Origin of the sequence: Exiguobacterium sp. s35 (assembly GCF_018617535.1) — a bacterium.
GTDB classification, from domain to species: Bacteria; Bacillota; Bacilli; order Exiguobacteriales; family Exiguobacteriaceae; genus Exiguobacterium; species Exiguobacterium aestuarii.
The window spans coordinates 171,391-286,418 of sequence record NZ_JACSKI010000002.1; the positions used below are offsets into that span (position 1 = coordinate 171,391).

116 protein-coding genes, 2 riboswitches and 2 other annotated features (1 of these 120 running past the window's edge) are annotated in these 115,028 nt (G+C 47.6%); of the genes, 63 read left to right on the forward strand and 53 right to left on the reverse strand.

Translation table 11 applies throughout. From position 1 onward, the window contains the following. Positions 1-37: 37 nt before the first annotated feature. A complete protein-coding gene (locus tag KNO75_RS11290; RefSeq protein ID WP_214821892.1) occupies positions 38-772 on the forward strand; it encodes a DUF1963 domain-containing protein in 735 nt (244 codons plus the stop codon). A 45-nt stretch (positions 773-817) separates the two neighbouring features. Here the strand turns inward: KNO75_RS11290 and KNO75_RS11295 are convergent, their stop codons facing one another. Then, positions 818-3,970, reverse strand: a complete 3,153-nt coding sequence (locus KNO75_RS11295) for an efflux RND transporter permease subunit (protein ID WP_214821890.1) — start codon at positions 3,968-3,970, stop codon at positions 818-820. 32 nt (positions 3,971-4,002) lie between these two features. Further along, entirely contained in the window at positions 4,003-4,569 is a 567-nt protein-coding gene (locus tag KNO75_RS11300; RefSeq protein ID WP_214790210.1) for a TetR/AcrR family transcriptional regulator, read from the reverse strand. A gap of 228 nt (positions 4,570-4,797) precedes the next feature. Here KNO75_RS11300 and KNO75_RS11305 point away from each other — a divergent pair, with 228 nt between their 5' ends. From KNO75_RS11305 to KNO75_RS11315, 3 genes are all read left to right on the forward strand, one after another. Beyond that, entirely contained in the window at positions 4,798-5,859 is a 1,062-nt protein-coding gene (locus tag KNO75_RS11305) for a Fe(3+) ABC transporter substrate-binding protein (RefSeq protein WP_214796011.1), read from the forward strand. Positions 5,860-5,991: 132 nt separating this feature from the next. Next, the gene (locus tag KNO75_RS11310; protein ID WP_214821887.1) at positions 5,992-7,629 is read left to right on the forward strand and encodes an ABC transporter permease; all 1,638 of its coding nucleotides are present in this window, start codon (positions 5,992-5,994) and stop codon (positions 7,627-7,629) included. After that, the gene (locus KNO75_RS11315) at positions 7,629-8,336 is read left to right on the forward strand and encodes an ABC transporter ATP-binding protein (RefSeq protein WP_214742571.1); all 708 of its coding nucleotides are present in this window, start codon (positions 7,629-7,631) and stop codon (positions 8,334-8,336) included. The genes KNO75_RS11310 and KNO75_RS11315 overlap by 1 nt, the downstream gene beginning before the upstream one ends. Positions 8,337-8,383: 47 nt before the next feature. Here KNO75_RS11315 and KNO75_RS11320 read toward each other — a convergent pair whose 3' ends face one another. From KNO75_RS11320 to KNO75_RS11330, 3 genes are all read right to left on the reverse strand, one after another. Next, positions 8,384-9,283, reverse strand: a complete 900-nt coding sequence (locus KNO75_RS11320; protein ID WP_214821884.1) for a class F sortase — start codon at positions 9,281-9,283, stop codon at positions 8,384-8,386. Positions 9,284-9,302: 19 nt separating this feature from the next. Continuing rightward, positions 9,303-10,643 (reverse strand): globin family protein, encoded by a 1,341-nt coding sequence (locus KNO75_RS11325; RefSeq protein ID WP_214790218.1) that lies wholly within the window; start codon positions 10,641-10,643, stop codon positions 9,303-9,305. Between the two features lie 85 nt (positions 10,644-10,728). Next, positions 10,729-11,508 carry a helix-turn-helix domain-containing protein gene (locus KNO75_RS11330; protein WP_214821881.1) on the reverse strand — a complete coding sequence of 260 codons (780 nt, stop codon included), beginning with the start codon at positions 11,506-11,508 and terminating at the stop codon, positions 10,729-10,731. A gap of 123 nt (positions 11,509-11,631) precedes the next feature. Between KNO75_RS11330 and KNO75_RS11335 the strand changes: the two genes are divergently transcribed. Together KNO75_RS11335 and KNO75_RS11340 are read left to right on the forward strand one after the other, a co-directional pair. Then, on the forward strand, positions 11,632-13,281 hold the full coding sequence (locus KNO75_RS11335) for a glycoside hydrolase family 13 protein (RefSeq protein ID WP_214821879.1): 1,650 nt from the start codon (positions 11,632-11,634) through the stop codon (positions 13,279-13,281). Between the two features lie 103 nt (positions 13,282-13,384). Beyond that, on the forward strand, positions 13,385-13,891 hold the full coding sequence (locus KNO75_RS11340; RefSeq protein WP_214821876.1) for a flavodoxin domain-containing protein: 507 nt from the start codon (positions 13,385-13,387) through the stop codon (positions 13,889-13,891). Here the strand turns inward: KNO75_RS11340 and KNO75_RS11345 are convergent. Further along, entirely contained in the window at positions 13,855-15,450 is a 1,596-nt protein-coding gene (locus KNO75_RS11345; protein ID WP_214821873.1) for a glycoside hydrolase family 55 protein, read from the reverse strand. The genes KNO75_RS11340 and KNO75_RS11345 overlap by 37 nt on opposite strands. 261 nt (positions 15,451-15,711) lie before the next feature. On the opposite strand from KNO75_RS11345, the gene KNO75_RS11350 reads away from it, so the two are divergent. The 4 genes from KNO75_RS11350 to KNO75_RS11365 all read left to right on the forward strand — a co-directional run bounded on the left by KNO75_RS11350 (position 15,712) and on the right by KNO75_RS11365 (position 17,505). After that, positions 15,712-15,912, forward strand: coding sequence for a cold-shock protein (locus KNO75_RS11350; RefSeq protein ID WP_015880427.1), 201 nt, complete (start codon positions 15,712-15,714; stop codon positions 15,910-15,912). A gap of 117 nt (positions 15,913-16,029) precedes the next feature. Then, positions 16,030-16,443, forward strand: coding sequence for a pyridoxamine 5'-phosphate oxidase family protein (locus tag KNO75_RS11355; RefSeq protein WP_214695810.1), 414 nt, complete (start codon positions 16,030-16,032; stop codon positions 16,441-16,443). Between the two features lie 178 nt (positions 16,444-16,621). Continuing rightward, positions 16,622-17,128, forward strand: coding sequence for a DoxX family membrane protein (locus KNO75_RS11360; protein WP_214790228.1), 507 nt, complete (start codon positions 16,622-16,624; stop codon positions 17,126-17,128). Positions 17,129-17,208: 80 nt separating this feature from the next. Further along, a complete protein-coding gene (locus KNO75_RS11365) occupies positions 17,209-17,505 on the forward strand; it encodes a DUF3817 domain-containing protein (RefSeq protein WP_214746837.1) in 297 nt (98 codons plus the stop codon). Positions 17,506-17,526: 21 nt separating this feature from the next. Here KNO75_RS11365 and KNO75_RS11370 read toward each other — a convergent pair whose 3' ends face one another. Next, positions 17,527-18,780 carry an MFS transporter gene (locus KNO75_RS11370; RefSeq protein WP_214790230.1) on the reverse strand — a complete coding sequence of 418 codons (1,254 nt, stop codon included), beginning with the start codon at positions 18,778-18,780 and terminating at the stop codon, positions 17,527-17,529. A gap of 109 nt (positions 18,781-18,889) precedes the next feature. On the opposite strand from KNO75_RS11370, the gene KNO75_RS11375 reads away from it, so the two are divergent. After that, positions 18,890-20,110: a helix-turn-helix domain-containing protein gene (locus KNO75_RS11375; RefSeq protein ID WP_214821870.1), complete on the forward strand. Its 1,221-nt coding sequence runs from the start codon at positions 18,890-18,892 to the stop codon at positions 20,108-20,110. 4 nt (positions 20,111-20,114) lie between these two features. On the opposite strand, the gene KNO75_RS11380 is transcribed toward KNO75_RS11375, so the two are convergent. Together KNO75_RS11380 and KNO75_RS11385 are read right to left on the reverse strand one after the other, a co-directional pair. Continuing rightward, complete coding sequence (locus KNO75_RS11380; RefSeq protein WP_214821867.1) at positions 20,115-21,122, reverse strand: S66 family peptidase; 1,008 nt, start codon at positions 21,120-21,122, stop codon at positions 20,115-20,117. 63 nt (positions 21,123-21,185) lie between these two features. Then, the gene (locus KNO75_RS11385) at positions 21,186-21,512 is read right to left on the reverse strand and encodes a winged helix-turn-helix transcriptional regulator (protein WP_214790236.1); all 327 of its coding nucleotides are present in this window, start codon (positions 21,510-21,512) and stop codon (positions 21,186-21,188) included. A 107-nt stretch (positions 21,513-21,619) separates the two neighbouring features. Between KNO75_RS11385 and KNO75_RS11390 the strand changes: the two genes are divergently transcribed. Then, positions 21,620-22,423 (forward strand): VOC family protein, encoded by an 804-nt coding sequence (locus KNO75_RS11390; protein WP_214821864.1) that lies wholly within the window; start codon positions 21,620-21,622, stop codon positions 22,421-22,423. A gap of 15 nt (positions 22,424-22,438) precedes the next feature. Here the strand turns inward: KNO75_RS11390 and KNO75_RS11395 are convergent, their stop codons facing one another. Next, entirely contained in the window at positions 22,439-23,431 is a 993-nt protein-coding gene (locus KNO75_RS11395) for a 5'-3' exonuclease (RefSeq protein WP_214790240.1), read from the reverse strand. Positions 23,432-23,631: 200 nt separating this feature from the next. Continuing rightward, positions 23,632-24,954: a hemolysin family protein gene (locus KNO75_RS11400; RefSeq protein WP_251126172.1), complete on the reverse strand. Its 1,323-nt coding sequence runs from the start codon at positions 24,952-24,954 to the stop codon at positions 23,632-23,634. Positions 24,955-25,143: 189 nt separating this feature from the next. Between KNO75_RS11400 and KNO75_RS11405 the strand changes: the two genes are divergently transcribed. The 9 genes from KNO75_RS11405 to KNO75_RS11445 all read left to right on the forward strand — a co-directional run bounded on the left by KNO75_RS11405 (position 25,144) and on the right by KNO75_RS11445 (position 35,645). Further along, positions 25,144-25,941 (forward strand): glucose 1-dehydrogenase, encoded by a 798-nt coding sequence (locus tag KNO75_RS11405; protein ID WP_214821861.1) that lies wholly within the window; start codon positions 25,144-25,146, stop codon positions 25,939-25,941. A gap of 181 nt (positions 25,942-26,122) precedes the next feature. Further along, the gene (locus KNO75_RS11410; protein WP_214790244.1) at positions 26,123-26,848 is read left to right on the forward strand and encodes a MurR/RpiR family transcriptional regulator; all 726 of its coding nucleotides are present in this window, start codon (positions 26,123-26,125) and stop codon (positions 26,846-26,848) included. A 134-nt stretch (positions 26,849-26,982) separates the two neighbouring features. After that, complete coding sequence (gene mngA / locus KNO75_RS11415; protein WP_214790246.1) at positions 26,983-28,911, forward strand: PTS 2-O-a-mannosyl-D-glycerate transporter subunit IIABC; 1,929 nt, start codon at positions 26,983-26,985, stop codon at positions 28,909-28,911. 13 nt (positions 28,912-28,924) lie between these two features. Further along, on the forward strand, positions 28,925-31,537 hold the full coding sequence (mngB, locus tag KNO75_RS11420; RefSeq protein ID WP_214790248.1) for a mannosylglycerate hydrolase: 2,613 nt from the start codon (positions 28,925-28,927) through the stop codon (positions 31,535-31,537). Between the two features lie 59 nt (positions 31,538-31,596). Next, complete coding sequence (locus tag KNO75_RS11425) at positions 31,597-32,757, forward strand: glycerate kinase family protein (protein ID WP_214790250.1); 1,161 nt, start codon at positions 31,597-31,599, stop codon at positions 32,755-32,757. After that, positions 32,741-33,676, forward strand: a complete 936-nt coding sequence (manA, locus tag KNO75_RS11430) for a mannose-6-phosphate isomerase, class I (RefSeq protein WP_214817943.1) — start codon at positions 32,741-32,743, stop codon at positions 33,674-33,676. Before KNO75_RS11425 ends, manA begins: the two co-directional genes overlap by 17 nt. A 56-nt stretch (positions 33,677-33,732) precedes the next feature. Next, positions 33,733-34,101, forward strand: coding sequence for a winged helix-turn-helix transcriptional regulator (locus KNO75_RS11435; protein ID WP_214790252.1), 369 nt, complete (start codon positions 33,733-33,735; stop codon positions 34,099-34,101). A 117-nt stretch (positions 34,102-34,218) separates the two neighbouring features. Then, complete coding sequence (gene nfsB, locus KNO75_RS11440; RefSeq protein ID WP_214790254.1) at positions 34,219-34,872, forward strand: oxygen-insensitive NAD(P)H nitroreductase; 654 nt, start codon at positions 34,219-34,221, stop codon at positions 34,870-34,872. Beyond that, positions 34,872-35,645: an SDR family NAD(P)-dependent oxidoreductase gene (locus KNO75_RS11445; protein ID WP_214817940.1), complete on the forward strand. Its 774-nt coding sequence runs from the start codon at positions 34,872-34,874 to the stop codon at positions 35,643-35,645. The genes nfsB and KNO75_RS11445 overlap by 1 nt, the downstream gene beginning before the upstream one ends. 190 nt (positions 35,646-35,835) lie before the next feature. On the opposite strand, the gene KNO75_RS11450 is transcribed toward KNO75_RS11445, so the two are convergent. Next, complete coding sequence (locus tag KNO75_RS11450) at positions 35,836-37,791, reverse strand: ATP-binding protein (RefSeq protein WP_214796039.1); 1,956 nt, start codon at positions 37,789-37,791, stop codon at positions 35,836-35,838. A 189-nt stretch (positions 37,792-37,980) separates the two neighbouring features. Between KNO75_RS11450 and KNO75_RS11455 the strand changes: the two genes are divergently transcribed. Together KNO75_RS11455 and KNO75_RS11460 are read left to right on the forward strand one after the other, a co-directional pair. Then, positions 37,981-38,301 carry a PadR family transcriptional regulator gene (locus tag KNO75_RS11455; protein WP_214790262.1) on the forward strand — a complete coding sequence of 107 codons (321 nt, stop codon included), beginning with the start codon at positions 37,981-37,983 and terminating at the stop codon, positions 38,299-38,301. Continuing rightward, positions 38,298-39,326: a DUF4097 family beta strand repeat-containing protein gene (locus tag KNO75_RS11460; protein ID WP_214790264.1), complete on the forward strand. Its 1,029-nt coding sequence runs from the start codon at positions 38,298-38,300 to the stop codon at positions 39,324-39,326. The genes KNO75_RS11455 and KNO75_RS11460 overlap by 4 nt, the downstream gene beginning before the upstream one ends. Before the next feature lie 39 nt (positions 39,327-39,365). Here the strand turns inward: KNO75_RS11460 and KNO75_RS11465 are convergent, their stop codons facing one another. From KNO75_RS11465 to KNO75_RS11480, 4 genes are all read right to left on the reverse strand, one after another. Continuing rightward, positions 39,366-40,058: a LutC/YkgG family protein gene (locus KNO75_RS11465; protein WP_214821858.1), complete on the reverse strand. Its 693-nt coding sequence runs from the start codon at positions 40,056-40,058 to the stop codon at positions 39,366-39,368. Continuing rightward, positions 40,055-41,458, reverse strand: coding sequence for a LutB/LldF family L-lactate oxidation iron-sulfur protein (locus tag KNO75_RS11470; RefSeq protein WP_285800817.1), 1,404 nt, complete (start codon positions 41,456-41,458; stop codon positions 40,055-40,057). Before KNO75_RS11470 ends, KNO75_RS11465 begins: the two co-directional genes overlap by 4 nt. A gap of 2 nt (positions 41,459-41,460) precedes the next feature. After that, a complete protein-coding gene (locus KNO75_RS11475) occupies positions 41,461-42,198 on the reverse strand; it encodes a (Fe-S)-binding protein (RefSeq protein WP_214821853.1) in 738 nt (245 codons plus the stop codon). Positions 42,199-42,426: 228 nt separating this feature from the next. Beyond that, positions 42,427-43,710, reverse strand: coding sequence for an NCS2 family permease (locus KNO75_RS11480; RefSeq protein WP_214790463.1), 1,284 nt, complete (start codon positions 43,708-43,710; stop codon positions 42,427-42,429). Between the two features lie 245 nt (positions 43,711-43,955). Between KNO75_RS11480 and KNO75_RS11485 the strand changes: the two genes are divergently transcribed. The 5 genes from KNO75_RS11485 (at position 43,956) to KNO75_RS11500 (ending at position 46,763) form a co-directional block, all read left to right on the forward strand. After that, entirely contained in the window at positions 43,956-44,189 is a 234-nt protein-coding gene (locus tag KNO75_RS11485; protein ID WP_214790272.1) for a hypothetical protein, read from the forward strand. Between the two features lie 10 nt (positions 44,190-44,199). Then, the gene (locus KNO75_RS11490; RefSeq protein ID WP_214821851.1) at positions 44,200-45,159 is read left to right on the forward strand and encodes a LacI family DNA-binding transcriptional regulator; all 960 of its coding nucleotides are present in this window, start codon (positions 44,200-44,202) and stop codon (positions 45,157-45,159) included. A gap of 67 nt (positions 45,160-45,226) precedes the next feature. Beyond that, entirely contained in the window at positions 45,227-45,508 is a 282-nt protein-coding gene (locus KNO75_RS11495) for a HesB/YadR/YfhF family protein (RefSeq protein ID WP_074034990.1), read from the forward strand. A 97-nt stretch (positions 45,509-45,605) separates the two neighbouring features. Beyond that, positions 45,606-45,740 (forward strand): hypothetical protein, encoded by a 135-nt coding sequence (locus KNO75_RS15120; protein ID WP_256441184.1) that lies wholly within the window; start codon positions 45,606-45,608, stop codon positions 45,738-45,740. A 93-nt stretch (positions 45,741-45,833) separates the two neighbouring features. After that, positions 45,834-46,763, forward strand: coding sequence for a manganese-dependent inorganic pyrophosphatase (locus KNO75_RS11500; RefSeq protein ID WP_214790278.1), 930 nt, complete (start codon positions 45,834-45,836; stop codon positions 46,761-46,763). A 109-nt stretch (positions 46,764-46,872) separates the two neighbouring features. Here KNO75_RS11500 and KNO75_RS11505 read toward each other — a convergent pair whose 3' ends face one another. The 3 genes from KNO75_RS11505 to KNO75_RS11515 are packed head-to-tail and all read right to left on the reverse strand — an operon-like array spanning position 46,873 to position 50,243. Continuing rightward, positions 46,873-48,000, reverse strand: coding sequence for a DUF418 domain-containing protein (locus KNO75_RS11505; RefSeq protein WP_214796047.1), 1,128 nt, complete (start codon positions 47,998-48,000; stop codon positions 46,873-46,875). 20 nt (positions 48,001-48,020) lie between these two features. Then, positions 48,021-49,574 (reverse strand): ABC-F family ATP-binding cassette domain-containing protein, encoded by a 1,554-nt coding sequence (locus tag KNO75_RS11510; RefSeq protein ID WP_074034179.1) that lies wholly within the window; start codon positions 49,572-49,574, stop codon positions 48,021-48,023. A 60-nt stretch (positions 49,575-49,634) separates the two neighbouring features. Further along, on the reverse strand, positions 49,635-50,243 hold the full coding sequence (locus KNO75_RS11515) for an NAD(P)-dependent oxidoreductase (protein WP_214796049.1): 609 nt from the start codon (positions 50,241-50,243) through the stop codon (positions 49,635-49,637). A 126-nt stretch (positions 50,244-50,369) separates the two neighbouring features. Beyond that, a riboswitch (purine riboswitch) is annotated at positions 50,370-50,471 on the forward strand. Between the two features lie 76 nt (positions 50,472-50,547). On the opposite strand from KNO75_RS11515, the gene KNO75_RS11520 reads away from it, so the two are divergent. From KNO75_RS11520 to KNO75_RS11535, 4 genes are read left to right on the forward strand one after another with little or no spacing between them, the layout of a single operon-like run. Beyond that, positions 50,548-51,129, forward strand: a complete 582-nt coding sequence (locus KNO75_RS11520) for a xanthine phosphoribosyltransferase (protein WP_214821849.1) — start codon at positions 50,548-50,550, stop codon at positions 51,127-51,129. Continuing rightward, positions 51,126-52,430: a nucleobase:cation symporter-2 family protein gene (locus KNO75_RS11525; RefSeq protein WP_214821848.1), complete on the forward strand. Its 1,305-nt coding sequence runs from the start codon at positions 51,126-51,128 to the stop codon at positions 52,428-52,430. Before KNO75_RS11520 ends, KNO75_RS11525 begins: the two co-directional genes overlap by 4 nt. Positions 52,431-52,464: 34 nt before the next feature. Next, complete coding sequence (locus KNO75_RS11530) at positions 52,465-53,112, forward strand: NAD(P)H-binding protein (protein ID WP_214790286.1); 648 nt, start codon at positions 52,465-52,467, stop codon at positions 53,110-53,112. Beyond that, on the forward strand, positions 53,109-53,501 hold the full coding sequence (locus KNO75_RS11535) for an RDD family protein (RefSeq protein WP_214821847.1): 393 nt from the start codon (positions 53,109-53,111) through the stop codon (positions 53,499-53,501). Before KNO75_RS11530 ends, KNO75_RS11535 begins: the two co-directional genes overlap by 4 nt. Before the next feature lie 21 nt (positions 53,502-53,522). Here KNO75_RS11535 and KNO75_RS11540 read toward each other — a convergent pair whose 3' ends face one another. Further along, positions 53,523-54,788 (reverse strand): purine/pyrimidine permease, encoded by a 1,266-nt coding sequence (locus KNO75_RS11540; RefSeq protein WP_214821846.1) that lies wholly within the window; start codon positions 54,786-54,788, stop codon positions 53,523-53,525. Between the two features lie 73 nt (positions 54,789-54,861). On the opposite strand from KNO75_RS11540, the gene KNO75_RS11545 reads away from it, so the two are divergent. Further along, positions 54,862-55,566 carry an alpha/beta hydrolase gene (locus KNO75_RS11545; protein ID WP_214821844.1) on the forward strand — a complete coding sequence of 235 codons (705 nt, stop codon included), beginning with the start codon at positions 54,862-54,864 and terminating at the stop codon, positions 55,564-55,566. A 34-nt stretch (positions 55,567-55,600) separates the two neighbouring features. Here KNO75_RS11545 and KNO75_RS11550 read toward each other — a convergent pair whose 3' ends face one another. The 3 genes from KNO75_RS11550 to KNO75_RS11560 form a co-directional block, all read right to left on the reverse strand. Further along, positions 55,601-56,779 carry an MFS transporter gene (locus KNO75_RS11550; protein ID WP_214821842.1) on the reverse strand — a complete coding sequence of 393 codons (1,179 nt, stop codon included), beginning with the start codon at positions 56,777-56,779 and terminating at the stop codon, positions 55,601-55,603. Between the two features lie 117 nt (positions 56,780-56,896). After that, a complete protein-coding gene (locus KNO75_RS11555) occupies positions 56,897-57,688 on the reverse strand; it encodes an endonuclease/exonuclease/phosphatase family protein (RefSeq protein ID WP_214796061.1) in 792 nt (263 codons plus the stop codon). Positions 57,689-57,740: 52 nt separating this feature from the next. After that, positions 57,741-59,369 (reverse strand): PTS transporter subunit IIBC, encoded by a 1,629-nt coding sequence (locus KNO75_RS11560; RefSeq protein ID WP_214821839.1) that lies wholly within the window; start codon positions 59,367-59,369, stop codon positions 57,741-57,743. 221 nt (positions 59,370-59,590) lie between these two features. Between KNO75_RS11560 and KNO75_RS11565 the strand changes: the two genes are divergently transcribed. The 3 genes from KNO75_RS11565 to KNO75_RS11575 all read left to right on the forward strand — a co-directional run bounded on the left by KNO75_RS11565 (position 59,591) and on the right by KNO75_RS11575 (position 61,451). After that, positions 59,591-60,355, forward strand: coding sequence for a TrmH family RNA methyltransferase (locus KNO75_RS11565; RefSeq protein WP_214821836.1), 765 nt, complete (start codon positions 59,591-59,593; stop codon positions 60,353-60,355). Beyond that, positions 60,315-60,872: a GNAT family N-acetyltransferase gene (locus KNO75_RS11570; RefSeq protein WP_214790301.1), complete on the forward strand. Its 558-nt coding sequence runs from the start codon at positions 60,315-60,317 to the stop codon at positions 60,870-60,872. Before KNO75_RS11565 ends, KNO75_RS11570 begins: the two co-directional genes overlap by 41 nt. Before the next feature lie 87 nt (positions 60,873-60,959). Further along, a complete protein-coding gene (locus tag KNO75_RS11575) occupies positions 60,960-61,451 on the forward strand; it encodes a hypothetical protein (protein WP_214796069.1) in 492 nt (163 codons plus the stop codon). A gap of 26 nt (positions 61,452-61,477) precedes the next feature. Here KNO75_RS11575 and KNO75_RS11580 read toward each other — a convergent pair whose 3' ends face one another. Continuing rightward, on the reverse strand, positions 61,478-61,975 hold the full coding sequence (locus KNO75_RS11580; RefSeq protein ID WP_214821833.1) for a hypothetical protein: 498 nt from the start codon (positions 61,973-61,975) through the stop codon (positions 61,478-61,480). Between the two features lie 111 nt (positions 61,976-62,086). Here KNO75_RS11580 and KNO75_RS11585 point away from each other — a divergent pair, with 111 nt between their 5' ends. Continuing rightward, entirely contained in the window at positions 62,087-62,743 is a 657-nt protein-coding gene (locus tag KNO75_RS11585; protein WP_214796073.1) for a TVP38/TMEM64 family protein, read from the forward strand. 30 nt (positions 62,744-62,773) lie between these two features. Here KNO75_RS11585 and queF read toward each other — a convergent pair whose 3' ends face one another. From queF to queC, 4 genes are read right to left on the reverse strand one after another with little or no spacing between them, the layout of a single operon-like run. Further along, positions 62,774-63,262 carry a preQ(1) synthase gene (queF, locus tag KNO75_RS11590; RefSeq protein ID WP_015880473.1) on the reverse strand — a complete coding sequence of 163 codons (489 nt, stop codon included), beginning with the start codon at positions 63,260-63,262 and terminating at the stop codon, positions 62,774-62,776. Between the two features lie 11 nt (positions 63,263-63,273). Then, positions 63,274-63,984, reverse strand: coding sequence for a 7-carboxy-7-deazaguanine synthase QueE (queE, locus tag KNO75_RS11595; protein ID WP_214821829.1), 711 nt, complete (start codon positions 63,982-63,984; stop codon positions 63,274-63,276). Continuing rightward, positions 63,966-64,424 carry a 6-carboxytetrahydropterin synthase QueD gene (queD, locus tag KNO75_RS11600; protein ID WP_015880475.1) on the reverse strand — a complete coding sequence of 153 codons (459 nt, stop codon included), beginning with the start codon at positions 64,422-64,424 and terminating at the stop codon, positions 63,966-63,968. The genes queE and queD overlap by 19 nt, the downstream gene beginning before the upstream one ends. Then, a complete protein-coding gene (gene queC / locus KNO75_RS11605) occupies positions 64,421-65,065 on the reverse strand; it encodes a 7-cyano-7-deazaguanine synthase QueC (RefSeq protein WP_015880476.1) in 645 nt (214 codons plus the stop codon). Before queC ends, queD begins: the two co-directional genes overlap by 4 nt. A gap of 217 nt (positions 65,066-65,282) precedes the next feature. On the opposite strand from queC, the gene nhaC reads away from it, so the two are divergent. From nhaC to KNO75_RS11625, 4 genes are all read left to right on the forward strand, one after another. Further along, positions 65,283-66,659, forward strand: coding sequence for a Na+/H+ antiporter NhaC (gene nhaC / locus KNO75_RS11610; RefSeq protein ID WP_214817915.1), 1,377 nt, complete (start codon positions 65,283-65,285; stop codon positions 66,657-66,659). An 84-nt stretch (positions 66,660-66,743) separates the two neighbouring features. Continuing rightward, the gene (locus tag KNO75_RS11615; RefSeq protein ID WP_214817913.1) at positions 66,744-67,328 is read left to right on the forward strand and encodes a DNA-3-methyladenine glycosylase; all 585 of its coding nucleotides are present in this window, start codon (positions 66,744-66,746) and stop codon (positions 67,326-67,328) included. Positions 67,329-67,410: 82 nt separating this feature from the next. Beyond that, entirely contained in the window at positions 67,411-67,923 is a 513-nt protein-coding gene (locus KNO75_RS11620) for a type 1 glutamine amidotransferase domain-containing protein (protein WP_026824537.1), read from the forward strand. 150 nt (positions 67,924-68,073) lie between these two features. Further along, on the forward strand, positions 68,074-69,159 hold the full coding sequence (locus tag KNO75_RS11625) for an MFS transporter (protein ID WP_251126174.1): 1,086 nt from the start codon (positions 68,074-68,076) through the stop codon (positions 69,157-69,159). 271 nt (positions 69,160-69,430) lie between these two features. On the opposite strand, the gene bshB2 is transcribed toward KNO75_RS11625, so the two are convergent. Genes bshB2 through pdxK form a run of 3 tightly spaced genes read right to left on the reverse strand, consistent with a single transcriptional unit; the run spans position 69,431 to position 71,329 of the window. Further along, complete coding sequence (gene bshB2 / locus KNO75_RS11630; protein ID WP_214790319.1) at positions 69,431-70,081, reverse strand: bacillithiol biosynthesis deacetylase BshB2; 651 nt, start codon at positions 70,079-70,081, stop codon at positions 69,431-69,433. Then, positions 70,078-70,449 (reverse strand): YojF family protein, encoded by a 372-nt coding sequence (locus tag KNO75_RS11635; protein WP_214695888.1) that lies wholly within the window; start codon positions 70,447-70,449, stop codon positions 70,078-70,080. The genes bshB2 and KNO75_RS11635 overlap by 4 nt, the downstream gene beginning before the upstream one ends. Positions 70,450-70,504: 55 nt before the next feature. Next, positions 70,505-71,329 (reverse strand): pyridoxine/pyridoxal/pyridoxamine kinase, encoded by an 825-nt coding sequence (pdxK, locus tag KNO75_RS11640; RefSeq protein ID WP_214790321.1) that lies wholly within the window; start codon positions 71,327-71,329, stop codon positions 70,505-70,507. Between the two features lie 186 nt (positions 71,330-71,515). Between pdxK and cbpA the strand changes: the two genes are divergently transcribed. Beyond that, positions 71,516-72,151: a cyclic di-AMP binding protein CbpA gene (gene cbpA / locus KNO75_RS11645; RefSeq protein WP_214790323.1), complete on the forward strand. Its 636-nt coding sequence runs from the start codon at positions 71,516-71,518 to the stop codon at positions 72,149-72,151. 34 nt (positions 72,152-72,185) lie between these two features. Here cbpA and KNO75_RS11650 read toward each other — a convergent pair whose 3' ends face one another. The 3 genes from KNO75_RS11650 to KNO75_RS11660 form a co-directional block, all read right to left on the reverse strand. Beyond that, positions 72,186-72,710 (reverse strand): GNAT family N-acetyltransferase, encoded by a 525-nt coding sequence (locus tag KNO75_RS11650; RefSeq protein ID WP_214822017.1) that lies wholly within the window; start codon positions 72,708-72,710, stop codon positions 72,186-72,188. Between the two features lie 57 nt (positions 72,711-72,767). Then, complete coding sequence (locus tag KNO75_RS11655) at positions 72,768-73,652, reverse strand: diacylglycerol/lipid kinase family protein (protein ID WP_214821827.1); 885 nt, start codon at positions 73,650-73,652, stop codon at positions 72,768-72,770. Positions 73,653-73,785: 133 nt separating this feature from the next. After that, the gene (locus KNO75_RS11660) at positions 73,786-74,160 is read right to left on the reverse strand and encodes a hypothetical protein (protein ID WP_214790329.1); all 375 of its coding nucleotides are present in this window, start codon (positions 74,158-74,160) and stop codon (positions 73,786-73,788) included. Between the two features lie 159 nt (positions 74,161-74,319). On the opposite strand from KNO75_RS11660, the gene KNO75_RS11665 reads away from it, so the two are divergent. The 4 genes from KNO75_RS11665 (at position 74,320) to KNO75_RS11680 (ending at position 78,202) form a co-directional block, all read left to right on the forward strand. Further along, positions 74,320-74,751: a MarR family winged helix-turn-helix transcriptional regulator gene (locus tag KNO75_RS11665; protein ID WP_214746962.1), complete on the forward strand. Its 432-nt coding sequence runs from the start codon at positions 74,320-74,322 to the stop codon at positions 74,749-74,751. Between the two features lie 121 nt (positions 74,752-74,872). Continuing rightward, a complete protein-coding gene (locus KNO75_RS11670) occupies positions 74,873-75,508 on the forward strand; it encodes an FMN-dependent NADH-azoreductase (protein WP_214790331.1) in 636 nt (211 codons plus the stop codon). Between the two features lie 79 nt (positions 75,509-75,587). Further along, the gene (locus tag KNO75_RS11675) at positions 75,588-76,265 is read left to right on the forward strand and encodes a uracil-DNA glycosylase (protein ID WP_214790333.1); all 678 of its coding nucleotides are present in this window, start codon (positions 75,588-75,590) and stop codon (positions 76,263-76,265) included. Between the two features lie 141 nt (positions 76,266-76,406). Continuing rightward, positions 76,407-76,600, forward strand: a binding site (T-box leader). 45 nt (positions 76,601-76,645) lie between these two features. Next, positions 76,646-78,202, forward strand: coding sequence for an aromatic amino acid hydroxylase (locus KNO75_RS11680; RefSeq protein ID WP_214821825.1), 1,557 nt, complete (start codon positions 76,646-76,648; stop codon positions 78,200-78,202). Between the two features lie 43 nt (positions 78,203-78,245). Here the strand turns inward: KNO75_RS11680 and KNO75_RS11685 are convergent, their stop codons facing one another. Beyond that, positions 78,246-79,244, reverse strand: a complete 999-nt coding sequence (locus tag KNO75_RS11685; RefSeq protein ID WP_214796095.1) for an alpha/beta hydrolase — start codon at positions 79,242-79,244, stop codon at positions 78,246-78,248. A gap of 30 nt (positions 79,245-79,274) precedes the next feature. Beyond that, positions 79,275-80,096, reverse strand: coding sequence for a Cof-type HAD-IIB family hydrolase (locus KNO75_RS11690; protein ID WP_214796097.1), 822 nt, complete (start codon positions 80,094-80,096; stop codon positions 79,275-79,277). 125 nt (positions 80,097-80,221) lie between these two features. Here KNO75_RS11690 and KNO75_RS11695 point away from each other — a divergent pair, with 125 nt between their 5' ends. The 4 genes from KNO75_RS11695 to KNO75_RS11710 all read left to right on the forward strand — a co-directional run bounded on the left by KNO75_RS11695 (position 80,222) and on the right by KNO75_RS11710 (position 84,142). Beyond that, positions 80,222-80,914 carry a response regulator transcription factor gene (locus tag KNO75_RS11695; RefSeq protein ID WP_026824524.1) on the forward strand — a complete coding sequence of 231 codons (693 nt, stop codon included), beginning with the start codon at positions 80,222-80,224 and terminating at the stop codon, positions 80,912-80,914. Beyond that, the gene (locus KNO75_RS11700; RefSeq protein WP_214821823.1) at positions 80,911-82,290 is read left to right on the forward strand and encodes a sensor histidine kinase; all 1,380 of its coding nucleotides are present in this window, start codon (positions 80,911-80,913) and stop codon (positions 82,288-82,290) included. The genes KNO75_RS11695 and KNO75_RS11700 overlap by 4 nt, the downstream gene beginning before the upstream one ends. Before the next feature lie 65 nt (positions 82,291-82,355). Then, complete coding sequence (locus KNO75_RS11705) at positions 82,356-82,721, forward strand: DUF1499 domain-containing protein (protein ID WP_214695922.1); 366 nt, start codon at positions 82,356-82,358, stop codon at positions 82,719-82,721. Beyond that, on the forward strand, positions 82,718-84,142 hold the full coding sequence (locus tag KNO75_RS11710; RefSeq protein ID WP_214821821.1) for a dihydrolipoyl dehydrogenase family protein: 1,425 nt from the start codon (positions 82,718-82,720) through the stop codon (positions 84,140-84,142). Before KNO75_RS11705 ends, KNO75_RS11710 begins: the two co-directional genes overlap by 4 nt. Positions 84,143-84,174: 32 nt before the next feature. On the opposite strand, the gene KNO75_RS11715 is transcribed toward KNO75_RS11710, so the two are convergent. The 3 genes from KNO75_RS11715 to KNO75_RS11725 all read right to left on the reverse strand — a co-directional run bounded on the left by KNO75_RS11715 (position 84,175) and on the right by KNO75_RS11725 (position 85,992). Beyond that, complete coding sequence (locus KNO75_RS11715; RefSeq protein ID WP_074034256.1) at positions 84,175-84,954, reverse strand: flagellar motor protein MotB; 780 nt, start codon at positions 84,952-84,954, stop codon at positions 84,175-84,177. After that, positions 84,932-85,714, reverse strand: coding sequence for a flagellar motor stator protein MotA (motA, locus tag KNO75_RS11720; RefSeq protein WP_214790347.1), 783 nt, complete (start codon positions 85,712-85,714; stop codon positions 84,932-84,934). The genes KNO75_RS11715 and motA overlap by 23 nt, the downstream gene beginning before the upstream one ends. A gap of 86 nt (positions 85,715-85,800) precedes the next feature. Further along, on the reverse strand, positions 85,801-85,992 hold the full coding sequence (locus tag KNO75_RS11725) for a hypothetical protein (RefSeq protein ID WP_224862903.1): 192 nt from the start codon (positions 85,990-85,992) through the stop codon (positions 85,801-85,803). A gap of 199 nt (positions 85,993-86,191) precedes the next feature. On the opposite strand from KNO75_RS11725, the gene KNO75_RS11730 reads away from it, so the two are divergent. Continuing rightward, a complete protein-coding gene (locus KNO75_RS11730; protein WP_214790349.1) occupies positions 86,192-87,571 on the forward strand; it encodes a TrkH family potassium uptake protein in 1,380 nt (459 codons plus the stop codon). Positions 87,572-87,591: 20 nt separating this feature from the next. On the opposite strand, the gene KNO75_RS11735 is transcribed toward KNO75_RS11730, so the two are convergent. Beyond that, positions 87,592-88,662, reverse strand: a complete 1,071-nt coding sequence (locus KNO75_RS11735) for an SDR family oxidoreductase (protein ID WP_214796104.1) — start codon at positions 88,660-88,662, stop codon at positions 87,592-87,594. Beyond that, complete coding sequence (locus tag KNO75_RS11740) at positions 88,659-90,833, reverse strand: PAS domain-containing sensor histidine kinase (protein ID WP_214796106.1); 2,175 nt, start codon at positions 90,831-90,833, stop codon at positions 88,659-88,661. The genes KNO75_RS11735 and KNO75_RS11740 overlap by 4 nt, the downstream gene beginning before the upstream one ends. Before the next feature lie 127 nt (positions 90,834-90,960). Between KNO75_RS11740 and KNO75_RS11745 the strand changes: the two genes are divergently transcribed. Both KNO75_RS11745 and KNO75_RS11750 read left to right on the forward strand, forming a co-directional pair. Then, complete coding sequence (locus tag KNO75_RS11745) at positions 90,961-91,455, forward strand: restriction endonuclease (RefSeq protein ID WP_214821819.1); 495 nt, start codon at positions 90,961-90,963, stop codon at positions 91,453-91,455. Between the two features lie 218 nt (positions 91,456-91,673). Further along, on the forward strand, positions 91,674-92,156 hold the full coding sequence (locus KNO75_RS11750) for an LURP-one-related family protein (protein ID WP_015880506.1): 483 nt from the start codon (positions 91,674-91,676) through the stop codon (positions 92,154-92,156). Positions 92,157-92,214: 58 nt separating this feature from the next. On the opposite strand, the gene KNO75_RS11755 is transcribed toward KNO75_RS11750, so the two are convergent. Then, positions 92,215-92,838: a DUF1836 domain-containing protein gene (locus tag KNO75_RS11755; RefSeq protein ID WP_214747004.1), complete on the reverse strand. Its 624-nt coding sequence runs from the start codon at positions 92,836-92,838 to the stop codon at positions 92,215-92,217. A 151-nt stretch (positions 92,839-92,989) separates the two neighbouring features. On the opposite strand from KNO75_RS11755, the gene KNO75_RS11760 reads away from it, so the two are divergent. Together KNO75_RS11760 and murB are read left to right on the forward strand one after the other, a co-directional pair. Continuing rightward, positions 92,990-93,640, forward strand: coding sequence for a diacylglycerol/polyprenol kinase family protein (locus tag KNO75_RS11760; RefSeq protein ID WP_214796110.1), 651 nt, complete (start codon positions 92,990-92,992; stop codon positions 93,638-93,640). 157 nt (positions 93,641-93,797) lie between these two features. Next, complete coding sequence (murB, locus tag KNO75_RS11765; protein WP_214822016.1) at positions 93,798-94,718, forward strand: UDP-N-acetylmuramate dehydrogenase; 921 nt, start codon at positions 93,798-93,800, stop codon at positions 94,716-94,718. A gap of 89 nt (positions 94,719-94,807) precedes the next feature. Here the strand turns inward: murB and ald are convergent, their stop codons facing one another. From ald to trhO, 4 genes are all read right to left on the reverse strand, one after another. Further along, a complete protein-coding gene (gene ald, locus KNO75_RS11770) occupies positions 94,808-95,938 on the reverse strand; it encodes an alanine dehydrogenase (protein WP_214790362.1) in 1,131 nt (376 codons plus the stop codon). A 132-nt stretch (positions 95,939-96,070) separates the two neighbouring features. Further along, entirely contained in the window at positions 96,071-97,294 is a 1,224-nt protein-coding gene (locus KNO75_RS11775) for a PucR family transcriptional regulator (protein ID WP_214821817.1), read from the reverse strand. Between the two features lie 91 nt (positions 97,295-97,385). Continuing rightward, complete coding sequence (locus KNO75_RS11780) at positions 97,386-97,811, reverse strand: divergent PAP2 family protein (protein ID WP_214796116.1); 426 nt, start codon at positions 97,809-97,811, stop codon at positions 97,386-97,388. Positions 97,812-97,929: 118 nt separating this feature from the next. After that, positions 97,930-98,871, reverse strand: a complete 942-nt coding sequence (gene trhO, locus KNO75_RS11785) for an oxygen-dependent tRNA uridine(34) hydroxylase TrhO (protein WP_214821815.1) — start codon at positions 98,869-98,871, stop codon at positions 97,930-97,932. Positions 98,872-99,099: 228 nt separating this feature from the next. Between trhO and KNO75_RS11790 the strand changes: the two genes are divergently transcribed. Beyond that, on the forward strand, positions 99,100-99,744 hold the full coding sequence (locus tag KNO75_RS11790; RefSeq protein WP_214821813.1) for a TVP38/TMEM64 family protein: 645 nt from the start codon (positions 99,100-99,102) through the stop codon (positions 99,742-99,744). Positions 99,745-99,761: 17 nt separating this feature from the next. On the opposite strand, the gene KNO75_RS11795 is transcribed toward KNO75_RS11790, so the two are convergent. After that, entirely contained in the window at positions 99,762-101,045 is a 1,284-nt protein-coding gene (locus tag KNO75_RS11795) for a Na+/H+ antiporter NhaC family protein (protein ID WP_214790370.1), read from the reverse strand. Between the two features lie 69 nt (positions 101,046-101,114). Next, positions 101,115-101,210: riboswitch (SAM riboswitch) on the reverse strand. Between the two features lie 98 nt (positions 101,211-101,308). After that, complete coding sequence (locus KNO75_RS11800; protein WP_214796120.1) at positions 101,309-102,988, reverse strand: GGDEF domain-containing protein; 1,680 nt, start codon at positions 102,986-102,988, stop codon at positions 101,309-101,311. A 154-nt stretch (positions 102,989-103,142) separates the two neighbouring features. Continuing rightward, positions 103,143-103,354 (forward strand) — a binding site (T-box leader). Between the two features lie 58 nt (positions 103,355-103,412). Between KNO75_RS11800 and argS the strand changes: the two genes are divergently transcribed. Further along, a complete protein-coding gene (gene argS, locus KNO75_RS11805; protein WP_214796122.1) occupies positions 103,413-105,095 on the forward strand; it encodes an arginine--tRNA ligase in 1,683 nt (560 codons plus the stop codon). A gap of 53 nt (positions 105,096-105,148) precedes the next feature. Here the strand turns inward: argS and KNO75_RS11810 are convergent, their stop codons facing one another. Both KNO75_RS11810 and KNO75_RS11815 read right to left on the reverse strand, forming a co-directional pair. Beyond that, on the reverse strand, positions 105,149-105,727 hold the full coding sequence (locus KNO75_RS11810; protein ID WP_214821811.1) for a metallophosphoesterase family protein: 579 nt from the start codon (positions 105,725-105,727) through the stop codon (positions 105,149-105,151). Continuing rightward, entirely contained in the window at positions 105,724-106,215 is a 492-nt protein-coding gene (locus KNO75_RS11815) for a YajQ family cyclic di-GMP-binding protein (protein WP_214742658.1), read from the reverse strand. The genes KNO75_RS11810 and KNO75_RS11815 overlap by 4 nt, the downstream gene beginning before the upstream one ends. Before the next feature lie 68 nt (positions 106,216-106,283). Here KNO75_RS11815 and pulA point away from each other — a divergent pair, with 68 nt between their 5' ends. Further along, positions 106,284-108,281, forward strand: a complete 1,998-nt coding sequence (gene pulA / locus KNO75_RS11820) for a type I pullulanase (RefSeq protein WP_214821809.1) — start codon at positions 106,284-106,286, stop codon at positions 108,279-108,281. Between the two features lie 16 nt (positions 108,282-108,297). Here the strand turns inward: pulA and KNO75_RS11825 are convergent, their stop codons facing one another. Next, complete coding sequence (locus KNO75_RS11825; protein ID WP_214796128.1) at positions 108,298-108,462, reverse strand: YycC family protein; 165 nt, start codon at positions 108,460-108,462, stop codon at positions 108,298-108,300. A gap of 130 nt (positions 108,463-108,592) precedes the next feature. Between KNO75_RS11825 and KNO75_RS11830 the strand changes: the two genes are divergently transcribed. The 3 genes from KNO75_RS11830 to KNO75_RS11840 all read left to right on the forward strand — a co-directional run bounded on the left by KNO75_RS11830 (position 108,593) and on the right by KNO75_RS11840 (position 112,489). Beyond that, positions 108,593-109,393: a hypothetical protein gene (locus KNO75_RS11830; RefSeq protein WP_214790383.1), complete on the forward strand. Its 801-nt coding sequence runs from the start codon at positions 108,593-108,595 to the stop codon at positions 109,391-109,393. Positions 109,394-109,484: 91 nt separating this feature from the next. Next, the gene (locus tag KNO75_RS11835; RefSeq protein WP_214821808.1) at positions 109,485-111,608 is read left to right on the forward strand and encodes an MMPL family transporter; all 2,124 of its coding nucleotides are present in this window, start codon (positions 109,485-109,487) and stop codon (positions 111,606-111,608) included. 248 nt (positions 111,609-111,856) lie between these two features. Continuing rightward, positions 111,857-112,489, forward strand: a complete 633-nt coding sequence (locus KNO75_RS11840; protein ID WP_214790386.1) for a YitT family protein — start codon at positions 111,857-111,859, stop codon at positions 112,487-112,489. An 11-nt stretch (positions 112,490-112,500) separates the two neighbouring features. Here the strand turns inward: KNO75_RS11840 and KNO75_RS11845 are convergent, their stop codons facing one another. Then, on the reverse strand, positions 112,501-112,857 hold the full coding sequence (locus KNO75_RS11845; RefSeq protein ID WP_214796132.1) for a hypothetical protein: 357 nt from the start codon (positions 112,855-112,857) through the stop codon (positions 112,501-112,503). Between the two features lie 239 nt (positions 112,858-113,096). Between KNO75_RS11845 and KNO75_RS11850 the strand changes: the two genes are divergently transcribed. Together KNO75_RS11850 and KNO75_RS11855 are read left to right on the forward strand one after the other, a co-directional pair. Further along, positions 113,097-113,282, forward strand: a complete 186-nt coding sequence (locus tag KNO75_RS11850) for a hypothetical protein (protein WP_214821806.1) — start codon at positions 113,097-113,099, stop codon at positions 113,280-113,282. 110 nt (positions 113,283-113,392) lie between these two features. Beyond that, a complete protein-coding gene (locus KNO75_RS11855) occupies positions 113,393-114,115 on the forward strand; it encodes a YwiC-like family protein (RefSeq protein WP_214821804.1) in 723 nt (240 codons plus the stop codon). Here the strand turns inward: KNO75_RS11855 and KNO75_RS11860 are convergent. Continuing rightward, a protein-coding gene (locus tag KNO75_RS11860; protein ID WP_214821802.1) for a DUF4003 family protein crosses the window boundary here: on the reverse strand, positions 114,112-115,028 show its 3' portion. It continues 31 nt past the right edge of the window; 917 of the gene's 948 nt are visible here — the last part of the coding sequence; its start codon lies beyond the right edge, outside the window — the gene reads right to left on this strand; it ends in the stop codon at positions 114,112-114,114. The two genes, KNO75_RS11855 and KNO75_RS11860, sit on opposite strands and share 4 nt — an antisense overlap.

Sequence of the window (115,028 nt, forward strand, 5' to 3'; positions counted from 1 at the left end):
GTTATGCTAGTAGTATCATAAACAAAGGGGTGCGAACATGGAACTAAAACAGGTCGAACAGTTTATTCAGAAGTATGAATTGAAGAACGGGGAAGATATTTTAGCTGCATTGTCAAAGCGTGTCCAATTGAATTTTGAATCAAATACAAATGAAGAGGTGGCAATTGGGCATTCGAAGTTTGGTGGGTATCCTGATTTACCAAACGCGTCCATGCATCCAGGAGAGAACTTTACCTTCCTTGCCCAATTACGGTTAAGTGACCTTGCCGAATTCGATTATCTAGAAGAACTTCCGAAAGAAGGACTACTCTCCTTCTTTTACGAGTTAGACGAGAACCCAAAGATGGAGTTAGATGAACTTCATCCTTGGAATGTTCTCTATACAGAAGAAACGGATTTGGAGCGTATAAAAATCGGAAAGACGTTGGAAGAGCGACACATTACATTTGAAAATGGCTTTGGAAAAAAATTATCTGGGCTAATGGGTACGATGAGTGATGAAGCGTTTGGTGAGTTGTATACGATATTAGAACAAGATGAACTCCATGTAGTCGGAGGAACCCCAGATTCTATACAAATGAACGTCTTTGAAGAAGCGAGACAAAGGTTCGGAAAAAGATTTAACAATCCGTTTCTTCTCCTACAAGTAGACCATTCCGAAAAATTAGATATTATGTTTGGAGATGGTGGAATTCTCTACTTTGTGATTCCGGAAGATGCGCTCCGAGCCAAACGATTTGAAGAGGTGCAAGCAATCCTACAATGTTATTGAACGCAAAAAAGAGAGTCGACTTGTTAAAAGTCAACTCTCTTTTGTTTACGCCTGTTTTTTCTTACGGAATCGTGCGAAGAACTCATAGACGATCGGTACGATAAGCAACGTGAGGAGCGTCGAACTTGTGAGTCCGCCGATCACGGTGACACCGAGACCTTTCGAGATGAGCGCGCCACCCTCGAGACCGAGTGCGAGCGGTGCGAGTGCACCGATTGTCGCGAGTGCGGTCATCAAGATTGGGCGAAGGCGTGTACCTGCTGCCTCTAGTAACGCTTCACGTGTTGATAAACCGGCTTCTTCTTTATGAATGACGCGGTCGATCAAGACGATGGCATTCGTGACGACAATCCCGATCAACATGAGTGCTCCGATCAAGGCAGATACCGAAATCGTTTCACCTGTGATGAGAAGGGCCACAAGTCCCCCGATGATCGCATACGGAAGTGAGAACAACACGACGAATGGCGTGACGGCACCGCCGAATGTGATGACGAGAACCAAGTATACGATGGCGATTGCAGCGAGCATCGCAAGACCGAGCTGCGTGAACGATTCTTGAATCTGTTCAGTTACCCCGCCGACATCATACGATACGCCAGATGGAAGCTCGATCTCTGATACGCGTTCTTCGATCGCAGCAGACGCTTCCGTCGCTTTATCCGTGCTGAGTTCGACACTCACTTGTGCGAGCAGTTTTCCGTCTCGCTCGACGAGTGTGTCCGGTGTCGTGCCTTCTTCGATTTCAATGAAGTCTGAGATCGGGCGTGGACCGAACGGTGTCGTGATTTCTTGTGCTTGTAAATCATCCACACTGTCATACGTCACTTGTTCGTTCGGGATGATGACGTCTAACTGTTTGTCATCCACCGTCACGCTCGCAAGTGGACTTTCTGGTGCCTGGAATTGGCTGATGACTTGTGCGATTTGACCTGCTGACACACCAGCTTCCGCTGCGGCCTGTTGGTCGACGTTGAACGTATATTGTACATATGACTCACGTAAGTCTGACGTTGCCTGACGGACGTAGTCTGTTTCCTCTTCAATCGTTTCGATGAAGGTCGGCACGATCGCTTCTAAATCTTCAAGTGTGTTGGCATAGACGTTATACGTCACACCGCTCGTCGCGCCGCCACCTGAGAAGTCTTGTTCTTTCCACTCACCGTTTGAAGCGAGTTCATTCAACTTCTCGATATCAGCCAACTTCACATCTGCGAAATCTTCCGTATCCGGGTCATACTGGACGATGAAGATTCCTTGTTTGTTGTTTCCAGGGTTCAGCGGATTCTCTCCACCGACTGTAAATTGAACGTCCGTTGCGTTCGGTTGTTCGTCCATGAAGTATTCTTCTGCCACTTCTGCTGCGGCAATCGAATCTTCAAGCGTTTGACCAGGTTCTGGGTCGAACGTGACGAATAGCGTCTTCTCCGAATCCTGATTCAAGAAGTTGACCCCGATTGCTGGGACTAACGCGAAGCTACCGATCAATAGGGCGGTCGCGAGTCCGAAAACGACGAGTTTATGGTTGAGTGACCAGTTCAAGACACCGCGATACCATTCCGCGAGCTTGCCTGGACCTTCTTCCGGCTTCAACTTATCGCGGTTCTTAAAGAACGAGTCGGCCATCATCGGTACGACCGTGATCGCTACGAGTAACGAAGCGAGGAGGGCGAAGACGACCGTTAATGCGAACGGCAAGAACAACTCACCGACAAATCCTGTGACAAAACCAAGCGGTAGGAAGACCGCGATCGTGACAATCGTCGACGAGGCGATTGGGATGAATACTTCTTTTGTCGCGGCGATAATCAATTCTTTTCCACGAAGTGGTTCGTTCGCCCGTGTGAGTCGACGGTAAATGTTCTCGATGACGACGATGGAGTCATCGACGACACGTCCAATCGCGACGGTCATCGCACCGAGTGTCATGATGTTCAACGTGATGTCCAATTGTTTCAACACGATGAGTGCCATGAGAAGCGACAACGGAATCGAGATGACAGCGATGATTGTCGATCGGAAGTTGCGCAAGAACACTAAGATGATCAGGATGGCGAATAGACCACCGAGCAATGCTTTCGATAACATCGTCTCGACCGACTCTTCAATCGGTTGTCCTTGGTCAAGCGTGATCGATACATTCGCCGTATCATACTCTGTTTCGAAGTCATTCAATACTTCTTTGACGGCATTGACGACATCGACCGTGTTCGCGTCTTGCGTCTTCGTCACTTGTACGCCGATTGAGCGTTCGCCGTTCGAGCGGGAAATCGATTCTTCGATTCCTTTGTCTTCGATGGTAGCAAGCTCACTCAACGCGACAGTCGGAACTGTCGTTGGGACGTTCGGCGGTAATGCCGATGGTGTTTCCGTTGGGACCTCAGTCGGCACGTCTGGTGTTTGACCAGGTGGCAATTCCGTCGGAGCAGACGGCGTCGCCGGTGCTGATTGTGCTGGTGAGTAAGGGATTTGGATATCGCGGAACGCTTCGAGTGTCTCCGACTTTCCGTCGATGACGACCGCTTGCTCCGTGTCACCCAACTCATACAAACCGAGGGCGATTCGCGCATCGTTCGCTTGAATCAATTGTTTGACCGTGTCTTCTGTCAAATTGTATTCAGCGAGCGCTTCTTGGTCGAATTGAAGTTCGACGCGGCGAATCTCTTGTCCGGCAATTTGGACGGTTTGTGCGCCTTCCACGCCTTCAAGAGCGGGTTGGACTTCTTCCTCGACGAGTTTCGTCAATTCAGCCAAGTCCAGGCTCTCATCCGAGATGGCGGCCCCGATGACCGGGAAAGCGTCGAAGCTAAGGCGTGACACTTGAGGTTCTTGTGCCGATTCCGGTAGTTCGACGTTACTTAACGCGTCTTTGACTTGCTGTTCCGCTTCATCCATATCTGTATTGAAGTCGTAATCGATTTGGATGTTCGAAGCGTTTTGGAACGATGAAGAACGGACTTGTTCCACACCGTTCAGACTTTGTAGGCGTTCTTCGAGGACGCTACTGACTTCTTCGAGCACTTGCTCAGGGGATGCACCTGGATAAATAGTTGTGACCGAGACGGTCGGTGTTGTAATGTCCGGTAACGTCTCGAGCTTCATCGTCAGACCTGCGAAAAGACCTGCGGCCGTTAAGATGATTGTCATCAACCAAACCGCGAACTTATTGTTAACGGAGAAGGATGTGATTTTCTGCATGGGTTTTTAATCTCCTCATATATATTGTTTTTTTATGATTGACGATCGATATCGTGCGCCCGCTCAATCAATCGGGCAATAATTGCTTGTTTGAGCTCGGCAGGGGGAACACCGACACCAAAATGTTCTGACATCATCATGCCTTCGAGCGCATAACGAATGATCATCGTTTCAACCGGGTCGGCTGTTTTTTGGAACTGGGCGAAGAACGTATCTAAATCTTGCTTCCATCGATCCGCATACTCTTGGTCGACGGCGAACAGCGTGAGAAATGCGATCATTTTCTCGACATCGATGTGAATGGCGGAACGTTCGGGATGCAGGTTCGTCTCGTCGAACAGACGAACGAACGCTTCGACTGGACCGTGACCTTCTTGTTGCAGTGAGGCATACAGTTCATTCTGCTCTTGTTGCAACCGCTCAACGATTGCGGTCATTAGCGCTTCTTTTGAAGCATAGTGATAGAGAAGTCCACCTTTGGAAACACCGGCTGTTTTGGCTACTTCGTCTAACGTAAGTTGATGCACACCTTGATTCATGATGATGTCCGTTGCCGCATCGAGTAGCTTTTGTTTTGTGACGTTCGATCGGTTTGTCATATTTCCACCCCTTTCTGTACCGACCAGACGGTTTGTTTGATTTCACTATATCGTCCGCATTCTTTTGAAGTCAAGAAATGATAACCTCGAAACTGTCACAAATCGTACATTCAATGTGATAGCGATTGCAGAAAAACCTTGACGTGAGAATGATTATCAGTGATGATAGGTACTGAGAGTAATTATCATTACCATAGAGAGAAATCATTGAACGTGGGGGAATGACAGATGAACAAAAAATATGCAGCTTTAGGAATTTCAGCAGCACTAACGACATCGCTCCTTGCCGCTTGTGCAAGCACAGATGAGACAACTTCAAATGAAGGCTCAGACGATTCGAACGTCGTCAATGTTTACTCGAGTCGCCACTACGATGTCGATCAACAATTATATAAGCAGTTTGAAGAAGAGACAGGCATCAAGGTAAACGTCGTGGAAGGTAAGAGTGACGAACTCCTCGAGCGTTTAAACACGGAAGGCGAGAGCACAGAAGCTGACCTCTTCATTACGGCAGATGCCGGTAACTTGTATCAAGCGAAAGAAGCAGGACATCTCCAAGCGGTCGATAGCGATGAGCTTGAGTCAAACATTCCTGCCAAATATCGTGACACGGACAACGAATGGTTCGGGTTGACGAAACGTGCACGTGTCATCGTGTACTCGAAAGATCGCGTGAAACCAGAAGAGTTGTCGACGTATGAAGCGTTGACAGAAGAACAGTGGAACGGCAAAGTACTCGTCCGTCCTTCTGAAAACATGTACAACATTTCACTCCTCGCATCATTCATCGAAGTGAACGGTGTCGATGAAGCGAAAGAGTGGGCGAAAGGCTTAGTGAACAATATGGCACGTGACCCACAAGGGAACGACCGTGACCAAGCAAAAGCAGTCGTCGCTGGTGAAGGGGATGTCGCCATCATGAACACGTACTACATGGGCCTCATGTTGAATTCTGAGGACGAAGAAGAGAAGAAAGTCGCTGAAGAGCTCGGTGTCTTCTTCCCGAACCAAGATACAACGGGTACACACGTGAACATTTCTGGAATTGCGATGACGAAAGCATCGAAAAACACAGAAAACGCTCAGAAGTTGATGGAGTTCATGTCAGAACCGTCAGCTCAAGAGAAATTTGCGAGTGTGAACTACGAATACCCAGTCAACGAGTCGGTTGAACCGAACGAGCTTCTTCAATCATGGGGCGAGTTCAAAGAGCAAGACATCAACCTCTCCGTACTTGGTGAAAACCAACAAGAAGCAATCCGTATCTTTAACGAAGCGGGTTGGAAGTAAGATGACTTCGGCTTGAACGAGAGTTCAGGCCGGAGGTTTTTGCGTTTCTCACACCTAAGCGCTACACGGGACACGTAGAAACTGATATGATGGGACAGGAATTGATTGTTTATAGAACGGGAGCGGTACGACATGAACTGGCACGCGGTAAAACGACAACTGAATGGATGGGCGATCCTCAGCTTTCTCGCGATTTTATTGATCGTCTTGCCGGGAATCGTCGTGCTCGTCGAATTGTTCGCACCGGTCAATGAGAATTGGCAACACATTCAAGAGTATTTGTTGCCCCGTTACGTACGGAACACGTTGTTCATCATGTTGGCCACTGGCCTTCTGACGACTGTGATCGGAACGAGCCTCGCTTGGTTCGTGACCGTCTATGATTTTCCGTTCCGTCGCTTCTTTAAATGGGCACTCATCTTGCCGCTGGCGATCCCGCCTTATATCGGGGCGTATACGTATCACGGCATCTTAAACTATACGGGTGTGATTCAAACGACGTTACGGAACCAGTTCGGCATCACCGTCGATCAATCGTACTTCAACATCATGTCGATTCAGGGAACAGTGTTCATCTTCACCTTGTTCCTGTATCCATACATCTATACGATTACACGAGCTTTCCTGCATAACCAGTCGTCCTCGATGATTGAGAACGCACGGATTCTCGGGCGTGGGTCGTGGGATATTTTCTTCACCGTCGTCATTCCGATTTCCCGAGTTGCTATTATCGGTGGTGTCAGTCTCGTCTTGATGGAAGTACTCAACGACTATGGCGTCGTGAAATATTTCGGGATCCAGACGTTCAGTACCGCTATTTTTAGCACATGGTTCGGGATGAAAGACACGTCGTCGGCATTGAAGCTAGCGGGTACCCTGATGATTCTCGTCATCGCCATCTTGACGATGGAACGGCTCGTGCGGGGACGAAAGCAGTTCAGTTACGCTTCGACGAAAGTGAAGCCGCTCAAACCGAGACCGCTTCAAGGATGGCATCGCTACGCGGTATTCGCCTACGTCTCAATCGTCTTTGCAATCGCATTCGTCATTCCGTTCACGCAGTTGACGGCTTGGACGTTCCTGACGTTCGATACGGTCTTCACGGAAGAATTTTGGCAACTCGTTTGGAATACGGTTCGTGTCGCTTTTATCGCAACGGTGATCATCCTGTTGTTCGCACTCATCATTGCGAACTATACGCGACTATTCCCGTCGAACATGACACGCGTCATTTCAAAGGTGACGACGCTCGGGTATTCGATTCCGGGAGCAGCGATCGCGATTGCGGTCATCACGCTCTTCTTATGGCTCGATGACAAAGTGCTCGACATGGCTAAGGCGCTCGACTTGAGTCAGACGTTCGTGTTTCGTACGACGCTCATCATGCTCATCTTTGCCTACGTCATCCGCTTCCTCGCTATCGGATACAACTCGATTGAGAGCGGGTTCGAGAAGGTCGGAAAATCGTTCACGGAAGCATCCCGCATGCTTGGTTGGAACACGGTCCAAACGTTCTTCCGCGTGGATATCCCGATGATCAAAGGCGCTATCATGAGCGCGTTTATCCTCGTCTTTATTGATATTATGAAAGAGTTACCATTGACGCTCTTTTTACAACCATTTAACTTTTCGACGCTTGCGACACAGGCGTTCAAATATGTGAGTGATGAGAAGATTCACGAAGCGGCACTCGCTTCGATTGTCATCGTCCTCATGAGTGGACTGTTGATTTTCGTTTCCCACAAGGTGCTTGATAAGGAGGCCGACTAATGTTTGTTCAAATCAATGATTTACATTTTAGCTATAAAGGTGCGCATGAAGAAACAATCAAAGGGTTCTCGATTTCGATTACAAAAGGCGAAATCGTCTCGCTTCTTGGGGATAGCGGTTCTGGGAAAAGTACGATTCTCCGATTGATCGCAGGACTCGAGATGCCGAACCAAGGCGTCGTCGTCGTGAACGACTGTGTCTGTTGCGACGATTGTCAGTTCATGCCGCCAGAAGATCGTGGCGTCGGGATGGTCTTCCAAGATTACGCACTCTTCCCGCACATGACTGTTGAAAAGAACATTCGATTCGGCCTTCACAAGCTTAGTCGCAAGGAACGGAATGCGCGTGTCGAAGAGATGCTCGAACTCGTCAATTTGACGGAGTTCCGTCACCGTTATCCGTACGAACTTAGTGGAGGACAACAGCAGCGTGTCGCACTCGCTCGTGCGCTTGCGCCGAAACCGGCGTTGTTGATTCTAGACGAACCGTTCAGTAACTTGGATACGTCACTCCAACATCGAATTCGCGACGACCTTCGCCGTCTTTTGAAGCAGACGGGCACGACGACGATTTTCGTGACACACGATGAGGAAGATGCTGAGGCGCTTGCTGACCGCATCGTCTATCTCGGAGAAGGCAAAATTAAAAAGCAAGTCATGACGGAGAACAACAAGACGTTCAATCCGCAGATTCCTTGCTTCGTATAATAGAGAAGACCCCTTATTCACTTCCAAAGTGAATAAGGGGTCTTTTGTCATTTGGTCATCTCAGAAGGTTTCGACTCGTTCCCAAGTTGGTCAATCGCAGTCACATAGTAGGATGTGTTATTGTCACTTGCAACTTCGATACTCTTTCTTGCATGGGATGGAATACTTTCGATATGAGTCGCTTTTCCGTTGACGACTTCATAGACGCGATATCCAATCACGCTCTCTTGACGTACGGCGTGCCAGGTTAACAAGTTTCCTTGTAGCTCGACTTCCGTAGGTGTCTCGAGCTCGACAGTTTCGTTCAGTTCGGTATCCACTAGCTCTGTATACACGACGAATCGTTTATCGTAGCCCCCGTCCCCGAACGTACCCGAACAGGTGATCAAATTTAAATTGCGATTTGATGTGGCACCGAAAATTTCTTCGATTGGCGCGGTTTTCGTATCATAGCGTTCTGTCTTTGTGACGCGGAACCGAAGGGTGTTGCCCGCCTCGTCTTGAATCAGAACGTCATCGCCTTTTGTGAGTTGATCGAGTTGATAAAAGATGGCCGGCCCGGTCTTACTATCGACATGACCGGCAATCACGGCGTTCCCTTTACTTCCTGGTGTGACACCGGGTTCGAACCACCCGACCTGGTTTTCATCTTCTGGCACACCCATCTGTCCATTTTCCAGTACTCCGACTTGCTCGATGGCGGTATCGACATCAATTTTAGGAATTTGGATTTGAACAGGGGTAACAGCCTTCGCGTTTTCTTCTTCCTCAGCTAATCGTAATTTCTTCACCTCTTCCTGTAGAAGTGAGAATTCAGCCGTTAAATCCGGGCTCTCCTCTATTTGTTTTTCTTCTACAGGTGGTGACGACGATTCTTGGGCGCTCGTCCACGTCCAGAAGCTAAAACAAAAGAGAGAGAGCGCCAGAAACAAATGGCGCTTGTTCATGGGGCTCCCTCCTTATTGATTATTGTTCAGACACTTTACGTTTGCGAAGCGTTACGAAGGCGAGTAAGATTCCGCCAAGTACAGCTAATGCAGCGTAGAGGCTGTTCATTGATTGTTCTTGTGCACCACCGAGACCTGTTTCAGGCATCTCTTCAGGCATCATTGTTTCTTCGAACTTGTCAGGCATTTGTGTCACGATTGCGTTACCGAGTGTTTCACCAACACCGAACATGAACGCATATCCTTCACGGAATGACATCCAAGCCGCTTCTGCATCGCCTGCGACATATTGATCAAATGTGTCGAGTACAAGCGCTTCGTGCTGTTTGATGGCTTCTTCACCGGCAGCTTGTGGTAAGTTACCTTCTGTTGCTGCATCGAGGAATGTGCTGAAGTCGACAGCGAAAGTATCAAGTCGCATACGCGCATCTTCAATCATCGCTTCGTCACCTTCAAGTGTAGCGGCTACGATATCACCTTGTGCTGTGATGTGATCCGAGTTCCAAACTTTTTCGAACTGTGCAGCACCTTCGTCACCATATACAGATGCGATGGCCGCTTTAAAGTCGAGTGTGTTTTGGTCTTCTGCCCATGTCACGTAGTCATAGTCCTCTGCTTGGTCGTAACCTTTTTGCATACCGATTGCAGCGAGGGCGAAGTGCTCACCTGCAAGACTGTTCAATGTCGAGCGGAGTTCAACAGCTGGTGTGTCAGCTCCAGTCGTGAATTTGTCAGGCATTTGTGTGACGATTGCACCTGAGAGGGCTTTACTGATGTTGAACATGTGCTTGTAACCTTCACGGAACGTCATGTAAGCTTCTTCATAATCTCCTTCGACATAGTTATCGAATACAGAGAGAACTTGGTCTTCATGAAGTTCGAGTGCATCAGCTGCTGCGTCCTTCGGTAAGTTACCTTCCGTCGCTGCGTCGAGGAATGTTGAGAACTCATCTACGAATTCGTCAACTTCAGCTTCAGCTTCCATGCGTAACTCTTTGTCTTCTGATTTTGCTGCTTCAACGAAATCTGCTGAATAGTCGTTGTGACCACGGAAGATTTCTTCGAATTTCATCCCGCCTTCTTCTCCATAGATAGAAGAAATGGCTGGTGTCATGTCGAGTGCGTTTTGATCGAGTGCTTTCATCGATACTTCAGCGTCCGCTGCCTCGTCATATTCTTTCATCATCGATGTGACGGCTAATACGTAGTGCTCAGATAAGAGTTGATCGAGTGTGGCGCGAAGGTCACCTGCTGGTGTGCTTGCTGTCGGTGTGTGATCCGCCGCTTGTGCGTTGACCGGTACGAGTAGTCCTAAGGCTAGTGCCGGTGCTACGATTTTGTTTAACGTCTTCTTCTTCATGTGTAATCGCTCCTTTTCGTAAGTGAGTGTTGTCGTTATTTACACCCATCTAACGGAGCGGTTCAAAAAATGGATCACTCTTTTTTTATTTTTTTTCGTTTTTTTGTTGAAGAGTGCGATAAACCCCTGGTGCTACGCCGTATTTTCGTTTAAAAATTCTGTGGAAATATGGATAACTTCGAAATCCAGACAGTTCCGCAATCGTTTCTAACGAATGTTTTGTATAGCGCATTTGCTCTTCGGCAAGCTGTAGACGAATCGATTGTGCATATTCGATGATCGTCATCCCGGTCCCTTCTTTAAAGAGATGAACGGTTCTTGAAACACTTAGTCCGACCTCTATAGCGACGTCTGCCACTTTGAAGTCACTCGTGACGTGGGCTTCGATAAAACGCATCATGCGTGAGACGACTGGAGGTCGTGCATGGGAATGAACGTCTTGGATGGCGCGATCGAGCATGAGTAAGAGCGCTTGGACGAGTGTTTCGATTAATCCAGTGCTCTGTTCAGAAGGCGGCCGACGCACTTCTTCCGTGATGTGTTGCCATAGCGATAGGAGACGGGAATCAATGGTGATGGAATACAGTCGCTCCCGTGGGATCGCATGCCACCATGTATCAATCGAGGATCCGGTACAAAAGATATGGTAGTCTCCGCTCGCGGGTGTGTCGACATGCATTTCATAGAAGTCACCCGGACGAACAATCAATACGTCACCAGGTCGTGTGAATAGTGTTTCCCCATTGACGACCACCCGAGCCGTTCCTTCCGTCTGCAAGCGAATCAGATACGTATCGAGTAAGTTGGCAAATGGAAAAGTATAAGTCGTTGTATGATATGAATAGCCACAAAAGCCGATTTCCATAATAATCTCCTCTTTTAATAGCAAGATTGTGCATATCTTAATCATATCATGGATGGTCATGCAAACTTGAAGGCAGTACGATGAAGGCGTTGAAACGGAAATGAACTTCAAGGAGGACGTAACATGAAACAATGGTGGAAAGAAGCGGTCGTATATCAAATTTATCCACGGAGCTTCAATGATTCGAACGGGGACGGAATCGGTGATATCCAAGGAATCACGGAGAAGATGTCTTACTTGGCAGAACTCGGGATCGATGTCATCTGGCTCTCGCCGGTGTATGACTCGCCGAACGATGACAACGGATACGACATCCGTGATTACCGTGCCATCATGGATGAGTTCGGTACGATGGAAGACTTTGATGCGATGCTTGAGGAAGCGCATCGATATGGGATCAAAATCATGATGGACCTTGTCGTCAACCACTCTTCTGACGAACACCAATGGTTCATAGAGTCGCGTTCTTCAAAAGAGAGCCCATACCGTGACTATTACATTTGGAAAAAAGGGAAAGACGGTCAGCCACCGACGAACTGGGGAGCTTTCTTCGGCGGAAGTGCTTGGCAGTATGATGAAGCAAGTGATGAGTATTATCTTCACCTCTTCAGTAAGAAACAACCGGATTTGAACTGGGAAAGTGAGACGCTTCGTCGTGAAGTGTATGACCTTATGACGTATTGGCTCGATAAAGGTGTCGACGGGTTCCGGATGGACGTCATCAATATGATCTCCAAAGATCCAAGCTATCCGGATGGTCAAACGCAAGGAACGGGCTACGGCGACGGTACGCCATTCTTCTTCAATGGACCACGCATCCATGAATTCATGCAAGAGATGAATCGAGAAGTCTTATCGAAATACGACACCATCACGGTTGGTGAGATGCCAGGTGTCAGTGTGGAGGGAGCGAAGCTTTATACGGGGGAAGACCGTAACGAACTGAACATGGTCTTTCATTTTGAGCACGTAGACGTCGGAAACGGCAGCTTCGGGAAATGGAATCCGACGGACTGGAAGTTGACCGAGTTAAAGACGATCTTCTCACGTTGGCAAGAAGGACTGGAAGAGGAAGGGTGGAACAGCCTGTACTGGAGTAACCACGACCAGCCACGAGCCATCTCGCGCTTCGGAAACGATTCACCGGAATATCGTGTCCGTTCTGGGAAGATGCTCGCGACCCTCCTTCATCTATTAAAAGGAACACCTTATATTTATCAAGGCGAAGAGTTTGGGATGACGAACGTCGCGTTTGATTCGATTGATCAGTATCGGGATATTGAGACGTTGAACGCCTATCGTGATTACACATCAAAAGGGTTGTTAACGCACGACGAGATTTTCCGTGGAATCCATGAGCGAGGACGTGACAATTCACGCACGCCGGTACAATGGTCGAACGAAGCGCACGGTGGATTTACGACGGGGACGCCTTGGATTGAGGTCAATCCGAACTATGTCGACATCAATGCGGAAGCAGCACGGAAAGACCCGGAATCGTTATTCCATTACTACCGTCAGTTGATTGCGCTCCGTAAAGCCAATCCGCTCGTCGTCTATGGGAAGTATGAGCTCTTGCTCCCGGAAGATGAGGCGGTCTATGCGTTCACACGATCGTTCAAAGGAGAAACTTGGCTCGTGCTCTGTAACTTCTCAGGCGACACACAACAACGTGATTTACCATATGACGTCAAAGAACGCGTCATCGGCAACATGGAACCGATTGAACCGTTCACCCTTCGTCCTTACGAAGCACAAGTGTATAAACTGTGACGAAAAGCTCGCCATTTGGCGAGCTTTTTTGAGTGCATACGTATCTTCTTTTCATGATTCGGGAATAGAATAAATAACGTCTGACATGAAAAGAGGGAACGACATGGGTACTTTAATCGCTTACTCTTCGAGATATGGGACGAGTGAAAAAGTGGCGTCTCTACTCGCTGAACGGTTATCGGGAGACGTTCATGTCCAAAATATCGTGGAAGAGCCGAACGTCATGTGGGAGACAATCGATCACGTTATCGTCGGCAGCTCGATTCGGATGGGCACCATTCAGGACGAGATGAAGGAATGGCTGACCAATCATGAAGAACACTTGCTCGAGCGCCCCCTTGCTTTGTATTTGTGTGCCGGCACACCGACAGAATCAGAGCGGATTCGTGAGTTAGAAGAAGCCTATCGTGCCGCACTGCGCGAGCATGCCTATTTCGTCGAAGTCGTCGGCAGCGGGTATGACTTTGAACGAATGGGCTTTTTAGACAAAGCAATCGTGAGAATGATGGCCAAACAGAAAGAAAGCTCGCTTGAACTCGATGAGGACAAGTTGGACCGGCTCGTGGAGGCGGCTCAAACGTCCGAACGCACCCGGTCTGAGAATCCGTAAGCGAGTAGATCTTGCACATCGATTGGACTTTTCGTGGAGATGAGTACATCTCCACTTTTTTTCTGCCCTTCGATTTGATGAAGTGCGATGTTCTCCAGCTGACGTCCTATTTTCAAAGCGATTGGCGCAGATTCGTGGCATCGCAAGTTTTCGATGGTCACTTCATCGGTTCGGTTATCTCCCCCGAACAGCTCGAGGTCAGCCCGAGCCGTTGTAAATCCGCTCACAGAGATGCGATGTAATTGAACGCGTTTCGACTTATATTGAATCGCAAGCGCTGGGTTCTGCTCATAGTCGTAAGTCGGGTCACCGATGGCGGTCAATCCATGAATCAAGACATCCTGATACGCCGAGACGACTAGACTTCTTGGAGAGGATTTTGCGTATAGCGAACTTCTAACCGGTTCGATGGACACCAAGTTCGTACCAGACAGAAAGCGTGCCGTCGCCGAATCGGGGTCGTCCGCTAAATGATGACTGATGTGGCGGAAATTGAATGAGCGATTGTCATGAACGGAGAGATGTCCGAAGATATGGACATCATGAGCGGCTGACGAGGTGCCATGTGCCTTCACTTCGATTCCGCCAAAACAGCCTTCACTTTTATTGTTTACGAGTGTGACATGTCGAGATCCGTCGTCGATTTCAATGCCGTTCGAGTTTGAGAATCCGAGGGCATGCGTTCGACCATGAGGATGATGACAATAGCAGTTGGTAATATAGATAGCATCACTATGATGTGTCGTGATTCCGTCATCGCCATAGTTCGTCGCCTCGAGGTGGTCGAGGTGGATGTAGCGACTGCCGTTTGCGGCGCGGAGTCCGTCTCCGAGATAATGATAGTGTGGAGACGTGATATCGAACGCATGTAGTCCGGCATTCTTGGCCGTCACGTGATGCACCCAGCCATACGTCACGTGCGCAAACGTCAAAGCGCTCGATGTCGTGTCACCGCTCGTCGTACGTTTCACATCGCCTAATCGTGCAACGTTCCAATCGAGCGTCAGGTGACATACCTCGATATGATGATTTCCCGCAAATGGGGTGGCGTTTCGCAACAGTCTTCGATGCTTTGGGGCACGATTGGATAGTTTTAGAATCGTGACATCTTGACCGGCACCTTCTAGCACACAGTTGGAAGGGAGGCGAATACCTCGAACGATATACACGCCTGCTGGGACAAAGACACGACGGTTGGAACGGAGGGCGAGACGAAAGGCGAGGGTACAATCCGTTTTACCATCTCCGACGGCCCCATAGTCCGTCACGTCGACGCGTTGTTTCGTGACCTGTATCAGATTCAAATATTCCGCATCGAGTCGCCGCATCCAAACAGGACGAACGATTCCATCGATTTGTTCGAGCGGAAGTGATGTTTGGACAGGAGCAATGCGTTCCGTCAATGGAATTCGGCAAGGTATGGACAGTTGTTGCGCTGAGTAAGACTTTTCGCGTGTCGCTCGGTGCCACTCGAGTGATTGATGAATCAGGTCTTCAGACCAATCCGAATAAGAAGCGATCATCGAGGCGATTGATTGTTGCTCTCTTGCGTTTTTCATAATAGATCCTCCTAGCATCATCTTCTCTAGCATGTACCCGTTTCACCTTGTTTTTTAGCAATCAGAAGTATTTACTAGACAGAAGCATCTAGTCGTGTTATATTCAATATGTGCTTAATTAAGAATAGCTGGAATCATAATTCACAAGTGCTTGGGATTATTTTTCATTAGATAATCCAGAGGCTTGTATTTTTTTTGGTCAAGTTTTTTCTAGTAAGGCACTACTATAACGCATAGCGTTTATTTCAGGAGGGTTCATTCATGAACACAGGTAAAGTAAAATGGTTTAACTCAGAAAAAGGTTACGGCTTCATCGAAATGGAAGGCGGAGACGACGTATTCGTACACTTCTCAGCAATCCAAGGCGACGGCTTCAAGACACTTGAAGAAGGCCAAGAAGTAACTTTCGAAATCACAGACGGAGCTCGTGGACCACAAGCTTCTAACGTTGAAAAAATCTAATCTTCCTTTCTAAGGAATATGATACCTGCTCGCATCGGCGAGCAGGTTTTTTTGTGTTTAATCGTGTAGTTTGAGGGAACAGTATACGAGCGACAAATCATGAAGGAGGAATTTGGAATGAGTGCAAAAGAAACAGCTTTGAAGATCCTAGATTCAAGTGATGTAGGGACGATGGCGACCGTATATAAGGTGAAGCCCCATAGTCGATACATGACATTTTTCCATGATGATTTCACGCTCTATACAGCAACCTCGAATGATACAGATAAGGTAGAGGAATTAGAGAAGAATCCATATACGCATATTTTGATTGGTTATGATGGAGATGGAGTGGGAGACACCTACTTAGAAATCTTAGGTAAAGCGACTGTGTCAGACGATGAATCGATGAAAGAAAAAGTGTGGAACGACAAACTCGAGGGCTGGTTTGATGGTCCGGACGATCCGAAATTGGTCATTCTCAAAATCGAACCAGAATCGATGCGTGTGATGAACAAAAAAGGGCAGCCACCTCAAGAAGTAACATTGTAAACTTCTCAAAGACGCCTCGAGTAGGCGTCTTTTTGCTGGATGTGAATAGAGTGTGACGTACATATGGACGAATCATGAACAAAGCAAAATACATATGTGAAATAGTGAACATAGGTGTTATATTGTGAATGTAATCACATTATTCATTTATTCAACTTCTTGAAAGGGAGGAATCATCATGTTCACGAAATTTTGGCAAAATCATAACATCGCTACGGCAATCTTGACGGTGTTACGTGTATGGCTCGGTTATCATTGGTTAACAGCAGGTTGGGGTAAAATCACAGGTGGCTTTGGAACGGAAGGTTTCTTAAACAACGCGGTGACGCTCGCGACTGGAGAGCATCCAGCCGTCGCGGGATGGTGGGCTGCATTCTTAGAAAACTTTGCGATTCCGAACGCCGGATTATTCGATGTCCTTATTCCTTATGGTGAATTTTTGGTCGGGTTAGGGTTATTGCTCGGTGCACTCACACGTAGCGCGGCGTTCTTCGGTCTTGTCATGAACATGGCGTTCTTGCTCTCAGGGACGGTCAGTACGAACCCGACGATGTTGATCGTATCTGTATTGATTTTGGTTGCTGGACATAACGCAGGAAAAATCGGAGTCGATGGCTTGTTCCTTCGCAACTTCGTCGAAACAAAAGTATTGCATCGTTCACCAAATCGTCAAATAGCCTCGTAACTTTTATGCACTCTCCTGTGACAAACCTCTCATGTTTCGGCTACGATAGATATAGCCTACAGAGATAAAGGAGAACGCATATGACTACGACTCATTTTAAATGGCTTGGCTACACAGAAGGTGTGTCCTTCTTGTTGTTACTGTTCATCGCGATGCCACTGAAATATATGGCGGGTATTCCACTCGCGGTCAGCATCGTCGGCGCTGCACATGGTTTCTTGTTTGTTGCCTACGTGCTCGCAGCCGTTTACATGGCATGGCGCTTCCGTTGGGGCTTCAAAGTTCTGACGCTTGCCGTCATGGCATCGGTCATCCCATTCGGACCATTTTTATTAGAAAAACGGGTACTCCCGTCAACAGAGAAGACATCGAACTGATTCGTTCGATGTCTTTTTTCGTTACGAGATGCGTTCGATCGACTGGACTTCTGCTCGTTCTGCTTGGATATCGTGACGGATGCGATGCATGGAAATCAAAGTGAGACTAAGCAAACAAATCATACAGATGGTGTAGAGAAGAGCGACTGGAATTAAATCGCTTAAAAACCCGAAAAGAATGAACCCAAGTGGTGTGATTCCCATTGCAAGTGACTCGAGGACTCCCATTACACGACCTAGATAATTGGGATCTGTGTTCGTTTGTAAATACATCTGAATCGGAATATTGGCTCGAATAACGAAGAGGCCACTCAATAAAGCGAAAAATGAAAAGAATAAGATAGCGGGCAATACGTTGAATGTAAAGTAAAGTGGGATGGCTGGACCGATAAAAAGTAAGCTTAAAGCAATTAAGGCACTTCTCATCGTTGAAAGTCGGTACTTAATTTTGAAGAATGGTAATGCATGTAGTAATGAAGCGACTAAAAACCCAATGGCGAACATACTTTCTAAAAATCCGAACTGAAGAGGTGATACCCCGATTTCTTGTAAGGCAGCAATAGGGAATAAGACTTCGGATGCGACAAAAAAGAAATTAAGAAAAGTAGCGAGGAGCGCAATGGTCCATAAAACACGCTGTTTTTTAAGATATTGAAACCCGGATTGTACTTCTTTCCAAGTCGACTGAGACGTTTCTTGAATATCGCGGGTTTGAAATTTAAGTTGAGTGGCGACTAATCCTGCGATGAAAAATAATACAGCTGAACTGAACAAGAATACGGAAATCGGTAGAATTTTAAATAAAGCTCCGGCCAATAAAGGTGTGCCAATACTTGAAAATGAGATGATACTTTGGATTAATGAGTTTGTCCGTTGTAACTCTTCTTCCTTAAACAAAAGAGGGATTGAGCTAGATAAAGTCACGGATAGGAAAGTTGAAAAAACAGAGAGTAATGCGGTGATCAAAAGATAAGCAGGGACATTAAATGTCCAAATTAAGCTCGAAATTCCGGCAAGAAGAAACAGCATTCCATTTAACGTTTCCATATTTACGATGACACGCTTGCGATTTAGCTTGTCTGCATAAGCACCAGCAAAAGGAGAGAGCAGAATGCGAGGAAGGGTTCCTGCTAATAAGACAATCGCAAATTGTAACCCTGAACCGGAAGTGGTAAGTACAGTCAATCCGGCGATAAATGTGAACAAGTTTGAGGCGAACAACGACATGAATTTTCCGATTAACAAGATGTGTAGATTCGAAAATGATTTTTTCATAAGAAGTCTCCTTTACAAATTAGTTAAATGTGATTTAACATTATCATAAAGGCAATTGAGTGAAATGTAAACATAAAGTTCAATATAATTTAACTTTAAGGGGTGTCATATGATTGGAGAGCGAATTAAAGCATTGCGAAAACAGAAAAAAATGACTCAAACACAGTTGGCGGAAGGAATTGTCACGAAATCAATGCTTAGCATGATTGAGAATGGAAAAGCGGAGGCATCGATGCGCAGTTTGCGAGAACTCGCCAGTCGATTGGATGTATCAGTACAGTTTTTGCTCAAAGATTCTAGAGAGTCTGAACTACAAAAACTTGTAGAGGAAATCGAGTACGCAGATATGGGTTTTATGAAATGGGACAATAAAGATATTATCGAGCGTTTAGAACCATTTCTTGATAGTGACATGCAATCGATTTGGTTGGGACGAGCGTATGTTTTTTATGGTGACGCCATTTTGACGAATGATAATCGCGATTTAGTATTAAGTTATTATGATCGTGCTATTGAGTTATTTGAACGATTAGGTGAGAAAGATGAAATTGCAATGACGCGAATCGGTCAAGCATATTATTTAATGCACTGGGATCGATTTGATGAAGCGGGTGAAAAAATCGAACTGATTGAACAGCTCGATTCTCAAGCGATGAAAACAAAAACACGTATCGAATTTTATATGTTACTTGTTTTTAAAGAATTACTTTACAACGCTCAATTGTCTCACGCTATTCAATATTTAGAAGAAGCATTGAATTATATGAAACAGACTCGAACTTATTATCGAGCAGATGACGTATATCGAGCTCTCGTCATTTGCGCACTTTATCGAAAAGAGAATGAATTGATTCAGACAGCAATCATGAAAGCTCGACAGTATGTTGATTTTACCGAAGATGATTCTTCTAGAATGAGATTGGCGTTTACAGAAGGCTTAGTGGCGATGAAACAAAATAATGTAGACTTGATGGGGGTTCAATTAAACATTATCGAAAAAATCTTGCAAAAAGAAGAAAGCTATATGGCGATTAAAGAGGAAAAACGCTTCATTACTCCTTTTGAAATGTTCAAAGGAGTTTATCATGCGATGAAGGGTGATATCGAAAAAGCGGAAGTATTCTTAAATGAATTGTGGGAAAGAAGAAATGAATGGCAACTGAAGCATAGCTTGATTGACCAAGCCATTTATTTAGAAGGACTATTACTTGGTACCCTTTACGGATGTGGGAATCAATGGTTAGAGGAGATCGAGATACTTATCGATCAATTCCCTGAAGGGTACTATCATCAAAACTTAACGGGATTACTAGTTAAAATCAAGGGCTGATGTATCAGCCCTTGAATGTTTGAATCAATGTTCCTTGACCATGCTCGACTTGGACAGAAGCGTGAGCCCCGTTGACGAGCGTCATCTGTGGGGGGACGTGTCCGCAATCGATATCGTAAAAGATTGGAATACCTAGCATGTGGTGAAGCTCTTCATATATCATCTCGACCGTATAGTCTTGATGCACAGATGGTGCATCACTTCGTCCAAATAGAATACCAGACGTATGATCGAACCAACCGGCCCACTTCATTTGGAGGAGGGTCCTTTTTAATGCGGGGACGTTCATCTCGGCATTCTCAAAATACCAAAGAATCGGTTCATCCTTCAGGTAATCGTGTTGGAATGTCCTGACGTCGCCATACGGTGTCCCGATTGTATGTAAGAGCACATCGAGACATCCACCAAGCAATCGACCTGTCGCGTATTGACCCCCAATCGCTTTCCATTCCGTTGTTTCACTCAAATGAAACAGGTGTGGCGTCGGATTGTCATGCTGCCATTCCTTTTGAAACTTCTCAGACGAGCGTTGGATGACCGTCTCGTCGACCCGCGTCGACAATACATCTAACCAGCGTGAACTCGTCTCATCCCAAATATCCGCACGTAAATCGACCAGGTTCGGACCATGGGCCGAGGCGATTCCGGTTTTTAGCGTATAGACGAAGAGCAACAAACTCGTATCTGAATAACCGAGCATCCATTTTGCGGGTAAGGATTGCCACTCGATTTGGTCAAGGATCTCCATTAAAAGTTCTCCGCCCCAAGGCGGAATGATCAAGTCGACAGTGTCGTCTTGAAGGAGATTGGTCAGTTCATTTACTCGTACGCGAGCCGGGGAGGACTTCCCGAATTGTTGTTTCCACGCATTTGGAGTGAATTGCAATGTGAACCCTCGATCAGAAAACTTATGTTCCGCTTGATGCAATAAATGGTGTAGTTCTGTTGGTATACCGGATGAGGGAGCGGTGACCCCGATTTGATGACCGGTTAACTGTGGATAACGAATCATGACGACCTCCTGTGGATAAGTGATAAATGGGACGGGTTAAGACGGTTATCCACATGTGGACAACTAGTTGGAACGCATACGTTCTGCATGACGCATTCCCCATTCGTTCATTGCTTCGAGAATCGGGATAAGTGTTTTCCCATACTCACTTAAGCGATAGTCGACACGGGGTGGAACTTCTGGATAGACGGTCCGGATGACGATATCCTGTTCTTCTAAGTCACGGAGTTGCGCGGTCAATATCTTTTGACTGATCTTTGGTAATGCTCGCTTCAACTCACTGAAGCGTAACGTGTCCCCATTGATTAGGACGAGGAGGATGGAGTGCTTCCATTTTCCTGTGATTAGTTCAAGTGCCGTATCGACTTCGCAGCTTGTTATCTTCGTCACAATCGCTCTTCCTTTCCAATAGTATCGTTGAGGTAACTATACCACCTTTTTGTGCCTACTTCTGCAACATAAGTCGAGCGGGTATAGTGAAGGTGAGGTGATTGTATATGAAAATCGAAAATATTGAACTAGGACCGGTGACACTTCGGGTTCGTGACATCGAACAAGTGACACAATTTTATGTAGACGTGATCGGGATGAGCGTCCAAGAAGAAACCGAAGAGCTTGTCACGCTCGGAACGAAGGAGCGCCCGCTCGTCATCTTGCACAGTGTTCCCGAGGCGAAGACAAATCCGCGGGCGGCGGGGTTATTTCATTTAGCGATTCTCTTACCGAATCGTGTAGCGTTAGGAAGTATCTTGGCACATCTCATCGAGCGGCGTATCGAAGTCGGACAAGGTGACCATTTGGTGAGCGAGGCGTTCTACTTGAGTGACCCAGAAGGGAACGGAATCGAGCTATACGCCGATCGTCCGAAAGAACAATGGAGCTATGAAGCGAACGGGCATGTGAAAATGGCGACTGAGCCGGTCGACTATGAATCGATGCTTCAAGCTGCAGCCAATCGACCGTTTACAGGTTTACCAGTCGGGACGACGATGGGACATGTGCATTTTAAAGTCCGGTCCATCGAGGCGGCGAAACGCTTCTACCATGACCGACTCGGATTTTCCATCACGACCGATTCTTATCCGGGGGCATTGTTCCTTGCGGCCGACGGATATCACCATCACGTTGGGACGAACGTGTGGGCACGTCCGAGTGATGAGCTAGGCGTTGAGGCTGGACTCGAGGCGTGGACACTTCTCGTCGATGAAGAGACGAATCAGGCACTAGGAGGAACATCGTCTGAGTGGTCGTTGACCGATGAAGACGGAATTACCGTGCATATAAAAAGAACGGGCGCTTGAGGCGTCCGTTCTTTATTAACGTGCGGATACTTTCTTCTGACTTGCATTGAATGAGAGACGAAGTCCGCGTTTTTGATACGCTTGCTCGACTCGCTTCGGATTGATGCTGAGCTCGAGATGAGCTAGCTTCAAATGTTCAAGTGCTGGCACCGTGACATCGAGACGAACGAGCTCCATATTGCGCTCTGCTTTTTTGCGTGTTCGTCTCAAGTTACGGGGCACCTCCTCTGACGTCAGTGCCGCGATCGTTTCATTTACTTGTTGTCGTTTGTCACCTTTGATACTCAAGGCAGAATACAGCTTATCGAGCGAACCGAATCGTTTGATCAATTGGACCGATTGGCTTTCGTCGAGCCCTGCAACTGGCGGAATCCCGTCAGAACGGTCTCCCGTCAACGCTTTAACGGCTGACAGTTGCTTCGGTTTCAATCCTTCGTATAACGCCGCGATCTCTTCTGGTCGAATTTCTAAATGACGTTTGAGCGGTAATGGGCGGTTATCACGAATGTCACAGCGAGCCTGCATTTGCTGAAGCTCCTGTGTTTGCAACCAAACGGTGATTCGTGGACTGACAAGCTGTAACAAGTCTTTGTCTTTTGTCATGATGACCACAGGTGCACTGCAACTGAATTTACGCGCGATGTGGGCAATTAAATCTTCCCCTTCATAGCCCTCTACTTGGAATTGTGGAATCCCACTATCTTCAAGCAGTTGACGCATGAGTTCCATTTGCGCTTTCAATTCAGGCGGTGTTTGACGTCTGCGGCGTTTATAGCCCGGGTAGAGTTCTCGACGCCATAATGTTTCACGTGAGACGTCCCAGACGACGACAAAGTGAGTCGGACGATGTCTACGTAGAATCGTCCGGATGAGGCCGGTCATTCCGATGACGGCACTCCGATCGTTTTTAGATACCTCGCGTCCTTTTTTCGTTCGGCTCGCGGCGGCACCATAGTAAGCACTGGCCAGCATGGAGTTACCGTCAATCAAAAATAGTTTGCGTTCCATGCGTAACCTTCTTTCTATTTCTTTCTGTTTAAACCGAACATCTCGCCATGTTTCGGTGATGTTGTGTCATTGAGTGCGTGACACTCAAATAAGCAACATATGTGCAGTATATCACGGCAAGAGGCGAAAATATAGCGACAGTTCAGCTCACATATCAAAAACCCTTCTCTAAAATATAGAGAAGGGCGTTAAGAAAAGCGTTATTCTGATACGGGTTCCTCATCTTCATAAGAGGCTAAGATTAAATCGACGAAGACGATTCGGTGGTTATCGACCTCGCTGACAATCAGTTCATGATTACCAGGCAAAATGAACCGTTCTCCTGTTCGTGCGTTCGCTTTTTGTGACAAAACGAATCCACCGACCGTATCGACGTCATCTTCGATTTCGATTCCGAACCGCTCCTCGAGTTCTTGTGTCAACACAAGTCCAGAGAGACGGTAATGTTTCGGAGCAATTTCGGTAATTTCTGCTTGTTCATCTCGGTCGAACTCGTCGCGAATCTCACCAACGATTTCTTCCAAAATATCTTCAATCGTCAAGAGGCCCGCAGTCCCCCCGTACTCATCGATGACTAAGCACATCATCGTCTGCGCGTTTTGCATCTTCACCATCGCTTCTTGGAGCGGTGTGAATTCGGTGACGAGTGGTAATTGGTGAATGAACGACTCGAATGGTGCATCATTTTTTGACAGTTGAGCAGTAAAGAGTTGCTTCGCATTCACGAATCCGAGGACGTCATCACGATCCCCATCTCTTGTGACTGGATAACGTGTGTACTGATGCTCTTCAACAACTGAAATGATTTCTTCGATTGTATCTTCTTCATCAATGGTTACCATGTTCATCCGTGGAACCATGGCATCTTTTGCGATTCGTTCGTCAAACGAGAAGATGTTTTGTACATACGCCAACTCGTTTTCGTTGATTTCACCACTGCGGAAACTTTCCGTCATGATGATTTTCAGCTCTTCTTCTGAGTGTGCCGTCTCCTGCGCCGTCGTCTGCACTCCGAATAAACGGAGAGTGAGGCGTGCCATGCTGTTCAAGGCACGAATGAACGGGTAGAAGATTTTCGTGAACACGTAGAGCGGGCGTGCGACAAGGAGCGTCAACTTTTCGGCTTCATGAACCGCAAGTGTTTTCGGAACGAGTTCCCCGATGACGACGTGCAAGAACGCAATGAGTAAGAATGCGATCAGGAACGACAAGAATGTCACGAGAGATGGCGATAAGTTTAGCTGGTCGACCAACGTGTGGATATATGTTTCGATTTGATCGGCACCAATCCACCCGAGCCCGAGTGCAGAAAGCGTAATTCCGAACTGAGATGCAGAAAGGGAGTCGTCGATATTCTCGATGACTTTTTTTGCGCTGACCGCTCTCTTATTTCCTTCAAGCACGAGCTGGTCAAGTCGAGCGCCACGCACTTTCACAATTGAAAATTCGGCTGCCACGAAAAAGGCGGTCAAAAAGATTAAGAGCGCAACGATGAGTAAGCTGAGTAACATGGGACTGTCCAACAATTCCCCCAAAAATCGGGGAGTCACCTCCATTGAGTATAAGATCAAACGTCTTTCAGGCAATTCCTGAAAACGAATAGTTTGTTTCAGTATAGTTGATTTGTCTCCAATATTCAAAATGCAGCCAATCATGTTTGATGAAGAGGGGAATGCGGGAACTAAACCCGAGAAGATGAAGGAGGAATTCATATGGCAAACTATCCAGAGTTAAAAGGGAAAGTCGCAGTCATCACGGGGAGTTCGAAAGGTCTTGGTCGAGCCATCGGAGAGCGCTATGCGAAGGAAGGGATGAACGTTGTCCTGAACTATCGCAGCAGTGAGAAAGAGATGGAAGAAGTTATCCGTGGAATCGAGGCGGGTGGCGGGAAAGCCGTCGCCGTGAAAGGGGACGTCTCGGAAGAAGGACTCGCGGAGAAGATGATTGAGAAAGCAATCTCTGAGTTTGGGAAGATGGATATCTTCGTGAACAATGCGGGAGTTCAAGTCGAGGCGAAAACACATGAGATGGAATTCGATAATTGGAAGAAAATTATCGACGTCAACTTGAACGGAACGTTCCTTGGTGTGCGTGCTGCCTTGAAATACTTTGTTGAACATGAAATCGAAGGCAATATCATTAATATGTCTTCCGTTCACGAAGTCATTCCGCGTCCGGGCTACACACATTACGCAGCAAGTAAGGGCGGCGTGAAAATGTTCACAAAATCAGTCGCTCTCGAATATGCACCGAACCACATTCGCGTCAATGCAATCGCACCAGGTGCAATCGATACGCCAATCAACGAAGAGACGATGAGCGACCCTGAAGAGAAGAAAGGGCTGGAGGCACTTATCCCATCTCATGTCATTGGGAAGCCAGAGCAGATTGCCGCCGTTGCCGCTTGGCTCGCATCAGATGAATCGTCTTATGTGACCGGTACAACAATCTTTGCGGATGGTGGACTATCGCTTTATCCATCATTCGGTCCAGAGAATAAAGTTCAATAAGGAAGTTAAAAGAGGGGGACACACCTCTCTTTTTTGTTTGATTGCAAGTTCTTTACGTGTCGTATAAGCTAATGGAGATTGTTGTAATCGCTTAAATGAAAGAGTGATACATGTATATAATTTATTTTATATTTAATGCAAATGAAAAATGAGTAGGATTATTGTGTTTCGGGAGGAGATTATGCTTCATTTTAATGATCGGATTCTAAATTTTGAGCATCTGTTAAATGATACAGACGATCAAATCATAGAATATATTCAGGCCAATTTTGAAGATGTAACCCATATGTCAGTACAATCATTGGCTACTCAAATGTTTACGGTACCAAATACGATTATTCGTTTATCGCGAAAGCTTGGATATGATGGATTTTCACACATGAAAACGGCCATGAAGGAAGAATTGCGCGAACTAGAAGAGTTAGATGCGATGCAAAACATTAAAAAAACACATGCTTTGCTAAGTCATCAGAAAATACAAACGTTTAATATGATGATTCACCAATCTTCTCGTGTCATCGTATATGGAATAGGTGACTCGGCTATTTACTGCGAATATCTAATGAATGGATTAAGAACAGTAAACAAGAAGTGTGAATTCTATCTTCATCGTCATAATATGCTGACAGAACTTGAAACTTTAACAAGTAAGGACTTGTTAATATTTATTTCCGTTTCGGGTGAAACGAGTCAATTGATTGAGCTGGCACATCTCGCAAAACAGCGTCATGTCCGAACGGTTGCTATTACTCATTTATGCGACAATACCTTGCAGAGAGAATCCTCATATTCATTATATTTTTCATCCCCTCCAATCTACAGTCATCATCATAACATTACGGACCCTACACCTATTTTTTATCTATTAAGACACATCCTTGAAGATTATTGGAAATCGTATAAATGATGTGTATAAATACACATGAAAACCCTTACATGAATAGAGTTTGTGCAAAAAAGAGAAGAATCATTCTTCTCTTTTTTTTGTTGATACACTTGGCATATAGAAAGTTATTCATTCTCATAAGGAGGACAGAAGTTATGCAACTGAGAGAGAGCACAGACGTTTCATTGTTGAATGTTGAACAATCCTTCTCCTCAAAAGAAGAAGCGATTCGTTTTTTGATCAAACAACTTAAGCAAAATGGCAATATCACGTCCGAATCAACATTTTATCAAGCAGTAATGGAGCGTGAAGCATTATCGCCGACAGGATTTGAAGGAGGACTTGCAATTCCTCATGGAAAGTCAGATGCAGTTGTAAAAGCTGGTTTTGCTATCGCCACCCTTAAACAACCAATCGATGACTGGGAAAGTGTTGACCCTACCAATCGAGTCAATCTTGTCATTTTGTTGGCCATTCCTACTGCTGAAGCAGGATCTACTCACTTGTCGCTATTATCAGAATTTGTTATTCGTCTGACTGACACGGCGTATAAGAATCGTTTATTACAAGCGAAATCTCCAGAAGAGATGCTTGTTCGATTAGATGAAACGGAAGAGAAAGAGAATTCGATTTCATCAAATGAAAATCAAAAGTTAGTTTTGGGCGTCACAGCCTGTCCTGCCGGCATCGCTCATACGTATATGGCGGCAGAAGCTCTAGTAAAAGCGGGTCAAGAACTTGGCGTGAAAGTCAAAGTCGAGAAGCAGGGTGCGAACGGGATTGAGGATCGCCACTCGACAAAAGATTTAGAAAGTGCTGAAGCTGTTATCTTTGCTGTGGACGTTTCCGTAAAAGAAGAAGAACGTTTCAGTCATTTGCCGAAAGTAAAAACGTCAGTCGCATCACCGCTTCGTAATGCAAAACAATTAGTGCAAAAAGCATTAAATAAAGGCGAAAGTGAAGCGCGCGGTGAGTTCAAAGAAGTTTCGGCTACGCATACTGAAGAAGATGGTCAGTCATGGAAGACAGAAGTGAAAAATTCACTGCTTACTGGGATTTCTCATATTATACCGGTCATCGTCGCCGGGGGAATGACGCTTGCGGTCGCGGTCTTTATCGCCCAAATTTTTGATTTACAGGCGCTTTATGCTGAAGAAGGCTCATGGTTGTGGTTGTTAAGACAATTAGGTGGATCGCTCTTAGGTCAACTTATGATTCCAATCCTTGCAGCATACATGGCGTATTCGATTGCAGATAAACCGGCGCTAGGTCCAGGTTTTGCTGCTGGTGTTGCCGCGAACTTAATTGGTAGCGGTTTCTTAGGTGGGATGCTCGGTGGTTTGTTAGCGGGTTACTTCCTTAAGTATTTAAAAGCGAAAATACAACCAAAAGGTACATTTGCAGGATTCATTAGTTTCTGGGTGTACCCGGTAGTAGGAACATTAGTCGTCGGTTCCATTATGTTGTTCGTCATTGGTCGACCACTTGCGGCGCTAAACACAGGATTGCTCGAATGGTTAAGTGGTTTAGAAGGAGCAAATGCGCTCTTACTTGGAGCGATTATCGGAGCCATGGTCTCGTTTGACTTAGGTGGTCCAATCAACAAAGCGGCATATACGTTCTGTATCGGTGCGATGGCAAGCGGGAACTTTATCCCGTATGCGGCATTCGCTTCGGTCAAGATGGTTTCTGCTTTCTCGGTCACATTGGCAACGCGTTTAGGTAGAACATTGTTCACACGTGAAGAACGTGAAATTGGGAAACAGACTTGGTTACTCGGACTTGCCGGTATTACAGAAGGGGCTATTCCATTCATGATCAATGACCCACTCCGAGTGATTCCGTCACTCGTTGCGGGTTCAGCCGTGACGGGCGCAATCGTTGCATATTTTGGGATCGGATTGAACGTTCCGGGAGCAGGGATTTTCTCATTAGCACTACTTCAAGGTCCACCGTTGTTCTTCGCGGCAACGATTTGGTTGGGAGCAGCATTAGTAGGGGCTGCAATCTCTACATTCCTTCTCTTGTATACACGGAGACACAAAGTTCAAAAGCAGTTGAAAGCGGAGAAAGAAGCAGCATAAAGGAGAGATAGAAATGAAACAGGTTCATGTGGTTCCACATATGCATTGGGATCGTGAATGGTACTTCTCCACAGAAGAGTCAAGAATTCTGTTGGTGAATAACTTAGAAGAAATTATGCATCGTTTGGAAACAGATGAGCACTATCCGTATTACGTGTTAGATGGACAAACGTCTATTTTAGAAGATTATTTGGCCGTAAAGCCGGAGAATCGTGAGCGGATTAAACGCCTCGTTCAGGCGAACAAGTTGATCATCGGACCTTGGTATACACAGACGGATGAGATGATTGTTGGGGCAGAATCAATAGTTCGAAACTTGCTATACGGTATTAAAGACTCTAAAGAGTTTGGACCCCATATGGAAATCGGATATCTGCCTGATTCCTTTGGTCAATCTGCTCAAATGCCAATGATTTTGAATGGTTTCGGGATCAAGCGCTCCATCTTTTGGCGTGGAACGTCGGAACGTCATGGGACAAACAAGACTGAATTCTACTGGGAATCGAAAGATGGATCGAACGTATTGGTTCAATTGATGCCACTCGGTTATGCAATCGGAAAGTATTTGCCTACCGAACCAGAGGCGTTAAAGAAACGCATGGATAAATATTTGCCAGTACTTGATCGCGGAGCCACAGGTGAAAACCTTCTCCTTCCAAATGGTCATGACCAGATGCCGATTCAGCAAAATATTACGGAAGTGCTCACCGAACTGCATCGTTTGTATCCTGAACGTGAATTTTTCTTGAGTCGCTATGAAAAAGTGTTTGAGCAACTCGAGAAACAGTTGAATCTTCCGACGATTAGCGGCGAATTTCTCGATGGAAAATACATGCGGGTTCACCGAAGTATCTATTCAACTCGAATGGATATCAAAACGATGAACGCCATCATTGAGAACAAGTTGACGAACACGCTCGAACCATTGATGAGTTTAGCGTATTCCCTCGGCATTGAATATCATCACGGTTTGATCGAATTGATTTGGAAAGAAATCATGAAAAATCATGCCCATGACAGCATCGGTTGCTGTTGTTCGGATAAAGTCCATGCTGAAATCTTCAACCGTTTCTTCATCGCAAACGAAAAAACAGATCAATTGATCACATTCTATAAACGTAGAATTGTGGATTCGATTGACACGAAACGAACAGAAGATAGATTGACGTTCTTTAATTTGAGAAGCATTGCCGAAGAACGTGTGATTCGGACGGAAGTCATCACAAAGTTTGAATCATTCCGCTTAGAAACAGAAGACGGAACGGAAGTACCTTATGAATTGATTCAAAAAGAAATCATTGATCCAGGCTTGATTGATCGCCAAATCGTTCACTACGGCAACTATGATCCGTTTTACAAGTATACAATCGAAGTTCGACGTGAATTGGCAGCACTTAGCTATGAAACCGTATTTGTAGTATCAGAGTCGACGCCAACAGTTGTAGAAGAGACGACAGTATTTGGTCCACAACTGATTGAAACAAAAGTCTATGACATCACGGTCAAAGAAAATGGAACTATCGATTTGCTGGATAAACGATCGGGCGTATTGCACCGAGATTTGTTGTGGCTCGAAGATAGTGGAGATGATGGAGATGAATATGACTATTCTCCGCTCGCAGGAGACAATCCGATCACGACACAATCGAGTCGTCCGATCATTCAAACGACGAGCACATCCAACCGAACAGTTGTCACGATTTCACATGATATGAAGATCCCGCGTGATTTGATGGAACGAAAAGATGGGCGACTGACGAATCTATTGAAGGTTTCACTTGAATTGGTCATTGAACAAAATGATTCAACAATTGGACTCAAAGTAGTCGTGGATAATGACGCAAATGATCATCGCCTTCGCCTTTGTTTGCCAACTTCTGTCCAAACGAATGTTTCGTTTTCCGACAATCAGTTCGGTGAAATCAAACGACCGTTCATCGATGATGCAATTCATGTATGGGAAGAAGAAGGATGGAATGAACGACCGGACGGAATTTTCCCGATGTTGTCTTATGTGGGATTACAAGAAGAATCAGGAAATGGAATGGGTGTCATTACGAACAGCTCACGTGAGTTTGAAGTAATAGAAGAAGGTGAATCGACACTAGCCATCACCTTGTTCCGAAGTGTAGGCGTGTTAGGTAAAGAAGAGCTTGTTCGACGACCTGGGCGACCATCTGGAATCAAATTATCGACACCGGATTCCCAGATGATCGGAACGTATACGTTTGACCTTGCATTCACATCATTGGATGGAACTGAACGTCTCTCTGACTTGGCGAAACGTCATCTTACACCGATTGTGACCTATAACAAAATTCCGCATGATGCGATGAAGCTTAACCCTACCGGACTTTGCTTAAACGCCTCTGCATCGCTTTTTGAAATGGCTGAAAATGGGTTATTGATGAGCACTTTGAAGAAAGCAGAGAACGAAAAAGCGTTACTGTTGCGTGTGTATAACCCGACTGAACATACGATTCCTCTCATGTTTACGAAAGTAGACTTTGATTCATTCACTGAAGTCAATTTGAATGAAGAACCGGTTCGAGACATTACTGAGGTCGTGTCAAACAATCAGTTTAATATCTTACCGAATCAAGTGAAGTCCATCTTGATGAAATAAAACGAATCAGGACATGGATGATCCGTGTCCTGATTGATTTTTATACGGAGGGAATCAACATGTCTGTATTAGTAGCACTTGATTCATTCAAAGGAAGTCTGACATCCGAACAAGCTAACCAAGCTGTAAAAGATGGAATCCGAATGGTCAATCCAAATGAACGCATTGATCTTTTGACAGTTGCAGATGGAGGAGAAGGAACGGTCTCTGCATTACGACATGCATTACAACTCGAAAATCGGGAGCTTGAAGTACTTGATTCACGAAAAAAACAAGTGATGGCGATGTATGGAATCAATCGACAACATCAAACAGCGGTAATCGAAGTCTCGGCGGCGTGTGGATTACCTCAAGTTCCAATCGAAGAACGGAACGCGCGACTTGCGACATCTTATGGGGTCGGGCAACTCATCCTTGATGCAATCAAAGAAGGAAGTCGAACGATTTATGTCGGGTTAGGTGGGAGCGCAACAACGGATGGCGGATTCGGGATGTTACGTGCACTCGGAGGAATCTTCTTCGATGCTAAACAAAAAGAAGTCACTAACGTCGAAAACCTTCATTCTGTGGTTCGCAGTGATTTGTGTGAGCTTAAGAAGAGGTTAGAAGACACAGAGATTGTTCTGGTCTGCGATGTAGAGAACCCATTTTACGGAGAGACCGGGGCAGCGTATGTATATGCACCACAGAAAGGTGCGACCCAAGAGGACGTGTTGTTACTAGATGAGAGGTTGAAACATTTCGCAAAACTGATGGAACGAGATACAGGAGTGGATGTTCAATTATGTGTCGGAAGCGGTGCGGCGGGCGGAATTGCAGGAGCACTATACGCCTATGCCGGTGCTAAATATACATCCGGTGCAGAATTGGTGTTGTCGCTGAACGATGTTCCCGAACGAATTGCCAACTACGCTTTAGTGATCTCGGGCGAAGGGAAAATCGATGAGCAAACCTTAAACGGAAAGCTTCCGTTGATGATTGGAAAGCTTGGAGCGAAAGAACAGATACCCGTAGTGTTACTTGGGGGAAGTGTCAACATCTCATTTGAAAAGTTACAACATACCTCCGTTCTCGCAGCACATTCCATCGCGTCGGGCCCAATGTCTCTCGAAGAGTTAATGAAACCAAAAGTCGCTTATGAACATCTTAAACAGACGGCGGCACATTGCTATGCTACTTTCCAAGCCAGAAAGGAAGGGAACAATGATTCTAAAAGTTGAACCGGTATTTCAAGAGAGAATATGGGGCGGTAGAAAGTTAAGTACTCTCTTTAACTATAAAATTCCAGATGGAAACATTGGGGAATGTTGGGGGATCTCGGCGCATCCGAACGGCATGAGCTACGTTTTGGCTGGAGAATATAAAGGAATGTCTCTAGCGGAGCTATGGAAAAATCACCGTTATTTATTCGGAGAGTACAAAAATGAAGAATTTCCTCTACTCATTAAATTGTTAGATGCGAGGGAGGATTTATCCGTACAAGTTCATCCAAACGACGATCAGGCACAACGTTTAGAAGGTGAACCTTACGGAAAAACCGAATGTTGGTATGTGGTCGATGCAGAACCTGATGCGGAATTGATTCTTGGTCATCGTGCAAAAACAAAATCAGAATTTTTGGAGCGGATTGAGCATGGCCAGTGGGATGACCTCTTATGTCGCATGCCGGTAAAAAAAGGTGATTTCATCTATGTTCCAAGTGGTACGATTCACGCGATTGGAAAAGGAATCGTTATTCTTGAGACACAGCAGTCATCAGACACGACTTATCGGGTATATGATTTTGATCGTGTCGACGCGACGGGAAATCTTAGAGAATTACATTTAGAAAAAGCATTAGCTGTCACGAACTTCCCGAATGAACAGGTAGTCATTGTCCCAGAAACAATAAAAGTTCCTGAGGGCACAATTACAACGTTGGTTGAAACGAATGAATTCAATGTCTATCATATGAATGTTCAGACAGGTTTCAATCTTTCGTCATTGAATCGTTTTCGACTCATATCGATTTTAAAAGGGAATGGTCAAATCGATGGAGTGGATGTTCAACAAGGTGATCATCTCATCGTGACTGCACATCATCAATCGTTGTCGGTTGTTGGAACTATGGAGTGGATTACGAGTGATTGTATCCTGTAAGATTTAAGACATCGGAGACGGTGTCTTTTTGTGTTAGGAATGATGAGGAGGGAATCATGAAAGAAGCAGAATATAAGATTTTTTATTGTAATGTAGAGTTGGCGCTCGATGTGATGGGGGGGAAATGGAAACCACTTATCATCTATCACGTAGGCGGTGCTGGCGTGATCCGATTTGGAGAATTGAAACGTAAAATTCCGAACATCAATGAACGAGTACTCTCTCGTCAACTCAAAGAACTAGTAGAAGCAGATCTCTTGGCTAAAAAAATATATGACGAAGTTCCACCACGTGCAGAATATTCTCTTAAGGAGGCTGGCGAAGCGCTCTTACCCATTTTAAAGCAATTAGGATCGTGGGGAAAAGATTATCAAGATGAGCATCAATATGGAGAAATTTATTTCGAAGAAGAATATGACGCATAACCGTAGTCTGTACAAAAGTGTCCGTACGGATAAAGAAGTCCGTACTTGTAGGCGGGTAATATGAGTCCTATACTAGGCGCATATCAAGTTTTAAAAATCGAAAAAGGAAGTGTAGATATGCAACTGGTTAAGACATTAAACAATCGATACTCAACAAAAGAATTTGATGTATCCAAGCAAATTTCTGAAGCGGACATGGAGTCAATCAAGTCGCTACTCCAACTTTCTCCATCATCAACGAATGTTCAGCCATGGCATTTTGTGCTTGCGACAACTGAAGAAGGAAAAGCGCGTGTCGCAAAAGCAGCGAATGGATTCTATAGTTTTAATGAATCGAAAGTGACAAATGCATCTGCCGTCGTTGTATTTGCATCTAAAACGGAAATCACAGAAGAGTATCTTCAACATGTGACGGACAAGGAAGATGAGGATGGGCGTTTTGCGGAACAGGAATTCAAGCATGCTAACCACGCAGGGCGAAAGATTTTTGTCGATATGCATAAATACGATTACAAAGACTTATCTCATTGGACTGAAAAACAAGTCTATCTGAATTTAGGTTCGTTTTTACTTGGTGTCGCGTCATTGGGAATTGATGCGATCCCAATGGAAGGATTAGATATGAAAATGTTAGACGAGGAGTTCTCATTACGGGAAAAAGGCTTCACTTCTTGTGTTGTCGTATCACTCGGATATCGTTCGGAATCTGATTTCAATGCAGACTTACCAAAATCACGTCTTGATTTAGCTGAAATCATTGAGGAAGTGTGATGAAGATTCTCGTTACCGGTGCCACAGACGGAATCGGACTAGCGACCTCCAAACTTTTGATTGAGGAAGGTCATGAGGTTTTGGTTCATGGTCGAGACGAGCAAAAACTAGCGGCCGTCGTGCGAGAATTAGACTCTAGTCATGTCACTTCATATATTGCCGATCTTTCGAAGTCAGAGGACGTCATGTTATTCGCTGACCGACTACTAAAAGAACATAATTCGATTGATGTCCTGATTCATAATGCTGGAATTTATGAGGCACAGCCACGACTTGGGGAGAACGGATGGGATCTTCGCTTCATTGTGAATGCGATAACACCTTATGTTTTGACTAAGAGACTGTTGCCGTTACTTCCAGTAACAGGACGAGTCGTCAACGTGTCATCTGCTGCCCAGGCACGATTAGACTACGGGGCGTTACGAGGTCATTCACCTATCACGGACGGTGACGCATATGCACAAAGCAAACTGGCAATTACGATGTGGACATATGAGTTATCAAAAAAATACCCTCAGACTTTCGTAGCGGTCAATCCAAAATCCTTGTTGGGTAGTAAAATGGTGAAAAGTGCTTATGGAATCGATGGTCATGATTTGATGATTGGAGCGAAAGTCTTGCGTGATGCCGCTACTTTAGATGAATTTGAAGGTGCGTCAGGAAAATATTACGATAATGATCGTGAGCAGTTTGCTGAAGCACATCCAGATGTTTACGATGAAGAGCGCAGACAGGAACTCATGGAAACCTTGAATTCCATTTCGTATCTTTAAGTTCACGTCATTCAGCGATTATTGTATCATTCTTGGCGGCGCAGCTTTTCCGCGTAAACGGAGAGATATAAGTTCGGAAGATGCCAACGATGATATCTCTCGGGCCTTTCCTATTCTTCAACCCTTTTCATAACTAATACTTTGTCAATATAAAGAAGCCCTCGCCCATAAAGGCGATGGCTTCTTCTCGTTAACTACTCATTTGATTTGATACATCCATTTTTGGAAGACTGACCGTGAAAATGGAACCTTTGCCGATATTCGATGCGGCGTGGATCGTGCCACCATGACCTTCTGCGATTTCTTTACAAATCGCGAGGCCAAGGCCTGTACCTCCGATTTTACGGCTGGCTGAATTGTCGACGCGATAGAACTTATCAAACAACTTCGACAGCGCGGCTTGTGGAATCCCGATTCCATGGTCCTCAATCGAAATATCAATCCAATCCGGTCGTTCACATGCGACACGTACATGGATGTCTCCACCACTTGGAGAGTACTTCACGGCATTATGAAGCAAGTTCGTGAAGAGTTGTCCGAGTCGTGTCCGATCTCCATATACATAGACGTCTTCTTGACAATCAAACGTGATGCGATGATGTTGACTGGCACCTTGATGAATGGCGATGGCCTGTTTCAGGATTTCCGATAGGCGCTCCGTCTCATTGTGGTACGTCTGTTGTCCTGATTCCATTCGCTGAACATCGAGCAAGTTGGAAATCAAATCCTCGAGACGTAACGTTTCCTGATGGATCATCCCTAAATATTTCTCCGAACGTTCGGGAGACAGTTGTCGGAAACGAAGAAGTTCGGTGAATCCGATGATACTCGTGAGCGGCGTGCGGAGTTCATGGGAGACGGTCGAAACGAGTTCGGTTTTCAAACGATCGACCTCAGTCTCATGCGTCACATCACGGAAGACGAGCATCGTGCCGTGGCGTGTCCCTCTCAAATAAATTTTCTCCGCATACATTTGAATGAAGCGCTCTTCCTGATTCATCGAGAACGTGACGCTCTCTTCTTTACACTGTCCATCGAATGAACGTTCCATGAATGCAAAAAAGGCATCCTTTTGGTCGACCTGCAGCCCGAGTTCTTCAAGACTAGCATCTAAACGATATAAATCGACTTCATTTCGTTTTGTGATCGGTTGATTGAATAAGACGAACAACGCTTGGTTCGCCACTTTTTCGCTTGTCGCGTGCTCGACATAGATGACAGCATCTCGAATCGAGTGGAGAAGGCGAGCTGTCTTTTCACGCTCTTCCTCAATCCGATAACGCTGATGCGTAAGCGAAGTCGCCATCTGACGGAATGATGTCGTCAATTGACCGACCTCGTTTTTAGATTGAACCGTGATTGGCGTGACCGGTTGCTTCTCTCCGGCAAGACGCTTACTGTTTTCAATTAACTCTTGGAGTTGACCGGTCAAGCGTCGGACGTAAGGGCGGGCGACGATGAAGAGAATGAAGAGGACTCCGAGTAAGGAGAGGAGCCAGAGGGCCTGTGCCCATTTCGTATGTGTCGCAAGTTGAGCACGGAGCGCATCCTCTTCTGCGTTCAGTGAGTTCCGATATTCCGTGAAGACGCTCTCCATATCGACGATGCTCGCGCTCATATCCGCGGCACTTTTCGAGTTGATTTTAAATTTTCGATCCGCCGGCGGCTCTTTTTGAGGGTTTACTTTCCCGAGCGTTGGCATTTTTAAGAAGGGTTCGGTCACGCTTCCGCTCCGCTTTCCTTCTACATAACGTTCAAGGCTTGGCATGACGCGTTCCTGATAAGCGACAAACAGCGTACGCGCATCGCTCGCATACGTTTTTTCCTTATCGGTCACGGCGTTCTGTTCGAACCAGGTCGTCTGTTCGTCAATCAAGACTTGTTTATCTTGTACGCGCTCTAGCATCGCATCGTCTCCGAGGAGTACATAGCCGCGCATTTCATATTGCATCGACTGCCATGTCTCGAACAATTCGGTCGCATTCGTGCGCCGTTCACTAATGTTCTCGAGCGATGACGTCGTCTGTTCGATTTGGTTTTCCGTATACACATATACGGCAAGTGACGTGAGGAGGATCAGCCCGATGAATAAGTAGAAGACGAACAAAAATTGTCTTCCGATCCGCTGGTCAATCCATGACTTCATAAAGACCGTTCCTTTCTAGAATGATGAACATTCCGACTGTGACTAATATCCTACGAGTGTCGTTCTTTCATTGTACAGATTCAAACGTTTAGATGCTATATATTGAGAAATCAGGGGAATGGATACTATTATATATTGAACAGTAGTGAATGATATGCTATTGTTCTATGTATAGTAGGGGGTGGGATCATGAATCCTCAATTCAAAAAGGGCGTACTCAACCTTTGTGTACTGGCGCTTGTGGCGGAACAAGACCGCTATGGCTATGAACTCGTCCAAGCGATTTCAGCCAAAGTAGCCATTTCAGAGGGTGCCGTCTATCCATTGTTACGTCGACTGACGACAGAGGGCTATTTCACAACTTATTTAACCGAGTCCGGGGAAGGGCCTCCGCGAAAGTATTATCAGATTACGGAACAAGGAAAAACACATTTGGCTGAGTTGCGAGCGGAATGGGATGTATTCACGAACGGCGTCAATGACTTAATCCGAGGGGGAGACGACAGATGAATGAAGAACAGTACTTGTCAGAGCTTGAGCAGTTATTGATGAACGTGAAGGTGAAGGATCGCCTCGATATTTTACGAGACGTGTCTGAATATTTCACGAGCGGTCGATTAGAGGGTAGAAGTGATGAGGAGATGGCACGCGAGTTAGGGGAACCGAGCGTACTCGCCTCGGAACTACTCGCTTCTGTCGATTTTGAAGTATCGGAATCGACACGACCGCCTGCGGTTGTCAAAAGCTCGACCGTAGCCTTTCAAAGTGTCCTCATCCAAGTACAGCATGCACAGGTGTTCGTCACGCCATCACAAGACGGCTATGCGTATGCGACGCTCGAAACGGAGACCGACCATGGGGTTGTGATGGACATCGTCGGGGACACGCTTGAGATTCGGATTGAATCCGAACGTCGTTTCGGTCTCTCTGACCTCTTCTCGTGGTTCGGGTCGAAAGCACCGGTGCTTCGAGTCGAGCTGCCGCATCACGCCTATCATCAGATTCAATTGAAAAACCGCCACGGTTCGAGTGATGTACAAGATCTTCAAGCGGAACGGTTACACGTGGAGAGTGAGAACGGTCGAGTCATCGCGCATCATATTCAGGCACGCCAAGGTGTGCTTCGTACATCGAACGGACAGGTGCTCGCGTCGAGTTGTCACGGTCACGATTGGGAGCTCCATTCCTCAAACGGTCGCGTGGAAGCAAAACATTCTCAACTAGAACGGATCAACATCCATTCCTCGAATGGTCGAATCGATGTCGATCACGTCATGGGGGCAATTGATGCCAAAACGTCAAACGGTCGAATTGACTGTATCGTTCAATCGATTCAATCACCGATTCGATTGAAGACAAACAATGGGAAGATTGACTTGCACGTCGAGGAACGTCCAGAAGATGTGACGATTCGGGCGAAGTCGCGGAACGGAAAAGTCAATGTATTCGGAGAGCGGTCGAAAGAGTGCGTGTTCGGTGAAGGATCGATTGATGTGAAATTAACAAGCTCGAACGGAAGTGTCACCGTATCATGATTAACATAGCCCCTCCATCAATCGATGGAGGGGCTATACTTATAAGTCATGCACTAAGATATAGGCGACTCGAACGGGTCCATGGACACCAACGATCAGGTTCATCTCAATGTCGGCCGAGTTCGACGGACCGGAGATGAAATTGACACCGTTCGGGGAACGGAGGTCATCTCGGTCGAGTTCGGCAAGTTGTTGTGCCGTTTGCGTCATACGTGGAACAAGGACAGATTTCGGGATGATTGCGATATGGTCTTGCGGTAACAGACTGATCGTTCGTGATTTGCCAGGCTTCGCATATTGAACGATTGTCGCACTTTCCGCAAACGCCGCATCCGCAATCGTAATGCCGATGTCGGCACGGGCGGCCAGCTCTCGACTCGCTTTCGGTTGTGACGAATCCCACCAAGCGAACGTCTCACTCGTTGTGGGTGCCCAAGCGGAAATTCGTTCATCGTTCTCCGCGAGGATCCGTGTTCCTTCGTAGCGTTCAATCAAGAGGCGGAGCGTATCATTAAGATGCGTGGATTCACATTCGACCAAATCGGTATGGATTCGTGTCGCGACCATGCGAAACGTTTCAAGTAGCTCTTCTTCGCTCGCATCTTTTAACACGTCGTCTTGTGGGCGATGTTTGTACTCGCGTTTCGGTGGGGTGAGGTCGACCTCACGACCGAGCTGTTTGGCGATTCGTTGTAAAAAGTCTTCACGGTTTGTGATTGTGCCAGGATTCATTCGACGTTCCCCCGTTTCTTAAACCAATCTCGGACGGTCTGTTTGTTCGGTTGCGGCAAGTCTTTGGAGTCCGTCCAAGCAGGTAACCCTTTTTCAATCTGACCAGATGTGGCGAACGGTGATGTCGCAAACGGTGCGACGTGTTCCGCGGCTTCGAATAAGAAAGGACTCGATGCCGTGACGGCAAATCCTTTCATCGCAATCCGCTCCACGAATGGTGATTGTCTCTTTTCTTCTACGATGACACGACGGTGTTCAATCAATAGCTCGTGTAGCGGAATCTTCACAGGGCATGCCTCTGTACAGGCACCGCATAGACTTGACGCGTAAGGGAGCTCTTTGTAGTTTTCGTATCCGTCTAGGAGTGGGGCCAACACGGCACCGATTGGACCAGGATAAATTGACCCGTACGCATGCCCACCGATATGGCGATAGACCGGACAGACGTTGATGCATGCCGCGCAACGGATGCATTGCAGGACCGATTGGAACTGTGTACCGAGAATGCCAGAACGTTTATTGTCGACGATGACGAGATGGAATTCTTCCGGACCATCGACTTCGCCGACCGCACGCGTCCCGGCGAATGTCGTGATGTATGACGTGAGGCGTTGACCGACCGCGCTTCGACAAAGCATATTGACGAGTACCTCGAACTCTTCATAAGATGGGACGACGCGTTCCATCCCCATGACAGAGATGACCGTATCAGGAAGTGACGTCACCATGCGTCCATTTCCTTCATTGGTTACAAGCCCGACGGCTCCACTCTCCGCGATGGCGAAATTACAACCGATGATGCCGACTTCTGCCTTCAAAAAGTCTTTCCGGAGTTCTTGTCGTGCGTAGCGTCCGAGCTCGGTCGGATCGTTCGAACCCGTATATCCGTGAGCAGTGAACGTCTCATGGACAGCGTCACGGTCTTTGTGTAGGGCAGGGGCCACGATGTGAGACGGTGGATCTTCGTCGAGTTGTAAAATCCATTCCCCAAGGTCGGACTCGACGACGGTACATCCTTCTTCCTGGAGTGCCTCGTTCAATCCGATCTCTTCTGTGACCATCGATTTTGATTTCACGACATGTTTTGCTTGTTTCGAACGAACGACTTCTCGAATATAGCGGTTCGCTTCTTCTGGCGTTTCTGCAAAAAAGACGCTCCCGCCTCGTTTTGAGACGTTCTCGCTCAATTGATACAAGTAATAATCGAGATGTTCGAGCACGTGTTGACGAATCTCTTCCGAATGATCGCGAAACGCTTCCCAGTCTCCAAGTTCACCCGCAGCATTCAACCGTCCATCCCGCAGCCGATTTTGAGCCGAACTGACGGCTTGACGCATGAACGCATCCTCAATCCCGTCCTTCCGACGGTCTTGAAACTTCTCATCTAACCGAATCCCCATGCTCATGCTTGCTTCACTCCTTCGTTCAAGACTTCGGCAATGTGCATCACTTTGATCGGATGCCCTTGCTTATGAAGACGTCCGCCGATGTTCATGAGACAAGACGCATCCGCCCCGATCAAAACGTCTGCACCGGACTGTAAAATCGATTCGACTTTCTCATCTACCATCTGGACCGACACGTCTGGCATTTTGACGGAGAACGTTCCTCCGAACCCGCAGCAGTTATGTACGTTTGCGAGAGGAACCATCGTCAAGCCGTCGACGTTTCCGAGTAATTTCCCTGGCGCGGCTTCGATTCCGAGGAGGCGGGTCATATGGCAGGAGGCATGATAGGTCGCTGTAGCGGGAAACTTGGCGCCGACATCTGTGACTTCGAGTACGTCAACGATGAACTGCGTCAGTTCGAACGTTTTGGCGGCATGTGCTACGGCACGAGGACCCCACACTGGATCATCTTGGAACAAATGTGGATAGTCGCGCATCATCATGACACATGACCCTGATGGTCCGACGATATATTCCGCATCTGCCTGTTCGAACGTTTCAATCATGTGCTTGGCGATTTTCTTTGTCTCCTCATGGTAACCACTGTTATAGGCAGGTTGCCCACAGCACGTCTGTTCAAAAGGGAAAGTCACCTCGCACCCTAAATGTTCGAGCAGTTCGACTGTCGCTTGTCCGACGGATGGAAACAACGTATCTGATAAACAAGTGACGAATAAAGCTACATTCGGCATAGCCATTCCTTCTTTCTTCTCATGATAGCGATTTCAACGTCATTATTTCATAATACGTAGGAAAGTGACAGAAAAATGGGGAGAAAAACTGATTTATTTGTAAAATCCTGTCTAATTGATAACGTATCTCACTGAACAGACATTCATCTATTTTCTGATATAAAACAGGAAGGAAGCACGTATAACAGAAAAAGATCCTCGTCATATGGCGAGGATCTTGCATCTAAATTATAGGAAGAACATTTCCAAGATGAAAAGTGCGCCGAACAAATAGATGAGCGGATGGACCGTCTCTTTGTTCATCGCTTTGAAGATCGGGTACAAGATGAACCCGAACGCGATTCCGCGTTCGATGCTTCCTGAAAGCGGCATGATCAAAATCGTCATGAATGCCGGGAAGTATTCGCTAAAGTCGCTCCAGTCGATATAACGGACGTTCGTCAACATGAGAGCCCCGACGATGATGAGTGCAGGAGCTGTAATCGCTGCAACGCCGGAGATGGCACCGATGAGCGGGCTAAAGAAGAGCGTCAGTCCGAACAAGCCGGCAACGACAGCCGTTGTGAGACCGGTACGTCCACCTTGTGCGACACCAGCTGCAGACTCGATGTATGCAGTCGAAGGACTCGTTCCGACGAGTGAACCACCCATTGTGGCAAGCGAGTCGGCAAAGAGTGCACGGTGACCATTTTCAATCGTGCCATCTTCCTTTAAAAGACCGGCTTGTTTCCCGACACCGACAAGTGTACCTGTCGTATCGAACAATGTGACGAGGAAGAACGAGAGGACGGCACCGAATAATCCATATTGGATGACATCACTAAATGCTGTCACTGGGTTGACCATAAGTCCTTCTGGAAGTGTCGGCATTGCCGTGACACCATTGATTTGTAAGATGTCCATGAAGTAAGCCGCGATTCCAGTGAGCAGCATCCCAATCAATAGTGACCCTGGGACATTGCGCGAGAAGAGAAGTGCCGAGACGATTAAACCACCGAGTACGAGTAATACTTCTGGCGAAGAGACGTCACCGAGACGCACCAAGTTCGCCTCATCAGCTACGATCAAGCCTGATAACTTCAATCCGAGCGAAGCGATAAAGAGACCGATTCCGGTCGTGATGGCATGTTTCAGAGAGGTCGGGATTGCCTGAATCAGTTTCGTCCGGATTGGCGAAAGCGACAAGATTAAAAAGAAAACGGAAGAGACGAAGACGACACCGAGTGCTGCGGACGGTGCAATTTGTTCTTGGGCGACGAGTGTGTACGCGAAGAAGGCGTTGAGCCCCATACCAGGTGCCACAGCGATCGGCAAGTTCGCATAAAACGCCATCAAGCCTGTCCCGATGAGGATGGCAATGATCGTCGCCGTGAACGCTTGAGCGAAAGGGATTCCGGCGTCAGATAAGATGGCCGGGTTGACGACAGAGATATATGCCATCGTCACGAACGTTGTAATCCCTGCAGTGACTTCCTGTTTAACATTCGTTCCATGTTGTTTCAGTTTAAAAATATTCATCGATAAAACTCCTTATTTCGGTCTATTTCCGAACAATAATTGAAAATAATGATCAAATTAACGTTATCAACTTGATGACTATACAAAAATGTTTGATTCGCGTCAATTGTTTTGAGTAAAAAACATCAAAAATGATTAGGTGGTATAAAAAATGTTCGGAAATAAACTTTTTTACAAAATATGCTTGCTCTGAAACGCGTTTCAGAGGATACGGTATAGACAAAGGGAGGGGAACCGATATGAAACCGACAACGTGGAAGACATGGTGCAGTGGAATCGTATACGAACTCGTCATCAATCAGTTGTATACACCGTTCGGGAAAATGTTGTGTAGCCGTTTCCGTGAAGAGTTTCTTCATTTGCCGTTAGAAGAGCGCTTCCGCCTCGTTCAGGCGATTCGAAGTCAAGTCGTCGAAAGAGGTGACAGTCAGCAAGCAGAGTGGGTACACTATATGCAAAGACTGACAAGTTGAGGTGAGACGAATGGCAAACATTCGAGATATCGCAAAGCACGCTGACGTATCGGTGACGACGGTCTCGCGCGTCTTAAACGAGCATCCGTACGTATCGAAGGAAAAACGGACCCGTGTCCATGCGGCGATGAAAGAACTCGGGTATTTGCGGAATCAACAGGCGTTGACGTTGTCGACGGGAAAAACACAGCGTGTCGTCGTCATCTTACCTTATATGGATCATCCGTATTACGGTCTCTTCGTCAACGGGCTTGCGAAAGCGGCCCTCGAGCACGATTACCGTCTCGTCATGTGGCAGACGGAGTATAAGTTGAGTGAGGAGCGACAAGCACTCGATTTATTGAAGCATCGCGAAGTCGATGGGGCGATCGTCTTGTCGCACGAAATGTCCTTTAAGGAAATGGAGACGTATCGTGCGTACGGACCGATTGCCGTAGCGACCGTAGGCGCACCGGAGACAATCTCATCCATCCATGTCGACCATTATGCGTCGTTCGTGTCAGGTATTCATGTGCTACAGGAGCATGGATATGAAGAGATTGGAATCATCTTGTCAAGAAGCCACAGTCCGAGCTCCCTTGCGCGTCAGCAAGCCTATTTCGATGAAGTAGCGCATGCGCGTGAGCAATGGATTTGGACCGGTTATTTGACGAGTGAGGACGGCATTCGGTTAGCAGAAACGTTCCTCTCTCAAAAAGAGCGTCCTCGAGCGCTCTTTTTCTCGTCGGATTATGTCGCACTTGGATTTTTGGGGGAGATGCAACGGCGGCAAGTCGCCATTCCTGAGGAAGTCGCCATGCTTGGATTTGACGGGCATCCGATTGGTAGGGCGTTTGGGTTATCGACGATGCTTTCTCCGAATGAACAGATTGGTCGCCATCTGTTTGAAACGACGCTCGCTGAGATGAACGGGGCTCAACCTGAAACACGTGGAATGACGGTGAGCTATCAAACCGGGACGACACTTTAGGCAACTTCCTCGCTCGACTCTTTTGAAACGTTTAGAATGAAAGAAGTAGTCGAGAGGAGGAAATGTTATGAAGATTCAAGTAACAGAAGAAGCGCTCCAATGGTTCAAAGAAGAGATGGAAGTCGAAGCGGGTCAAACGGTACGTTTATTCGCAAAATACGGGGGTTCGACAGACTTAACGCACGGTTTTTCCGTGGGAGTCATCACAGAAGACGTGAACAATGCGGCTGTTGAGACCGAAGAAGACGGCATTCGTTTCGTTGTGGCGGAACAAGATGAGTGGTTGTTCCAAGGACAAGACGTGAAAGTCGAACTTCGCGGAGAAGAAATCGTCTTCGTTCAAGCCTGACGTTTCAGTTTGTTTACGTTTGATGAAATGTCGTTTGACGAAATCTGGCTTGGGGAACAGATTACGACAAGTCGGATTTTCGAAAGGATGACACGATATGTCAGACAAAGAAAAGCGTGAACAAGAAGAAAAAGAGAAGTTGAAACGAGATCAACCGGACATCTCCCACGAAGAGGATTCAAAAGGAGATCATTCCGACCTCGAAGAGACAGATGAAGATGAACAATCATAAGAGCCGACACGGCTCTTTTTGTTTGGGAATTGAAAGAAATGCCGTGGGCGTTATAATGGATAAGGGAAAACTATTTAGTGAGGAGAATGAGATATGAGTACAGTACTAGTCTTCGGACATAAAAATCCAGATACCGACACGATCACATCAGCGCTCGCCTATGCCGAGTTGAAAAAGAAATTAGGGATGGACGCAGAGGCAGTCCGTCTCGGTGAAGTGAACGGGGAAACACAATATGCACTCGATCACTTCCGCGTGAAAGCACCACGTTTGATTGAAAGTGTGAAAGGTGAGGCCGAAGAAGTCATCTTAGTCGACCACAACGAGTTCCAGCAAAGTGCGGACGGCATCGAAGACGTGCGAATCCTTGAAGTCATCGACCACCACCGCATCGCGAACTTCCAAACGGCAGACCCGCTCTACTATCGTGCAGAGCCAGTCGGATGCACAGCGACAATTTTGTTGAAATTGTATAAAGAGCACGGCGTTGAGATTGCAGCGGATATGGCCGGTTTGATGCTTTCAGCAATCATCTCAGATTCGCTTCTCTTCAAATCACCGACATGCACGGACGAGGACATCAAAGCAGCGAAAGAACTTGCAGAAATCGCTGGCGTCGATGTGGAAGCATACGGACTTGAGATGCTCAAAGCCGGTGCGGACCTTAGCCAAAAAACGATTGAAGAGCTCATCTCACTCGATGCGAAAGAATTTGCGATGGGCGACTATCGCGTCGAAATCGCACAAGTGAACACGGTCGATGCGAGCGATGTCTTGAACCGTAAAGAGGAAGTCGATGCAGCCATCGCTAATACGGTTGCAGCGAAAAACTTAGACTTGTTCGTCTTTGCCATCACGAACATTTTGACGAACGATTCAGAAGCAATCGTCGTCGGACCAAAGCCAGAACTCTTCGAACAAGCGTTCAACGTGACGCTTCAAAACGGATTGGCGACACTTCCGGGCGTCGTTTCGCGTAAGAAGCAAATCGTGCCATTCTTAACGGAAGCGGCGACAAAATAAAAACTCGAAGCATTAGCCTCGAGCGAAACTGCAGACGTTCATACGTCTGCAGTTTTTTATTTTAATTCATTTATTCATCATAAAAAAGACCGGACACTGAAGTCCGATCTTAAGATGATTTTGTTTGTCTTCCGTACGTCCCTAAGCGCCATAGCTTCTCAAACGGTCCGTAACGGTGATTTTTTAGCCACCACATCGAGAAGATGGATTGGACAATTAAAATAGCGATGCTTAGGAACAATCCTTCGGTCAAAGAGAGCGTACCGTATGCTCCGAGCGCAATCACAGGGACGAAGACGATGAGCGTATGTGTCAAATAGTTCGTAAGCGCCATCCGTCCGAGCGCTTGAAGTGGGGCGAACGTGCGACCCTTTCGAACGGCTATCGTAAATAGGCAGACATATGTCGTGGCGAGTAACTTCCCGGAAATCAAGACGGCGAACAAGTTTAACCAGAAATAAGGATACCCTTCACCATAATGATGCCAAATGATTACGCCGAAGAACGGGAGGGCAAGGATAGCACAGATGATGGCCGTTCGTGTTAACCCTTCTAGACGCCATGTCAGGAGTTTTCGTTCACGTCCGATATACAGTCCGAATAAGAATAGACTGAGAATCTCGAAGCCGACAACGAACGAGTTGGAGAAGGCGTTAAAGATTTCAACAGAATACCGATAATCGAACCAGGCACCAAACCCTTGATTATACACATCTGGGAACGGGATACCACCATAATAGCTTCCGCCCATGCTCCATTCATTCAGCGCGGAAGTTCCGTACAATAGAAGGATACTTCCAATCAGTAATCCCCAAGCCCATGTCAGAATGGCACGGTTACTCAACTTATAGAAAAGAGGAAGCAGCAAGCCCCACATCGCATATGTATGTAGGATATCACCTGACCAAATCGCCAAGTGTGCCAGACCGAACAAGAAGAGAATCAAAATCCGGCGTATGTAACGACTGACCGATTCGCCTCGGGCGTAAGAACGCTCGAGGAAAATCGAAAAGCCGATCCCAAATAAGAGGGAGAAAATCGTATAAAACTTCGTCTGCACGAACAAGTCGAAGAGGGTGCGGACGAACAAGTCGCTCCCATAATAGTCGGGGCGACCGAACATCCAGTCGCTCCCGAGCATACTCGGGATATTGACGAGGAAAATGCCGCAGAGGGCAAACCCTCGGATAATGTCATACAAGATAATCCGTTCATTCGTTTGAATTGGGCCAGCCATACGACACGTCCTTTACTGAATTAGAATACTTTCGTCGTCCACGACTCACAGTTCCAGACGTCTGTGACGATATCTTCATAGAATTCTGGCTCGTGACTGATGAGGAGGACACTACCCTTGTACTCTTTCAACGCACGCTTCAACTCTTCCTTCGCATCGACGTCCAAGTGGTTCGTCGGCTCATCGAGTAAGAGTAAGTTTGTCTCGTTGTTAAGGAGTTTGCAAAGACGTACTTTCGCCTTTTCTCCACCACTGAGGACGGAAATCTTACTTTCGATGTGCTTCGTCATGAGTCCACACTTCGCAAGCATCGCGCGTACTTGTTGTTGGTTGAGTGACGGGAACTCGCTCCAAATCTCTTCGATACACGTGTTGTTGCTCGTTGCCGCTTCTTGTTCGAAGTACCCCATTTCAAGAAACTCGCCGCGTTCGACTGTTCCTTCAAGCGGGTTGATCAAGCCGAGTAAACTCTTCAAGAGTGTCGTCTTCCCGATTCCGTTCGCTCCGACGAGGGCAATCTTTTGACCGCGCTCCATTTGAAGGTCGAGCGGGCGTGAGAGCGGCTCGTCGTAACCGATGACGAGACCTTTCGCATCAAAGATGAGACGTCCTGACGTACGGGCCTGCAAGAAGCGGAATTCCGGTTTCGGACGCTCCGCGCTCAATTCGATGACATCCATCTTATCGAGCTTCTTCTGACGCGACATCGCCATGTTCCGTGTCGAGACGCGCGCTTTGTTTCGGGCGACGAAGTCTTTCAAGTCGGCAATCTCGGCTTGTTGACGCTTATAAGCTGCTTCAAGCTGTGAGCGTTTCATCTCGTATACTTCCATGAACTTGTCATAGTCTCCGACGTAGCGATTCAACTCTTGGTTCTCCATATGGTAGACCAAGTTGATGACACTATTTAAGAATGGGATATCGTGTGAAATCAAGATGAAGGCATTGTCATAGTTTTGGAGATAGCGCTTCAACCACTCGATGTGTACTTCATCCAAATAGTTGGTCGGCTCATCGAGGAGCAAGATATCTGGCTTCTCGAGAAGCAACTTCGCGAGCAATACTTTCGTACGCTGTCCGCCTGACAAATCTGTGACGTCACGGTCGAGACCGACGTCTAAAATACCAAGACCACGTGCGACTTCCTCTACTTTCGCATCGATGATATAAAAGTCGTTCGAGTCGAGCGTCTCTTGAAGTTCACCGACCTCAGCGAGCATGTCTTCCATCTGTTCAGGTGTCGCATCTCCCATCTCCATGTAGAGTTCGCCGATGCGCGTCTCCATGTCGATCAAGTATTGGAAAGCACCTTTCAAGACGTCACGAATTGTCATCCCACGCTCAAGTACCGCGTGTTGGTCGAGGTAGCCGACACGGACATTTTTTGCCCACTCGATTTTCCCCTCATCCGGTTGCAGTTTGCGTGTGATGATGTTCATGAACGTCGATTTTCCTTCACCGTTCGCTCCGACGAGACCGATGTGCTCTCCTTTTAAGAGACGGAAAGAGACATCGTTCAAAATAGCGCGGTCACCAAAGCCGTGGCTTAAGTTTTGTACCGTTAATATACTCATAATTCGTTTTCGTTCCTTTCAAAGTAAACTACCCGATATTGTAGCATGAATCCAATCAAATTAGTACGCCAGTCCGACTGACTCCCTTATATGTTCATCCTCTTCGATGGCGTGAAGCATGAACTGGGCGACATCTGCCCGTGAGATGTGCTTCCCGTTCTCTGGCACCTCATCGATGGCCGTGCGGTACGTTGAAGTACGCGGACCGTCTGTCAATTGCATCGGTCGCACAATCGTATAATCGAATGACGAGTTGCGCCATAAGTCCACGGCTGCCCGATGATCGCGGAGCGGTTTCCGGAGCATGAACGTGATGGCTTTCCCCGCAAGTCCCGGAATCTCATTGTCGATACCCGCTGAAGCCAAATAGATGACGCGTGAGATACCATTCGCTTTCATCGCCGGGACGAGTTTGTCCGTGACACTCGCTAAAAAATCTGGGTCGCTCAAATCCGTTCCGAGGCAACTGACGACCGCATCATGACCATGCATCGCTTCTGTTAACGCATCGATGTCATATAAGTCGCCTTCGATGATTTCGAGTTGTGGGGTCCGAATCAGCTTTTTCTGTTCCCGTACGAACGCGGTGACATCATGACCGTGCTCGATGGCTTGATCGACGAATTGATGTCCGGTCCGACCGGTTGCGCCTAATACGAATAACTTCATAAGGGCAGGGCTCCTCTCTCATATCCAATACATACAGTATACAGCAGTTTCAGAAAAATCGAACATTTCACCGTTTGATTTCAACCTATTGCATTTCTCGCCAGCTCGTCTACAATAAGGTCTATCTTATAAAAATAGATTCGCACTCGTATATCAGCGGAAATATGGTCCGCAAGTCTCTACCGAACTACCGTAAATGGTTCGACTACGGGTGGCGCTTGTCGTATGCTGTCGTTGATTTCCATGCGGTTCGTTGCCTCCCGATGAGGGGTGACGAATCGCATTTTTTTATGGAGGGAAAACAATGAAGCAATTAGAAGACAAAATCCGTGAAGAAGGTCGTGCCTTATCCGACCAAGTGTTGAAAGTTGACGCCTTCTTGAATCATCAAGTCGATCCCGTCCTCATGCAAGCCATCGGCAAAGAGTTTGCAGAGCGTTTCAAAGACGCTAACATCGACCGAATCGTCACACTCGAATCGAGCGGAATCGCACCGGCGATGATGACGGCACTTGAAATGGGCATTCCGTTCGTATTCGCTCGTAAACGGAAATCGCTGACGCTTCAAGACGACCTCGTTGAAGCGGACGTCTATTCCTTTACCAAACAGGAGACGAACCGTATCAGCTTGAGCCGACGCTTCGTCTTACCAGGTGAACGCATCCTCGTCATCGACGATTTCCTCGCCAATGGCGAGGCGGCACTCGGATTGACACAACTCGTGGAGGTGGCAGGTGCGAAGGTCGCGGGTGTTGGTATCGTCATCGAAAAGTCGTTCCAACCAGGACGTGATAAATTGATCGAGCGTGGCTATCACGTCGAATCGTTGGCACGTATCGCAAAATTAGAGAAAGACCATATCTCATTCGTGGAGGTCGCGCGATGAATACATTCAAGACGGCAAGTTTAGGGTTTCAACATCTACTCGCCATGTATACGGGAGCAGCGATTGTACCGCTCATCGTTGGGGGCGCCATCGGTCTTGGGACGACCGAGCTCGCTTATCTCGTAGCGATTGATTTATTCATGTGTGGGGTGGCGACGTTGTTACAAGTATGGACGACACGCTTCACGGGTGTCGGATTACCGGTCGTCCTCGGATGTACGTTCACGGCGGTCGGTCCGATGATCGCGATTGGAAGCGCAAATGGAATTACAGCCATTTACGGCGCATTGATTGCGAGCGGATTGATTGTCATCCTCATTTCTGGCTTTGTCGGGAAGTTGGCACGCTTCTTCCCACCGGTCGTTCTCGGTTCGGTCGTGACCATTATCGGTCTATCGCTGATTCCGGTCGCTATCAACGATATTGGTGGCGGGATGCCAGGGGAACCTGGATTCGCATCCATGCAAAATCTCGGATTAGGTGGTTTGACGATTTTACTCATTCTCATCTTGAACCGTGTCGGTACTGTCTTCACACGTGCCGCTGCTGTCCTCTTTGCCGTACTAATCGGAACGGGGGTCGCCGCTTCGCTTGGTCTTGTCGACTTCAGTCCTGTCCGTGAAGCCAGTTGGTTCCAAATGGTTCAACCGTTCTACTTTGGGATGCCGACATTCGATGTGTCCGCCATCCTCGTCATGACGCTCGTCGCCATCATCTCGATGATTGAATCGACCGGTGTGTTCTTGGCGCTCAGTGACATCACGAAAAAGCCAATCGGTGCAAAAGAATTGACGAAAGGGTATCGTGCGGAAGGCGTCGCGACGATTCTCGGAGGAATTTTCAACAGCTTCCCATACACGACGTTCAGTCAAAACGTTGGATTGGTCCAATTGTCGGGTGTGAAATCTCGTCGCGTCATCTTCTGGACAGGTGGGTTACTCATCTTGCTCGGATTCCTCCCGAAAGTGGCCACGTTCACGACGTTGATTCCAAAACCTGTTTTAGGCGGAGCGATGCTCGTCATGTTCGGAACAGTCGCTGCTTCCGGTATCCGCATTCTCAGTCAGGTCGATTTTTCGAAAAATGAGAACTTGATCACAATCGCACTCTCGATTGGTGTCGGGCTCGGCATTACGGCAAACCCAGCGATTGTCGCCAACATGCCGGAATGGCTTCAATTGTTCACAGATAGCGCCATCGTAGCAGGTTCGTTCACAGCGCTCCTCTTGAACGGTTTCTTCCGCATGATGGACCGTTTCCGTCCCACGACGATTATTGCCGAGGAACGGCAAGTCAGCTAGACTGAAGGAAATAGTAGTCTAGGAGGAGTCATGAATGGGGAAAACTGCACTTGTCGTAGGCGCGACCGGCTTGATTGGCCGCGAATTGGTAGAACAGTTGTTAGAAAGTGACCGTTATGAGGCGGTCTGGATTGTCGTCCGTCGCTCGAAGCGTTGGAGTCATCCGAAGTTACACGAGGTCGTCGGCTTCGAGGAGATGGATGCGGCACTTCCACACATCGATGACGTATACTGTGCACTCGGTACGACGATTGCGGTCGCCGGCTCGCAAGAGGCGTTCAAACAAGTTGATTTGGAGTTGCCGCTTGAAGTCGCTCGTGTCGCCAAAGCACACGGTGCGACACGCTATGCGGTCGTATCGGCACAAGGCGCATCGCTACGTTCGTCTTTCTTTTACAACCGGGTAAAAGGGGAGCTCGAAAACGGATTGCGCATCTTCAACTTCCATCATCTCATTATCGCGCGTCCGTCGTTGTTACTTGGAGAGCGTGATTCATTCCGACTCGGTGAGAAAGCTGCCGAGGTCGTCAGTCGGCCGTTCCAGTCACTGCTTGTGGAAAAGGCACCGGAAGTCGCACCGATTCAAGCGCTGCATGTTGCGCGTGCGTTGATCATGGCGTCTGAAGAAGGTGAAGGCATCGAAGTATTGACGTCGGGGATGATGCAGAGGATGAGCCGATGAACCCATTGACGAAGAAACGAACGAAAGCGGTCCTGATCGATAGTGTGATCGCAGGTATCGTCAGCGTTGGTGTGGAACAACTCGTGCGCAAGAAAGTGAAGAGTGAGTTTGTGCATGCGGTCGTCACACCAACCTTGCTGACGTACGCGATGGAAGCCTGTCAAATGCGTCGAGGTGGACAAACGATCGGTTATAAACTGATGGGACTCGAGTTAAAAAATGACGACGGCACCGATGTCACGGCGAAACAGGCGCTACAGCGCGCCTTATACCGAGATACGTTGTCAGCGGTTCGGTACTGGAAAGACCGTGAGCATTTTGAACAAGAAGAAGGCGCCGTGTTACCGCACGATGCCCGTTATCATATGCATGTAAGCGAAAAGAACTGACCGATTGGGTCAGTTCTTTTTTCAATCCTTGATTTTACTTAAAATGGCCGTCGTCAAAGCGACGATTGTGCCGAGGACGAGTCCGTTTGAAAAGACGGTCGCAAGGAGCGGCGGTAAATCATTCATGGAACCGGGTGGCAAGAGCATCGCTCCGGCACCAATCACGAGCGGAAGCCCGACCGTGAGAGAAGCCGTTGATTGTTTTAATTCGAAGGCAGCCTCATTGATTCCGATGATGATCATCGTCGCGATAAGTGGTGTCACGATCGCATAGCCGACAGCGGCTGGAATGCTCGCGATTAACGAGACGAATGGACCGATGAGTGCCAACCCCATCATGAGGGTGTGGGCGATCAAGTGAGGCGCACGCTGGACGCTCTCCGTCGAAGAGAGGAAACCGGCCGTCCCTGAGATGGCGACAGGACCCGGTGTACCGAACAGACCGGCCACGATTTGACTGATCCCACTGGCGACACCAGATGCGGGAACGTTCCCTTTGACCTCTCGCTTTTCACGAGAGCTGACAATCCGTTCAATTAACTTGATGTTCGCGAGGACGTTCGTCATGAGAAGCAAGGTGATGACGAAAGCCGTTGGCAACAAGTTCCAATCCCATACCCAGTTTCCGAACGGAAGAAGTTCCGGTACGAGGAAGAAGGATTCTGAACGAACGATTGGGTTTCCGAGGTCGAGTAAATGAAACAGACCGAATCCAACAAATAGCGTCATGACGAGTCCATATTGTTTGAAGCGACTTTGCTCGAGGGTGAGCGCAAACAAGACTAGACCAGCCGTCGCGACGGCTTGGACGATGTTGATTCCGTCTTCCGTCACCCCGAAGCCCCCTTTAATGACAGCCCCTGATAACTGGAGGACGAGTAAAATCATATAGACGCCGAGCACTTGTGGTGTAAACAGGGAAAGCATTCGTCTTAAAATACCGGTGACGGTCAACAACACACCAAGGATCCCACTCAAGAACAACATAAATCCGAGTGCCTGCAACGTCTCTTGCTGACTTCCGTATAGGGCTGGACCGATGGATGCGTATAAGGTGAAGACGCCCCACCAAATGCCGGCAGGACCTTCGAGTATCGGGAGGCGGTGTCCGAGCAACGTTTGGACGATGCTAAAGAGTGCGAAGATGAAGAGTGAGCGGGATATGAAGGTCATCGTCTCATCTGGTGACAGTTCAAATAATGCGGCGATGGAGAGTGGTGGTACAATATTTGTAGCTAAAATAAAAATAAACCACTGAATCGTCGTGGTTACATTACTTCTGGTCATGGTGTCCCCCTGATCATGCTTTTTCTTATTAGTGTAACGTTATGATGAAGTGGATGCAAATGGAGGCTATATAATGAAGAAATTCTTCAAATGGACAGGACTGATTGTATTAGGATTGCTTGTCGTCGCGATCGCCGGCTTTTTGATTTGGACACAGTTCACGTACGGACCGACCGATGAGGCGACGCAGTATGCAGAAGAAGCGAACGTCGTCGACAACCGTCTCGAGTTCGGAGACACAGCGAGTGAGGTCGGAATCATTCTTTACCCAGGGGCAAAAGTCGAGAAGGAGGCATATGCTTATTACGGTACACGATTAGCGGAAGAAGGAGTCTTCGTTGCGATTCCGTCGCTTCGTCTCAACTTAGGCATTTTAGATATCGACGCGGCGGCCCCGATCATCGAGGCACATCCGGAGATCGAACGCTGGATCGTGGCCGGTCATTCCCTCGGAGGTTCGGCGGCATCGGGGTATGCACTTGAGCATCAAGAGTTGGTGGAGGGTGTCATTTTCCTCGCCTCGTATCCGATCAGTTCGATGGTCGACAGCGACTTACGCGTATTATCGATCTCTGGTGAATTGGATGGGCTAGCTGTACCAGAAGATATCGAGGCAAGTCGAAGTGATCTTCCTGAAGATAGTCAATTCGTGCAAATCGAAGGCGGGAACCATGCGAACTTCGGGATGTATGGTCCACAAAAAGGAGATCAGGAAAGTCCGCTCACATCGAAAGAACAATTAGATGAAGTCCTTTCAGCGATTCTTGAATGGTTATAAAAAACGTGCGCACCTGCATCGAGGTGCGCACGTTTTAGCGTTGGTCGAGCGAATAACTGACTGCGGTCAACCCGGCTGTGACCAGGGCGACCAAGCCGCCGACAAGTGCGAGCGTCATGATAGGGCTCGTCGCATAGACGACACCACCGAGAGCGGAACCGAGTCCAATTCCGACGTTACTCGCCACGGGCATAAGTGACGAGGCGAGACCTTTGGCGTTCGGGTTGAACTTCTCCGCCAAATCAATCAAATAAATTTGAGTTGATGTCGTCAATAAAATGGCCATGAACGACATGAGCGCGATGTTGAGAAGACCTAGCGTCACATTCGACGTCGTCACAAATAATGCAGCTAATACGAACGCTTGGACGAGAAAGACGAACCGTAAGCGTCCGATTGGATTGTGACTAGCAATCTTTCCAGCAGCAATGTTACTGAAGATCGAAATGAATCCGTATGCGAATAGGATTGGACTTACCCAGGCGACCGGTACGCCGAGTACATCTTTTAAAATCGGTACGAGATACGTGTACACGACATACGTTGCCCCGAAACCAAACGCCGGAATCAAGAAGGCAATCAAGATGCGAGGGTTCGTCAGCAATGCCAATTGTTCGCGAAGTGATGCTTTTTCTTGAGACAGTTGGTTCGGCAAGACACGATAAATCGCGATCCAGGCGATTGCGCCGAGTGTGGTCGTCAACCAAAACGTTGACTCCCAGCCTGCCTGTTGTCCGATAAACGTTCCAATTGGAACACCGAACACGTTGGCCATCGTGAACCCACCAAAAATAAAGGATACTGCGACTCCACGCTTCGCCGGTGGGACACTCTCACTGGCGACGAGCATGGCAAGCGAGATCAACACGCCGGTGACGACGGCCGTCAACATGCGTAAGATGAGTAACCACTCATATATCGGTGCCAGACTGCTCAGTAAGTTCAGGAGAGTGAACAAGATGGTCAGGCCTAGCATCAATTTACGTTTCGGAAGATGACTCGTCAATGACATCATGATCGGCGTGCCGATGGCAAAACTGATGGCGAATGCCGATACGAGACTTCCGGCCGTCGCAATAGAGATGGCTAAACCGGTTGCGATGTCAGGCAAAATTCCGACAATGACAAATTCACTCGTTCCGAGAACGAAGGTTAATAAGGATAAGGATAAAACTAAAGTCCAGTCGCTTCGACTGAGCGAGCTTGTCTTCATAATCAAACACTTCTTTCTAGTTCATTCATTAGTAGTTAGACATCAGTCTTCTATCACGTTACAAGATTTTCTCCAAAAGAAAAACCCTTTTCTCCCAACTAGGAAGAAAAAGGTGAATTAGCGCCAAAACACGGTCGCTTCGACACCGGCGTGGTCAGAAACGATAGGACCGTTCTCTCCGTCAAAGACGACGGCATGGCGTGAAACGTGAATTGGGGCGTTCGTCAGCATCAAGTCGATGCGGAGCGATTTCTTGTTTTCATCCCATCCGGCGATCTTCCCCTGAACGGTCGCATCACCTTCGCGTTCGGTCGCAAGATGGAACAAATCTTGGAGTCCGTTCTCCATCAAATAATCGTATCCTTCTCCTCGGAGGAAAGCATCGTTATTGAAGTCGCCGAGTAGAAGCGCATGGTCGTCATGCTCGACGCGACGCAACAGTTCATCGAGTTGATGTTTCACCGGTTCTTCTTCGTCATGCCACCACCCGAGGTGACACGAGTAGACGGTCGTCGGAGCATCTGCTCCTTCGATGACGGCTTTGACAATCTTGCGGGACTTGTAATTGTCTGGGTCCGTCGTCTTTGATACGAAGAACGATTCTGTTGATAGGAACGGTTTACGTGACAGGATGGCGACGCCTTCCTCATAGATATCATATCCGTAATGGGCAAAATCCCATGTCATATGGTAGTGAACGTCCAACTCTTTTAAGCGCTCGACGAGGACGTGTGCAAAGTTGTTCTCGCGGATATTCCCATAGATGAGGGGGGCCTCTTTATGTTGATTGACTTCTTGAAGCGCAATGAGATCGTACTCTTCACTCGCAATGCGTTCGACGATGGCATCGATTTTCTCTTGTTGACGGTCTTCTAACCAGGCGTGACAATTGAGCGTTAAGATATTCACGATAGTCCTCCTTTAGAAAAAAGGCCAACTCTCGAGCGAGTTGGCCAGTAGATTATGCACCGATGACGTCTTGAATGTCTGATTTCAATACGTCGGCTTTCGGGCCATAGATGGCTTGGACTCCACGGTCTTTCACAATGAGACCCATGGCGCCATTTTTTTTCCATTCTTGTTCGTCAGAGACGAGTGTGACGTCTTTGACAGTCACGCGAAGGCGAGTCATACATGCATCGACATCTTCAATGTTTTCTTCCCCACCGAGAAGTGCGATAATCCCCATGACTTGTTCGTTACCTGTCACAGATGACTTCTCTGTCGTCTCTTCCATGTAGTTTCCGTTACGTCCTGGTGTCGGCAAGTTCATCTTCTTGATGAAGAAGTTGAACACACCGAAGTTGAGGAAGAAGAACGCTACAGAGACGAGAACGAAGTTGATCAAGTCTTGAAGAAGTCCCGCTTTGACGATCATCGGGATGCGCGTCAAGAGTTCGATCGCACCGAAAGCATGGACGCGTAGGTCAATGATGTCTGCCAATGCGAAAGCGGCACCTGCCATGAGTGCGTAAACGACGTAAAGTACTGGAGCCACGAACATGAACATGAACTCGATTGGTTCCGTGACACCTGTCAAGAAGACAGCGAGTCCAGCTGACAAGAACATCGGCTTGTATTGTGCTTTCTTCTCAGCATCGACGTTACGGTACATCGCATACGCGGCACCAATCAAAGCAGCGAATGACAAGATGACTTGACCGACTTTGAAGCGGGCAGGAACGACATCAGCGAGAAGAGCATTGTATGCAGCTGTATCACCAGCAGCACGCAAGTTAACGAGATCCGTCACCCATGCCAACCAGAGCGGGTCTTGCCCAGCAACGACCGACCCTGCTGTTGCGCCTGTTAAAATCGTATATGTTCCACCAAGCTCCGTGTAGTTCATTGGTACCGTGAGCATGTGGTGTAAACCGAACGGCAAGAGAAGACGTTCGAGCGCACCGTAAATGAACGGGGCGAGGACTGGTGCCGTGTTACGTGATGTGGCGATCCACTCACCAAAGCTGTTGAGCGCACCTTGGATTGTTGGCCATACAATCGATAAAACGATAGCAGCAACGACTGAGCCAAGGATGACGACAAATGGTACGAAGCGCTTTCCGTTGAAGAACGAAAGGGCGTTCGGTAACTTGTTGAAATTGTAGAAACGGTTGTATAGTGCACCACCAAGGAAACCGGCGATGATCCCGACGAACACACCCATGTTGAGGGCAGGTGAACCGAGTACAGATGTGAAGTAGTCTGCGACGACAAGGTTTGCACCGAAGAGTGACTCGATTGTCGCTTCAGAATCTTGAAGCATAGCGCCATTGACACCGAAGATGGCACCTGTGACGCGGTTGATCAAGATGAAGGCGAGAAGTGCTGCGAACGCACCGCCTGCACGATCTTTTGCCCACGAACCACCAATCGCGACTGCGAAGAGGATATGTAAGTTGACGATGATGCCCCAACCTAAATCTTCAATGATGCGAGCTGTTGTTAATAAGATACTGACATCTCCGGCTGACATGCCAATCAATTTCCCGATAGAAATCATTAAACCGGCAGCTGGCATGACGGCGATGACGACCATTAAAGCCTTACCGAGTTTCTGCCAAAAATCGAATGAGATCAATTGTTTCATACTATACGCTTCCTTCCTGTGAGGGAATTTTATCTATTTTTATGTTTGCCAATAGTGCAATCGCTTGCATAAATGATTGTAATCGATTGCATAAATTCATGCAACCGTTTTCCTTATTTTCATTTGTTTTCATTTTTTGATGGGAAACGACATGTATGAGGCGAACTTGTCAGCCGAATCGAATCTAGCTACAATATGATAGGTTGAAGGGAGCGAGAAAGATGGGTTGGAGACAGACCACATCTGCTTTGACGAAGGATGAGCAGATTGAATTAAAAGAAGAGTTATTACAGAAGGGCGTGTTGAAGGAAGACGATCTTCCTCTATATGAGATGCTCATGCCAGACCGTATCAAACGGATGTATGAAGTGTTGAATACACGAACGAACCATATCACGATTTTGACGGAAGGTGTGGACGATCCGCACAACCAATCCGCCGTGTTGCGTTCGGCCGATGCGTTCGGTGTACAAACCTTACACGTCGTCGAAGGACGGGCGAAGTTCAAACCGAACTCGATTATCGCAAAAAGTGCCGACCGTTGGGTGGATGTCGTGGAACACGGGTCGATTGAAGAAGCGATTGATGCTTTAAAACAAGACGGCTATCAAGTGTATGCGACGGCGTTAAGCGAAGAGGCAATCCCGCTCGAAGAGGTAGATGTGTCGAAGCCGACGGTTCTTCTATTTGGAAATGAACATAGTGGCGTCTCGGAGGCGGCATTGAAGAAAGCGGACGGAAACTTTGTCATTCCGATGCAAGGGTACGTCCAAAGCTTGAACATCTCTGTGGCGGCTGCGATTTCCTTATATGATGTCACGACACGGTCACGCCATATCGTGACGGACGGCTATGAACTGCCTGTCGAGGATCAGGCACGCATCTTTAAAGATTGGATGGTTAAGAGTTTACCGAAGCGTACACTCGGGCTTTATAAACAAAAAGGTGTCACGGCTTTCGAACGGGAGACAGGAAATTCGGAATGAACGGCGAAAAGAACAGACGTACGGAATCTTTGTCCAGAAACTGAAAGGGGATGGAACGATGAGTACGACGAGTTCATTTATCGTAAAAGATGTGACGAACAACTTTAAAGATTTTGAAGAGGATTTCTTCCGACTGTATCGCACACTGTATGGTGATCTCGATCAGTTGCGTTTTAAAGAACGCCTGTATCGACACGCTAACCCGTTAGTGCTCTTAGCTTTCTCAGAAGAGCAACTGGTCGGTTTTAAAATCGGTTATGAGGCAGAGCCTTATCGATTTTATAGCTGGGCGGGTGGGGTACACCCAGACTTTCAAAAGCACGGCATCGGTCGCAAGCTGATGGACACACAACTCGAATGGGTCGAAGCGCAAGGATTCCATTCGATTCGGACGAAAGCACGCAATACGAACAAAGGGGTCATCATCTTGAACCTCCTTTGCGGATATGACATCATGGGCGCCTACACAGAAGATGGCGAGCCACGCATCATGATGGAGAAACAATTGAACAGTTGAATGGATGCCGCGGTCGAATGATCGCGGTTTTTTGGTGAAACCGATTCGACTGAATGAACGTACATAAAGAAAAAGGGGGAATTTGAAATGACAGTTTTTGGATTTGGAGGAGATCCGTTTAGTGACTCCATGGGGGACTCATTCTTTACCGGAGTGTTCGCTGTGTTTCCCATCGTGTTCATGGTTATCTTCGGTCTCATTATTTTTGCGTTCGTTAAAACGATTTTTCATCATTCTAAAACATCGAGCACGTTGAAAGACTTGCAACGATTCGCCTCGCAGCTCGCCGATGATCCAGACGATGACACGGCCGAGCGATTGGCAGACTATTTACAGAGTGTTGATTCCTTCTCCATTGAACGGACACGGATGGAACCGTTCCGTGTCGCGCTCGGGTGCTATCAATTGGTGATGGAGTCGAGATCCGTTCGCGAAGAGACGAAAGAGCGGGTTGATCGCCAATACAAGCGTCTCGGCATTTTAGATGGGGAAAAATTTGCTGACGAAGCACCGCCACGTCGACGTTCTTCTTCATCGAGTCATCATGATATCCACCACAACCACCATGACCATATGTAAAAAAGCGAAGGGATTCCTTCGCTTTTTTACATATATCGTGAAGCATCAAAGTCAATGTCGGTCTGATAGCGTACGGCCTGAATGGCACTTTCGATTCGAATAGCGCGCTTTTTAATATCGCGTGCCTTCAAGCGATAAAGCTCTGGATCGTATAAGGCGTGTTTAATCACGGTAACCCCGTGCACATATTCTTTCTTCGGACGAATTGACAGTTTTTCATAAAGCTTCGCCTGGACACGCAACTGAATGGCGAGTTCGATGGCCTCTACGAGCGGGAGTGGACCGTCATGCGTTTCGACGACGGCTCGGACGTTCGCCTCTTGAATCAAGCGGTCGAGTTGACGTAAGTCTAACCGGATGTGTTCAAGTTCCATCTCGATGTCTTGGAGCGAACGGGACTGAATCGTCGGAATAGACTCATTCGCTTGAAGCGAGATGAATGCCACGTGTTCAATCTCTTCGGTCAATGTATCGATTTGCTCATGGAGCAACTGTTTTAACGTTAGGGCATCTGCAAGGTTCATATCGATTTCCTCCTTCTGCTTTCTCTAACCGTACCATATCAAGGTGACTGAAAAAAGATGGATGACATCTCAGATTGCGGGAATAAAACAAAATAGAAAGGAGGAGGGACGATGAAGAAATGGAAAGCACAATGGATGATTGCACTCGTCCTACTCCTGTTCGGGACGGCGACGTTCCTTTACCAGTGGATTGATGTCAGTCCAGGCGATATCCGGGACTATATCATTCGATTCGGTTGGTTAGCTCCTTTAATTTACATCCTCTTGTTCACCGTGCGTCCGCTCATCCTGTTTCCGACGTCCGTCTTATCGGTCGCCGGCGGTTTGGCGTTCGGGATCTTACCGGGTGTCGTCTATACCGTCATCGGGGCGACACTGAGTGCTCTCGTCGCGTATTACGTGGCCATCTATTTCGGCGATCGTTTCTTGCATCACTTCGAATCGAAGAACTATGAAGCCATTCAGCACAAAATCGAAGAGGACGGATTCTTTTATGTACTCATCTTACGTCTCATCCCACTCGTCAATTTCGATTTGGTCAGCTATGCTTCCGGGTTGGCAAAAGTGAAAGTACCAGCTTATCTGTTTGCGACCGTCGTCGGTATGATTCCTGGGGCGTTCGCGAACAATTTTCTCGGAAGCAGCATCGCGAGCGGAGATTGGACGCTGATTGCATTGGCGTTCGGAATCATGCTCGTGCTGACGCTCATCGCGACCGTGTTCCGTGAACCGATCAAACGACAGATTCATCGCTATCAAAAAAAGTAGGCGACTCCGTTTGGAGCGCCTACTTTTCGATTAACGGTTGTCGACCGTCTCAGGGTAGAGGTCATGGTTGAACAAACGATGCTCCGCCATTTTTTCGTACTTCGTACCCGGTTTTCCGTAGTTGTAATACGGATCAATCGAGATACCGCCACGCGGTGTGAATTTGCCCCACACTTCGAGATAGCGTGGCTCCATCAACTTGACGAGATCTTTCCCGATGACGTTGATGCAGTTCTCGTGGAAGTCTCCATGGTTACGGAAGCTGAACAAGTACAACTTCAATGACTTCGACTCAACGAGTTTTTCATCCGGGATATACGAGATGTAGATCGTCGCAAAATCAGGTTGGTTCGTGATCGGGCACAGGGACGTAAATTCCGGTGCGTTGAATTTGACGAAGTAGTCGTTCTCCGGGTGACGGTTCGGGAACGCCTCGAGGACGTCTGGTGTGTATTCAAAAATATAAGGGACGCTCTTCTGTCCTAGGAGCGAGAGGTCTTGTAAGTCTTCTGGTCTCATGATTATTCTCCTTACACGCCACGTTCGTTGGCGTACAGTAATGTGTGTAGTTGTGGCAGGACGCGGACGCTTTGCCACGATGGGTCGCGTGCGACGTCTTCCCATAGTTGTTTTAAACGACGGAGCTGGGCATCGGTGATGTCTCCATCAGCCCCGGGCTCCGGGTTACCGGCAGACAAATACATGACGTCCGGTGAATAGCGTTGCTGCACGTCTTTCGCATAGGCGAGATCCACTTCATCGAAGACGGCGACTTTAAATGTCGTCTGTTCCGGGCGCAATCGATTGACGATGTCGTCCAGGTGTTCCCAATTCGTCTTCATACCGGATGATGGGGGTTTCGGACTGAGGGTCACGTCGTCGATTTGTGTAAGCCAGTCCTGATAACGACTGCCCTGTGTCTCGACGGCGAGTGTGACGCCACGTTCTTTCAACTTCACGACGAGGTCTTCCATGGCCGCAATCAGGAGCGGGTTACCACCGGAAATGGTGACGTAATCGTACATGCCAAGTGCGTCAAGGCGTGCAATCACCTCGTCGGCCGTCAACATGTCCGGTTTTTCTGAACCGTCCCATGTGAAGGCGGAATCGCACCACGAACAGCGATAATCGCAACCGGCGGTCCGGACGAACATCGTCTTCTGCCCGATGGCACGTCCTTCTCCTTGGAAGGTCGGTCCGAACACTTCTAAAACTGGGATTTTCACGATTCCACCAACCATTCACGGCGGAACTCTGCGTACGACGTCGGCGTTTCATATAGACGCACGAACTCGACACGGACGTCTCGTTCATTCGGTAAATGCGTCGCCAGCTGTTCAAAAATCCAATAGCACATGTTTTCTGCAGTCGTATTCATATAAGGGAGTGACTCGTTCAAATAGCGATGATCGAGATATGGCTCAAGCTCTTCTTTGAAGATCTTTTTCAAGTCACCAAAGTCGAGTGTCATGCCGCGATTGTCGAGAAAGCCGCTGACACCCATCTGGAGCTTATACGTATGACCATGGAGGGCACGACATTTGCCGTCATAATCAAAAAGATGGTGCGCCGCATCGAACGTCACTTCTTTGACGATTTGAACGCGATGCGGGCAATAGATGAGCGACCCTTCTTGTTTCGATTCGACACTGGTTGGGGCGAGGAACGGAGCATGTTTCATACGCGCACCTCCTCATAAGCTGTGAGTCCGTTTTGGCGAAGCTTACACGCTGGACATTCACCACAGCCTGAACCGATGACACCGTTGTAGCAAGTGAGCGTGCGTTCTTTGACGTAGTCAAATGCACCGAGCTCGTCGGCGAGTGCCCACGTCTCTTTTTTATCGAGCCACATGAGCGGTGTGTCGATGACAAATGGATAGTCCATCGCTAAGTTGAGTGTCACGTTGAGTGATTTAATGAATTGGTCTCGGCAATCCGGGTAACCTGAAAAGTCCGTTTCACATACACCGGTCACGATGTGATGCATACCGAGTTGTTTGGCCATGACGGCCGCAAATGATAAAAAGAGATGGTTGCGTCCATCGACGAACGTATTTGGGACGTCCGCATTGTCGATGTCGAGATCGTGTCTCGTGAGCGCGTTTGATGTGAGTTGTCCGAGTAGGGACAAGTCGAGGATGTGGTGTGGGACATCGAGTTCTGCCGCGATTTCTTTTGCGACTTCGATTTCCGCATCATGGCGTTGACCATATGCGAACGTCACCGCCTCCACATGGGAGAATTGTTGTTTTGCCCAAAATAGACAAGTCGTTGAATCTTGGCCACCACTAAAGACGACCAATGCTTTTTCGTGTTGCATGAAGCACACTTCCTTTTCGCTAGTTTTGATGTCGGAGGAGGTTACGAACTCCGGAGGTCACCCTCAAGCATATAATTTATCATAAAAAGGCGTTTGACAGGGAGAAAGGAAGCGAGTATAGTAAAAAACATCACTGACATGCTTTTGTGCATAAAAGCGTTTAAGCGGTTAGGCGAAATAATAAATAATCAGGATATAACGAAAGGAGGGGACGTCGATGCAGATGAAAGGAAAAGAAGCTGTATTCGTCGTGTTGATGAGCGGGATCACCTTGCTCGCACTGATGTTTTTGGCCAAAGCGACGCCACATATGGCGATTTTTGGCACAATGGTAATGGTAGGTGGATACGCGTATTATCGTTCACGCGACTTCAAACAGATTGAAACGGCGATGATCAACGGGATTCGTGAAGCCATCATGCCGGTGTTGATTTTGTTGTTGATCGGGATGCTCATCGGAGTATGGCAAATGTCCGGGACGGTCGCGACGATCCTCTCTATCGGTTTAAATACAATTTCCGCTGAATGGTTCTTACCGAGTGTCTTATTGATTACGATGATCGTATCGACATTCACAGGAAGTGCGTTTACAACAGTCGGAACGGTCGGTGTCGCCTTGTTCGGAATCGGGACGGCACTAGGAATCTCGCCAGCGCTCGCTGCAGGTGCCATCGTCTCGGGGGCCCTCTTCGGAGACAAGATGAGCCCATTGTCGGACACGACAAACTTTGCGCCAGCAGTGGCGGGCGTCAAATTGTTCGATCACATTCGCTTCATGATGGGGACAACGATTCCAGCGTTCATCATCACACTGATTTTATTCACGTTCCTCGGTCGAAGCGGTCAAAGTGCTGACACGACACAAATCGCAGAGGCGCAAGCCGCATTAAGTGGACGTTTCAACCTCTCGTGGCTCACATTGATCGCTCCTGTCCTTGTCGCAGTGCTCGCGTTCCGCCGGATGCCGGTCTTGCCGACGATGCTCGTCGGAATGTTTGCCGGTGTGTTGACGGCTGGTTTCGTTCAGGGCAACTGGAGCATCTCGAACTGGCTCGGTGTCATGCAGTCTGGATTCAAGTCAGGTGTAGAGAATGAGACAATTGCGACGGTGCTCGATCGTGGTGGTCTTGAGTCGATGCTCTGGTCGGTCAGTCTAGTCTTGATCGCCCTCGCATTCGGTGGCTTGTTACGTGAACTCGGTGTGTTCCAAGCAATCGTTGAATCGTTGCTCGAGCGTTTGAAATCACCAGGAAGCTCGGTTCTCTCGGTCGTCCTCAGCTCGATCGGTGTCAACTTGCTCGCAGGAGAACAGTACTTGTCGATTCTCTTGCCAGGTCAGGCGTTCAAACAAGGCTTTATCGATCGTGGGATTGACCCACGCTATTTGTCACGGGCACTTGAGGATGGCGGGACTGTGATCAACCCGCTCATTCCATGGGGTGTCTCCGGAGCATTCTTCGCAGCGACACTCGGTGTACCTGTATTGGAGTACGCACCATTTGCGTTCTTCCTCTGGCTCAGCCCGGTCTTCTCTGTCATCTTGGGATACATCCGATTGGGGAAGCAACGTGAATCACTTAAAATCGCATCATAATGTCAAGGTGTCCTGCTATGCAGGGCATCTTTTTTGTATGCACCATATGACTTTTGAGAAAATAGGAAAAACGGAGGTGGAACCATGAAGCGACTTGATTTGGCATTTTATGAACAACCGACACTCGACTTGGCACGTGCCTTGCTCGGACAATATTTGGTGAGGCGACATCCGGAAGGTGATATCATCGCGAAGATTGTCGAGACAGAGGCTTATCTCGGTGCCATCGACCGAGCGGCACATAGTTTCGGAGGACGTCGAACGAAGCGGACAGAAGTCATGTTCGGAAAACCCGGGCATGTGTACACGTATCAAATGCATACACACACGCTCCTGAACGTTGTCAGTGGTCCGGTGGGCACACCGGAAGCCGTCTTGATTCGAGCCGTTGAGCCGATTCAAGGGCAGACTTCCATTGCGGTGAATCGTCCTGGGGTGAAGCGATATGACCAGACGAACGGACCTGGTAAGTTGACGAAAGCGTTAGGAATCACGATGGATTTATACGGACATTCGTTCCAACAAGACCCGCTCTATATCGCTGAAGGTGAGACAGGAATCGTTGTCGAGGCGGGTCCTCGCGTCGGCATTCCGAATACAGGCGAGGCGCGTGACTACCCGTATCGTTTTTTTGAACGCGACAATCCGTACGTCTCGAAGTTCCGTTGAATGCATGCAGTGATGTTTAAGTGATTCATGCCAGTGGAACAGTCCCTATGTGCATAAAACAAACAGAGGGAGTGTTTTTGAAATGGCAAAAGTAGCAACGCTCATTACAGATATGTTTGAGGATGTAGAATTCACGGGACCTCGTGACGCATTAGTGGATGCGGGGCATGACGTCGTGACAATCGAGAAGAAAGCAGGCAACACGGTAGAAGGGAAGCAAGGCGAGGCGAAAGTGAACATCGATCAATCGATTGATGACGTATCGCCAGAAGATTTCGATGCCCTTCTCTTACCGGGTGGGTTCTCACCTGACTTGTTGCGAGAAGACGAGCGTTTCGTCTCGTTCGCCAAAGCATTCATGGACGCGAAGAAACCTGTGTTTGCCATCTGTCACGGACCACAGCTGTTGATTACGGCGAAGACGCTAGAAGGTCGTGACGCGACCGGCTACAAATCGATTAAAGTCGACATGGAGTATGCTGGGGCCAAGTATGCGGACAAAGAAGTCGTCGTCTGTCAGAACCAACTCGTGACGAGCCGTCAACCGGACGATATCCCGGCGTTCAATCGCGAGATTCTCAACTTATTGAAATAACACGTCAACCACGGGATGAATCTCGTGGTTTTTTTGTGTTTTCGGGAATAGAAAGGTAAGGAGGAGATTCAAATGCGAAAACGAGCACGTTCTCCAAGTTAAGTTCGTCGAAACGTTGTCCGATTAGGGTGGGTTCGTTGGTTTGAAGGGTTGATTCCTGCTTACGTAATTGAACGGCTATTTTGGGAATCACGAGGAATCACCATTCAGGAAGTCGTCTATTTAGAGATGGTGTATGCGCTCATCATCGTACTGCTAGAAGTACCGACTGGCGTATGGGCGGACCATACGGCACGGCGTCGACTCGTCCAAATCGGTGTCGGATTAGAGTGGCTGTCGTTTGTCGTCATCTTGTATTCGTTCACGTTCACCGGTTTCTTTGTCGCCATCAGTTGTTCAGCCGTCGGGTCAGTCATTCGAAGTGGGGCAGAGAATGCTTTGCTGTATGAATCGTTACAGGAAAGTCATGACGCTTCGTCATTCGAACGGGTACTTGGGAGGTTGAACGCGATTGGGATCTTGTCCGCTGTTACAGCGGCATTGAGCGGAAGTATGTTGGCTCAGTACCTTCCTTTGGACTGGAACTACAAGCTCTCCATCGTGAGTCTATTGATTGCGACCGTCTGTAGCCAATTTCTCGTCGAACCGACGCAACGAGAGATGGAAGAGCGGTTGACGTGGCGGCATTTATTCAAAGGGTTTCAATTCGTTTGGTCTAACAAATCACTTCGGCATGTCACAATCAGCTTTTTGGCGGCGGTATCCGCCTTCAACTTTATCGATGAGTTTTGGCAACTATACGCACGCGATGTGTCCGTTCCGATTTATTGGTTCGGTGTCATTTCAAGCGGATTACTCTTGATTCAGTTGCCTGGGCAACTGTTCGCAGGAACCATCGCACGTTTTGCACCATCAGAACGTTGGTTGAAACGATTCGGTTGGATGATGGGTGGTGGATTTCTTGTCATCGGACTATTCCCGAATCCAATCGGGATTGGTGTGATGGGGCTGTTGGCTCTTCTCTATGGGACGATGGAGCCACTCTATTACGGTCTGTTGCACCATCAGGTCCCTTCATCCATTCGAGCGACGACAGAATCATCCGTGTCGATGTTATGGCATCTCGGTATCCTCTTATTTGGGGTTGTCTTTATCATAGGGACGACAGGGTCACTATTTTTGGCGTTTTCAATCATTGGGGTCGTTGTTTGGATCGTTCATGCGACTCACCCGTAATCACTACAGGCATGGGCCATAAGCCATGCCTGTTTTTACGTCTTAAGACGGACGCAAGATGGTGATGAGAAGTGTATGCTTAAAACAATCAAATCGAATACATAAAAACAGCACACCCTGTAAGGGATGTGCCGTTTGAAACCAATCCATAAAAACGTTCGTACATTCTAGAAGAGGTGAAAACATGGGACAAATCGTTGTAGTATTCGGAACGTTAATCGGTCTTGGGACCGTTGGGGCCTTGCTTTACATGACCCGCCTAGCCTATGAATCATGAGAACGGATAATGATAGAAGCGCTCACGTTGGAGTAACTCCATGACGTGGGCGTTTTCTGCGTTATCGATTGCACGAAGCAACCCTTCTGTCTGAGAACGATGGGCGAATAGAGCATCTTTTTTCTGTTCACTTTCTTCCGTTACATCGACGATGACATGAGGTTGTCCAAGTTCTTCTTCTGTCCGGCGGTCGAAGGCGACACCTAAAAACGCAGGACGTGACTCTCCCATCTCTTGAAGCGCTCGTACGACGGCACGAGCAGTTGCTTCATGGTCCGGGTGAACGGCATATCCCGGATAGAACGAGATGACCGTTTCCGGCTTTACTTCGTCAATTAATGCGCGGAAGCGGCCTGCGAGCTCGGCTTCGTCCTCAAATTCGACTGTTTTATCGCGAAGTCCCCACATGCGTAAGTCTTCGATGCCCATCATGCGACAAGCTTCTTCTAGTTCATGCTTGCGAATTTTTGGTAGTTCTTCACGCGTCGTAAAGATTGGGGAACCCATGTTGCGGCCCATCTCACCGAGTGTTAAACAGACATACGTGACCGGGAGTCCTTTTTGACGGTGTTGGATGATCGTTCCGGCTGAGCTAAACGCCTCATCGTCCGGATGTGGAAAAATGACGAGTAATGGTCCATTCATTGATTCTCCACCTCCGATGCTCCTTGAGGGAGCGGTTTGATATCGATATGCAGCGCACACGCCAGTCGACCGAGTCGATCGTGACCAGCGAGTAATAACTGTTCGCCATGCACCTCGTAGTCGGTCAACCCTTCTACATAGAGCCAACCGTGATCAAGTTTTAAGCCGACACGGTAAGGTCCGTTTCCTTTGATTTGGCCGATGCTATATTCGATTTTGGCATTACGGATAAACATCCCGGCGTTATGAAAATCCGGGTCGTTATGTGTCGCATAGGCACCGTTCGTCGTCTCAACATGAACGAAAAGTGGTGTTGCGACGTGATTGTCTAAATATTGCTGAATGTGATCAGGTTGAATCGCCTTCACGTCTGTCCCTCCAATGGAAAGGATGACCCGAAACTAAGCGCCCCGGGTCATCTTTTTACGATTGTGTAGCTAATTTTTTGCGGTACCCTGTATGGTTCGTCGGTCCAACGTATTGGTTTAAACGGAATGAGTGACGAACTGCTTCTGTGATGAATTCTTTTCCAATCTCGATCGCTTCTTCGACCGTATGGCCGTTTGCGAGAGAGGCCGCAATAGCAGAAGAGAATGTGCATCCACCGCCGTGCGTGAACGCAGGCTCGATTTTTTCGCTTTCGAGTAGGCGGAATTCGTTTCCATCGTACAAGACATCAAACGCTGTATCGAAACCAAGTTTGCCACCGACTTTGACGATGACGATTTCAGCGCCGAGCTCATGGATTAAACGAGCTGCTTCTTTAATTTCGTCCATCGTCGATGGTGTTTTGTCGAGGCCAGCGAGCATACGCGCCTCGAATAAGTTTGGTGTGATGATTTTTGCGACCGGTACGAGGTGTTGACGCATCGCGACTGCGACGTTCGGGTCAAGTATCTCATCCGCGCCTTTACATGCCATGACTGGGTCAACGACTGCGTTTTCGATTCCATACTCTTTGATTTTACGAGCGGCGAGTTCGATGATCTCTGGTGTTGGAAGCATTCCCGTCTTCACCGCATCGACTCCAATCCCGGCGAGCACCGTATCGATTTGCTTCTCAATCAATGTCGTGTCGATTGGGAACACTTCGTGATTCCATGCGTTATGTGGATCTTGTGCCACGATGACAGTCAAGGCTGTCATGCCGTACACACCGAGTTCTTCCATCGTTTTCAGGTCGGCTTGAATTCCTGCGCCACCACTCGTGTCAGAACCGGCAATCGTCAATGCTTTTTTCATCGTCATAATCGTCCATCCCCTTTGTCTGTTTGGATAGTTTCACTATAACGACTTTTTCGTATTCCGACAAATGCGAGGATTAGGAGACATGTTCATAACTTTTCAGAAAAAATATGCAGGATGTTCATCATATTTGGGGAATAATAATGAATAGGGTGTAGACCACTTTATTTTTGGCTAGGAGGAAAACGCATGTTAGTGCATAGCTTATGTATCCCGAAGAAGGATGTTGTCACCATCAGTGAAAAGGCAACATTGCGGGAAGCGCTTCATACGCTTGAAGAAACAGGATATCGTTGTGTGCCTGTTTTAGACGAGACGGGAAAATTTTTCCGCGGTAACATTTATAAGATGCATATTTATCGCCATGGAATGAACGGGGAAAACATGGACGACAATGTGATGACGCTCATTAAAAACACGCAAAAATATGTTCACGAATCGGATGGTTTCTTCGAAGTATTTTTCTCGATCAAGGAATTGCCATACATTGCCGTGTTAAAAGACGAAAGCAATGAATTTTATGGGATTCTTCCTCACGGGAAGATGCTCGGGATGCTCGAAGAGGCGTGGAGTCGCGACACAGGTAGTTACGTCTTGACGATTGCCTTGAGCGAACAAGCGGGGGCACTTGAGAAAATCACGAAAGTCGTGAACAAGTATACGTCCATCGCGAGCTTGATGACGCTCGATGCGAAAAGTAAAGTGTTGCGCCGAGTACTCGTGACGCTGCCGACGGATTGCGACGAAGACAAGAAGAATAAAGTCGTTGCCAAGCTTGAACAAAAAGGCTTCCGGATCGTCGAAGTCGAGAACTTGAACAACTAAGTCAAAGCCCTTTCACGTCACGTGAAAGGGCTTTTTAGTCGAATCGTTTTTCCATGCGAATGTCGGACCAAAATTGACCGTCCCAATAAGTGAATTGTTCGATTCGTCCAATTTCTTCATAACCGAGCTTCGTATAAAGGCGGTGGGCCGCATCGTTAAAGGCGAATACGCCGAGTTCCATGCGTGGTGTCCCTTGGACTCGTAGTCTTTCTTCTAATAAACGGAGGGCCTCCGTGCCGACACCTTTCCCGCGTCCGGTTGCTTCCCCAATGACAAATCCGAGCCATGCCGTACCAGGTTCTTGATGATACAGATGGGGTGGGTCATACATGACGTTCATTTCGCCGACGAGATGGTCATCTGCGTAGATGAGAAAAATGTCATGTGTCAGGAGACGTTCCTCTAAGTCATCGAGCGTCATTTCATAATGAGCGGTCAATTCTTCTTCGGATCGACTCGGGCGAATCAAGTGTACAATCTGCGGGTCATTGTTCCAGCGATTGAATGTGTCGACGATTTCGTCGGATGCTGTTGTAAGTGGAACAAGCGAGATGTTGATAAGTCATTCTCCTTTCTCGCTTAACAACATTCGATTCGATTGATCAAACTCCTTCTCTTAGACAGGTTTCAACACGTTTAAATGACTCGGCAAAATTTCAAATGTGAATGGCACCGTTCCGCCTGTATCGCCATCTGCATTTACGGGGAGAGACTCAGGAGAGGTCACTTTCACTTGTTTCGTACAGAATGACGTGACGCTATCCGTTTCCTTTAACTTTCCTGTAAAGAGAGCAGGCGTTAATTGAAGCGCATCTTTTAAACCGAGCTCTTCAAAAATATAGACGTGCAGCAACCCGTCGTTCAGTCGCGCGTCTGGCTCGAAATTCTCAAATCCTCCGACCGAGTTCGTCAAGGCGATGACGACGAGGTACGCTTCACCATCAAATTGGCCATCCTCACTTTCAATCGCCAACTCATATGGGCTGTGTTCACGGAACGCCTTCACGCCTTCGATCAAATAAGCGAACGGTCCCCATTTTGTCTTTTCTTCCACACTCACTTCATCGACGGCCTCGGCAATGAGCCCGATCGCGATGACGTTCATAAAATAGCCATTCTCATATTTTCCGATATCCATCGGTGTCGGTTCAGCATCACGAAGTGCTTCAATCGCTTTTTTAGGATCACTCGGGACACCGAGTGCGCGGGCGAGGTCGTTGACTGTACCGAGTGGGATAATTCCGAAGTCAGGGCGATGGGGCGCCTCGGCAAGTCCAGTGACTGCTTCGTTTAACGTTCCATCTCCCCCCATCGCGATGACGGCTTTATATTGCTTTTCCGCTGCTTCTCGTGCGAAATTCGTTGCATCTTGTTCTTTCTCGGTGAAGCGGACATCGACGTGTCCATATCGTTCGCGCAACACCTCCTCGGCATGTGTCGCGTGTTGCTCCCCCAATTCTTTTCCTGAGGATGGATTGACGATTAACATGACTGTGTCCATTCCGGCATATCTCCTTTTCAGTTCGAATACTGTCCTTTATTCCCGTCTACGAAATCGGCTACTCCTAAAAAAATCCCCATGATCGTCAGCGTTTTCGGGCTGACCTTCACGGGGAATTGAGCGTTTATTGAGTTTAATAATGACGAAATGCGGACATATCTAAATGACTTGCTTCAGACTCATCAACAGCGAGCTCGATGCGCAGATGTTCATGAAACGGAGAGGCGAGGGCGCCCATGCACGCGACGGGTTCATGGTCAGGGACCGGTGATTTACGTTTCGTTTTAACGAATAAATAGTCCGATCGTTTCAACGTCAACAAGAAACGTTCCACGGCATGCGGTTCACGGGTCACGTTTGGCCAAGGTAAATGATTGAATAATAAAAAGACCGCGCCTTCTTTTTCGAGCGCATAGTCCGGTGCGATGCCTTCCCGATTCAACAAATCGATGACAGCATGCAAAAACTCCCGTTTAATCGTCAATGAAATTTCGTAATACTCACGCATACGGTCCACCCTTTCTTAAAATCACAATACTACCATTCTAAACGTTTCCGACATAGGCGACAACGAAGAAGTTCCTTGACGAAGTATTTTTCCCGGCTTATACTGCATAAGTCCTGCTATACTAGTGATATATGATGAACGAATTGAGGTGAAACCGACATGATTGAATCCCTTGAATTGAAGGCGTGGGTCGTTCTCGCACGAACGATGGATGCCATCAGCGATCGTGTGAAAGAAGATTTGCGACGCCACCAGTTAAATTCAACAGAGTTCGGTGTTTTATCAGTACTGTATAAACGAGGAGACACCCCGTTACAACAAATCGGGGACCAGATTTTGATTACAAGTGGTAGCGTGACATACGTCATCGACAAGTTGGAGAAGCGTGGACTGATTGAACGAATCGCTTGCCCGTCTGACCGTCGAGTCACATATGCCTCGTTAACGGAGGATGGAAAGGCGCTCATGGATGTCGTCTATCCACAGCACATCGAAATCTTCAAAGATATATATGGACCGTTAAGTGATGAAGAGACGGAACAATTGATTTCGTTATTGAAGCGAGTCGGTTATAACGCAGCGGGCAAATAAAGCCCGTTGCTTTTTTCGTTAATATCTTGAAGTTAAAATAATTGACGATGAGATATACAGATGATATAGTTCTAACTGTTATTGAAAAAAATTAGAGATTACCTAAATGGAGGATTACACGATGACTAAAGTATTATATGTATCGGCTAACCCGAAACCAACTGAACTTTCATACAGCAAACAAGTAGCAGAAACATTCGTATCAACACTCAAGGCTGAAAATTCAGCACTCGAAGTAGAAGCAATTGAACTCTACGATGTCGATGTGCAAGAAATCGACGGAGATGTGCTTAGCGCATGGGGCAAATTCGCATCAGGTGAAGCACTCACGGACGTAGAAGCGAAAAAAGTAGGAACGATGAGCAGCATGCTCGAGAAGTTCATGGAAGCGGACCTTTACGTATTCGCAACGCCAATGTGGAACTTCTTCTTCCCGGCACGTATGAAAATGTTCCTCGACAGCGTACTCATGGCAGGAAAAACGTTCCGTTACACGGAGCAAGGTCCTGTCGGCTTGCTTGAAAACAAACAAGCGATCCACATCCAAGGAACAGGTGGAATCTATACAGGAACAGACCTTAACTTTGCAGACGCATACCTTCGCCAAGCGCTCGCATTCGTCGGTGTTTCTGAAGTGACGACGGTAGCAGTTGAAGGTATGAACCAATACCCAGACAAAATCGAAGAAATCGTTGCAGACGCGAAAGCGAAAGCAGAAGCACTTGCGAAAGAAGTTGCAGGCGCAGTAACGGTATAATACGAAAGACGAGTCGATTGACTCGTCTTTTTGTATGCATACATTTTGGGTATGATACAGAAGGAAAGGGGAGTATGCAATGGGAGAACAGTTATCGAGTCGATTACTTGGGGATTGGACAGACATCATTCAAGATGAGATGAGTCAGCCTTATTTTCAACAGTTGAAACAATTCGTCGATCAAGCGTATGAAGAGACGATCGTTTACCCAAATCGGGAAGACATATGGAACGCATTTATTTACACAAAATTTAGTGACGTGAAATGCGTTATTTTAGGGCAAGATCCGTATCATGGACCGAACCAAGCGCATGGACTCAGTTTTTCGGTACAGGATGGGGTGCGATTCCCACCGTCGTTACGAAATATCTTTCAAGAACTTAAGGATGATATTGGCTGTGATACTCCGAAGAGCGGGAATTTAGAGAAGTGGGCGAAACAGGGAGTCCTCCTCTTGAATACAGCGCTCACGGTCGAAGCAGGGAAGGCGGGCTCACACCGTGGGAAAGGGTGGGAACAATTCACCGACTCGGTGATTGAGCGACTCGGGCGTCGTGAAGAGCCGATTGTATTCATCCTCTGGGGAAATGACGCAAAGAAAAAAATGAAGTGGATCGGAGAGCAGCATAAAGTGCTCACATCCGTTCATCCGAGCCCATTATCATCCCATCGTGGATTTTTTGGGTCAAAGCCGTTTTCTCAAGTGAATGATGCTCTAAACGAGTGGGGTCAGTCCCCGATTGATTGGTGTCTCTGACAGTCTACGAAAATTCGTAGGCTGTTTTTTGTTGACGTGTCGAAAAACCTTTGATACAGTAACTAACAAGACGTCACTTTAGTGCTTAAAAGCATATATGCATAACAGCATAACTGTATAAAAGATAAACATGTATACGTAATAGAAGCGAAGAAGGAACCGAAGTAGAGACATCTTCCCTGGCCCAGAGAGCGTGTGGTGCTGCGAACACGCCCAAAAGATGAATCGAATTACAGTTCCCGAGCTCTCATGATTGAGCGGTCCCCCGTTATCGGATTAAGCGGCTAGAGATTCTCTAGCAACCAGGGTGGTACCGCGGCTTTGTCGTCCCTATCGATTCAATCGATAGGGACTTTTTTGACTTTAAAGGAGGACTTCACATGTTGACACAATCGATTCCATCACATCTTGCCCCACATATTTCACCGCAGTTCTACAATGAGTACACACCGACGGATCACGCTGTCTGGCGCTTCGTCTTACGGTTGAACCTGCATACGTTAGAAGGGAAGGCGCATCCGTTTTACATCGAAGGATTAAAACGGACGGGAATGGGACCAGACCGATTGCCGAACGTCGAACAGATGACGGATGAAATGCGTGCGGCAGGATGGTCGACGGTCGCGGTGGATGGACTCATCCCTGGCGTTGCCTTCTTTGACTTCCAAGGGAACGGAATGTTGCCTGTCGCGACGGATATCCGGAAAGTCGAGAATATCTTATACAGCCCTGCACCTGATATCATTCATGAAGCGGCAGGCCACGCACCGATGTTGATGGACCCGACATTTTCGGCAATCGTCAAACGCTTCGGTCAATTAGGGGCGAAGGCGTTCATGAACCGGGAAGAGCATGCTTCATTCGCAGCGTTGAAACGCTTGACGATCGTGAAAGAGAATGCCAATTCAACGGAACAAGACATCGAGGCGGCAGAACGAGCGGTCCATGAAGCGAAAGCACAAGTGACCGGGTTTTCAGAGGCGCAACAAGTTGCACGCATCTTTTGGTGGACGGTTGAATTTGGATTGATTGGCGACCTCGAGCGTCCAATGATTTACGGCGCAGGTCTCTTGTCATCCGTTGGCGAGAGCCGTCACTGCTTGACCGACGCGGTCGCCAAACATCCGTTTGACTTGGAGCATGCGTTACAGACGAAGCAAGACGTGACGAATATGCAAAAAGAACTGTTCGTCATTCCGGACTTTGAGACGCTCTCTTCCGTCTTAGATGAATTAGAAGGGAGAATGGCGATTCGAAAAGGTGGGATTGAATCTGTCTCGAAAGCATTGGCTTCGGGAAGTCAATCGACGCTTCGACTCGAAGATGGCTCTGAGCGCGTCGGAATCGTTCGCCATATGACAGAGTCGAAAGAACATACGCTCATCCAATGGGATGAATGCACGATTGTAAAAAATGGTCAGTTCACGAAACGAGAACGTCACGGACTTCTCATTGTCCACGATACGGAATCCGCACTAAATCGAGACGATCTTCTCGACGGGATGACCATTCGTCAAGCATGTTCATCCGATACGATCCAAGACGTGACGGTTCAGCTAGAAGGACGGACGATTTCACTCGACTCGCTCGAAGTACGCGTTGATTCGCTTCCTTCGGTATTTCCCGGAACGACAGTGGAAGAATTGATGATCATTGAAAAGCCCGTGATCATCGAGCGAGATGAACGTGTATGGACGAATGATGACCCGATGTTCAACCGCATTCACCTCATGCGTGAACGAGGGGAGTCGATTGATGATCTCGTTCCAGACATTTTATCTGAGCATCCAGACGCGTGGTTGTTACACATCGAATGTTTGGAACTAGTGGAAGACGAAGAGCTGAAGCAGGCGTTGATTGAACGCCTTGAAGCGTTGCGTCACACATCTCCATCCCGAAATGAATTGATCGGACGTGCGTTCGAACTGTTGCGTTAACAAAAATAAGCGACGTTCCCTAAAAGAGAACGTCGCTTATTGTTTATACGGATTGATTCGTCGTTTCACGCAAGAACGTGATTAAACGGCGATACGTCGAGTTGGCCGCTGGTCGGTCCATTTCGAAGTAATAGTTATGACCAAGTTCGTGTTCGTTTTGATCATAAAACACAGTCGTCACATCTGTTCGACCTGAGAGAATTGTCGCAAATTCTTTCGCCTGATCTTCAAACGAATGATCGTTTCCGTCGGCGATGAATGTTGGCACAAACGTGGCAGGTACGTTGACGAGCGGTGAAGCTTCAGCGACGACCGGGAGCGTTTCCCAGTTGTATGTGCCGAAGTAAGCCCAGCCGATGCGTTTGAACAAGAAGCGATTCACCGATTTCGATGACTCGAGCCAAGACCGTTTCAAATCCAGTGGAGCAGATAATAAGACAGCTCCAAGGATCGATGATTTCGGTACGACTTGTCTGACCTCGGCAGAAGGCGAGTAGTCGTCATTCAACTGGATGCCAACAAACTGTGCGACGAGCTGTCCGCCATTCGAATCACCCGCGAAAAAGACGCGGTCCAAGTCGAGGCGGAATCGATCATTGTTTTCAGCAATGAACGAATATGCTTCTTCGATTTGTTGAAGTGGTGTCGGATAGGTCACATCAGGCGCAAGCGCATAGTTGATGCTGACGACGTTGTAACCGTTACTCGCAATCGATGTCGCGTACTTGAGGACGTCTGATTTGTCACCACCGACGAATGAGCCACCGTGTACCCAAAAAATCGTCGGGACCGTACGGCCGTCTCCTTCATAGCGAATCAAATCAAACGTTCCGTTGTCATAAGAGGACAAGTAGTCGATGTCTTTTCGGACAGACGTCTTTTGAACGACTTCCTCGAATCCCTTCATCTCCACCTCGTTCCCCCCTGCGAACGAAGTTTTGATTAAACGTGTTGCTGGTTTAGGTGATAGGAACACATAAGCCGCTCCCGCGACCGCTGTTCCAATCAAGCCGACTCCAGCGCGTTTCAACCCTTTATTCATCTTACTTCCTCCCTTTCTACAATCAGAAGCTTATTGCGTGACGAGTACGTCCGCCATATATGTCTCGATGACATGAGCGATGCCGTCTTCGTTGTTTGACTTCGTAATGAAGTCCGCTTTCCCTTTGACCGTCGTATTGGCGTTACCCATCGCAACACCAAGACCTGCCCATTCAATCATCGTCAAATCATTGTTTCCATCACCGCAAGCGATGACTTCTTTCTGGGCGATGCCGAGTTGATCCGCTAGGAAGGCGAGGCTCGTTCCTTTTGTGACACCGGCTTCCGTGAATTCTAGGAAGAACGGTTTTGAACGAGCGACGGCCAACTTCCCGGCCAACTCTTCTTGTAGTTTCGTTTCAATCGGAGCAAGCGTGTCACCATCGGCAAGCATCAAGCATTTGACGACAGGTGCTGTCACAGCGTCTTTAAAGTTGTCGACATGGATGACAGGCATACCTGTCAATTCACCTTCGATATCGGTATATGGGTTCGGACGATCGGTTACGATTTCGTTACCGACGTACGTATGAATCGCGATTCCTTCCCGTTCACTGATATCATGGAGATGGGCGACTGTGTCTGGTTGGAGCGTGCTCGAGAAAATCTCCTCATTCGTTTCGCAATTGATGACCGAGGCACCGTTGAACGATAAAATGAAGCTACCGTACTTCGCAAGTTCCAATTCACGGGCTGCATCCCACATCGCAAACGTCGGACGGCCACTCGCAAGTACGACTTTATAGCCGCGCTCTTGCGCATCGAGAAGTGCTTCTTTTGTTTTAGGGGAAATCGTATGGTCGCTCGTGAGGAGCGTATCATCCATATCCAATACAATCATTTTGTAACTCATAGTAGTAGGGGGTCCTCCTTCAGAATCTAATGACTCCATCCTAAACCTTTTTAAGGTCAATTGACAACCTTGTCGCAAAAACGTAACTATAATGTAGAGAAGTGAACTCTAGAAGAGGTGTAAATATGAATCGAATTTTAGTAGCTGAGGACGAGCATGCGATTCGCAGCTTCATTATTGTCAATTTAAAACGAGCCGGATTCGATGTGTTTGAAGCGACGAATGGACGAGAGGCGGTCACCGCATTTGACCGTGAACCGTTCGACGTTGTCTTATTAGATGTCATGATGCCAGAGATGGACGGGTTTGAGGCGTGTGCAGCCATTCGAGACATCGATGAGAACGTCGGAATCATCATGTTGACGGCACGAACGCTCGAAGAAGATAAAATCGAAGGACTCGGAAAAGGGGCGGACGATTATATCGCCAAGCCGTTCAGTCCAGGCGAGCTAGTGGCACGTATTCAAGCGTTGCTGCGTCGCGTCGAAAAAGTGAAACGAAAAGACTCGAAACGGTTGAAGTCAGGACCGTTCGCAATCGACCTTGCGGCGAAGCAAGTGACGAAGTACGGTCAATCGATCGATTTGACGCCGACGGAGTATGACTTGATTTGTCATCTCGTCCAAAATGAAGAGATCGTCTTGTCGCGTGATGCATTACTCGATGCGGTATGGGGCGTCAATTACTTCGGTGACCGTAAGACAGTCGACGTCAACATCCGTCGGTTGCGTCAAAAAATCGAGGATGACCCGAGTCACCCGATCTATATTGAAACGTTGTGGGGTCACGGATATAAATGGCGGAGACATGAAGCATGAAACAACAGTTAGTCATTCGCATGATGATTGTCGTGACGATTGTCTTACTTCTACTCGTCAGTGTCTTGTCTTACGGGACATATCGATACTATTACGAGTATGAGTCGGAAGCGTTACTGAGTCATGCGACCACGAGTGCATATCTATATCCTCAAGCCCAGGTCGGGTTTGAGACGCCGAGCGCCTTCTCCGTCCTTGTCCGGACATTCGGATATCCCGGAACGGATTTAACGATTGTCGACCAGAGTGGTTCCATCGTCAAGACGACGGGGCAACGGACAAGGCAGGCATCTTTTTCACAAGAACAATTAGAAAAACTTTCACGAGGAGAGTCGGTCGTACAGGACTATGACATTGGTGAGGAGCATTACTTATCGGTGACCAGTCCGATTATGACGAACGATACGTCAGAGTTTGCGATTAGCTTTACACGCCCGCTCGAAGACTTAGATACGCTCATCCGTGAAATTTGGATGACCGTTGTCATGATTGGTGTTCTGATCTGGTTACTTGCACTCTATACCGTCATTCGAATCGCTGATCGTTTCGTCCGTCCGATTCGTCAAATCATCGAAACGGCGGATGAGATGGCTCAAGGTGATTTCGACGTTGCCGTTGAATCGAATGAAAAACATGAGCTTGGGGCATTGGCTCGAACACTCACGTATTTAGGTGCTAAAGTGCAACAGCATCAGTCGACACGTAACGAGTTTCTCTCGAGCGTCTCTCATGAACTGCGGACACCGCTCACATCGATTAAAGGGTGGACGGAGACGATTCGTGGCGGCGATGAGAAGCTATCTGAAGAAACGGAGCTTGGTTTAAGCATCATTCATTCAGAAACAGAGCGCATGATTGGTCTCGTAGAGCAGCTTCTCGACTATACGAAAATCGAAGAGAGTCGATTGGTATTGTATCGTCAGGAACTTGATTTAGTCTCACTGTTACGAAAGGTGACATTGCAGTTAAAACAGTCGCTTGAAGATAAAGACATCACGCTCATTGAGCGTTATCCTCAAAAGTCGGTCGGATTGTTTGATGAGAATCGGTTGAAGCAAGTGTTCTTGAACATCCTCGAGAACGCGATTCGCTTCTCGCCAGACGGTGGAACGTTGACAATCCGTTTCGTTCAATCGGAACGTGTTGCTTTCATCTCGATTATCGATGAAGGTCCTGGTATCTCACGAGAGCACTTGCAGCGTATTACGGAGATGTTCTATCAGGCCCACGTGACGGAAGGAAGTAGCGGTCTTGGACTCGCCATCTCAAAAGAGTTGATTGAGGCACATGAAGGAAAACTGGTCATCGAAAGTGAGGTCGGACATGGGACGACCGTGACCGTGTTATTGCCACTCGACCCGAGTGAACTACATTAATAGGGTTAAACCTCCCGAATTCAGGCTACATATAGATGTATGTAGAATGAGGGAGGTTTTTTACTATGGCCAATCAGTCATTGAAGCCGTTAAAAGGAAGTCCAAACGCCGTCTCGACGCAAACCTCGATTGAAGAATTGCGCATGTCTCCACTCCCATATGCGGGTAGTCGCGGTCAATCGATTGAAGCGATCAAGATGGCAATGAACCAATTGCCGCGAGCTGAACTGATTAAAGAAACGGATGAGGGCCTTCATTATGTGGTGACCTCGAAAGTGATGCGTTTTAAAGATGATGTGAATTTTCTATTTGATGATTCCACTCAACAAGTCGAATTTCGGTCTGCGTCTCGTGTCGGCTATTCAGACTTTGGCGTGAACCGGAAACGGATGGAAGATGTGAGTGAACGATACCGGAGGTTGATTCGATGAAGGACTATCAGTTGATTGTCATTGGTGGCGGTGCCGCTGGAATGACAGTGGCGGCAGGAGCAGCGAACTTAGGCGCGAAAGTCGCGCTTGTTGAAAAGAACAAACATTTAGGTGGCGACTGTCTACATGTCGGATGCGTCCCGTCGAAAGCATTGATTGCCGCCTCGAAAGAAGCGAACGCGATGATGCGCGCAGCGCGTGTTCTCGGAACAGAATTCAATGGAGGCGAGCATTATCAAATGTCAAAAGCACGAGTCGACAAGGCGCGCGCCATTATCCAAGACCATGATGGGACAGAACGTTTTGAAAAGATTGGGGTCGACGTTTACATCGGAGAGGCTTCTTTCCAAAGCCCGACTGAATTGAAAGTCGGGGACGATTTATTGATCGGGAAGAAGTTTGTCATCTCAACTGGCTCAAAACCGACAGTCCCTCCAATCGACGGATTGGATCAAGTCCCATACTTAACGAACGAGACGGTTTTTGAAGAAGAGACGCTTCCGGAAAGCCTCATCGTCATCGGTGCCGGGACAGTCGGTCTCGAGCTAGCACAATCGTTTGTCCGACTCGGCTCGCAAGTTACCGTACTCGAGGCACAGGATGCGTTCTTACCAAAAGAAGATGAGGACGTCTCAACTTACCTAAAATCTCAACTTGAGATGGCGATGCGCTTAAAAATCGGCGTGAAGGTCAATCGAGTCGATGAAGTCGATGGCCGTATTCGTGTCACGACAGAGGTGAATGGCGAGACGGTCGAGTACGAGGCAGATAAACTGCTCATGGCGACAGGGCGTGTGCCACGCATCGACGCGCTCCGTCTCGATCGTGCAAATGTTCAAGTGACGAAAGGGTACATCGATGTCTCGTCTTCGTATCGGACGTCACAACCACATATCTTTGCGATTGGCGATACAATCAAGACGCTACCGTTCACACACGCAGCAGGTGAAGAAGGGAAAGCAGTTGTCGCGAACGCGTTGTTTGGACTATGGAACAAGGTAGACTACAGTAAGCTTCCTTGGATCACGTTCACAGATCCTGAAGTGTTCCACGTTGGGATGACCGAGAAAGAAGCGCGTGAGCGTTACGGGGATGACATCGAGACGTATGAAGCGAAACTGTCAGAAGTGGACCGTTTCATCGCCGAACGCCAAGAGGCCGGCTTTGTCAAAGTCATCACGAAGAAAAATGGCAAGATTATCGGGGCACATGCGGTCGGTGAATCGGCCGGTGACTGGATGCAAATCGTCGTCTATGCGATGCAACGGGGCGATAAGATTGGGAAGTTGTCACGAATGATTTATCCTTACCCATCGCGCAGTGAAGCGGTGAAGAAAGTGACGGATCTCTACTGGCGGAAACGCTTGTTCGAAAGCCCACTTACAGAACTGGCAAGACGCTATTTCAAATTGATGCAATAACACAAATCACCCACTCATTTGAGTGGGTGATTTTAGTTCGGTAATGTGATCGTCTCAATCATCTTCGGTTCGCCTTCTGATAAGTCGACGAGCGGTTTAATCAACACTTCGACGCGTCGGTTTTTCGAGCGACCTTCTTCGGTATCATTCGTGGCGATCGGTTTAAATTCCCCGTAGCTTGCAAGTGTAAACTGAGCCGGATTCAGTGCGTCATTCGTTAATAAACCACGCATGAATGCGGTCGCACGTGCTGAACTGAGTTCCCAGTTCGATGGGAAACGCGCCGTGTTGATTGGAATGTTGTCGGTATGACCAGAGACGACGATTTCTCGCTTCCCAGCCTTCTCTAAGATTTGACTGATGTTTTGAGCGACATTTCGAGCATCCGCATCCAGTGTCGCTTCTCCTAGGTTGAAAAGGGCACGATCTTGAATTGTTAAGACGAGACCGCTCGAGTTGATTGTCGCTTTAATTTGACTCTCTAACCCATTCTTCTTAATGTACTGATTCACATCTTCCTTCAACTCATCAAGCTGAGCAAGCTCGTAGGTGCGTGGGTTGGCAGTCGTATTGGTTTTATCCGTCCGACTGATGTCGCTGTTGGAGGCAGTCGAAGCTTGGAAGACACTGACGCCTCCAGAAAACACCTGGTTGAAAGAGCGAGACATTTTCTCGAGCTTCGTTTGGTCGATGTTACTCGATGCGAACAGTACGATGAAGAGCGCGAGCAAGAGTGTCAACAAGTCGGCATAAGGAATGAGCCAACCTTCTGGAATGTGTTCTTCATGATCATGCTTCTTTTTGCGTTTCATAGTCAGCTCGCTCCTTTGGAGACAAATACACAGACAGCTTATCTTCTAACGTTTTTGGAGATTCACCGCTTTGAATCGATAAAATCCCTTCAATCATCATTTCTTTGATGATGACTTCGCTCTTCGAATATTGCTTCAGTTTATTCGCAAACGGGAACCAAAGCACGTATCCGGTGAAAATCCCGAAAAGTGTCGCGACGAAGGCAGCCGAAATGGCGTGTCCGAGTTTCTCGATATCTGACAAATCTTTAAGGGCAGCGATCAATCCGATAACGGCTCCGAGTACCCCGAGCGTCGGGGCATATGTCCCGGCCTGGGTGAAGATGTCGGCATTCGCTTTATGGCGCTGTTCCATGTTTTCGATATCACGTGACATCACTTCCGCAATGTATTCAGAAGGTTGACCGTCGATGACCATCATCATGCCTTGGCGTAAAAATGGTTCTTCGACTTGTTCAAGTGCCGTTTCTAGGGATAAGAGTCCCTCTTTCCGAGCTTGCGTCGACAAGTCGACAAATTGTGTGAGCAATCCGGATTTACTTGGGAGTTCTTGTTTTTTGAACAAGATTTTAAATAACTTCGGTACGTTTTGAAGCTGTTCTTTCGATACGGCGATACTGACCGCAGCAGCTGTACCGACGAAAATGATAACGATTGCGGCAGGGTTGATCAGCGGTGCAATACCCGCTCCTTTTAATAACATTCCACCAACGAGGGTGAGGAACCCGAGTATGAGCCCGACTAACGTGACGACATCCATGTCTTTGTTTTCCACCTTTCCGAAATAAATCAGGACAAAAAAAGCGAGAGACGCTACTCGTCTCCCGCAACATGCGTTCCCGATGATTAAGCGCCGTTTTCATCAATCAGCATTTGGATGCTGATGTTTCGTTCTTCACGCTCTATATCGGTTAATACGTCGTATTTTTTTAACAATGCGTACAATTGATTCACGACTTCTTGCTCAAGTGACCAATTGAGTAACTCTTCTAGCTGAAAATAAAGGTGAGCGGGCATACATTGTGATTGGCGCTCCAACCTTCGCGAGACATCCTCTATCGAATGATCTACCGTACTAGGGTCCACGGTTTCATTCAACCTCCTCAACATTCTTAAAGTCTATCTCCCATAATACCAAAAAAATGAGGAAAGCGTTAGAGATACATTTTTTGTTGGCATTTAGAAAAGCGAGGAGTAACATGAGGCTTAGAATAACAGATGTGAAGGGGATGTCGTAATGCGACATAGACTGTCAGCGCGTGAAATGCGCTTGAAGCGAATCGAGGTACTTTATCGAGTCGTGTTTGAAAAACCTGCTCGCTTTATCGCGGGAGGATTTTTACTTGCGATTTTTATCGGGGCAACACTCTTATATATGCCATTTGCACAAGAAGAGCCAGTTTCTTGGATTGATTGTTTGTTCATCGCGACTTCTGCAGGAACAGTGACCGGATTGTCGACAGTCGACATCGGCTCGTCGTTCAACCTGTTTGGGGAATTGGTGATTGTCGCCCTTATTCAAATCGGGGGTCTTGGGTTCATGACGATTGCGTTGATGCTCCTGAGTGTATTAGGTAAGAAAATTGGATTAAAACAACGGATTCTCTTGCAAGAATCGCTGAACTTAGCCGGGCCAGGCGGTACGGTTCGTCTCGTTCGAAATATCGTCTTCACGACGGTCATCGTACAATTTATCGGGATGCTGTTTTTGACGTTCGAACTGTATAGTACGGAGAGTTACTCGTTCGGTGCGGCGCTTTATTACGGCTTCTTCCATGCTGTCTCTGCCTTTAACAATGCGGGCTTCGCGCTGTTCCCGGACAGTCTCATGTCGTTTGAACAAAACACGGCGATTGTCGTGACGATTGCCCTCATGATTATGATTGGGGGTCTCGGGTTCACGACCATCGCCGACGCGACAGAGGTAAGAGGATGGAAACGTCTCGCCCTTCATTCGAAAATCATGATTTTGTCCCTTTTGGTGATCAATGGAATAGCGTGGTTCGTGCTTATGATGTTTGAGTGGGTATCGAGCGAAGGCGCGCTGTATGGACGGTCCATCGGTGAAGCGTTACATGTGACGTTTTTCCAAGCCGTGACGACAAGAACGGCTGGTTTCAATACGATTGATATCTCGATGATGGCGCCTGCCTCAATCGGCTTAATTTTGATTTTGATGTATATTGGGGCCGGTGCAGCTTCGACAGGGTCGGGGATTAAAGTGACGACGCTTGCGGTCATCTTCGCGGATATGTGGGCGTTCATTGCAGGTAAAAAAGAAACGGTCATCATGGAGCGGACGATTGATGCGTTTCAAATTAAAAAGGCATACGTCGTTGCCATCTCAAGTTTCTTCTTTATACTCATCATTACGACACTCGTCATTTTGACGAACGGTCATATTCCAGCGAGCGCCATTTTGTTTGAGACGGTGTCGGCGTTCGGGACGGTAGGCTTATCATTGGGCATTACCGCTGATTTGAATGCTGCCGGTAAAGGGTTCATCATGTTTATGATGCTTCTTGGTCGTGTCGGATCCTTGACGATTCTCTTTACGGTCGCGCGACAAGCTGACCGGAAGATTCGATATCCGAAAGAAAAGATTTTGATTGGATAATCAGAAAAGCCCTGAGCGCATCAGGGCTTTTTGTGTGTCATGAAATAACGGGCAATCTCCGGGAGATAATCTTGTAAATCTGGACAGACGATTCCGGTCCCATCGAGCGCACGAATTGTTTGCGTCGTATCAAAATGGACGGGATGTTTGAAGTAGTCCAGCAGTTCATGAGGAACATCGAGTTGTGCGGCATTCTTCCAGCTCGTGAATGCGACGTCCGCAACAGCGTGAGGAACCGTTCCTCGAGGTGGGCGTTGGAACATCGTCTCATGTAGCATGCGATACACTTCACGCGCACCGTGTGGGAACGGGTCCGTCAAATGGAACGTTCGCTTCATTCCGGCTGGTGAGTGCGCTAAGAAAGCGGTCGCTTCCACCACGTAATCATAAGGGACGAGATTCACTTCGACGTTCGCTCGTCCGATATAAGGCAGCGGTCGCATCTGTTTCAATTGCTCCATTAACTTCAATACGAAATAGACACCGTCAAATTTTTTCGTTTCTCCTGTTCGACTATGACCAATCACAATGCCAGGACGAATGATGGTAATCGGCATCGCACCCATCTCACGCGAGACGAGAGCTTCTGCTTCATATTTTGTCGCTTCATAATGATTTTTAAACCGAGCCCGATGCCATAGTTCGTTCTCGTACACGGTTCCTTGCCGACGACCGGCGATATAGGCTGTACTGAAGTATACATAGCGCTTCAATTGTTTTGAGCGTTTGGCGAACGCGGTCACATGTTTCGTACCGAGGATATTGATTCGATATCCGGTGTCATACGGAATGCTCAAGTCATATGCTGCGGCCAGATGAAAGACGTAGTGCACGTCGCGCTCGATGACAGACCGCATAATCGGATCGAGAATCACTTCAGGCAACGTGATATCCGCCTCTACTAAAACGAGTTGACGAGGCTCGAGGGACGTCGTGGACAGTAAGGCGTCCCTTAAGTCTTCTGCTTCGCGTTGTTGACTCGGAAGATGCAATGCATAAATCGTCCCGATTTGATGAGGTAACGACGCGAGATGCTCGATTAATTTTCCAGCTAAAAATCCAGGGAAACCGGTAAATGCATAATCGTTCATGACATCTCCTCCGCTAATTCTAGTGTGAATGTAAAAGTCGATCCTTTTCCGACAGTCGATTCCACTTCAATGCTACCGCCGTGTGATTCGATGATTTCTTTGCAGATGGACAACCCGAGACCGGTTCCGCCAATTTTACGCGTATCCGAGTTGTCGACCCGATAAAACTTCGTAAATAGTTTCTCAAAGGCGTGTTCCGGAATACCGATTCCAAAATCACGAATGGAGACGTGGGCCTGATTGTGGTCGTGCCGGACCCGTACCTCAATCTCTTGTTCGTTCGGAGAGTACTTGATGGCATTTGAAATTAAATTGACGAGTACTTGTTCAATTCGGTCTCGGTCAGCAATCAAGAGTAAATCTTCATCAGCGTTATCGAAGTGAATGGCATGATCATTCGTTTCACGGAAGCGTTCAACCACCTCTAAGACGAGTTCATTCAACGAGAAATGATCTTGCTTGTATTCCTGATGACCATCTTCCATGCGTTGAATATCTAAAAAGTCGTTAAGTAATGCTGTTAGCCGTGACGCTTCTCGCGACATCGTCTTCAAGAAACGTTCCCGCTTATCGGGAGTCAAATCGCGAGCGAGCATCAACTCGATGTAACCAGATAATGAAGAAAGGGGTGTCCTCAGTTCATGCGAGACTGTGCTCACTAATTCATTTTTAATCTGGTCCATGCGTTCTTCCTCTGTCCGATTGCGGAATACGAATAAGAAACCGCTGTCCATTCCGATTTGTCGTTTCGTATCCATCGTTGTGCCGTACATCTCATAATATTCCTCATCCCGGTCGTTCGGCTGAGGGATGGAGAAACGCATCGACACTTCCCGGGCCGTCCCGTCGAGAAGTTGGTCCATCTTTTTCAACATCTCGCTCCGGTCGCGTGGACGGAACGTGGAGAGGAGGGGAATACGCTCTTGTATTTTATTTGGAGCGATTCCAGGTAAATCCATGAGGCGTCGCGCATGGACGTTCATGAACAAGACACTCCCGTTCGACTCGGTCAAGACGAATGCTTCGTTCGACGCTTGTAAAATCGATTGAATGATGTCTCGTTGGCGGGCAATCGCATTTTTCTCTCGTTCGAGCATACGCTCTACTTTTTTGCGATCGCTAATGTCGCGCATGACGGCTACCCGTAACGTTTGGCCTTGATACGTCACTTCTTTCGGGTAAACCTCCATCTCAAGAAACGTGCCGTCTGCTCGTCGGCCAATCACTTCGTATGGTGTTTGGATATGATTCCGAATCCGTCGCAATACATCCGCACGATACCCTTCAGCGATAAATTCGACCGTTTGACGACCGACCATTTGTTCAGCAGGAATTTTAAAGATAGATTCCGCCGCTTTGTTCGCATCGAGAATCATACCGTCTTCGTGAAACAGGACGGCCTCGATGACGGATTCGGCAAACATGCGATAGCGTTGCTCCTTATAACGAAGTTCTCGTTTCAATTGAATCTCAGGACTCACATCGAACACGAAGAAAAAGAAGCCGATGAGTTGCTCTTGTTCATATACCGGATGCATGAAGAGTTTTCCAATAAAATGTGTCCGGTCCTTACATTGGAACTTCCATTCACGGTCTCCTTTGTCGAGCGCAAGGCGTAACATTTGCTCGAATGACAGCAACCGTTCCGTTTCATCTTGATAAGCAGAGCGCTTTTCGCTCAGCTCTCTCGACTCGAACAAAGCGAACGGTGTCATTTCATATAGCACTTCATGGGGCGCATATCCGAACAGTTCGGTCGCTCCCTGATTAAATCGTGTGATTAACATATTCGCATCGGTCATAATCATCGCCATGTCGAGTTCAGTATGCATCATCGCTTCAAACGCATTATGTTGAATCGTCACGCGCGTATCGAGAGGGAGTGGTTCGATGGATAGGATGTAATGGTCTTCCCAAGGAATGGCATGTACACGCATCGTCGGCAATTCATACATCCAAGGAAGTCCTTGCTCCATTCGGCGAGATAATTCCATCGTAATCGGAGACTGGTTGACCATATGAAAAAGGTTCGTACGAGTCTGCAGATTCTCTGGGAAATTTTCTAAGAATGGGCGGTTTGCCTGAACGATTGTTCCATCTTTTTGTATTAAAGCAACCCCGTAAGGTAATGCATGTAATAACTCACTGTGGAGATTGGTGGGTTTCTCCATGAACGATCATCCCTCCTTCGTTGGTGTCAGACGAGCATATCTTCTATAACATTCGACAGATCCCCCTTTCATTTCCTGCCCTCAAAACGGTAAAGTGGGAGAGAGGAGTTGGAAAGGAAAGATGGGGATGATTGGATTACTTCTAAGTATGATCGGTGCCATTGGTTTATGGTGGTTCGGGGCACCGCTTTGGAGCAGTATCTTGCTACTCCTGTTTGGGATTGCGTGGTTCATTTGGAGAGCACGGCTGTCGACCATCGACCGAATCGACCGGATGGATGGGCGGGAATTCGAACTGTTCTTAGAAGATGTGTTCACGGCGCTCGGTTACACGGTCACCGTGACCCCGGCATCGCGTGATTTTGGGGCCGACTTGTTACTTGAGACCCCGGACGGATGGTTGATTGCGGTACAAGCGAAACGTTATGAAAGGGTAGTCGGTCTTGAGGCGGTTCAACAAATCGCAGCTGCGGTTCCTTATTATCAGGTTCACGAAGGATGGGTCGTGACGAACTCGACGTTCACGGACAGTGCGTACGAATTGGCGGCACCAAATCAAGTTCGTCTGATTGCAAGATTAGAGCTTGAAGAACTCTTAAAAGAAGCGGGATATAAGCGTTAAGAATAGGCATGTTCACAAGTTCGACAGAATCCAAAATGATGTCGAAAAAAAGGGCTTGTCTTTTTCTTTAATCGATGCAATAATCATCTTCGTCATATGAAATATGTAGTAGTTGAAACGAGCTCAAAACTACAGAGAGAAACGATTGGGGTTTCAAGAAATGCCCGACCGTACACATACAAACAATCACGGTTGGAACGTGCTAGGAGGAAAAAGCGGTGCGCAAATTAATTTATGTAAAAGGTTGCGTCTTTACGCAAGGCGAGGCGACCATTTATGATGAGACAAATGATGCGATCGGATCTGTTCACCGCGACGCGGAAGGCAGTGTCCAAGTGCACAATTTGTCTGGACGACAGATCGCTCACGGGAAGTATATCCCGAACTGCCAAAAATGGGTCGTGATGAACCATGACGGACAGGCGATTGGTCAATTGAAAGACAAGTTCTCGTTATTCGGGAAAAAGTGTGAGTACAACGTCTATGAACGCGGACTCTTCACGATTCAATACGATGTGGAACGTCATAAGTTCAGCGTCCGTGACAAAGCAGGTAAGCTTGTTGCGGAGCTACGGAAACAAGAGGACGACACGTTCTGCTTAACGAAAGAAGCAGATCAGCTATCGATGTTCGAACTCCTTTCTGTCTTAAAAACGTTAACGGTTAAATCGCGGATGCCGCTCGCAGCATCTGTCTCATAACGATGACGAGCACCGGTCTATGACCGGTGCTTTTTGATGCAACGAAAAAACCGTTTCATCAAATGAAACGGTTTAAGTAGTGCTTGGCCTCGAGCTCGAGTGTCGTCACACGGTGTGCATATAGACAGAGCTTTAAGACATGGATGATATTCGGGTGCGTGTACTTCGTCTTTTCGAGGGAACGTTTGGCACGCGTATCGAGTAAGTCGATTGGACTCGTCGACTTGGCATACTCCGCATACAAACGATAAAAATCAATCGGGGTGATAAAGTCGTCTTCGTCCCGGTCAGGGTTGTTGAAGATGAGTGCCAACAAGGAACTCGTCTCTTCAAGTGAAAAAAGGTGTTTCAAGTCATCAAGGAGATAGATGATTGCCGCTTGATGCAAGGAATACTTTTTACCGATTCGTGGGACACCGATGATTTTACGGACTTCACGCTTCGTCCAGTTTTGAATCGTCGTCGCCGAGAGATGTTCTCCGGTCAATGCGTTCGCAAGGGCGACGATTTGATTGATGGACAAGCCGTTCTTTTCAATATGAAACAAGTGGATTTTTCGAAGCTCTTTTGGAAAATGTTCACGCACGTCTTCAGGGAAGAGGGCGATGGCTCGCTCGATTTCTCCGACCTGCATGAAATGAAGGCAATCTGCCAAAGTTTGAATTGAAGTTGCGTCGCGCATACGGCCACCCTTTCTATGACCAACATCGTACGTTGGCTATACAGTCATTTGACCTCATTCTACCAAATGTTTGAAAAGTAAGCTAGGATGGGCACTGATTAAGGTATAATGACGATATCATACATATCCTATATATAGAGGTGGTCAAGCAATGAATGAATGGATTAGTTCGATTCTTTCCATCGTAATCGTCCTTGCGTTCCTCGTCGGTCTTGAACAAGTCGGGAAGCGTCTTGGGTGGACAGATGAAACGATTCGAAAGAGTGTACATATCGCAGTCGGACATTGGTCGCTGTTAGCGGTCTGGTTAATGGATTCATGGTACGTCGCGGCAGTCCCGCTCGTCTTCTTCACGTTTGCGAACGCGGTCTTATTGTATAAAAGCCCCTCACCGGTCCATCAGACGGAGCGAAAGTCTTTTGGGACGGTCTATTATCCGATTGCCTTACTCATCATTTTATACTTCTTCTTTGAATCAGAGCCGCTTGCATTTTTAGCGGGCTCACTCGTTCTCGCATGGGGTGACGGGATGGCCGCATTGATCGGGCGGAAGTACGGAACAGTCATCTATGATTTGTACGGTCAAAAGCGTTCCTTCCAAGGGAGCGTCGCCATGTTCTTAAGTTCGTATGTAGTCTTATTTTTATTGTTTTTGTGGAATGATGTCGTCATGTGGCAAGTGGTAACATATGGATTTATCATTTCTATCATCGCTACACTGACTGAAGCGATTTCATACCGAGATTGGGATAACTTTACAATTCCGATTATCGTTGCCGTAGCGACATCGCTATTGTTATAAACTAATCGTGACATTGTAAGAAAAACGTTGCTTGTCACGTCCGACAATCATTTGTATACTGTGTTTCGTACTGAAACCATTCAGTGACGTGCTCGGTACCAAAAGTCGTGACCGAGACACTGATTAATAAATAGAACGTAAAGGATTGAGTGAACGCATGAGCTTTTTACAGCAACTCCAAAGTATTATTCCGGCCGAGCGCGTCCTCCAAGACGAGCCGTTGTCGGCACACACGTATACAAAACTAGGCGGAAAAGCCGATTACTTCGTAGCCCCACATACGTACGAAGAGGTACAAGCCGTCTTAGAACTAGCCCATCAGGAAGCGATGCCGTTCATGATTCTCGGGTTCGGTTCAAACTTGATTGTTCGCGACGGGGGAATTCGCGGAGTCGTTTTAAACTTGAATGAGCTGAATACGATTCGTCGTGAGGGTAACCAAATCGTGGCACAGGCTGGAGCAGCGATTATTGATGTATCGCGTCAAGCACTTGCGGAAGGCTTATCTGGCCTCGAGTTCGCTTGTGGCATCCCTGGAACGGTCGGTGGTGCCGTTTATATGAACGCGGGTGCCTATGGTGGAGAAACGAAAGACGTGATTACGTCTGCGACGGTATTGACGTCAGAGGGACAAGTCCTTCATTTGTCAAAAGACGAATTAGAACTCGACTACCGAACGAGCCGTGTATCAAAAGAAGGATTCATCGTTTTAGAGGCGACGTTCGAACTCGAACCGAAAAACTATGAATTGATCAAAGAAGTGATGGACGATTTGACGTACAAACGTGAATCGAAGCAACCGCTCGAATATCCTTCATGCGGCAGTGTCTTCAAACGTCCGCCAGGCTACTTTGCCGGTAAGTTGATCCAAGACTCTGGTCTTCAGGGCACACGAATCGGGGGAGCGGAAGTATCGCTCAAGCACGCCGGATTTATCGTCAACATTGCGGAGGCGACGGCGACAGAGTATATTTCACTCATCCGTCACGTCCAAGCGACCGTTAAAGAGAAGTTCGAAGTGGAATTGGAACCTGAAGTGAAAATCATCGGGGAAGATATCGCTGTCGAGAACGCATAATCATGAGAAGGGACTGGACGATGTTGTTCAATCCCTTTTTATTTCGTACAAAAAAAGGCGACGAGAACGGGCATCTCGTCGCCTTTCGCTTACGCTTGTGTTTGTTTGGCAACTGCCTCATAGGCAGGTACGAATGGATACTCCAAATCGCGAGCGACCGCTTCATATGTGACCGTTCCGTTGATGACGTTTAAGCCTTTGAGGAGCGCGTCGTTTTGAAGAAGTGCCGGGAACACACCTTTTTGTGCACATTCGATGATATATGGCATCGTCGCGTTCGTCAGCCCCATTGTCGATGTGCGTGGTACAGCGCCAGGCATGTTGGCAACAGCGTAATGCTGGACACCATAGCGCTCATATGTCGGTGCATCATGTGTCGTAATGTGATCGATTGTCTCACAAATTCCACCTTGGTCAATGGCGACGTCCACGATGACTGAACCTGGTGACATGCGTTGTACCATTTCTTCTGTGACAAGTTTCGGTGCTTTTGCGCCTGGAATCAGAACCGCACCGATGACAAGATCACTCTCCGCCACTTGTTTCGCGATATTATATTTGTTCGAGATTAACGTGTTGATTGTGTTTCCGAACAAGTCGTCGATTTGACGAAGACGAGCCGGACTAATATCCATCAACGTAACGCTCGCACCGAGACCGATTGCGATACGGGCTGCATTCGTCCCGACGACACCGCCCCCGATGACCGTGACGTTCGCACGAGGTACACCCGGGAGACCTGACATGAGGATTCCTTTGCCACCGTGCGGTTTTTCGAGGATCTGTGCCCCGATTTGAGCAGCCATACGACCTGCGACTTCACTCATCGGTGTGAGAAGCGGTAACGTCCGATCGACTTCTACCGTCTCATACGCGATTGCAGTGATTCCTGATTCGACGAGAGCTTTCGTCAATTCTGGTTCCGCCGCTAAGTGTAGATACGTGAAGAGCGTCAAATCAGGACGGAAGTATTGGTATTCAGACGGCTGTGGCTCTTTGACTTTGAGCGCAAGTTCGACGCCTTCCCATACGTCTTTCGCCGTTTCGACGATGGTTGCGCCAGCATCGATATATTCCATATTCGTGAAACCACTGCCGAGACCAGCATTTGTTTCGACGAATACGTCATGGCCAAGTTCCGTTAACATAAATGCACCCATCGGTGTCAAAGCCACCCGATTTTCATTGTTTTTAATCTCTTTTAATACCCCGATTTTCATGGAACATTCCCCTTTCATTCCGTTGACACAAATTGTTCACACCCCTAGTATAGACCCATTTGAAAACGCTGTCTTTATCATGGATTCTAAAAACGAAGACGCTCACTTTGTGAAAAAACACAAAGCGAACGTCTAGTCTTCTAATCGATATTGACCGGCTTTAATCGCCAAATAAATCATGGACCGCTCGGGTAGTGAAACTTGCGTGATATTCGTCAACTCTTCGATGCGTCGAATCCGATACAAGACGGTATTCGGATGGATATGAAGATGAGCAGCGACCCGTTTTACGTTCCCGTCGAAATAAAAATACCATTCGAGCGTCTTCACGAGTTCGGTCTGATGGGATGAATCATAATGTTGCAACCGTTCGACGGTCGGATGGGTCTCTAGTCGAAGGCCGATGCGACGGGCGAGTTCCGGGACGAGTTGATAAATCCCAATCTGTTCGAAAGCGCGAGAAGTCGCGAGTTCGAGAGGGAACTTACGACGAAGTGTCGTGACGCGTCTTGCTTCTTCGGCTGCGGCGTATAACATGTCACTTTCGAAAAAGCGTCGACTGATTCCGAGCCGTGGCTCGGATTCGGTGAATTTGTCTTGAAGTAACTGCTCAAACCGTTCCGCCCAAGCGAGCAATTCTACTTCTTCATCGGAGAGTTCGGATTTCATATAGTGCCACACAAGCAACTGCTGTCCATCAATGGCATGTAAGACGACCTCGATTGCCTCCTGTGTCGCGAGCACATAATGCAGACGCTCAGCGAGTTGCGGGGTGATTGGTTGGGCACATTCGATAATCGTCAACCGGCTTGCGACGGCGATGGGTGCAAGTTCGTTCAATCGTTCGCGATTGGCATCAGAGAGGGTCGGGGAAGCGAGGACATCTAATAAAAAGCGTTCGAGTTCCGCGCTAATACGCCGTTCGTGCATCGCGATCGTCATGAGCAACTTTTTGGCAATGGTCGCTCCTTCTTGCAAGATGGCCAATTCTTGATTCGTGAACGGGTTCGTTCGAGCCAGGCTCCAAATATAGCCGAGCACTTCGTCATGTTGTTTGATGACAATTGCCGCACGTTCTCCTAGCCCGACAGCGAGACGTGCCGGAATGACGACAGGTTCATCCTGGTCAATCACTTCTCGTAAAATCCCGCTTTCCCATAAATCTTCGATGACGGCTTCTGGGACACGACGACCGATGATCGTCGCGATTCTGGCCGGATCGGTCGAATCGGGATGGGTGCTATAGGCGAGCAATTGGTGGTGACGGTTCTCGATCGTAATGGGTGCTCGAATCGCTTGACCGATTGCCTCAGCGAGTGTATCGAGAGACTCGTAAGATTTCTGCAAAAAAGGCATGTCGATTCCTCCTCTCTCTGAGTATAACTTCTTCTTTGTGAAACTTCACAAAAAGAATCGAGAGTGTGAGAAATGACATACCTTCAGTGGATTACATTGGGAAGAATAAGCCGACGGCGAGACCTAATAACGCCCCGACGATGACCTGGAACGGTGTGTGACCGACGAGTTCATTCAAGAGTGGGGTCTCGTGTTTAATTCCTTTGAAATAATCATTCAGCAGTCGAGCTTGAAAGCCGACCGCTTGCCGAACGCCGGTCGCATCGTACATGACGATGGTGGCGAAGACGACAGCGAGAGCGAATATGCTCGAGTCGATGCCTTCCATCCGTCCGATTGCCGTCGCGAGTGCCACGACCGTAGACGAGTGTGAGCTTGGCATACCGCCTGAAGCGAACATGATTTCAATTTCAAAATCCCGTGTTTTAATAAGTTCGGTTACGAGCTTGGCTGCTTGGGCGATAAACCAAGCGAGAATCGCGGCGAGTAAAGGTTCGTTAAACATGCATCTATTCACTTCCTGTCTGACATAGTATCTTCACTATACCCGAAAGCGGGGCAGGCTAGACGTTAAGATTTCGTCAAAAAAAGGTGTCATGGACGGCTTGTCCATGACACCTTTTGGTCGATTTTTGTTACCCGACTACTCCTTCAGTTTCCTGAAGTTTCTCTGCAATGTTATCGATGATATAACGGTTGCGTGGGTGTTCTTGACACTCTTTCGAGCATGAACGCATTTGTTTCGGTTCACACTCTTCACAACAGAAATGCTGTACATTGCACTCCGGGTTGGCACAATTAACGTAACGAACCGTCTCTGTCCCACAGTGCATGCAGTGCGAAACAACAGTCGGGTTCACAGAGTTGACAGGGACGTTGATGCGCTCATCAAAGACGTAAAGCTCACCATCCCAGTTTTCTCCTTTTGTCGCTTCGTCTTTTCCATACATCGCGACGCCACCTTTTAAGTGGAAGATGTTGTCGTGACCTTGGTCACGCATATATGCTGTAAATTTCTCGCAACGGACGCCACCGGTACAGTACGTGAGAAGTGTTTTCCCTTCGTAGAGGTCTTTGTTCTCTTCGAGCCATTCCGGCATGTAACGTGAAGCCTCTACATCGATTTTGATCGCGTTTTTAAAGTGACCAAGTTCGTACTCGTAGTTGTTACGAACGTCGAGGATGACGACATCATCACGATTCATCATCTCTTTCCATTCTGCTGGTTCGAGGTATGCACCGTGTTGTTTCGGCACATCAAACTCGCCATCAAAGCGCCACGTCACGAGCTCTTTCTTGTGACGGACAAAAATTTTCTTGAATGCATGCTCTTCGACTTCATCGATTTTGAACTCGATATCGCTGAAGAGTGGGTTTGCTTTCAAGTCATGCATGTATTGCTCAGTTTGTTCCCAAGTACCAGAGCACGTCCCGTTAATTCCTTCGGAGGAAATCAAGATACGTCCTTTGATGCCGAGGTCTTTACAATACTTCAAATGTTCTTGCGTGAGTGTTTCTGGGTCTTCGATATTGACGTACTTATAGTACAGCAAGACCCGCATTGGTTTTGTTTCCATATTGTGTTGCTCCCCTGTGTTCAGTTTTTTGCAGGAAAACGAACGTTGGGTTGTGTCGTTCGACGAATAGACTTGCCTGCAACCACAAGTCCATTATTATATGATAAATATCACGACGAATTTTCGCAAATGGTTTTTAATTTTTTTTGACGAATGCAGGGAGATGCGTCTTGTAAATCGAAATCGGGTAATAGAGTAATAGTAACGAAAGTTGAAGGTGGAACAACTATGCTCACTTCTCTCCAACAGTACATCATCCAATTAATCGAATGGTTGCAAAGTTTGCCTGGCGGTCCTTGGGCCGGACTCGGCGCTCCGTTTTTAGAAGCCATCTTTCCGTTTTTGCCACTCGTTTTAATCATTTCTGCGAATGCGGCGACATACGGTTTTTTACTAGGAGTCCTTTTATCGTGGATTGGGAACCTTCTCGGAACGATTGTCGTCTTCGCAGCCGTCCGGTATGTGTTCCGAAAACCGATGACGCGCTGGCTCGAAAAACATAAGGCGGCGGTTTATTGGTTAGAACGAATCAATCATATGAGTCCGATTTCACTCGGATTCTTGTATTCACTCCCGTTCATCCCGGTCAGTTTGATCACTTATTTGCTGGCGCTCATTCAGATGCCGCTCCGCACATTCATTTTAGCGGCAGGATTCGGGAAACTACTCGTCGTCGTCATTTTCTCTGTCATCGGGGATCAATGGGAAGAGTTTATTCAAAGTCCATTTCGTTTATCGATGCTCGGTCTTCTTTTGGTCGCATTATGGGCCATCAGCCGGGGACTAGAAGAAATTCTCAAACGACGCGCTTTCAAGAAACGAAACGAGCAATTGAAACAAGAAATGGTCACGAAACGACAAACACCCCTTTGAACAAGGGGTGTTTTCGCTTAAGACTGTTTTTTAAAGCGCGGGAAGTTGAATGCGATGGCGATCCCTCCACAAATAAAGAGGAGGAACGGATAAAACATGAACGGCACGAGATCCGGCGATGCGGTCTTCGTCAGCTCTGCCGCTATGAGGAGTTGTGCTCCATATGGCAGAATTCCTTGTACCCCACATGAGAAGATATCGAGTACGCTCGCTGATTTTTTCCGTTCGATATCATATTCGTCCGCAATGTTTGCGGCAAGCGGTCCGGCTACGAGAATCGAAATTGTATTGTTTGCCGTCGCCACGTTCGTCGCGCTGACAAGACCAGCGATACTCCACTCGGCACCGGCACGTTTTTGGATTCGTGACGTCAACGCGTCACGCAAATACGTGAGTCCGCCGTTGTGCGATATGAGTCCGACGAGTCCGCCCATGAGTAACGTCAGAAACGAGATTTCGGCCATGCCGACCATGCCGTCGGCGATAGCGGTCACGAATGCTGTCACCGATAAGCTTCCGTCGAGGAGACCGATGATACCAGTGAGCGTGATGCCGCCCAAAAGGACGAGAATAACGTTCAGTCCTGTTAACGCTAAGCCGATAACCGCGAGATAGGGAATCAGTTTATACCATTCGAATGCAGCGACATCGACCGTCGACTCACCGTTCGATAAGACCGCTAGTAAAATCGTCGTGATGATAGCGGCCGGTAAGACAATCCAGAAGTTTGTCCGGAACTTATCACGCATGTTCGTCCGTTGCGTCCTTACGGCGGCAATTGTTGTATCCGAAATGAACGAAAGGTTGTCCCCGAACATCGCGCCTCCGACAACTGCGGCGGCTGCGATGGCGACGTTCACGCCACTCTCTTCATGAATACCGAGAGCGATTGGTGCAAGTGCCGCGATCGTTCCGGTCGATGTTCCCATCGCCATTGAAATGAAAGCAGCGATGACGAATAGTCCGCTCAAGAGAAGCGATGGTGGTAAGAGCGTCAACGCGGCGTTGACCGTCGCATCGATGGCGCCAATCGATTCGGCTACGGTTGAAAATGCACCGGCGAGTAAGAAAATAAAAATCATAATGATGATTCCCGGATTTCCGGCACCTTGTGCGATGCGCTCCACGGTTTGTGTCGCACTTCCTTTTGTCATGAATGCTGCGACTAGCAATGCGATGATCGCTGCGACGAGAACTGGGAACTTATAAAAATCCCCATAGTAGACACCTGCCCCGATGAAAAAGAGCAAAAAGACGAATAACGGCAAAAGTGCCCACTTGTTGGCTGTTGGTTGTTCCAAAATAATCACCTCACTAAAAAATAAAAAGGACCTTTTTCTCAAGAAAAAGGTCCTTCGTGCGAAATACCCTTTTCATCTTTCGAGCAATACGCCCGCTGGATTTGGCACAGGTTCCCCGCTGCCGAGACTTCACAGGGCCAGTCCCTCCGTCTCTCTCGATAAAAAGTGAATCTATCTAATTATTAAACACGTTCCCTAACGTACCTGTTTCGAATCCGGTTGTCAACCTAAAAACTCCCCAATTCGATGTGAAAAAGGGGAGTTTACGTCGTTAAATTGTTGAAGTGGGCTACTCGGTTCCGCCCTGCGTATTTTCCACCGACATAGAGCGCACGGTCAGCGTTTCGAATCGTGTCATCTAGACGCTTGTTCCCGAATGCTTCAATCGTATCGACCCCGATAGACGCGGTCACAGAAATCTCATGATGGTCAACAAGGAACGGTTTCGCTTCGATTTGGTGGCGAATCCGTTCTGTGATCTCGATGGCTTGGGTCATGTCGCAATGGTTGAGTAGTAAAATGAATTCTTCGCCGCCATAACGAGCGGCAAAGTCATCCGTTCGAAGTACTTGCCGAATGCGTCGACCGAATTCTTGTAACACTCGGTCACCGACCTGATGACCGTACGTATCGTTAATTTTTTTGAAGAAATCAATATCGAGCATGGCGACAGATATCGGATACATCGACATATCCGATATTTGTTGAATGCCGTATTCATAAAACGCACGCGCGTTGGCAAGAAGCGTCAAACTGTCTGTCCGGCTCTCGGTATAGAGACGATCCCGCTCGTGACAACGGCTAATCGTTCGATTGAACGATTTTAACAACTTGATGATTTCATGCTGAATGATTTTCGGATATGCGTATACGGGTTCTCCCGTCATGACGATCCATGTACGAATCTCTTCGATTTCCTCCGAACGGACAGAAACAAAGCTATGATAATCGTCATGGAAGGCGTCGGAAAGTGCGGTATCCCATTCAAACCGCATCTCATAGTCGAGAATTTGCTCGATTGGTTGACTCATCTCAAGCAGTGCAAAGACGACCGGTCGATCGATGGGCTGTCGCGTCTTCAAATCGAAGTAGAGCGTGCGGTCGAACAATTTGAACTCGATATAACCTTCGTCGTAATGGTTCAACTGTTCACACTGACTTAAAAAGACTTCGATTGCTTGCGCCTCACTCTGTGACAAAGAGACGGCTTCTTTAGCTTCATCATATTGCTCGATCAAAGATTTGAAGGCGTCTTGCCGTTCTTTTTGAATGAGAAGTCGTTTAATGAAGAACGTCAAGGCAGCGGCGATACTACTGACGACCAGTAAACTCGTCTCCCGGAAGAATGATGCCGCTAGAATGAAGGTCAAACTGACGACGTATGTGTAGAAAGCGATTTTCATAAAATCGCTCAATGCGATGTCGACGCGGAACCACCATTTCACCTGATATTTTTGGAATACCGTGTTTAAGAAGATGGCAAGGAACAGTCCGGCAAGCGGCACGAACGAATCTTGCGAATAAAAGTCGAGACCGGTCTCGCCACCAAGGGCGAGATAAACCGCTGCCGGGATGACGATTTCTAAGTACGCCGTAATGGCATTCCAAGGATACGTGAAGCGGAAGCGACGGATGGCGACTTTCGGTTTCAAATTGGCGAATTGAAAGACGAACAACCCGATTTGGTTGACGATGAGTGCTGTTTCAAATCCAAAGAATAAAAATAAGATTAAGACGATACTTTCAGAAAAAGTGAAGTACACACCTTTGACTTCGATCGAGTCGAGTTGAAAAATGATGACCAATAATGAAATTAAAATAAACGACAATGGATCAATCGTCGGGGCGTGTAGGACATCCAATGCAAATAACGAGATGGTGAAGATGAATAAGGCACTCCATATACTCCAACCGAGCACGGACATCTTACGAAAGTGGTTCATGCGTTCCCTCCTAGCATGAGACATTTCGAGATCTAATAGTAAAGATTCGTCACGTTTTCGTGTGAGTCCTGCTTCTCTTCCATGATGCTTGAATTCTAGCATTGAGTATAGACGGAATATCCTCTATAATGAAATTGCTTTTCAACCGCATAGACGAATGTCGATGAAAAAGAGAGTAACGATGGTTTAGTCAACAAAGCGACCTAGGGATTGGTGAGAGCCTAGGCTGACAAACGTCGCGAAACGCACTTTTGAGATGCTATCCGAAACGAGAGTAGGCATAGCCGGAGGGAACCGTTATCACCATAAAGCGGTCTGCGTCATGCAGGCAAGAAGAGTGGTACCGCGGGAATTCCCGTCTCTTTGCATCTATGCAAAGGGCGTTTTTTTTATGAGTTGTGATACGAAGAAGGAGGACATACAAATGAGTTATGAACGCAAGTACGCAGAAGCGTTATCACGTGTCATCGGAGACGAGCTCACGATTGACCAGATTGAAGCATTGATTGAAAAGCCGAAACATGAGGCACACGGTGATCTCGCGTTCCCATGTTTCCAATTGGCGAAAGCCTATCGGAAAGCACCTGTCATGATTGCGACAGATATTGCGAATGACTTGAACGATGAACTGTTCACAAAAGTCGAGGCAGCAGGACCTTACGTCAACGTCTTCTTGAGCCGTGACGTCGTGTCAAAAGAAATCATTAACACGGTGCTCGACGAGAAGTCGGATTATGCAACACACGCAGCGCGCAACGAAACGATTGTGACGGACTTCTCGTCACCGAACATTGCGAAGCCGTTCTCGATGGGTCACTTGCGTTCGACGGTGATCGGGAATGCGATCAACCAAATCGCACGCAAAAACGGATACGACGTTGTCGGCGTCAACCACCTCGGTGACTGGGGAACACAGTTCGGTAAATTAATGGTCGCCTATAAAAAGTGGGGCGATGAGGAAGCGGTACGTGCTAACCCGATCGCAGAACTCTTGAAGCTATACGTCCATTTCCATGAAGAGGCGAAGACACAGCCAGAACTCGAAGATGAAGGCCGTGCTTGGTTCAAGAAACTTGAAGATGGTGATGCGGAAGCGACAGAGCTTTGGCAATGGTTCCGTGACGAGTCACTCAAGGAGTTCCAAAAAGTATATGACCTTCTCGGTGTGAAATTCGAGAGCTTCAATGGTGAGGCGTTCTACAACGATAAGATGGGACGCGTCGTCGAGATGCTCGAAGCGAAAAACCTTTTAGTCGAAAGTGAAGGCGCGATGGTCGTCTCACTCGAAGAAGAGAACTTGCCACCTTGCTTGATTAAAAAGAAAGATGGTGCAACATTGTACGCGACACGTGACTTGGCTGCGGCAATCTATCGCTACGAGACGTACAACTTCGTGCAAGCGAACTATGTCGTCGGTGGCGAACAGGCGCTTCACTTCAAACAACTCTTCTCGGTTCTTCGTAAGCTCGGCTACGACTTCGTCGATGGCATGCATCACGTACCGTTCGGCTTGATCTTGCAAGAAGGGAAGAAGATGTCGACACGTAAGGGGCGCATCGTTCTTCTTGAAGAAGTGTTGAAAGAAGCCATCGAAAAAGCACAAGCGAACATCGAACAGAAGAACCCAGACCTTGCGAACGCACAAGACGTTGCCCGTATGGTCGGTGTCGGAGCGGTCGTCTTCCACGACTTGAAGAATGAACGGATCAACAACATCGAATTCGATCTCGACAGCATGCTCAAGTTCGAAGGAGAGACAGGACCTTACGTTCAATATACGAATGCCCGTGCGAACTCACTCCTTCGCAAAGGAAACTATGACGGCTCACCGTTCACTGGTGCAGATGATGATTACTCATGGGGTGTCGTCACGATGCTCAACGCGTTCCCACACGTCATCACACGTGCACATGAACGTCGCGAACCATCAATCATCAGCCGTTACGTACTTGATCTCGCACAAGCGTTCAACAAGTATTACGGTCACGTCCGCGTCTTAGAAGAAGATGCCGGCAAACAATCGCGTCTCGCACTCGTGAAGGCAGTGACGCTCGTATTGACGGAAGGACTCCGTTTACTCGGTGTCGAAGCTCCGGAAGAAATGTAAGTTATAAGACAGACGAAAGGACCTCAATGATTTTTGAGGTCCTTTTCCTATGCTTACACTTTCATCCGCGTCACCGTTCGGGCTTCCGTATCATAGAGACACCATTCCCTGTCGAAGATGACGGCTCCGACATTGATGACATACCGCTTTTTCTTCAAATGGAATGGGGTCCCGATTTCCCAGGGCAGGGACCTCCCTTTCCGGTAAATCCCGGGGATATGGCTATGTCCGATGAAGACGAGCGGATACTTTCCTTTCTCGACAACCGGTTCCCAGTCCTCGTTCCACTTGACTTGATGCCCATGTAAAAAGCGCGCCTCACCAAGGGTTGTCTGTTCCGGCAACAAGGAAATCCGTGTTTTCACAGGGTGGTCGATGACGAGCACCTCGTCGATGCGCTCCTCCTGATTGCCGCGTAGACTCGGGAATGTCAGCAGTGCTTCATAGTTCGGGTCATACGTCACGACCTCTTCCACATGATGAAAGCGCTCGTGGCGTCGTTTTTTGCCGATGTGGCATTCGTATAGGTCGCCGAGACAGAGAATATGTTCGGTTTCCCGCCGGACGTCATCGAGAATCGCCTTTAAATCATCAAACGAACCGTGTGGGTCACTGATGATGGCGAGTTTCATCGGAAGTTCGTGAATTGGGCGTCGACAGACAACTCGAGCTCACGAACCAGCTGCATGACAGCTTGAAGGTCGTCACGCGATTTACCCGTGACACGGATTTGATCGTCTTGAATTTGCGATTTGACTTTTAGTTTTGATTCTTTGATGGCGTTGTTGATTTTTTTCGCGTCATCTTTGTCGATCCCGCTCTTCAATTTCACGCGTTGACGAACCGTGCCACCGAGAGCACCCTCTACTTTTTGATAATCGAGGTTTTTGGTCGGAACACCGCGTTTAATCAACTTCGTGATTAAGACGTCCTTTAATTGCTCAAGTTTATAGTCATCATCCGAGATGAGGACGAGGTCGCCATTGTCGAGCGACATTTCACTTTTTGATCCTTTAAAGTCGTAACGGTTTAAAATTTCCTTCTCCGCGATTTGAATCGCGTTCTTCACTTCTTCAAGATTCATTTCTGACACGATATCGAAAGAATTGTCTTTTGCCATGTTTCATCCATCCTTTGTGTGGTTTTGTTATAATGATAGCAGATTTGAAGCAGTGAAGGAGTGAAGAGATGGAACGTACAATGGATCAACATACACATGCAGACTTAGATCACGTTGCCTATCACGGGAAAGACCTTGGGGTGACGTTCAAAGGGGAACAGATTCGACTACGTGTCTGGTCTCCGGTAGCGGAACAAATGTCGGTCAAGTTATATCGCACAGCCCGTGCACGTAAGTTTGAACGACTCGAGCTCGAACCGGCTGAGAAGGGGACTTGGGTCATTGAACTCGACCGCGCCCTGTTCGAAGGTCAATTTTATGTATTTGAAGCAATGATTGATGGGAAGAAAGTGGAATCACTCGACCCTTATGCAAAAGTCGTCGGAGTGAACGGGAAACGTGGGTGCCTGCTTGACCCAGCATCCTTGAACCCGGACCATTGGATCAAAGAACGTCCGCTATTCAATTCTTCACAAGAGGCGGTCATTTATGAGGCGCACGTCCGTGATTTGACGAGTCATCCAGAAAGTGGCGCCACGCATCGTGGGAAGTTCTTAGGCATGACCGAGACGGGGACGACGACAACGAGCGGATACCCGACTGGACTTGACTACATCACCTCGCTCGGTATCACGCATCTTCAGTTGATGCCATTCTTTGACTATGGGTCAGTGAATGAATCACGCGAGGGCGAAGATAACTATAACTGGGGATATGACCCGGTACATTACTTTGCGGTCGAGGGATCGTACGCCTCGTCAGCAGATGATCCAGCGACACGAATCATCGAATTGAAAGCGATGATTCAAGCCCTCCACGACCGAGGCATCCGCGTCATCATGGACGTCGTCTTCAACCATACGCATGATGCGTTGACGACACCGCTCGGTCAATTCGTCCCTGACTACTATTATCGACTAAATGAGGACGGGACACTCGCGGACGGTTCGGCCTGTGGGAACGACACGGCATCTGAGCGTGCGATGATGCGTAAGCTCATGGTCGAATGTGTCACGTATTGGGCGAAAGAATTCATGATCGACGGGTTCCGTTTCGACTTGATGGGATTACACGACGTCAAAACGATGAATCAAATTCGGAAGGCGCTTGATCGCGTCGACCCATCCATCCTTGTCATCGGAGAAGGTTGGGATTTGGACACGCCACTCCCTGTCCGTAAAAAAGCGAATCAACACAACGCCCATAAAATGCCACGAATCGCGCAATTCAATGACGGGATTCGAGACGGCGTCCGTGGAGACGTGTTCATCGAGGACTTGCCAGGTTGGGTGAGTGGGAATACAGACATGACGGCTGACGTGAAACGTGGGATTGCTGGCGGAATCACGAGCCAAAGTTTTGCCGATGAACCGAATCAGGTCGTCAACTACGTTGAATGTCATGATAACTTGACGCTTTGGGACAAGTTGTCCGTGACGAATCCAGAAGATGATGAGACGACACGTCGTCGCCGTCATCGTTTGGCGACGTCCATCGTACTCCTGGGGCAAGGGATTCCGTTTCTTCATAGTGGACAAGAGTTTTTCCGCACAAAAGATGGGGACGAGAATAGCTTTAACTCAGGTGAGGTCGTCAACCGTGTCGACTGGACACGAGCTGAACAAGAAGCGCCAAGTGTGGAATATGTGAAAGGTCTGTTGCGTCTGCGGAAGCAGTATCCGCTCTTCCGACTCGAGAACACGGAACAGATTCGGAAACATTTGCGTTTCTTCGACGAAGAAGAAGGTGTGATTGCATTCGAGTTGAGCCGTCACGTCGAAGGGTATGTCGAACGACATGTCGTGTACCATAACGCGCTAGAAGAAGCGGTCGAGGTCAAACTTCCGTCTGGTAAGTTTGAAGTGAACGTGGAAGACCATACGGTCAATTTGACGGCGCCGCGTCAAATTGAAGACCGTCATATGATGGTCGCGCCACTGTCGACACTCGTGGTGACGGAACGTCGTCCGGACTACAGCAAATACGCTGTTGCCGGTGGTGCCGCACTCGCCGTGCTCGGTGGTCTCTGGTATGTGTCGAAGAAACGGAAGCGTAAAGAGCAGTAACCAAAAAGGAGGCGGGTTAATCCGTCTCCTTTGGTGTGTCTTCCTCTGATTTCGATGCTTCGAGTTGCATCATTTTTTGGACAAGAATGTGTTTCGGCATATGCATCAACTCTTCGAGCGGAACGTTTAACTTTTTCGCAAGCTCGACGGCTGTCTCTGGTGATAACTGTAATGGGCGCATGGGTAGACTCCTTTCTAAATCATTCATCTATACCGACAGTATACAGGAAAATCGAAAATGTGTTGAACGAACACATTCAAAATCGAATTTCGTTTCGGTCGTTGCTAAGCTGAAAATAGGAAGTGATCAAATGTACAAACAAACAGCAGACTTTCAATTTCATCAAACGATCGAATGGCTAGAACGTGTCGGTGAAGGTTGGATGTTGTACTTGGCGCAAACCGGATTTTTGTTCTTTGACGAGTCGTCCCAAATTCGCTGGGAAATTGACTGGGCTTGGACACCGTGCGCCCTATATGTGGAACCGAATGCCACGCGTGCCGTGGCATGGTTCCGAGAAAAAGGACTTTACGGAGTGATTGATTTACAAAAAGGACAGATGGAGACGCATGCGATTCCACAACGTTTTAATGGTGACTGGTTTAGTAATTTGCACTATTGGCAAGGAGATGACATCTTCTTATATTCAGCCGAATCGGATGTCGTGGCGTTGAATCTCCATGATCATACGTTTCGATATAGTCGTTATGAAGAAGTCCCGGTTTTTGGGGACATCATCGAGCTGGCGTATCAGGGGACGTATGATTTTGAACGATTCACACCTGACACATGTGTGACGGTATATGATGAAAACACGCATCACTTTTTAGTCGAAAATGTGAAAACGAATGAAAATTGGCGTATCCCATATCAAGGAGACCGCGAAACGGTCATTCTCGATCAAGTCGGGGAAACAACGGCGATCACCTCGACTGAATCATTCCAATTGTTTCATCGAGAGCAAGAACTGTTTTGTTCATCGGTGTGCGCGGACAACCAATTACTGAAGGTCATGCTGTTAGATGACCGAGGGGATCGACTCGTCGTCTTATCCGCACCACCGCGATTTTGTCATAGTTGGCTGCAAGTTTTTGAACGACAAGAATCCTGAACCAGAAACAGGTTCAGGAATTTTTTGTGAAGTGATGATGAATGGAGAAAGAAACGGGAAGTAGATGGTTAGACAGGGAGGAGTGACGAGGATGGAATGGTTAGGTAGGCAGTTGGTTCGCTTTCGATATGTAGTACTACTCGTTTGGACGATTTTACTCGCGGGATCGGTCTATTTTGGGCTTCAGCTCCCGGGTGAGTTGAGAGGAAACGGCTTCGCCATTCAAGACGGACGGTTCCAACAAGTAGAAGATACGTTGAATGAACGGTTTGATCGTGCGGGCGCCTCGATGATCGTACTATTCGAAGGCGGAGATTTGGATACGGTCATGAACGAACAGCAAGAACAATTGGAGGCGATTCGGTCGGTTGATGGCGTGATTACGCCATCCGAGAATCCAGATGCCCGTTCAGGAGACGTCGCCTATTTCGTGCTTGAGTTTGAAGACTATGAAGCGGCCGAATCTTCGATTGATGCGGTCCGTGATGCGCTTATCACAGACACGGATACAGAAGTGCGCTTGACTGGGGAACCGGTATTTGCGGACGACTTGAATGAGGCATCGAAAAATGACTTGATTCGGGCGGAGTTGATTGGGATTCCAGTCGCACTGGTCGTATTATTACTCGTTTTCGGAACGCCGCTCGCGGCACTCATGCCGTTGCTCGTCGGACTGATCACGTTCATCGTAGCGGCGGGGTCTCTATTCTTTTTTGCGCAAAACATGGAATTATCCATATTCGTCTTGAACGCCGTGGCGATGATCGCTATCGCGCTCGGGATTGATTTCTCATTGCTGCTCGTCAACCGTTATCGTGAAGAGTTGACGCGAGGACAATCGAGAGAAGAGGCGATCGTTCGAACTGTTGCAACGGCCGGACGCTCGATTCTCTTTTCAGGACTATGTGTATTCGTCGGGTTGGCCGGTCTACTCTTTATCCAGGTCGATGTCTTCCAGGCGGTCGCACTCGGTGCGCTTATTGCCGTCGCAGGGGCGGTTTTGTCGGCACTGACCCTCCTGCCGTCATCTCTATACTTAGTTGGGGATGCATTGAATAAAGGACGAATCATCAAGTCTGATGAGACAAAATCAGAAAGACGTTGGCAAAAACTCGCGCGTTTCGTGATGAGACGTCCTGTGACGATGACGCTCATTGCGTTATTGTTACTTCTGCCAAGTCTCTGGTTCGTTCGCGACTTGGAGTTAAATATTCCAGATGCCGACGCGCTCCCGACTTCCTATGAATCACGGGCGGCACTTGAACGCTTTGACGAAGTGTTTGGAGAAAATTCAACCGATGCCGTCATTCTGTTTGAAGCGAATGATCTGACGGATCCGATGATCTTAGAAGAACTGACAACGCTCACGGACGACTTGAACGAAGTGGACATTGTCGATAACGTCTCAACCTTTTTGACGACGTCCGGTTTGACACCGGAAGCCTTCACACAACTCGCCGAGGCGGCACCAGAACAACTCACTCCGCTTGAACGACTTGTGACCCTTGACGGGAACACAGATTTGGCACTCGTCAATGTGAGCTTCGATGTACCGCCGAGTGACAAGGAAGCGCAAGCGTTCGTGCGTGATTGGCGAGACCAAGGATTTGAGGTCGGTGGACCGGCTGCCTTTAACGAAGAAATTTATGATGAAATTTACGACAGCATCCCATATGCGGTGATTACGGTCATTTTGGCCACATTCTTCATCCTCATGTGGGCGTTCCGCTCCATCTTGATTCCGATTAAAGCCATTCTCATGAACGTGCTCGGCCTCGGAGCGACGTTCGGCTTACTCGTCATCATCTTCGAATCCGGTTATGTATATGACGCGGAAACAATCAGTATATTGACACCGGTCTTTATCTTCTCGCTCGTCTTCGGATTGTCGATGGACTATGAGGTATTCCTCGTTTCACGAATCGAGGAATATTACCGCGAGACAGGTGACAACGACTATGCGACAGAGATGGGACTAGCCAAAACGAGTAAAATCATCACCTCGGCCGCAATCATTATGATTGTCGTGACGGGTGCGTTCGCCTTCACAGGTGTCAGTCCGATCAAACAGCTCGGTGTCGGGATTGCCCTCGCCATTTTCATCGATGCGACGATTATCCGGATCTTGCTCGTTCCGTCACTCATGAAGCTGTTCGGGGATTGGAACTGGTGGTGGTTCGGCAAGAAGAATTTACCGAAACGTAACATGCACTAAAGGTAAAATTCATGAACTGAATCAAAATGTGTGGTAAACTACGTACAAGATTACGCGCAATTTGAGAAAGGAAGGTCTTTATGGATACCGAGAGGACGTGGCCTCTGTTCCAACTTCCGGACTTCTAGCGTTGAATGATCACCATGACGTGTATCAATCAACAAACGGAAGATCGGAGATGGAACAGATGGAACCGCAGCTACGACTGAGGATCCTCCTCTCCGTCAAGAACGGGGAGGACAATCGGAATGAAACGAGTTGCTACCATAGTGCTCGGAACGCTGATCATGGCGTTCGGTTATTATTATTTGAATGAACAGTTTGGTTTGGCGGAAGGTGGATTCGTCGGGTTATCGCTACTCGGTCGCTATTTATTTGATATCGACCCGGCGATCTCGATGATCGTGCTCGACATCCCATTTTTTATCATCGCATTGTGGTGGAAAGGATGGCGTTTTGTCGGACAAGCAGTATTAGCCGCTTCGTCCCTTTCGCTCAGTTATGCGATGTGGGACCGTCTCGATTTGCTCACATTTGAGATTCAAGTATGGCCAGCGACGTTATTCGCTGCCATCGCGAGTGGGATTGTGACCGGGTATGGTCTCGGTCTCGTCTTGAAGTCAGGCGGAGCGACCGGAGGCGACGATTTATTCGCTCTCGGATTGTCGAAGTGGACAGGTGTGTCGGTCGGTACGATTTTAATTATTTTTGATGTGATCGTCCTTGGGATTTCACTCATTTATTTACCATTATCGAACGCGTTGTATACGCTGATCGCGGTATCGATCGCCGGACGAGTCGTCACTAAGATGCTCGTCGTCGACGAACCGAAAGCGACACCTGTCGTACCAAATTGGACACCAAAAAACGATCTCGCGTGAGGTCGTTTTTTTTAGTTCATCGAAGCGGCGACGTCAAACAAGTCCTGCATCGAGAGTTCATGTCCTTTGTAGTCGATTGCATATTCAACACCATCTCGTTGCCAGCTGAGAATGGTGAGTGCCTCGATTTGATTAAAATATACAGGAGAATCTTGAATGGTTTGAGAGTATGTTTCCCACTGTTCTGTATGGTGCCATCCTAGCTCCGTAGTTGCCCATATGGTCATAGATTCCTCTTCGTTTTCATAGACGAGTTCGACTTTCCCTAGGCTGACAAGATGTGCGTATTCAGTCTCTGCAACAAAAGGAAGGTGTGTGGGGCCGTGAACCTCGAATGGAACGAACGCTGTCGTTGCTGGAATTGGCAAAGGAATTTCGCTTCGGCCGATGAAAAACAGAACGAAACTCATACCGAGGATACACTTGAAGATAAACCGACTTTTTCGATTTTTTGGTAGGAAAGACATGATCAAATCTCACCTCACTGGACATTTTAAACACTTTCTTTTAGTATAGATGAGATATTTGGTTAAAACATACAATAAATAACTTTTCATTTGCTGAAGGTGGTATCATGAAGGATGACTAGAAATGAGAGGTGCATCTTATGAAGAATCGAAAGATCGTAAACTTTAGTATCCTCGTGTTGCTTATGGCAGTGATGGTAATCAATAATCTCGAAGAAATGCACACGTTCAAGACAGTAGTGAACAGTCTGGCGATTTTGACGTTGTCTGTTATCGGTATTGTATACGCGATACAATACACGCAAAACAAAAAGAGAGTCATGTGAAGAGATAGGTGGCTGAGGCTACCTATTTTTTCTTTTTCGTTATTTGTGCTAAACCTCACAGCGCATGCTATCACCATCCATTACACTAGTGGATGAAGGAGTGATAGGTGATGAAATGGATGATTCCAACACAACATGGGGCATGGTCGATGCTCATTTTGCCGTTCGTTCTTGGAGGAACGGTCGGAGGATGGACGTGGACACATGTGCCTTTTGCCATCGCATGGCTATTTGTTTATATGGGGACGTTCTTCTTGTTCCAATACATCAAACAACGTAAGAAATCGCGTGAGCTATTACGCACAGTGGTGATTTATTTGATGATTGCGATCTTAGCCATCATCCCAGTCTTATGGGTACAATGGCATCTCATCGGGTTCGCGTTCGCGATGATTCCATTCGGTCTCGTGAACGCCTATTTTGCCAACATCAAAGATGAGCGGAACGTGTGGAACGATGTGAGTGCAGTCACGTCATTCTGTATCGGAGGAATGGCGAGTTATTACCACGGGGCACACATCTTTGATGAAACGATTATATGGGTATTCGTTTTGCCATATCTTTATTTCCTCGGAAGCATCTTTTTCGTCAAGACGATGATTCGGGAAAAGAAGAGCATCGAGTATCGGAACCTTTCGTGGGGATATCACATATTACTAATCAGCGTATTCATTGTACTCGGTTATCCTCTTCTCGCATTGGCTTATGCACCAAGCCTGATACGCGCTGTTTGGTTTTATGGCAAAAAGATCCCAATCATGAAGATTGGGATCTTGGAAATCGCGAACTCTGTATTTGTACTGACATGTCTTACAACATATCTTCTGATTTAGTTCGTAGACGACGAGGTACTGGCGATAACGGCGGCAGTTGTAGCGGCAGTCATTGCTTGTTGCATCGCCAGCAAATGGGCAAACGTCCCGTGCAACAATAAGTCATTTGCCTCTCCAGTGATGTGATCGGCAGCTACGAGTTGAAGCGCGACAAGTACGCTATGCGTATTAAACCAGCGTTGTTTCTCTTTTTCGGCATTCACAATTTCTTGAATGGCATGTATGACATCCGCATGCGGTTCCGCGACAATGCTCAGCAAGGCGAGCGCAGGCAAGTGTTCACGACGAATGGATATTTGTATTTCATCTAAATGTGATTTCCAAGCGAGTAGTCGGGACATCGCTTCTTCTGCGGAAGAGTCGCTGAACGTCAGAAGATGCGAGACGAGCTGTAGTTCGTTTGACTTCGGTAGTCGGTCTTTCAATAACGTATAATGCTGCTCGATACGCTCGTTCAAATCGATGACATCATCAAACGCTTGAACGAGAACGAGCGACGATAACAAGTCCTCCTCGCTCGTCAACCAGGGATGATGTTGTTTGAACGTTTGATATAAATCAGTCGCCTCATCGAGTCGGCGCTCAGGATCCTCTACATTAATCAGTTGATTTGCTAAAAAGGGCCGCAACGAACTGAAACGGAAGTGTTTGCGGTCGAGTAACGTATCGAGACGGAGCGCCTCGTCGATTGCAGTTCCGATGTCCTCATACTTGGCATCAAGAAACGAGAGCCAGACGAGGTTTTGACTTCCTCGAAACTTTGAGAACATCTTCGTTTTTTGTTTCAATGTATCGCGTGCATTTGAAAAGCGGGATGCCTCGAACGGGGTGTCGTGAATCGCATAATGAATGGCCATCAAGCGTCGGAAGTCATCTGTCAGTTCCCATTTCGTCGCCTCTTTAATGGCGTCTA

Excerpts from the sequence above, each read along its gene's own strand:
- KNO75_RS11290 (WP_214821892.1), top strand. The coding sequence starts at position 38 with ATGGAACTAAAACAGGTCGAACAGTTTATTCAGAAGTATGAATTGAAG.
- KNO75_RS11295 (WP_214821890.1), bottom strand. The coding sequence starts at position 3,970 with ATGCAGAAAATCACATCCTTCTCCGTTAACAATAAGTTCGCGGTTTGG.
- KNO75_RS11300 (WP_214790210.1), bottom strand. The coding sequence starts at position 4,569 with ATGACAAACCGATCGAACGTCACAAAACAAAAGCTACTCGATGCGGCA.
- KNO75_RS11305 (WP_214796011.1), top strand. The coding sequence starts at position 4,798 with ATGAACAAAAAATATGCAGCTTTAGGAATTTCAGCAGCACTAACGACA.
- KNO75_RS11310 (WP_214821887.1), top strand. The coding sequence starts at position 5,992 with ATGAACTGGCACGCGGTAAAACGACAACTGAATGGATGGGCGATCCTC.
- KNO75_RS11315 (WP_214742571.1), top strand. The coding sequence starts at position 7,629 with ATGTTTGTTCAAATCAATGATTTACATTTTAGCTATAAAGGTGCGCAT.
- KNO75_RS11320 (WP_214821884.1), bottom strand. The coding sequence starts at position 9,283 with ATGAACAAGCGCCATTTGTTTCTGGCGCTCTCTCTCTTTTGTTTTAGC.
- KNO75_RS11325 (WP_214790218.1), bottom strand. The coding sequence starts at position 10,643 with ATGAAGAAGAAGACGTTAAACAAAATCGTAGCACCGGCACTAGCCTTA.
- KNO75_RS11330 (WP_214821881.1), bottom strand. The coding sequence starts at position 11,508 with ATGGAAATCGGCTTTTGTGGCTATTCATATCATACAACGACTTATACT.
- KNO75_RS11335 (WP_214821879.1), top strand. The coding sequence starts at position 11,632 with ATGAAACAATGGTGGAAAGAAGCGGTCGTATATCAAATTTATCCACGG.
- KNO75_RS11340 (WP_214821876.1), top strand. The coding sequence starts at position 13,385 with ATGGGTACTTTAATCGCTTACTCTTCGAGATATGGGACGAGTGAAAAA.
- KNO75_RS11345 (WP_214821873.1), bottom strand. The coding sequence starts at position 15,450 with ATGAAAAACGCAAGAGAGCAACAATCAATCGCCTCGATGATCGCTTCT.
- KNO75_RS11350 (WP_015880427.1), top strand. The coding sequence starts at position 15,712 with ATGAACACAGGTAAAGTAAAATGGTTTAACTCAGAAAAAGGTTACGGC.
- KNO75_RS11355 (WP_214695810.1), top strand. The coding sequence starts at position 16,030 with ATGAGTGCAAAAGAAACAGCTTTGAAGATCCTAGATTCAAGTGATGTA.
- KNO75_RS11360 (WP_214790228.1), top strand. The coding sequence starts at position 16,622 with ATGTTCACGAAATTTTGGCAAAATCATAACATCGCTACGGCAATCTTG.
- KNO75_RS11365 (WP_214746837.1), top strand. The coding sequence starts at position 17,209 with ATGACTACGACTCATTTTAAATGGCTTGGCTACACAGAAGGTGTGTCC.
- KNO75_RS11370 (WP_214790230.1), bottom strand. The coding sequence starts at position 18,780 with ATGAAAAAATCATTTTCGAATCTACACATCTTGTTAATCGGAAAATTC.
- KNO75_RS11375 (WP_214821870.1), top strand. The coding sequence starts at position 18,890 with ATGATTGGAGAGCGAATTAAAGCATTGCGAAAACAGAAAAAAATGACT.
- KNO75_RS11380 (WP_214821867.1), bottom strand. The coding sequence starts at position 21,122 with ATGATTCGTTATCCACAGTTAACCGGTCATCAAATCGGGGTCACCGCT.
- KNO75_RS11390 (WP_214821864.1), top strand. The coding sequence starts at position 21,620 with ATGAAAATCGAAAATATTGAACTAGGACCGGTGACACTTCGGGTTCGT.
- KNO75_RS11395 (WP_214790240.1), bottom strand. The coding sequence starts at position 23,431 with ATGGAACGCAAACTATTTTTGATTGACGGTAACTCCATGCTGGCCAGT.
- KNO75_RS11405 (WP_214821861.1), top strand. The coding sequence starts at position 25,144 with ATGGCAAACTATCCAGAGTTAAAAGGGAAAGTCGCAGTCATCACGGGG.
- KNO75_RS11410 (WP_214790244.1), top strand. The coding sequence starts at position 26,123 with ATGCTTCATTTTAATGATCGGATTCTAAATTTTGAGCATCTGTTAAAT.
- mngA (WP_214790246.1), top strand. The coding sequence starts at position 26,983 with ATGCAACTGAGAGAGAGCACAGACGTTTCATTGTTGAATGTTGAACAA.
- mngB (WP_214790248.1), top strand. The coding sequence starts at position 28,925 with ATGAAACAGGTTCATGTGGTTCCACATATGCATTGGGATCGTGAATGG.
- KNO75_RS11425 (WP_214790250.1), top strand. The coding sequence starts at position 31,597 with ATGTCTGTATTAGTAGCACTTGATTCATTCAAAGGAAGTCTGACATCC.
- manA (WP_214817943.1), top strand. The coding sequence starts at position 32,741 with ATGATTCTAAAAGTTGAACCGGTATTTCAAGAGAGAATATGGGGCGGT.
- KNO75_RS11435 (WP_214790252.1), top strand. The coding sequence starts at position 33,733 with ATGAAAGAAGCAGAATATAAGATTTTTTATTGTAATGTAGAGTTGGCG.
- nfsB (WP_214790254.1), top strand. The coding sequence starts at position 34,219 with ATGCAACTGGTTAAGACATTAAACAATCGATACTCAACAAAAGAATTT.
- KNO75_RS11445 (WP_214817940.1), top strand. The coding sequence starts at position 34,872 with ATGAAGATTCTCGTTACCGGTGCCACAGACGGAATCGGACTAGCGACC.
- KNO75_RS11450 (WP_214796039.1), bottom strand. The coding sequence starts at position 37,791 with ATGAAGTCATGGATTGACCAGCGGATCGGAAGACAATTTTTGTTCGTC.
- KNO75_RS11455 (WP_214790262.1), top strand. The coding sequence starts at position 37,981 with ATGAATCCTCAATTCAAAAAGGGCGTACTCAACCTTTGTGTACTGGCG.
- KNO75_RS11460 (WP_214790264.1), top strand. The coding sequence starts at position 38,298 with ATGAATGAAGAACAGTACTTGTCAGAGCTTGAGCAGTTATTGATGAAC.
- KNO75_RS11465 (WP_214821858.1), bottom strand. The coding sequence starts at position 40,058 with ATGAATCCTGGCACAATCACAAACCGTGAAGACTTTTTACAACGAATC.
- KNO75_RS11470 (WP_285800817.1), bottom strand. The coding sequence starts at position 41,458 with ATGGGGATTCGGTTAGATGAGAAGTTTCAAGACCGTCGGAAGGACGGG.
- KNO75_RS11475 (WP_214821853.1), bottom strand. The coding sequence starts at position 42,198 with ATGCCGAATGTAGCTTTATTCGTCACTTGTTTATCAGATACGTTGTTT.
- KNO75_RS11485 (WP_214790272.1), top strand. The coding sequence starts at position 43,956 with ATGAAACCGACAACGTGGAAGACATGGTGCAGTGGAATCGTATACGAA.
- KNO75_RS11490 (WP_214821851.1), top strand. The coding sequence starts at position 44,200 with ATGGCAAACATTCGAGATATCGCAAAGCACGCTGACGTATCGGTGACG.
- KNO75_RS11495 (WP_074034990.1), top strand. The coding sequence starts at position 45,227 with ATGAAGATTCAAGTAACAGAAGAAGCGCTCCAATGGTTCAAAGAAGAG.
- KNO75_RS15120 (WP_256441184.1), top strand. The coding sequence starts at position 45,606 with ATGTCAGACAAAGAAAAGCGTGAACAAGAAGAAAAAGAGAAGTTGAAA.
- KNO75_RS11500 (WP_214790278.1), top strand. The coding sequence starts at position 45,834 with ATGAGTACAGTACTAGTCTTCGGACATAAAAATCCAGATACCGACACG.
- KNO75_RS11505 (WP_214796047.1), bottom strand. The coding sequence starts at position 48,000 with ATGGCTGGCCCAATTCAAACGAATGAACGGATTATCTTGTATGACATT.
- KNO75_RS11510 (WP_074034179.1), bottom strand. The coding sequence starts at position 49,574 with ATGAGTATATTAACGGTACAAAACTTAAGCCACGGCTTTGGTGACCGC.
- KNO75_RS11515 (WP_214796049.1), bottom strand. The coding sequence starts at position 50,243 with ATGAAGTTATTCGTATTAGGCGCAACCGGTCGGACCGGACATCAATTC.
- KNO75_RS11520 (WP_214821849.1), top strand. The coding sequence starts at position 50,548 with ATGAAGCAATTAGAAGACAAAATCCGTGAAGAAGGTCGTGCCTTATCC.
- KNO75_RS11525 (WP_214821848.1), top strand. The coding sequence starts at position 51,126 with ATGAATACATTCAAGACGGCAAGTTTAGGGTTTCAACATCTACTCGCC.
- KNO75_RS11530 (WP_214790286.1), top strand. The coding sequence starts at position 52,465 with ATGGGGAAAACTGCACTTGTCGTAGGCGCGACCGGCTTGATTGGCCGC.
- KNO75_RS11535 (WP_214821847.1), top strand. The coding sequence starts at position 53,109 with ATGAACCCATTGACGAAGAAACGAACGAAAGCGGTCCTGATCGATAGT.
- KNO75_RS11540 (WP_214821846.1), bottom strand. The coding sequence starts at position 54,788 with ATGACCAGAAGTAATGTAACCACGACGATTCAGTGGTTTATTTTTATT.
- KNO75_RS11545 (WP_214821844.1), top strand. The coding sequence starts at position 54,862 with ATGAAGAAATTCTTCAAATGGACAGGACTGATTGTATTAGGATTGCTT.
- KNO75_RS11550 (WP_214821842.1), bottom strand. The coding sequence starts at position 56,779 with ATGAAGACAAGCTCGCTCAGTCGAAGCGACTGGACTTTAGTTTTATCC.
- KNO75_RS11560 (WP_214821839.1), bottom strand. The coding sequence starts at position 59,369 with ATGAAACAATTGATCTCATTCGATTTTTGGCAGAAACTCGGTAAGGCT.
- KNO75_RS11565 (WP_214821836.1), top strand. The coding sequence starts at position 59,591 with ATGGGTTGGAGACAGACCACATCTGCTTTGACGAAGGATGAGCAGATT.
- KNO75_RS11575 (WP_214796069.1), top strand. The coding sequence starts at position 60,960 with ATGACAGTTTTTGGATTTGGAGGAGATCCGTTTAGTGACTCCATGGGG.
- KNO75_RS11580 (WP_214821833.1), bottom strand. The coding sequence starts at position 61,975 with ATGAACCTTGCAGATGCCCTAACGTTAAAACAGTTGCTCCATGAGCAA.
- KNO75_RS11585 (WP_214796073.1), top strand. The coding sequence starts at position 62,087 with ATGAAGAAATGGAAAGCACAATGGATGATTGCACTCGTCCTACTCCTG.
- queF (WP_015880473.1), bottom strand. The coding sequence starts at position 63,262 with ATGAGACCAGAAGACTTACAAGACCTCTCGCTCCTAGGACAGAAGAGC.
- queE (WP_214821829.1), bottom strand. The coding sequence starts at position 63,984 with ATGGTTGGTGGAATCGTGAAAATCCCAGTTTTAGAAGTGTTCGGACCG.
- queD (WP_015880475.1), bottom strand. The coding sequence starts at position 64,424 with ATGAAACATGCTCCGTTCCTCGCCCCAACCAGTGTCGAATCGAAACAA.
- queC (WP_015880476.1), bottom strand. The coding sequence starts at position 65,065 with ATGCAACACGAAAAAGCATTGGTCGTCTTTAGTGGTGGCCAAGATTCA.
- nhaC (WP_214817915.1), top strand. The coding sequence starts at position 65,283 with ATGCAGATGAAAGGAAAAGAAGCTGTATTCGTCGTGTTGATGAGCGGG.
- KNO75_RS11615 (WP_214817913.1), top strand. The coding sequence starts at position 66,744 with ATGAAGCGACTTGATTTGGCATTTTATGAACAACCGACACTCGACTTG.
- KNO75_RS11620 (WP_026824537.1), top strand. The coding sequence starts at position 67,411 with ATGGCAAAAGTAGCAACGCTCATTACAGATATGTTTGAGGATGTAGAA.
- bshB2 (WP_214790319.1), bottom strand. The coding sequence starts at position 70,081 with ATGAATGGACCATTACTCGTCATTTTTCCACATCCGGACGATGAGGCG.
- pdxK (WP_214790321.1), bottom strand. The coding sequence starts at position 71,329 with ATGACGATGAAAAAAGCATTGACGATTGCCGGTTCTGACACGAGTGGT.
- cbpA (WP_214790323.1), top strand. The coding sequence starts at position 71,516 with ATGTTAGTGCATAGCTTATGTATCCCGAAGAAGGATGTTGTCACCATC.
- KNO75_RS11655 (WP_214821827.1), bottom strand. The coding sequence starts at position 73,652 with ATGGACACAGTCATGTTAATCGTCAATCCATCCTCAGGAAAAGAATTG.
- KNO75_RS11660 (WP_214790329.1), bottom strand. The coding sequence starts at position 74,160 with ATGCGTGAGTATTACGAAATTTCATTGACGATTAAACGGGAGTTTTTG.
- KNO75_RS11665 (WP_214746962.1), top strand. The coding sequence starts at position 74,320 with ATGATTGAATCCCTTGAATTGAAGGCGTGGGTCGTTCTCGCACGAACG.
- KNO75_RS11670 (WP_214790331.1), top strand. The coding sequence starts at position 74,873 with ATGACTAAAGTATTATATGTATCGGCTAACCCGAAACCAACTGAACTT.
- KNO75_RS11675 (WP_214790333.1), top strand. The coding sequence starts at position 75,588 with ATGGGAGAACAGTTATCGAGTCGATTACTTGGGGATTGGACAGACATC.
- KNO75_RS11680 (WP_214821825.1), top strand. The coding sequence starts at position 76,646 with ATGTTGACACAATCGATTCCATCACATCTTGCCCCACATATTTCACCG.
- KNO75_RS11685 (WP_214796095.1), bottom strand. The coding sequence starts at position 79,244 with ATGAATAAAGGGTTGAAACGCGCTGGAGTCGGCTTGATTGGAACAGCG.
- KNO75_RS11690 (WP_214796097.1), bottom strand. The coding sequence starts at position 80,096 with ATGAGTTACAAAATGATTGTATTGGATATGGATGATACGCTCCTCACG.
- KNO75_RS11695 (WP_026824524.1), top strand. The coding sequence starts at position 80,222 with ATGAATCGAATTTTAGTAGCTGAGGACGAGCATGCGATTCGCAGCTTC.
- KNO75_RS11700 (WP_214821823.1), top strand. The coding sequence starts at position 80,911 with ATGAAACAACAGTTAGTCATTCGCATGATGATTGTCGTGACGATTGTC.
- KNO75_RS11705 (WP_214695922.1), top strand. The coding sequence starts at position 82,356 with ATGGCCAATCAGTCATTGAAGCCGTTAAAAGGAAGTCCAAACGCCGTC.
- KNO75_RS11710 (WP_214821821.1), top strand. The coding sequence starts at position 82,718 with ATGAAGGACTATCAGTTGATTGTCATTGGTGGCGGTGCCGCTGGAATG.
- KNO75_RS11715 (WP_074034256.1), bottom strand. The coding sequence starts at position 84,954 with ATGAAACGCAAAAAGAAGCATGATCATGAAGAACACATTCCAGAAGGT.
- motA (WP_214790347.1), bottom strand. The coding sequence starts at position 85,714 with ATGGATGTCGTCACGTTAGTCGGGCTCATACTCGGGTTCCTCACCCTC.
- KNO75_RS11730 (WP_214790349.1), top strand. The coding sequence starts at position 86,192 with ATGCGACATAGACTGTCAGCGCGTGAAATGCGCTTGAAGCGAATCGAG.
- KNO75_RS11735 (WP_214796104.1), bottom strand. The coding sequence starts at position 88,662 with ATGAACGATTATGCATTTACCGGTTTCCCTGGATTTTTAGCTGGAAAA.
- KNO75_RS11740 (WP_214796106.1), bottom strand. The coding sequence starts at position 90,833 with ATGGAGAAACCCACCAATCTCCACAGTGAGTTATTACATGCATTACCT.
- KNO75_RS11745 (WP_214821819.1), top strand. The coding sequence starts at position 90,961 with ATGATTGGATTACTTCTAAGTATGATCGGTGCCATTGGTTTATGGTGG.
- KNO75_RS11755 (WP_214747004.1), bottom strand. The coding sequence starts at position 92,838 with ATGCGCGACGCAACTTCAATTCAAACTTTGGCAGATTGCCTTCATTTC.
- KNO75_RS11760 (WP_214796110.1), top strand. The coding sequence starts at position 92,990 with ATGAATGAATGGATTAGTTCGATTCTTTCCATCGTAATCGTCCTTGCG.
- murB (WP_214822016.1), top strand. The coding sequence starts at position 93,798 with ATGAGCTTTTTACAGCAACTCCAAAGTATTATTCCGGCCGAGCGCGTC.
- ald (WP_214790362.1), bottom strand. The coding sequence starts at position 95,938 with ATGAAAATCGGGGTATTAAAAGAGATTAAAAACAATGAAAATCGGGTG.
- KNO75_RS11775 (WP_214821817.1), bottom strand. The coding sequence starts at position 97,294 with ATGCCTTTTTTGCAGAAATCTTACGAGTCTCTCGATACACTCGCTGAG.
- trhO (WP_214821815.1), bottom strand. The coding sequence starts at position 98,871 with ATGGAAACAAAACCAATGCGGGTCTTGCTGTACTATAAGTACGTCAAT.
- KNO75_RS11790 (WP_214821813.1), top strand. The coding sequence starts at position 99,100 with ATGCTCACTTCTCTCCAACAGTACATCATCCAATTAATCGAATGGTTG.
- KNO75_RS11800 (WP_214796120.1), bottom strand. The coding sequence starts at position 102,988 with ATGAACCACTTTCGTAAGATGTCCGTGCTCGGTTGGAGTATATGGAGT.
- argS (WP_214796122.1), top strand. The coding sequence starts at position 103,413 with ATGAGTTATGAACGCAAGTACGCAGAAGCGTTATCACGTGTCATCGGA.
- KNO75_RS11810 (WP_214821811.1), bottom strand. The coding sequence starts at position 105,727 with ATGAAACTCGCCATCATCAGTGACCCACACGGTTCGTTTGATGATTTA.
- KNO75_RS11815 (WP_214742658.1), bottom strand. The coding sequence starts at position 106,215 with ATGGCAAAAGACAATTCTTTCGATATCGTGTCAGAAATGAATCTTGAA.
- pulA (WP_214821809.1), top strand. The coding sequence starts at position 106,284 with ATGGAACGTACAATGGATCAACATACACATGCAGACTTAGATCACGTT.
- KNO75_RS11825 (WP_214796128.1), bottom strand. The coding sequence starts at position 108,462 with ATGCGCCCATTACAGTTATCACCAGAGACAGCCGTCGAGCTTGCGAAA.
- KNO75_RS11830 (WP_214790383.1), top strand. The coding sequence starts at position 108,593 with ATGTACAAACAAACAGCAGACTTTCAATTTCATCAAACGATCGAATGG.
- KNO75_RS11835 (WP_214821808.1), top strand. The coding sequence starts at position 109,485 with ATGGAATGGTTAGGTAGGCAGTTGGTTCGCTTTCGATATGTAGTACTA.
- KNO75_RS11840 (WP_214790386.1), top strand. The coding sequence starts at position 111,857 with ATGAAACGAGTTGCTACCATAGTGCTCGGAACGCTGATCATGGCGTTC.
- KNO75_RS11850 (WP_214821806.1), top strand. The coding sequence starts at position 113,097 with ATGAAGAATCGAAAGATCGTAAACTTTAGTATCCTCGTGTTGCTTATG.
- KNO75_RS11855 (WP_214821804.1), top strand. The coding sequence starts at position 113,393 with ATGAAATGGATGATTCCAACACAACATGGGGCATGGTCGATGCTCATT.